90 protein-coding genes and 1 pseudogene are annotated in these 96932 nt (G+C 70.4%); 41 read left to right on the top strand and 50 right to left on the bottom strand.

Annotation, left to right across the window (positions count from 1 at the left end; translation table 11 throughout):
* Window positions 1-158: 158 nt before the first annotated feature.
* From ACZ4XD_RS26585 to ACZ4XD_RS26610, 6 genes are all read right to left on the bottom strand, one after another.
* Window positions 159-2831: a SpoIIE family protein phosphatase gene (locus tag ACZ4XD_RS26585; protein WP_468046237.1), complete on the bottom strand. Its 2673-nt coding sequence runs from the start codon at window positions 2829-2831 to the stop codon at window positions 159-161.
* A gap of 172 nt (window positions 2832-3003) precedes the next feature.
* The gene (locus ACZ4XD_RS26590; protein WP_423602795.1) at window positions 3004-3465 is read right to left on the bottom strand and encodes an ATP-binding protein; all 462 of its coding nucleotides are present in this window, start codon (window positions 3463-3465) and stop codon (window positions 3004-3006) included.
* A gap of 251 nt (window positions 3466-3716) precedes the next feature.
* The gene (locus ACZ4XD_RS26595; protein ID WP_235465514.1) at window positions 3717-4139 is read right to left on the bottom strand and encodes a (deoxy)nucleoside triphosphate pyrophosphohydrolase; all 423 of its coding nucleotides are present in this window, start codon (window positions 4137-4139) and stop codon (window positions 3717-3719) included.
* Between the two features lie 51 nt (window positions 4140-4190).
* Window positions 4191-4370, bottom strand: a complete 180-nt coding sequence (locus ACZ4XD_RS26600; RefSeq protein WP_018089368.1) for an SPOR domain-containing protein — start codon at window positions 4368-4370, stop codon at window positions 4191-4193.
* A 241-nt stretch (window positions 4371-4611) separates the two neighbouring features.
* Window positions 4612-6315 (bottom strand): APC family permease, encoded by a 1704-nt coding sequence (locus ACZ4XD_RS26605; RefSeq protein ID WP_468046096.1) that lies wholly within the window; start codon window positions 6313-6315, stop codon window positions 4612-4614.
* 244 nt (window positions 6316-6559) lie between these two features.
* On the bottom strand, window positions 6560-7312 hold the full coding sequence (locus tag ACZ4XD_RS26610) for a GntR family transcriptional regulator (RefSeq protein ID WP_468046098.1): 753 nt from the start codon (window positions 7310-7312) through the stop codon (window positions 6560-6562).
* Between the two features lie 333 nt (window positions 7313-7645).
* On the opposite strand from ACZ4XD_RS26610, the gene ACZ4XD_RS26615 reads away from it, so the two are divergent.
* Window positions 7646-8395, top strand: coding sequence for a PIG-L deacetylase family protein (locus ACZ4XD_RS26615; protein ID WP_468046100.1), 750 nt, complete (start codon window positions 7646-7648; stop codon window positions 8393-8395).
* A 3-nt stretch (window positions 8396-8398) separates the two neighbouring features.
* Here ACZ4XD_RS26615 and ACZ4XD_RS26620 read toward each other — a convergent pair whose 3' ends face one another.
* Complete coding sequence (locus ACZ4XD_RS26620; protein WP_468046102.1) at window positions 8399-9343, bottom strand: alpha/beta fold hydrolase; 945 nt, start codon at window positions 9341-9343, stop codon at window positions 8399-8401.
* A gap of 307 nt (window positions 9344-9650) precedes the next feature.
* Here ACZ4XD_RS26620 and ACZ4XD_RS26625 point away from each other — a divergent pair, with 307 nt between their 5' ends.
* On the top strand, window positions 9651-10409 hold the full coding sequence (locus ACZ4XD_RS26625) for a carbonic anhydrase (protein WP_468046104.1): 759 nt from the start codon (window positions 9651-9653) through the stop codon (window positions 10407-10409).
* Window positions 10410-10461: 52 nt separating this feature from the next.
* On the opposite strand, the gene ACZ4XD_RS26630 is transcribed toward ACZ4XD_RS26625, so the two are convergent.
* Window positions 10462-10887, bottom strand: a complete 426-nt coding sequence (locus ACZ4XD_RS26630; RefSeq protein WP_468046106.1) for an ATP-binding protein — start codon at window positions 10885-10887, stop codon at window positions 10462-10464.
* A 162-nt stretch (window positions 10888-11049) separates the two neighbouring features.
* On the opposite strand from ACZ4XD_RS26630, the gene ACZ4XD_RS26635 reads away from it, so the two are divergent.
* From ACZ4XD_RS26635 to ACZ4XD_RS26650, 4 genes are all read left to right on the top strand, one after another.
* A complete protein-coding gene (locus tag ACZ4XD_RS26635; RefSeq protein ID WP_468046108.1) occupies window positions 11050-11817 on the top strand; it encodes an IclR family transcriptional regulator in 768 nt (255 codons plus the stop codon).
* Window positions 11818-11854: 37 nt separating this feature from the next.
* Window positions 11855-13369, top strand: coding sequence for a glycerol kinase GlpK (gene glpK / locus ACZ4XD_RS26640; protein WP_468046110.1), 1515 nt, complete (start codon window positions 11855-11857; stop codon window positions 13367-13369).
* Window positions 13370-13533: 164 nt separating this feature from the next.
* Entirely contained in the window at window positions 13534-14646 is a 1113-nt protein-coding gene (locus ACZ4XD_RS26645; RefSeq protein WP_468046112.1) for a molybdopterin-dependent oxidoreductase, read from the top strand.
* Window positions 14643-15080, top strand: coding sequence for a hypothetical protein (locus tag ACZ4XD_RS26650; protein WP_468046114.1), 438 nt, complete (start codon window positions 14643-14645; stop codon window positions 15078-15080). The genes ACZ4XD_RS26645 and ACZ4XD_RS26650 overlap by 4 nt, the downstream gene beginning before the upstream one ends.
* A gap of 43 nt (window positions 15081-15123) precedes the next feature.
* Here the strand turns inward: ACZ4XD_RS26650 and ychF are convergent, their stop codons facing one another.
* Window positions 15124-16212, bottom strand: a complete 1089-nt coding sequence (gene ychF / locus ACZ4XD_RS26655) for a redox-regulated ATPase YchF (protein ID WP_468046116.1) — start codon at window positions 16210-16212, stop codon at window positions 15124-15126.
* Window positions 16213-16789: 577 nt separating this feature from the next.
* Here ychF and ACZ4XD_RS26660 point away from each other — a divergent pair.
* Window positions 16790-17131 (top strand): annotated as a pseudogene (locus ACZ4XD_RS26660) (DUF6542 domain-containing protein); the annotation flags it as partial.
* Window positions 17132-17141: 10 nt separating this feature from the next.
* Here ACZ4XD_RS26660 and ppgK read toward each other — a convergent pair.
* Both ppgK and ACZ4XD_RS26670 read right to left on the bottom strand, forming a co-directional pair.
* Window positions 17142-18035 (bottom strand): polyphosphate--glucose phosphotransferase, encoded by an 894-nt coding sequence (gene ppgK, locus ACZ4XD_RS26665; protein WP_468046118.1) that lies wholly within the window; start codon window positions 18033-18035, stop codon window positions 17142-17144.
* Between the two features lie 83 nt (window positions 18036-18118).
* Window positions 18119-19138 (bottom strand): 4-hydroxy-3-methylbut-2-enyl diphosphate reductase, encoded by a 1020-nt coding sequence (locus ACZ4XD_RS26670; protein WP_468046120.1) that lies wholly within the window; start codon window positions 19136-19138, stop codon window positions 18119-18121.
* 84 nt (window positions 19139-19222) lie between these two features.
* Here ACZ4XD_RS26670 and ACZ4XD_RS26675 point away from each other — a divergent pair, with 84 nt between their 5' ends.
* The 4 genes from ACZ4XD_RS26675 (at window position 19223) to ACZ4XD_RS26690 (ending at window position 23172) form a co-directional block, all read left to right on the top strand.
* A complete protein-coding gene (locus ACZ4XD_RS26675; protein ID WP_468046122.1) occupies window positions 19223-20686 on the top strand; it encodes an APC family permease in 1464 nt (487 codons plus the stop codon).
* Window positions 20687-20780: 94 nt separating this feature from the next.
* Window positions 20781-22016: an exodeoxyribonuclease VII large subunit gene (gene xseA, locus ACZ4XD_RS26680; protein WP_468046124.1), complete on the top strand. Its 1236-nt coding sequence runs from the start codon at window positions 20781-20783 to the stop codon at window positions 22014-22016.
* A gap of 29 nt (window positions 22017-22045) precedes the next feature.
* Window positions 22046-22342 carry an exodeoxyribonuclease VII small subunit gene (locus ACZ4XD_RS26685; protein ID WP_468046126.1) on the top strand — a complete coding sequence of 99 codons (297 nt, stop codon included), beginning with the start codon at window positions 22046-22048 and terminating at the stop codon, window positions 22340-22342.
* 236 nt (window positions 22343-22578) lie between these two features.
* The gene (locus tag ACZ4XD_RS26690; RefSeq protein ID WP_468046128.1) at window positions 22579-23172 is read left to right on the top strand and encodes a malonic semialdehyde reductase; all 594 of its coding nucleotides are present in this window, start codon (window positions 22579-22581) and stop codon (window positions 23170-23172) included.
* A gap of 101 nt (window positions 23173-23273) precedes the next feature.
* Here ACZ4XD_RS26690 and ACZ4XD_RS26695 read toward each other — a convergent pair whose 3' ends face one another.
* Complete coding sequence (locus tag ACZ4XD_RS26695) at window positions 23274-23810, bottom strand: DUF4245 domain-containing protein (protein ID WP_398829651.1); 537 nt, start codon at window positions 23808-23810, stop codon at window positions 23274-23276.
* A gap of 205 nt (window positions 23811-24015) precedes the next feature.
* Between ACZ4XD_RS26695 and glpX the strand changes: the two genes are divergently transcribed.
* Window positions 24016-25047 carry a class II fructose-bisphosphatase gene (gene glpX / locus ACZ4XD_RS26700; RefSeq protein ID WP_042148076.1) on the top strand — a complete coding sequence of 344 codons (1032 nt, stop codon included), beginning with the start codon at window positions 24016-24018 and terminating at the stop codon, window positions 25045-25047.
* A gap of 123 nt (window positions 25048-25170) precedes the next feature.
* Here the strand turns inward: glpX and ACZ4XD_RS26705 are convergent, their stop codons facing one another.
* Both ACZ4XD_RS26705 and ACZ4XD_RS26710 read right to left on the bottom strand, forming a co-directional pair.
* Window positions 25171-25530 carry a WhiB family transcriptional regulator gene (locus ACZ4XD_RS26705; RefSeq protein WP_042148074.1) on the bottom strand — a complete coding sequence of 120 codons (360 nt, stop codon included), beginning with the start codon at window positions 25528-25530 and terminating at the stop codon, window positions 25171-25173.
* Between the two features lie 269 nt (window positions 25531-25799).
* The gene (locus ACZ4XD_RS26710; RefSeq protein WP_468046240.1) at window positions 25800-26585 is read right to left on the bottom strand and encodes a DUF1707 SHOCT-like domain-containing protein; all 786 of its coding nucleotides are present in this window, start codon (window positions 26583-26585) and stop codon (window positions 25800-25802) included.
* Between the two features lie 281 nt (window positions 26586-26866).
* Here ACZ4XD_RS26710 and ACZ4XD_RS26715 point away from each other — a divergent pair, with 281 nt between their 5' ends.
* From ACZ4XD_RS26715 to ACZ4XD_RS26730, 4 genes are all read left to right on the top strand, one after another.
* Window positions 26867-28540, top strand: a complete 1674-nt coding sequence (locus tag ACZ4XD_RS26715) for a fumarate hydratase (protein WP_468046131.1) — start codon at window positions 26867-26869, stop codon at window positions 28538-28540.
* Window positions 28541-28800: 260 nt separating this feature from the next.
* Window positions 28801-29010, top strand: a complete 210-nt coding sequence (locus ACZ4XD_RS26720; RefSeq protein WP_468046133.1) for a hypothetical protein — start codon at window positions 28801-28803, stop codon at window positions 29008-29010.
* Window positions 28994-29509 (top strand): DUF6879 family protein, encoded by a 516-nt coding sequence (locus ACZ4XD_RS26725; protein ID WP_468046135.1) that lies wholly within the window; start codon window positions 28994-28996, stop codon window positions 29507-29509. Before ACZ4XD_RS26720 ends, ACZ4XD_RS26725 begins: the two co-directional genes overlap by 17 nt.
* Window positions 29506-30339, top strand: a complete 834-nt coding sequence (locus ACZ4XD_RS26730) for a helix-turn-helix domain-containing protein (protein ID WP_468046137.1) — start codon at window positions 29506-29508, stop codon at window positions 30337-30339. The genes ACZ4XD_RS26725 and ACZ4XD_RS26730 overlap by 4 nt, the downstream gene beginning before the upstream one ends.
* Window positions 30340-30981: 642 nt before the next feature.
* On the opposite strand, the gene ACZ4XD_RS26735 is transcribed toward ACZ4XD_RS26730, so the two are convergent.
* The 3 genes from ACZ4XD_RS26735 to ACZ4XD_RS26745 are packed head-to-tail and all read right to left on the bottom strand — an operon-like array spanning window position 30982 to window position 33037.
* Window positions 30982-31635, bottom strand: a complete 654-nt coding sequence (locus tag ACZ4XD_RS26735; protein ID WP_468046139.1) for a TetR/AcrR family transcriptional regulator — start codon at window positions 31633-31635, stop codon at window positions 30982-30984.
* A complete protein-coding gene (locus ACZ4XD_RS26740; RefSeq protein WP_468046141.1) occupies window positions 31632-32312 on the bottom strand; it encodes a DUF4166 domain-containing protein in 681 nt (226 codons plus the stop codon). Before ACZ4XD_RS26740 ends, ACZ4XD_RS26735 begins: the two co-directional genes overlap by 4 nt.
* The gene (locus ACZ4XD_RS26745; protein WP_468046143.1) at window positions 32309-33037 is read right to left on the bottom strand and encodes a hypothetical protein; all 729 of its coding nucleotides are present in this window, start codon (window positions 33035-33037) and stop codon (window positions 32309-32311) included. The genes ACZ4XD_RS26740 and ACZ4XD_RS26745 overlap by 4 nt, the downstream gene beginning before the upstream one ends.
* 242 nt (window positions 33038-33279) lie before the next feature.
* Here ACZ4XD_RS26745 and ACZ4XD_RS26750 point away from each other — a divergent pair, with 242 nt between their 5' ends.
* From ACZ4XD_RS26750 to ACZ4XD_RS26770, 5 genes are all read left to right on the top strand, one after another.
* Window positions 33280-34692: a class II fumarate hydratase gene (locus ACZ4XD_RS26750; RefSeq protein ID WP_468046145.1), complete on the top strand. Its 1413-nt coding sequence runs from the start codon at window positions 33280-33282 to the stop codon at window positions 34690-34692.
* A gap of 87 nt (window positions 34693-34779) precedes the next feature.
* A complete protein-coding gene (fomD, locus tag ACZ4XD_RS26755; protein ID WP_468046147.1) occupies window positions 34780-35511 on the top strand; it encodes a cytidylyl-2-hydroxypropylphosphonate hydrolase in 732 nt (243 codons plus the stop codon).
* 211 nt (window positions 35512-35722) lie between these two features.
* Window positions 35723-36406: a class I SAM-dependent DNA methyltransferase gene (locus ACZ4XD_RS26760; RefSeq protein WP_042148055.1), complete on the top strand. Its 684-nt coding sequence runs from the start codon at window positions 35723-35725 to the stop codon at window positions 36404-36406.
* A gap of 536 nt (window positions 36407-36942) precedes the next feature.
* Window positions 36943-39087 carry a SpoIIE family protein phosphatase gene (locus tag ACZ4XD_RS26765; protein WP_468046242.1) on the top strand — a complete coding sequence of 715 codons (2145 nt, stop codon included), beginning with the start codon at window positions 36943-36945 and terminating at the stop codon, window positions 39085-39087.
* Between the two features lie 181 nt (window positions 39088-39268).
* On the top strand, window positions 39269-40732 hold the full coding sequence (locus ACZ4XD_RS26770) for a catalase (RefSeq protein ID WP_468046150.1): 1464 nt from the start codon (window positions 39269-39271) through the stop codon (window positions 40730-40732).
* Between the two features lie 39 nt (window positions 40733-40771).
* Here the strand turns inward: ACZ4XD_RS26770 and ACZ4XD_RS26775 are convergent, their stop codons facing one another.
* From ACZ4XD_RS26775 to ACZ4XD_RS26795, 5 genes are all read right to left on the bottom strand, one after another.
* A complete protein-coding gene (locus tag ACZ4XD_RS26775) occupies window positions 40772-41482 on the bottom strand; it encodes a hypothetical protein (RefSeq protein WP_468046152.1) in 711 nt (236 codons plus the stop codon).
* The gene (locus tag ACZ4XD_RS26780) at window positions 41457-41828 is read right to left on the bottom strand and encodes a hypothetical protein (RefSeq protein ID WP_468046154.1); all 372 of its coding nucleotides are present in this window, start codon (window positions 41826-41828) and stop codon (window positions 41457-41459) included. Before ACZ4XD_RS26780 ends, ACZ4XD_RS26775 begins: the two co-directional genes overlap by 26 nt.
* Window positions 41825-44215: a glycoside hydrolase domain-containing protein gene (locus ACZ4XD_RS26785; RefSeq protein ID WP_468046156.1), complete on the bottom strand. Its 2391-nt coding sequence runs from the start codon at window positions 44213-44215 to the stop codon at window positions 41825-41827. Before ACZ4XD_RS26785 ends, ACZ4XD_RS26780 begins: the two co-directional genes overlap by 4 nt.
* A gap of 329 nt (window positions 44216-44544) precedes the next feature.
* Window positions 44545-45030 (bottom strand): hypothetical protein, encoded by a 486-nt coding sequence (locus tag ACZ4XD_RS26790; protein WP_468046158.1) that lies wholly within the window; start codon window positions 45028-45030, stop codon window positions 44545-44547.
* 456 nt (window positions 45031-45486) lie between these two features.
* A complete protein-coding gene (locus tag ACZ4XD_RS26795) occupies window positions 45487-47760 on the bottom strand; it encodes a transglycosylase domain-containing protein (protein ID WP_468046160.1) in 2274 nt (757 codons plus the stop codon).
* 307 nt (window positions 47761-48067) lie between these two features.
* Here ACZ4XD_RS26795 and ACZ4XD_RS26800 point away from each other — a divergent pair, with 307 nt between their 5' ends.
* The 7 genes from ACZ4XD_RS26800 to ACZ4XD_RS26830 all read left to right on the top strand — a co-directional run bounded on the left by ACZ4XD_RS26800 (window position 48068) and on the right by ACZ4XD_RS26830 (window position 54422).
* Entirely contained in the window at window positions 48068-49039 is a 972-nt protein-coding gene (locus ACZ4XD_RS26800) for an SPFH domain-containing protein (RefSeq protein ID WP_468046162.1), read from the top strand.
* Window positions 49036-49302 carry a type II toxin-antitoxin system antitoxin gene (locus ACZ4XD_RS26805; RefSeq protein ID WP_468046164.1) on the top strand — a complete coding sequence of 89 codons (267 nt, stop codon included), beginning with the start codon at window positions 49036-49038 and terminating at the stop codon, window positions 49300-49302. The genes ACZ4XD_RS26800 and ACZ4XD_RS26805 overlap by 4 nt, the downstream gene beginning before the upstream one ends.
* A gap of 103 nt (window positions 49303-49405) precedes the next feature.
* Window positions 49406-49930: a PadR family transcriptional regulator gene (locus tag ACZ4XD_RS26810; RefSeq protein ID WP_468046166.1), complete on the top strand. Its 525-nt coding sequence runs from the start codon at window positions 49406-49408 to the stop codon at window positions 49928-49930.
* Complete coding sequence (locus tag ACZ4XD_RS26815) at window positions 49927-50643, top strand: ABC transporter ATP-binding protein (RefSeq protein WP_468046168.1); 717 nt, start codon at window positions 49927-49929, stop codon at window positions 50641-50643. The genes ACZ4XD_RS26810 and ACZ4XD_RS26815 overlap by 4 nt, the downstream gene beginning before the upstream one ends.
* On the top strand, window positions 50640-53066 hold the full coding sequence (locus tag ACZ4XD_RS26820; protein WP_468046170.1) for an ABC transporter permease: 2427 nt from the start codon (window positions 50640-50642) through the stop codon (window positions 53064-53066). The genes ACZ4XD_RS26815 and ACZ4XD_RS26820 overlap by 4 nt, the downstream gene beginning before the upstream one ends.
* Window positions 53067-53123: 57 nt before the next feature.
* Window positions 53124-53723 (top strand): dihydrofolate reductase family protein, encoded by a 600-nt coding sequence (locus tag ACZ4XD_RS26825; protein ID WP_468046172.1) that lies wholly within the window; start codon window positions 53124-53126, stop codon window positions 53721-53723.
* Window positions 53724-53825: 102 nt separating this feature from the next.
* Window positions 53826-54422 carry a Uma2 family endonuclease gene (locus tag ACZ4XD_RS26830; RefSeq protein WP_468046174.1) on the top strand — a complete coding sequence of 199 codons (597 nt, stop codon included), beginning with the start codon at window positions 53826-53828 and terminating at the stop codon, window positions 54420-54422.
* A gap of 3 nt (window positions 54423-54425) precedes the next feature.
* On the opposite strand, the gene ACZ4XD_RS26835 is transcribed toward ACZ4XD_RS26830, so the two are convergent.
* A complete protein-coding gene (locus ACZ4XD_RS26835) occupies window positions 54426-55385 on the bottom strand; it encodes a LysR substrate-binding domain-containing protein (RefSeq protein WP_468046176.1) in 960 nt (319 codons plus the stop codon).
* 132 nt (window positions 55386-55517) lie between these two features.
* Here ACZ4XD_RS26835 and ACZ4XD_RS26840 point away from each other — a divergent pair, with 132 nt between their 5' ends.
* Together ACZ4XD_RS26840 and ACZ4XD_RS26845 are read left to right on the top strand one after the other, a co-directional pair.
* Window positions 55518-56072 (top strand): peroxiredoxin, encoded by a 555-nt coding sequence (locus ACZ4XD_RS26840; RefSeq protein ID WP_018089323.1) that lies wholly within the window; start codon window positions 55518-55520, stop codon window positions 56070-56072.
* A 32-nt stretch (window positions 56073-56104) separates the two neighbouring features.
* The gene (locus ACZ4XD_RS26845; RefSeq protein WP_042148022.1) at window positions 56105-56638 is read left to right on the top strand and encodes an alkyl hydroperoxide reductase; all 534 of its coding nucleotides are present in this window, start codon (window positions 56105-56107) and stop codon (window positions 56636-56638) included.
* Window positions 56639-56724: 86 nt separating this feature from the next.
* Here ACZ4XD_RS26845 and ACZ4XD_RS26850 read toward each other — a convergent pair whose 3' ends face one another.
* The 4 genes from ACZ4XD_RS26850 to ACZ4XD_RS26865 all read right to left on the bottom strand — a co-directional run bounded on the left by ACZ4XD_RS26850 (window position 56725) and on the right by ACZ4XD_RS26865 (window position 62163).
* Entirely contained in the window at window positions 56725-58278 is a 1554-nt protein-coding gene (locus tag ACZ4XD_RS26850; RefSeq protein ID WP_468046179.1) for an AI-2E family transporter, read from the bottom strand.
* Window positions 58279-58402: 124 nt separating this feature from the next.
* On the bottom strand, window positions 58403-59101 hold the full coding sequence (locus ACZ4XD_RS26855; RefSeq protein WP_468046181.1) for an aggregation-promoting factor C-terminal-like domain-containing protein: 699 nt from the start codon (window positions 59099-59101) through the stop codon (window positions 58403-58405).
* Window positions 59102-59509: 408 nt separating this feature from the next.
* On the bottom strand, window positions 59510-60832 hold the full coding sequence (locus ACZ4XD_RS26860) for a PhoH family protein (RefSeq protein WP_468046183.1): 1323 nt from the start codon (window positions 60830-60832) through the stop codon (window positions 59510-59512).
* A 551-nt stretch (window positions 60833-61383) separates the two neighbouring features.
* Complete coding sequence (locus ACZ4XD_RS26865; protein WP_388186617.1) at window positions 61384-62163, bottom strand: isoprenyl transferase; 780 nt, start codon at window positions 62161-62163, stop codon at window positions 61384-61386.
* A 140-nt stretch (window positions 62164-62303) separates the two neighbouring features.
* Here ACZ4XD_RS26865 and mgrA point away from each other — a divergent pair, with 140 nt between their 5' ends.
* Window positions 62304-63335: an L-glyceraldehyde 3-phosphate reductase gene (mgrA, locus tag ACZ4XD_RS26870; RefSeq protein ID WP_468046185.1), complete on the top strand. Its 1032-nt coding sequence runs from the start codon at window positions 62304-62306 to the stop codon at window positions 63333-63335.
* A gap of 224 nt (window positions 63336-63559) precedes the next feature.
* Here mgrA and ACZ4XD_RS26875 read toward each other — a convergent pair whose 3' ends face one another.
* The gene (locus ACZ4XD_RS26875; RefSeq protein WP_468046244.1) at window positions 63560-64285 is read right to left on the bottom strand and encodes a prepilin peptidase; all 726 of its coding nucleotides are present in this window, start codon (window positions 64283-64285) and stop codon (window positions 63560-63562) included.
* 82 nt (window positions 64286-64367) lie between these two features.
* On the opposite strand from ACZ4XD_RS26875, the gene ACZ4XD_RS26880 reads away from it, so the two are divergent.
* Window positions 64368-64721, top strand: a complete 354-nt coding sequence (locus tag ACZ4XD_RS26880) for a DUF192 domain-containing protein (RefSeq protein WP_468046187.1) — start codon at window positions 64368-64370, stop codon at window positions 64719-64721.
* A 103-nt stretch (window positions 64722-64824) separates the two neighbouring features.
* Window positions 64825-65403, top strand: coding sequence for an RDD family protein (locus ACZ4XD_RS26885; RefSeq protein ID WP_468046189.1), 579 nt, complete (start codon window positions 64825-64827; stop codon window positions 65401-65403).
* Here the strand turns inward: ACZ4XD_RS26885 and ACZ4XD_RS26890 are convergent.
* From ACZ4XD_RS26890 to ACZ4XD_RS26945, 12 genes are all read right to left on the bottom strand, one after another.
* Window positions 65381-66016 (bottom strand): OmpA family protein, encoded by a 636-nt coding sequence (locus ACZ4XD_RS26890; protein WP_468046191.1) that lies wholly within the window; start codon window positions 66014-66016, stop codon window positions 65381-65383. The two genes, ACZ4XD_RS26885 and ACZ4XD_RS26890, sit on opposite strands and share 23 nt — an antisense overlap.
* Before the next feature lie 10 nt (window positions 66017-66026).
* Window positions 66027-66611 (bottom strand): hypothetical protein, encoded by a 585-nt coding sequence (locus tag ACZ4XD_RS26895; RefSeq protein ID WP_386682242.1) that lies wholly within the window; start codon window positions 66609-66611, stop codon window positions 66027-66029.
* A gap of 61 nt (window positions 66612-66672) precedes the next feature.
* Window positions 66673-67404 (bottom strand): pilus assembly protein TadG-related protein, encoded by a 732-nt coding sequence (locus ACZ4XD_RS26900; RefSeq protein ID WP_468046193.1) that lies wholly within the window; start codon window positions 67402-67404, stop codon window positions 66673-66675.
* A 17-nt stretch (window positions 67405-67421) separates the two neighbouring features.
* Entirely contained in the window at window positions 67422-67586 is a 165-nt protein-coding gene (locus ACZ4XD_RS26905) for a membrane protein (RefSeq protein WP_033266190.1), read from the bottom strand.
* 581 nt (window positions 67587-68167) lie between these two features.
* On the bottom strand, window positions 68168-69061 hold the full coding sequence (locus ACZ4XD_RS26910; RefSeq protein WP_468046195.1) for a DUF5936 domain-containing protein: 894 nt from the start codon (window positions 69059-69061) through the stop codon (window positions 68168-68170).
* A 14-nt stretch (window positions 69062-69075) separates the two neighbouring features.
* Window positions 69076-70020, bottom strand: a complete 945-nt coding sequence (locus ACZ4XD_RS26915) for a type II secretion system F family protein (RefSeq protein ID WP_468046197.1) — start codon at window positions 70018-70020, stop codon at window positions 69076-69078.
* On the bottom strand, window positions 70017-71357 hold the full coding sequence (locus ACZ4XD_RS26920) for a CpaF family protein (RefSeq protein WP_468046199.1): 1341 nt from the start codon (window positions 71355-71357) through the stop codon (window positions 70017-70019). The genes ACZ4XD_RS26915 and ACZ4XD_RS26920 overlap by 4 nt, the downstream gene beginning before the upstream one ends.
* Window positions 71354-71806 carry a TadE/TadG family type IV pilus assembly protein gene (locus ACZ4XD_RS26925; protein ID WP_468046201.1) on the bottom strand — a complete coding sequence of 151 codons (453 nt, stop codon included), beginning with the start codon at window positions 71804-71806 and terminating at the stop codon, window positions 71354-71356. Before ACZ4XD_RS26925 ends, ACZ4XD_RS26920 begins: the two co-directional genes overlap by 4 nt.
* Window positions 71803-72186, bottom strand: coding sequence for a TadE/TadG family type IV pilus assembly protein (locus ACZ4XD_RS26930; protein ID WP_468046203.1), 384 nt, complete (start codon window positions 72184-72186; stop codon window positions 71803-71805). Before ACZ4XD_RS26930 ends, ACZ4XD_RS26925 begins: the two co-directional genes overlap by 4 nt.
* A 3-nt stretch (window positions 72187-72189) precedes the next feature.
* Window positions 72190-73647: an AAA family ATPase gene (locus ACZ4XD_RS26935; protein ID WP_468046205.1), complete on the bottom strand. Its 1458-nt coding sequence runs from the start codon at window positions 73645-73647 to the stop codon at window positions 72190-72192.
* Between the two features lie 13 nt (window positions 73648-73660).
* Entirely contained in the window at window positions 73661-74383 is a 723-nt protein-coding gene (gene cpaB / locus ACZ4XD_RS26940) for a Flp pilus assembly protein CpaB (protein ID WP_468046207.1), read from the bottom strand.
* 130 nt (window positions 74384-74513) lie between these two features.
* Entirely contained in the window at window positions 74514-76115 is a 1602-nt protein-coding gene (locus ACZ4XD_RS26945) for a hypothetical protein (RefSeq protein WP_468046209.1), read from the bottom strand.
* A 492-nt stretch (window positions 76116-76607) separates the two neighbouring features.
* Here ACZ4XD_RS26945 and ACZ4XD_RS26950 point away from each other — a divergent pair, with 492 nt between their 5' ends.
* Window positions 76608-77621 carry a chitinase gene (locus ACZ4XD_RS26950; RefSeq protein ID WP_468046246.1) on the top strand — a complete coding sequence of 338 codons (1014 nt, stop codon included), beginning with the start codon at window positions 76608-76610 and terminating at the stop codon, window positions 77619-77621.
* Between the two features lie 101 nt (window positions 77622-77722).
* On the opposite strand, the gene ACZ4XD_RS26955 is transcribed toward ACZ4XD_RS26950, so the two are convergent.
* Window positions 77723-78598 carry a S1 family peptidase gene (locus tag ACZ4XD_RS26955; RefSeq protein ID WP_468046211.1) on the bottom strand — a complete coding sequence of 292 codons (876 nt, stop codon included), beginning with the start codon at window positions 78596-78598 and terminating at the stop codon, window positions 77723-77725.
* Between the two features lie 275 nt (window positions 78599-78873).
* On the opposite strand from ACZ4XD_RS26955, the gene ACZ4XD_RS26960 reads away from it, so the two are divergent.
* Window positions 78874-80226: a M14 family metallopeptidase gene (locus ACZ4XD_RS26960; RefSeq protein WP_468046213.1), complete on the top strand. Its 1353-nt coding sequence runs from the start codon at window positions 78874-78876 to the stop codon at window positions 80224-80226.
* 74 nt (window positions 80227-80300) lie between these two features.
* On the opposite strand, the gene ACZ4XD_RS26965 is transcribed toward ACZ4XD_RS26960, so the two are convergent.
* Both ACZ4XD_RS26965 and ACZ4XD_RS26970 read right to left on the bottom strand, forming a co-directional pair.
* Window positions 80301-80492 (bottom strand): hypothetical protein, encoded by a 192-nt coding sequence (locus ACZ4XD_RS26965; protein ID WP_468046215.1) that lies wholly within the window; start codon window positions 80490-80492, stop codon window positions 80301-80303.
* 10 nt (window positions 80493-80502) lie between these two features.
* A complete protein-coding gene (locus ACZ4XD_RS26970) occupies window positions 80503-81354 on the bottom strand; it encodes a helix-turn-helix domain-containing protein (protein ID WP_468046217.1) in 852 nt (283 codons plus the stop codon).
* 266 nt (window positions 81355-81620) lie between these two features.
* Here ACZ4XD_RS26970 and ACZ4XD_RS26975 point away from each other — a divergent pair, with 266 nt between their 5' ends.
* Window positions 81621-82109, top strand: a complete 489-nt coding sequence (locus ACZ4XD_RS26975; protein ID WP_468046219.1) for an ATP-binding protein — start codon at window positions 81621-81623, stop codon at window positions 82107-82109.
* A 222-nt stretch (window positions 82110-82331) separates the two neighbouring features.
* On the opposite strand, the gene ACZ4XD_RS26980 is transcribed toward ACZ4XD_RS26975, so the two are convergent.
* From ACZ4XD_RS26980 to ACZ4XD_RS27000, 5 genes are all read right to left on the bottom strand, one after another.
* A complete protein-coding gene (locus ACZ4XD_RS26980; protein ID WP_468046220.1) occupies window positions 82332-83555 on the bottom strand; it encodes an RICIN domain-containing protein in 1224 nt (407 codons plus the stop codon).
* 336 nt (window positions 83556-83891) lie between these two features.
* On the bottom strand, window positions 83892-85436 hold the full coding sequence (locus ACZ4XD_RS26985) for a GntP family permease (protein ID WP_468046222.1): 1545 nt from the start codon (window positions 85434-85436) through the stop codon (window positions 83892-83894).
* Window positions 85437-85607: 171 nt separating this feature from the next.
* On the bottom strand, window positions 85608-86018 hold the full coding sequence (locus ACZ4XD_RS26990; protein ID WP_042147958.1) for a RidA family protein: 411 nt from the start codon (window positions 86016-86018) through the stop codon (window positions 85608-85610).
* Between the two features lie 5 nt (window positions 86019-86023).
* Window positions 86024-86803, bottom strand: coding sequence for an IclR family transcriptional regulator (locus tag ACZ4XD_RS26995; protein ID WP_042147955.1), 780 nt, complete (start codon window positions 86801-86803; stop codon window positions 86024-86026).
* A 203-nt stretch (window positions 86804-87006) separates the two neighbouring features.
* Window positions 87007-88032, bottom strand: a complete 1026-nt coding sequence (locus ACZ4XD_RS27000) for a sugar kinase (RefSeq protein ID WP_468046248.1) — start codon at window positions 88030-88032, stop codon at window positions 87007-87009.
* A gap of 325 nt (window positions 88033-88357) precedes the next feature.
* Here ACZ4XD_RS27000 and ACZ4XD_RS27005 point away from each other — a divergent pair, with 325 nt between their 5' ends.
* Together ACZ4XD_RS27005 and ACZ4XD_RS27010 are read left to right on the top strand one after the other, a co-directional pair.
* Entirely contained in the window at window positions 88358-89647 is a 1290-nt protein-coding gene (locus ACZ4XD_RS27005; RefSeq protein ID WP_468046225.1) for an amino acid deaminase, read from the top strand.
* Window positions 89648-89860: 213 nt separating this feature from the next.
* On the top strand, window positions 89861-91495 hold the full coding sequence (locus ACZ4XD_RS27010) for an N-acyl-D-amino-acid deacylase family protein (protein ID WP_468046227.1): 1635 nt from the start codon (window positions 89861-89863) through the stop codon (window positions 91493-91495).
* A 140-nt stretch (window positions 91496-91635) separates the two neighbouring features.
* Here ACZ4XD_RS27010 and ACZ4XD_RS27015 read toward each other — a convergent pair whose 3' ends face one another.
* On the bottom strand, window positions 91636-91959 hold the full coding sequence (locus ACZ4XD_RS27015) for a hypothetical protein (protein WP_468046229.1): 324 nt from the start codon (window positions 91957-91959) through the stop codon (window positions 91636-91638).
* Between the two features lie 154 nt (window positions 91960-92113).
* On the opposite strand from ACZ4XD_RS27015, the gene ACZ4XD_RS27020 reads away from it, so the two are divergent.
* Window positions 92114-93325, top strand: coding sequence for a pyridoxal phosphate-dependent aminotransferase (locus tag ACZ4XD_RS27020; protein WP_468046231.1), 1212 nt, complete (start codon window positions 92114-92116; stop codon window positions 93323-93325).
* An 85-nt stretch (window positions 93326-93410) separates the two neighbouring features.
* Window positions 93411-93860: an SCO4983 family protein gene (locus tag ACZ4XD_RS27025; protein ID WP_468046233.1), complete on the top strand. Its 450-nt coding sequence runs from the start codon at window positions 93411-93413 to the stop codon at window positions 93858-93860.
* A 130-nt stretch (window positions 93861-93990) separates the two neighbouring features.
* On the opposite strand, the gene ACZ4XD_RS27030 is transcribed toward ACZ4XD_RS27025, so the two are convergent.
* Window positions 93991-95811: a phosphoenolpyruvate carboxykinase (GTP) gene (locus tag ACZ4XD_RS27030; protein ID WP_042147944.1), complete on the bottom strand. Its 1821-nt coding sequence runs from the start codon at window positions 95809-95811 to the stop codon at window positions 93991-93993.
* A 239-nt stretch (window positions 95812-96050) separates the two neighbouring features.
* Between ACZ4XD_RS27030 and trhA the strand changes: the two genes are divergently transcribed.
* Window positions 96051-96767, top strand: coding sequence for a PAQR family membrane homeostasis protein TrhA (trhA, locus tag ACZ4XD_RS27035; RefSeq protein WP_468046235.1), 717 nt, complete (start codon window positions 96051-96053; stop codon window positions 96765-96767).
* Window positions 96768-96932: the final 165 nt, after the last annotated feature.

Genomic DNA, 96932 nt, shown 5'->3' on the forward strand with positions numbered 1-96932 from the left:
GGGGGGGGGGGGGGGGGGGGGGGGGGGGGGGGGGGGGGGGGGGGGGGGGGGGAGGCGGGGGGGGGGGGGGGGGGGGGGGGGGGGGGGGGCCTGCTCCCCCCCCCCCCCCCCCCCCCCCCGCGGCGCGTCCGCCCGGGTCTCAGAACAGGCGCACCCTCTCAGAACAGGCTCAGCAGGGCCTCCGCCGGATCCACCGCCGTCGACTCCCCGTCGGGCAGGGCGAGTTCGAACCATACGGTCTTGCCGCGCGGAGTACGGCGGCTGCCCCAGCCCTCGCTCAGCAGTCCGACCAGCTGGAGCCCGCGGCCGCCCTCGTCGGTGTCGCGGGCGCGGCGGCGGCGCGGCTGGGCGAGATCGGCGTCCCAGACCTCGCAGACCAGCGACCGGTCCAGCAGCAGCCGCAGCCGGATCTCGCCGTGGCCGTGCCGCAGTGCGTTGGTCACCAGCTCGCTGACCAGCAGCTCCGTGGTGTCGACCAGGTCCTGAAGGCCCCAGTCGGTGAGCTGGTCACGGGCCAGTTCGCGGGCGCGGGCCACCGAACGCGCCTCCGGCGCCAGATTCCAGTCGCCCACCGCGTCCTTGGGCAGCCCCTGCACCCGCGCCATCAGCAGCGCGATGTCGTCCTCGCCGTGCGAGGTGTCCAGGGCGTTCAGGACGTGGTCGCAGGCGTCCTCCAGCGGGCGGTCGGCGCCCGAGAGGGCCGTACGGAACGCCCGCAGCCCCTCGTCCAGCGGATGGTGGCGGGACTCCACCAGACCGTCGGTGTAGAGCGCCAGCAGCGCACCGTCCGGCAGCTCGACCTCGATCTCCTCGAACGGCTCCCCGCCGACGCCCAGCGGCATCCCCGGGGGGACGTCGAGCAGCAGCGCGTCCTCCCCGTCCTCGACCAGGACCGGCGGCAGATGCCCGGCGTTGGCGATCGTGCAGCGCCGGGTGACCGGGTCGTAGACGGCGTAGACGCAGGTGGCGAGGTAGACCTCGGAGAGGTCGGCGGTACGGGCCGAGCGCCCCGTCTCGGGCGTCCCGTCGGCGGTTCCGGACCGGCCGCGGGCGGACCGGGACTGGGACCGGCCGTCGCCGTCGCCGCCGAGCCCGCGGGCGATCTCGTCCAGCGCCGAGAGCACCTCGGCCGGTTCCAGGTCCAGCAGCGCCAGCGTGCGGACGGCGGTGCGCAGTTCGCCCATGGCCACGGCGGCGCGCAGTCCGCGCCCCATGACGTCGCCGACGACCAGGGCCGTGCGGTGGCCGGGGAGCTCGATGACATCGAACCAGTCGCCGCCGACCTCGGTGGCGGTGGTGCCGGGCAGATAGCGGCAGGCGATGTCCAGCCCGGCCGCCTCCGGGTCGCCGGGCGGCAGCAGACTGCGCTGCAATATCAGCGCGCGTTCGTGCTCCCGGCGGTAGAGGCGGGCGTTGTCGATACAGACCGCGGCGCGCGCGGCCAGCTCCACGGCGAGCGCGGTGTCGCGCTCCCCGAAGGGCTCACTGCCCTTCGTACGGGAGAACTGCACCAGCCCGACGACCGTGTCCCTGGCGACCATCGGCACGGCGAGGGTGGAGTGCACCACCGCGCCGAGCTCCGGCCCCTCGTCGCTCTCCCGGGCCGGGATGATCTGTGCCTGGGCGGTGCGCAGGGCGCCCGCGCAGGGGGAGTTGAAGGGGTAGCGGTGGACGGCGCCGACCGCGACCGGGCCGGGTGCGTCGCCGAGGACACCGGGGGCGGTGGCGAGCGGGGCGTCCGAGACGGCGCTGGCGAAGGCGACCCGGCGCAGCTCGGCGCTGCCGTCGCTGGTGCCGGGCGGGGCCTCGTCACCGGACAGCAGGCCCTGGTAGAGGTCCACCGAGGCCAGATCGCAGAACTGCGGGACGGCGACGTCCAGCAGCGTGCGGGCGGTGGTCTCCAGGTCGAGGGAGTTGCCTATCCGGGCGCCGGCCTCGTTGAGCAGGGCGAGGTTACGGCGGGCGTTGGCGGCCTCGCGCTCGGCCCGGCGCCGGCCGGTGACATCGGCGGCGAGCGCCGCGACACCGATGGGGCGGCCGCTGGCGCCGTGCAGCCGGTAGAGCGACACCGACCAGCGGCGGCGGTCCTCGTCGCCGGACGCCAGGCCGACCAGCTGCATCTCGGCGACCGGCTCACCGGTGTCCAGGACGCGGCGCAGCGCGACGGTCATCCGCTCGGCCTCGGACCGGGGCAGGAAGTCGTGCGGACCGCAGCCGCGGTACTTGCTCGCCGGGCCGCCGAAGACCGAGGCGAACCGCTCGTTGACCCGCAGCAGCTTCAGGTCCGTGCCGAACAGGGTGAAGCCCATGGGAGATTGACCGAAAACCGCCTGCGAGGCGGCGAGGTCGGTTTCGATGCCGCGCAGCGCCCGGACATCGACGACCAGACAGACCGCGGCGCGTTCACCGTCCTCGTTGCGGGACGGCATCACATAGATCTCGGCGAGGCCGTCGGCCGTGCCGTTCGTTTCCCTGCGGTAGGGCACCAGGCCGGTCCACTCCCGGCCGTCGAGTATCTCGGACACCTTGCGGTGCCCGGTCTCCCGCAACTCCCGGGGGACGAACGCCTCGACGGGGTCCTTGCCGAGCGCGTAACGGGCGGGGATGCCGAGCATCTGCTCCGCGCGCTCGCTCCACTGCTCGATCCGCCCGTCGGGGCCGAGCGAGAAGGAGGCCACCCGGATGTAGTCGTAGATCGATCCGGGCCGGCTGCTCTGCCATACGGGCGGACCTTGCAGTTCGCGCAGGGGCGGACGGCCACCTGGGTCGCCGGGGCTGTCCGCACCGCCCTGACCTTCGGCCTGCGCGGGTTCTGCCCCGCCAGATGACATCTTGCTCACGAGCCCCGTCCCCTCCAGCTCATCGTGCCCGGACCGGACCAGCTCGAGTATCCAATACCCCGGCTATCCGGAACACGGTCTTCACGATCACAGCACAGTCTCGATCGCAGCCCAGCGACAAAATGTCGATGGAATGGCAACGATCAGGACTTTCACCAGTCTCCTAACCAGCCACCGACAGCTCGAACCACACTGTCTTACCGCTCTTTCCGCGCCGGGTCCCCCAACGTCGCGAACTGCACGCGACCAGCTGCAATCCTCGGCCTCCCTCGTCATCGGGAGCGGCGTCGCGCTCCAGCGGCGGGTCGGGCAGCGGATCGGATACCTCGACGAGCAGCCCGTCGGAGCTGATCAGTACCATGCGGACCCCGATCGGCCCGCTGGCATGGCGCAGGGAGTTGGTGACGAGCTCGCTGACGAGTAGTACGGCCATATCGGCGGCGCCGTTCAGGCCCCAGTCGTCCATGACCCGCCGGACGGCCGTGCGGGCGGTGCGCACCGCTCCGGGGTCGGCCGGAAAGCTCCATTCAGCGGTGGCGGAACCGGCGGCCTTGCTGCGCCTGCGAGCGCTGCCGGAGCCAGGCTCAGGGACCCCTGCCGCTGCGCTGTCGCTCACGCCGATCACATCCCAGCACGATGGCGTCCCCGTCGTCTTGTCTGCGTCGAGGGGGTCAATCTGGACATACCCGGTATCCCGCCCCGCATATCGCCTACGGCCGTGCACTGTGGCACAAATGAAACATATTGCTGTGGGGGGCTGGTGATCCGGGCGCAGACGAGGGCGGATGCGGGCAGGGGCGGGCGGGGCGCAGGCAGGGAGCGGACATAGCCGGGGCGCAGGCAGGGAGCGGGCACGGTGGGACCGGCTACGACTCGTTACCGCCGTACGCCCGTCGCCCCGGCCGGGGTCGCCAGTCGGCGCATCGCCTCGGCGACCGCCGGGCGGTCCTGGTCCAGCCAGTCGACCTGGTTCTCCTCGCCGGGCAGCAGCCAGCGCAGCTCGTCATGATCCTGGAGCGGCCGCGGCTCCCCGGACAGCAGCCGGGCCGTCCACACCTGAAGGACATAGCCGGGGCGCAGTATCCACTCGCCCGGAATCCGCTCCAGGGCCGCGGCCTCGACACCCAGCTCCTCGCGCAGCTCACGCTCCAGCGCCTGCTCGGGTGTCTCGTCGTCCTCCACCTTGCCGCCGGGCAGCTCCCAGCGGCCGGCCAGCGCGGGCGGTGCGCTGCGCCGTGCGGCCAGCAGCCGCCCGCGCTCGCACACCGCTCCGCCCACCACTACGCGCACGGTCGTCATGCGCGGCAGCCTACGTGCCCCGCTCTGGTCCCGCTTCTCGCCCGTCGCCCCTCAGGTCGCCGCCCGGTCGGCCTTCTCGACCACGTAGAGCTGCTGACGGCCGCGCGTCTCCAGCCGGTCGGCCACCCGCTCCGCCTCCGCGCGGGTGGCATACCGGCCCACGCGATAGCGGTTGCCCCCTTCGTCCTGGCGGATGACGAGCCAGGGGAGCACGGCTCCACCCTCAGTCATTGCGCCCCTCCGTCCGCCGGATAGCGCGCCGTCACGCGCTCCTGGTCTGCTGATGCCGAAATCGCAATCCGCATATGCCCGAGCGTACGCCCGACCTTCACTCAGCGGATATGGATTTACACAAAGAGGTACCGAACCGGCCACCCGCGGGCCCCGGCGAACCGGAAGCGGCCTGCGAGTGGCCGGTGGGGCCCGAGGGGCTCGGGCAGACGTATCGGCGCCGACGGCGCGGGAGCGGGGCTCAGGACCCGACGGAGACCTTGTCCCCTTCGGTCTCCTTGGCAGCCTCGGCCGCCTCGGCCTCTTCCGCCGCCTGGATCTCGGCCTCGGCCTGGATCAGCGTCGGGTTGCGCCAGGAGCTGCGCACGCCCCAGTAGTAGAAGGCCAGTCCGAGCAGGGCGACCAGGACGATGTCCCAGCCCTCGGGCAGATAGCCCTTACCGCCGAACTCCTTGCCGCCCATGTACGAAACGGCGGCCATGACCAGCAGATACGCCACCATCCAGGCACCGGCCTTCAGGTGCGGGCGCAGCGCGGCCCACGGCTTGCGGCCCTGGGTCAGCGGCTTGCCGATCTCGTACCAGGCCCAGACCGGGAGTCCGACGGCCATGATCAGGATGACCTTGCCGGTGAGCGGCCAGCGGCCCCAGTAGAGAACCAGCGAGCCGAAGATCATCGCGATCGGCGCGATCACCGGCATCGCCTTCAGCTGCACCGGGCGCTTGAGGTTCGGCGAGACGCGGCGCAGCGACATCACCGCGACCGGGCCGGTGATGTACGAGATGACCGTGGCCACCGAGACGATCTCGGCGAGCGAGCCCCAGCCGCGGAAGACCGCGAGGAACAGGAAGGCGATCACGAGGTTGAGCAGCAGTGCCGGGCGCGGCACACCGGTCTTCTTGTCCACCTTGCCGAAGATGCCCGGCAGATGACCGTTCTCCTGCACACCGTGGATCATGCGGGAGGTGGTGGCCGCGTAGATCATGCCGGTGCCGGACGGCGAGACAAAGGCGTCCGCGTACAGCAGCAGCGCCAGCCAGTTCAGGCCCCAGGCGATGGCGAGGTCGGCGAGCGGCGAGTTGAAGCCGAGACCGGCCCAGCCGCCGCCGGCGGCCAGCTTGTCGCCGGGCACCGCCATCAGGAACGCGACCTGGAGGGCGACATAGATGACCAGCGCGATCACGATCGACCAGATGACGGCCTTCGGCAGCGACTTGCCGGGGTTACGGGCCTCGGCGGCGAGGTTCAGCGGGGACTGGAAGCCGTTGTAGGCCCAGACGATGCCGGACACCGCGACGGCGGTGAAGACCGAGCTCCAGCCGTTGGGCGTGAAGCCGCCGTGGTGAACGATGTTGCTGGTGTCGAAGTGCGCCAGCATCAGCGCGCCCGCGGTCATGGCCGGGACGACGACCTTGAAGACCGTGATCGCGGTGTTGGTCTTCGCGAACAGCGAGATCGCGAACCAGTTGAGGAAGAAGTAGAAGATCAGCAGCACGCTGGCGAGCCCGACACCGGTGCCGGTCAGCTCCTTGCCGTCGTACAGCGCCTTCGCCCAGCCGAAGTCCCAGGAACTCATGTACTGGACGGAGGCGGTGGCCTCACCCGGGATGACCGAGACGATCGCGATCCAGTTCGCCCAGGCCGCGAGGTAGCCGGCGAGCGAGCCGTGGGAGTACTGGCCGTAGCGGACCATGCCGCCGGCCTTGGGGAACATCGAGCCGAGCTCGGTGTAGGTGAGGGCGATCGTCAGAGCGACCAGCGCTCCGATGACCCAGGCGAGGATCGCGGCGGGGCCGGCGATGGCGGCGGCCCGCTCGGCTCCGAAGAGCCAGCCGGAACCGATGATGGACCCGAGACCAGTGGCGGTCAGGGCAATGGTCCCGAGGGACCGACGGTAGTTCGAGTGCGCGCCCTGCTCCGCACTCGGGGTCTTCGTCGTGCTCACGTGCTGGTCTCCTGGTCTTCCCCCGTGCCGTGCACAAACTTCGCCATCGTAAGAGCGAATCGGACGGTCGACTTCCCCCACCCGGCCAAAAATCCCGCGCAGTTGAGCGTCTGTGGGGTATCCCACACCGGGCTGCGGGCGGCATTTACCAATAAAGAGGTCAAAATGGGGCACCAACCTGAGAACCAAAGGCAAGCTGAGTGCGTCTAGGCGACACACACAGGGCACCGAACCACCACACCATCTACTTCACAGGCAGGTGGTAGGCGACCCGATAGCGGTCCGCGAGGGTGACGACATCGGCCGTCTCGACCGGCCGGCCGCCCGCGAAATACGTCCGCGAGACGACCAGCACCGCATGCCCCGGCACCCCGCCCAGCGTCATCGCCTCCTCCGCCAGCGACGGCCGCGCACCGACCTCCTCGACGACGTTGTCCACCACCACATCGATGGCCGCCATCCGCTCGACCACCCCGCGGCCCGCCAGCGGCCCCTCCTCCGGCAGCATCACCGGCGTCCGCCCGGTCACCTCCAGGGGCTCCCACGAGGTCGAGAGCATCGACGGCTCCCCCTCCGCCCGGAAGACATAGCGCGTGCGCATCACCTTGGCCCCGTGCGGGATGCGCAGCCGGGCCGCGACCACCGGACCGGCCGCCTCCTGTGCGCTGCTGGACTCCCAGGTGCCCCGCACCCGCTCGTCCGTCTGCTCCTGCCGGAAGGGCGTACAGCCACCGGCCGAATGGAAGCCGACGCGGGCGATCCGGCGCGGGACGGGCTGTTCGCGCACATAGGTCCCCGACCCCGAGCGGCCCTCGACCAGCCCTTCGGCCATCAGGACCTTGCGCGCCTCCAGGGCGACGGTGTCCGAGACCCCGTACTCCTCGCGGATGCGCGCCTGGGAGGGAAGGCGGGTGTGCGGCGGCAGCACCCCATCGACGATCTTCTGGCGCAGGTCGCCGGCGACGCGGAGGTACGCGGGCTGCTCACCGAAAGGCACATGCCCCTCCCAACAGCTTGACAGTCAGCAACAGCGTGACAACCGCGCGTTGCCGACCGCAACCTTGGGCCAGATGTTCACCTGATGTGATGAAACCCAGCTCAGCGCGTGTATGAGGCGAGATCAGGCTCCACCGGGCCCCGCACCCCCACCCCGCGCCACCCCACTGGTTCTTTCCACCCGGGTGGACGCGACCCATACATGTCACGATCGAAACGGGACCACGTTCGAAGGACACGTCCGAAACGGCATACCGAACACGGCACGGCCCGGCACGAAGACGCCGCACCAGGAACGCGGAACGCGGCATCAGGACGGGAAGGAAGGGACCCCATGCCCGCCGAACCCCAGCTCTCCCCCATGCCCAGGGACTGGCAGCGGGCGCTCGCCGTCGTCGCCCACCCGGACGACCTCGAATACGGCGCCGCGGCCGCCATCGCCGAATGGACCGGCGCCGGGCGGCAGGTCAGCTATCTCCTGGTCACCCGTGGCGAGGCCGGTATCGACGGGCTCGCACCCGCCGAGTGCGCCGCGATCCGCGAGACCGAGCAGCGGGCCGGTGCCGCGCTCGTCGGCGTCCACACCGTCGAATTCCTCGACCGCCACCACGACGGGGTGATCGAGGCCGGCCCGGCGCTGCGCCGCGATCTGGCCGCGGCCATCCGCCGCCATCGCCCGGAGCTCCTGGTCACCCTCAACCACCACGACACCTGGGGCGGCATCCAATGGAACAGCGCGGACCACCGGGTGGTGGGGCGCGCCGTCCTGGACGCGGCGGGCGACGCCGGCAACCGCTGGATCTTTCCCGAGCTCGCCGGCGCCCAGGGGCTGGCGCCCTGGAACGGCGTGCGCTGGGTGGCCGTGGCGGCCTCCCCGCACCCCACGCACGCCGCCGAAGTGGGCCCCGGCATCGACCGCGCGGTCGACTCACTGGCGGCCCACAGCACCTATATCAAGGGCCTGGGCGGCTCCCAGCAGGACCCACGCGCGTACGCCCGCAGCTTCATCGAGCAGACGCTGCGCAACGGCGGCGAACGCTACCGGGGCCGCCCCGCCACCCTCTTCCAGCTCTTCCCCCGCTGAGGATCACGGCCTCCCCGGAAGCCCGCGCACGAACCCGGACACCAGCTCCGCGACTTCCCCGGGCCGTTCCAGCAGCATCGCGTGCGTGCCGTCCACTCCGGCGACGGTCACCTGCGGCCGGGTCCGCGCCAGTTCGGCCAGGTCACGGGCCAGCCCCCGCACATAGGCCGCCATCATCTCGTCGAACCACAGGGGCATGCCAGGCACCGACGGGTTGGGGCGCAGCGCGCGGGCGATCAGCAGCGGCCGGGTCACCCGCCGGTAGAGCGCGAACAGATCGATGTCCGCCATCGCCTGCTGCGTCTCCCGCGCCTGCCGCCGCCCCGGCCGCAGGAAGAGCTGCCCGTCCGCCGTCTCGCCCAGGGACCGCCGTACGCCGGCCTCCATCAGCTCCGCCGGAATGCCCAACTCCGCCGCCACGCCCACCTGATAGTCGAGGACCGCGTCCAACGCCTCGGGCGGGAAGGGCCGTCCGCCGGCCTCCTCCGCGAACTTCCGTGCCTCCCCGAGCCGTTGCCGCACCGTGGCGGCGTCCAGTCCCACGTACTGCTCCGGCCGCCCCATCCCGTGCCCGTCGAGGTTCACCGCCGCCGGCACGCCCCCGTCCCGCTCCAGGAAGTGCGCGGCGATCATCCCGCCCAGCGAATGCCCCACCACCACGGCGTCCGGCGCCCCGCACGCCGCCAGCACCGCCGTCACATCGTCGGCCGCCACCTCGAAGGTCCACGGCACCGCGCCGTCCCCCGACCGCCCGTGCCCCCGCAGATCCATCGCCCACACCCGGTGCCGCTCGGCCAGCAGCGGGGCCACCCGCGCCCAGTCCGCCAGCGTCCGCCCCGCACCGTGCAGCAACAGCACCGCGGAGCCGTCCCCACCGTGATCCCGGACGGCCAGCTCCACACCGTCGGCCGCCCCACACACCAGATCCTCGCCCGCGCTCTTCGTCATGCGTTCACGCTAGGGCCGGAAACGAGCTCCAAGATCATCCGCAAAAGGGATGCCCCGGCCACCCCGTCCGGGTCAGAATGGATCAACCCCCTTTTGCCACCGGCCAGATGTCCGTCCTGTAGGTCCTGGGTGCCCACCCCGGGAGAGACGGTCCGGGCGGCCGCCGGCCGGGCCCGTTCTGTGGGCCGTCGGTGGCACAGCGGGCCGCACCCGCTTGCGCCTCCCGCCGAGTGCCCCCACGGCCCTGAACAATCGCCTCTGACCAGGACGTATGCATGCGTCTCAGCGGACTGAGGGGAAACGACCGATGGACGGAGCGAGACAGCCGGACCGCAGGGCCCTGCTGGCCGGCGGACTGTTCGCCGCCACGGCGGCACTCACGGGGTGCTCCTCGAAGAGCACCGCCCCGGCAACAGCCGGCGCCTCGCCGCAGGCGCGGCCCACCATGCAGCCCACCACGCGGCCGACCACCCCGGAAGCGGCCTTCACCCGCCTGATGGAAGGCAACCGGCGCTGGGTGAGCGGCGACCTCCAGCACCCCGACCGGGATCCGGACCGGCGCGAGTTCGTGGCCCAGGAGCAGAAGCCTTTCGGGTCGGTGCTCGCCTGCATCGACTCCCGGGTGCCGCCGGAGCTCCTCTTCGACACCGGCCTGGGCGACCTCTACGTGATGCGCACGGGCGGCGAGGCGGTCGGCCCGGTGGTCACGGGCTCCGTCGAGTACGGGCCCATGACCAGCGGAACCCCCCTCATCGTGGTCCTCGGCCACCAGCGCTGCGGCGCCGTCGAGGCCTCGTACACCTCGCTCAAGGAGGGCAAGCCGCTGCCCGGCAACCTGGAGGCCATCGCCCGCGCCCTGCGCCCGGCCTACGAACAGACGGTCCGGGAAGGCGGCAGCGACCCGGTCGACACCATGGCCCGCGCCCAGGTCACCCTGACCGCCGACAGCCTCCGCTCCAACCAGGACCTGGCCCCGCTCGTACGCAAAGGCACCCTCGCCGTGGTCGGCGCCTACTACTCGCTCGACACCGGCAAGGTGGAGGTCCTGTCGGGCGCGCCGTCCTGACCTGCCGTACGGGCCTGCAGGGGACTGCCGCGGCCTGCCGGGGTCTGCCGGTTCAGGCCGCGGGGAGCTCCGCCCACCAGGTGATGCCGCCCGGGTGGACCCGGGTGCCGCACTCGGTCGCCAGGGCGGTGATGATGTCGAGCCCGCGGCCGTGCTCGCCCGGGCAGGGGTCGACGGCCGGCCGCCGGTCCGCCGCCGCGGGCCCCGCGTCGGTCACCTCGACGCGCAGGGCACCGCGCCCGCCGGCCCCGCCCCGTGACAGCCGCAGCACCGCCGGCGGCAGGGCGTGCACCACCGCGTTGGTGATCAGCTCCGAGATCACCAGGAGCGCGTCCTCGGTGTGGTCCGGGGTCAGGTTCCAGTCGGCCAGGACCGTACGCACCCTGCGGCGTACGACCGAGACGGCCTCGGGGATGTGCGGCAGCGGGCAGACATGTTCGTCCGCCTCCGGAACCACCACGTCAAGCTGTGCCGTCATGCCTTCACCTCCGAGCCCCCTGCCGGCTGGACGCCGGGCTTGAAAGGGACGCTATGGCGGACGGTGAAGGCGGTCAATGAACGGCGGTCGGCATTACCGAACGCCGGATCCCGGGCGGCCGTCCCTCCCGGCAGATGCCGACCTCGGGACTACGATTGCCTCATGGCCGGCCCGGTCCAGTCGATCGAACGGGCGGCGGCGATCCTGCGTCTGCTCGCCAGTGGGCCCCGTCGGCTCGGACTGGGCGAGGTGGCCGCGTCGCTCGGACTGGCGAAGGGCACCACGCACGGCATTCTGCGCACCCTCCAGAACGTCGACTTCGTCGAGCAGGACGCGGCGACCGGGAAGTACCACCTCGGGGCCGCACTGCTGCACCTGGGCACCAGCTACCTCGACGTCAACGAGCTGCGGTCGCGCTCCATCAACTGGGCCGACGCACTGGCCGCCCGCAGCGGGGAGGCGGTCCGGCTGGGCGCCCCCCTGGAGGGCAGAGTGCTCATCGTCCACCACGTCTTCCGCCCCGACGACACCCTCCAGACCCTGGATGTGGGCGCACTGCTGCCCCTGCACGCCTCCTCGCTCGGCAAGGTGCTGCTGGCGTTCGGCAGCGTGCCGCTGGAGCCGGCCGCGGAGGCCGGGCTGGAGGCGTACACCCGGCACACCCTGGTCGACCCCGAGCGCCTCACCCGGGCGCTGGCCGAGGTCCGGGAGCTGGGGTGGGCTGCCGAGGTGCAGGAGATGACCATGGGCGAGGCCGGTATCGCCGCGCCGATCCGGGGCCATGGCGGCCTCGTGGTCGGCGCCATCGGCGCCTCCGGCACGGTCGAGCGGATCTGCGACGCCAAGGGCGTTCCGCAGCCGGCCCTGGTCAGCCAGGTCCGCCACGCCGCCCAGGCGATCTCCAGAGACCTGGGGGCCGCCCGCTGGTAGACCCGACGCCCTTATGCCCCGTAACGGGAGGCTGATCATGGTTGAGCGGTATGTGATGTCCATCGACCAGGGCACCACCTCCACCCGATGCATCCTGTTCGACCACCAGGGGCGGCTGGTGTCGGTCGCCCAGCGGGAGCACCACCAGCACTTCCCCCGGCCCGGGTGGGTCGAGCACGACGCCGTCGAGATCTGGCACACGCTTGAGCGCGTGGTGCCGCAGGCGCTCTCCGACGCCGAGATCAGCCCCGACGAGGTCGCCGCCATCGGGATCGCCAACCAGCGCGAGACGACCGTGCTGTGGGACCGGCGTACGGGGACCCCGCTGGTCAGGGCGATCGTCTGGCAGGACACCCGTACGGCACCGCTGGTCGAGGAGCTCAGAAGCCGGCCCGGTGACGACTTCTTCGTCCGGCGCTGCGGTCTGTCCCCCTCCACGTACTTCTCCGCCCCCCGGATCCGCTGGCTGTTCGACCATGTCGACGGGCTGCGGCAGCGCGCCGAGGACGGCGAGGTGCTGTTCGGCACGATGGAGAGCTGGCTGATCTGGAACCTCACCGGCGGGCCGGCCGGCGGCGTGCACCTCACCGACGTCACCAACGCCAGCCGCACCATGCTCATGAACATCAGCACGCTCGACTGGGACCAGGAGCTGCTGGAGTTCTTCGGGGTCCCCCGCCCGATGCTCCCGGAGATCCGCTCCTCGGCCGAGACCTACGGAGTCGCCCGTTCCGTCCTCCCGGGTGTCCGTATCACCGCGGCACTCGGTGACCAGCAGGCGGCGCTGTTCGGACAGACCTGCTTCGCGCCCGGCGAGGCGAAGTGCACCTACGGAACCGGCAGCTTCCTGCTGCTCAACACCGGCACCGACCTCGTACGGTCCCGGAACGGACTGCTCACCACCGTCGCCTACAAGATCGAGGACCAGCCCGCGGTCTACGCACTCGAAGGCCCGATCGCGGTCACCGGCGCGCTGGTCCAGTGGTTCCGCGACCGGCTGGGGCTGATCAGCACCGCCCCCGAGATCGAGACGCTCGCGCGCGCCGTCGAGGACAACGGCGGCTGCTACATCGTCCCGGCGTTCTCCGGGCTGTACGCGCCGCACTGGCGCAGCGATGCCCGCGGCGTCATCGTCGGCCTCACCTCGTACATCACCAAGGAGCACCTGGCCCGGGCGGTGCTGGAGGCCACCGGCTGGCAGACCCGGGAGGTGGTCGACGCCATGAACGCCGACTCCTCGCTCGCCCTGAAGGTGCTCAAGGTGGACGGCGGTATGACGTCCGACAACCTCCTCATGCAGTTCCTGGCCGACGTGCTCGATGTGCCCGTGGTGCGCCCCATGGCCGTCGAGACGGTCTCCCTGGGCGCCGCGTACGCCGCCGGCCTCGCCGCCGGCTACTGGCCCGACCTGGAGGTCCTGCGCCGCAACTGGCACCGGGCCGCGCAGTGGCTGCCGGACATGGACCCCGAGCGGCGGCAGTCGGAGTACGAGAACTGGAAGCGGGCGGTAGAGCGCGCACTCGGCTGGATCCGCCGGCCGGACCCGCCCTGACGACTCGTCACCAACGAGGTGAGCCACACTGCGTGGCTCCCCGGACACAGCGGGCCGATGTCCCTGTTCCGTAAGGAGGCAAGGCGTTCCACAGCGCCCTCGCGGCGGCTCTGATGGAACGCATGAAACCGCGCCTCTCGCGTCTCTCGCGTCTCTCTCGCCCGGTGTTCAAAGGCAGACTCCATGACGCCCGCACGGCGACCTCGATCGGCCGGTGGCTGGGGCCGGCGTTCGCCGTGTGCTTCCTCACCGGACTGATCAGCCACGTCATGCAGCATCCACCGGACTTGCTGGTCAACGGCCTCCCCAGCCGCCCGTCGTGGGGATACCGCCTCACCCAGGGCCTGCACGTCGCCTCCGGCATCGCGGCCATCCCCTTGCTGTTGGCCAAGCTGTGGACCGTATATCCACGGCTGTTCGAACGCCCGCCACTGCGGTCGGTCCAGCACGCCCTGGAGCGGCTGTCGATCGCCGTGCTGGTGGCAGGAGCCGTCTTCGAGCTGGCGACCGGACTGCTGAACACGGCCCAGTGGTACCCCTGGCCGTTCTCGTTCGTGCCGGTGCACTACGCCGTGGCCTGGCTGGTCATCGGGGCAATGGTGCTGCACCTTGCGCTCAAAGCCCCGGAGATCCGGGCACACTGGAGCCGGCGGTCCCCCGGCACGCTCACCCTGCCCGTGCAGGACGGACCCGACCGGCGCTCCCTGCTGGCCGCGGTGGGCGCAGCGGTCGGGGCCGTCACCCTGACCACCGTGGGCCAGTCCGTCACCCCGCTGAAGGACTTCATCCTGTTCGCACCGCGCCACCCGGACCAGGGCCCACAGTCCCTGCCCGTCAACCGCACGGCTGCCGCGGCCGGCGTCGGCCGGATCGCCGACGAGGAGTACCGCCTGGTGGTGGACGGTCCGCAGGGGTACACCCTGACGCTGGACGAGCTGCGCGCCCTGCCACAGCACGAGGTGGAGCTGCCGATCGCCTGTGTGGAGGGCTGGAGCAAGTCGGCGCACTGGAAGGGTGTCCGCGTCGCCGACCTGCTGGAGCGTGCGGGCTCGCCGCCGCACGCGCGGGTGCGGGTGACGTCCTTGCAGCTGCGCGGCGGCTACCGGGTGTCAGAGATGGGCCATGAACACGCCCGCGACCCCCTGACCTTGCTCGCCCTGCGCCTCAACGGAACGGAACTCGACCCCGACCACGGCTACCCGGCACGGCTCATCGCCCCGAACCGCCCCGGAGTACTCCAGACCAAGTGGGTCGGCCGACTGGAGGTCCTGACATGACGGTGCTGCGTGCCCTGGCGGGCCTGGCCGGCTTGACCCTCATGGGCGTCGGGGCGTCCTTGCTGGTGAACGTCCGCGAACTGACCGGCGTGCTGGCCTGGTTGGGCGCAGCAGTGGCGCTGCACGACGCGTTGCTCGCGCCGCTGGTGCTGCTGGTGGGGATGGCGCTGGTGCGGGGTGGTGTGCGCGGTGGTGTGCGCGGGCCGGTTCGTGGCGCTTTGATGGTCGCGGGCACGTTGACCCTGGTCGCCCTGCCCGTGCTGCTGCGCCCGGGGCCGAGGGCCAACTCCTCGGTGCTGCCACTGGACTACGCGCGCAACTGGCTGGTCGCGATGGTGGGCGTGGTTGTGGTGACGGCAATCGTGGTGGGCGCCCGGCGTTTCACCGGCGGAACGGCAACGGGGCCGGCCCCGAAGGGGGCCGACCCCGAATGACGTGCACAGTGGCCGGATCGCTACATCGATGCCGCGTCGGGCATCAGACGTTGAACCGGAACTCCACCACATCCCCGTCCTGCATCACATAGTCCTTGCCCTCCATGCGGGCCTTGCCGGCTGCGCGGGCGTCGGCTACTGAGCCGGTTTCTACGAGGTCGGCGAAGGAGATGACCTCGGCCTTGATGAAGCCCTTTTGGAAGTCGGTGTGGATGACGCCGGCGGCCTCGGGGGCGGTGGCGCCCTTCTTGATGGTCCAGGCGCGGGTTTCCTTGGGGCCGGCCGTGAGGTAGGTCTGCAGGCCGAGGGTGTTGAAGCCGACGTGGGCGAGGGTGGCGAGGCCGGGCTCTTCCTGGCCGACGGACTGGAGGAGTTCCAGGGCCTCGTCCTCGTCCAGCTCGGCGAGGTCGGCCTCCAGCTTGGCGTTCAGGAAGATCGCCTCGGCGGGGGCGACCAGGGCGCGCTGCTCGTTCTTGAAGTCCTCGTCGGTCAGCTCGTCCTCGTCGACGTTGAAGACGTAGAGGAAGGGCTTGGTGGTGAGGAGGTGGAGGTCGTGGAGGAGCTCCTCCTTGCCCGAGCCCTGGACGATGCCCTGGGAGAAGAGGGTGTCGCCCTTCTCCAGGATCTCCTTGGCGGCCTCGACCGCCGCGACCTTCGGGGCCACGTCCTTCTTGATCCGGGACTCCTTGACCAGGCGCGGCAGCACCTTCTCGATGGTCTGGAGGTCGGCGAGGATCAGCTCGGTGTTGATGGTCTCGATGTCGTCCTTGGGCGAGACCTTGCCGTCGACGTGGACGACGTTCTCGTCCTTGAAGGCGCGGATGACCTGGCAGATCGCATCGGACTCGCGGATGTTCGCGAGGAACTTGTTGCCCAGGCCCTCGCCCTCGGAGGCGCCGCGGACGATGCCGGCGATGTCGACGAAGTCGACGGTGGCGGGGAGGATCTTCTGGGAGGCGAAGATCTCCGCCAGCTTGGCCAGGCGGGGGTCGGGGACGCCGACCACGCCGACGTTCGGCTCGATGGTGGCGAACGGGTAGTTGGCCGCCAGCACGTCGTTCTTGGTCAGGGCATTGAACATGGTCGACTTGCCGACATTCGGCAGACCGACGATTCCGATCGTGAGCGACACGTGGCGACTCGACTTCCGAGCGAGAGGTGGTGGGGTGGGCACGGCCCCGGGAGGGCCGATCCACCAGTCTACGGGGCGGCGGGGACCGAGCGGCCGCCACCGGGACCGGTCCGTGCCCCGCCCGTCCCCGGCCCGTAGCGAACTCGGCCGCAAGCTCGGTGAAAGCGCGTGTCCCGCGACCGGTTAATACCACTTAGCGGCCTACCGTGGCCGGGTGGAGCAACACGAAGCGCGCACGCCCCAGCACAGCCCGCCGCGGTCCGGACGGCCGCCCGCGGGCCAGGACGCCCGGCTCCCGCGCCCAGCGGAGGCCGTGACCCCCGACCCCGACGACGCCTTTCTCTCCGCGATGCGGGCCTCCGGGTTCGCGTCCGTACCGGCCTCCGCGACGGCCGCCGTACACGCCCCGCCGCGCGGCCCGGCGCCCGCCGGGGCCCTCCGGGCACCCGCCCGTCCGGCGGCCTCCGCGGCCCCCGGGCAAACCCCGGCCCCACCGGCGGGCGCCGAGTCCTCCGCCGTCTACCGGGCCGGCGCCCGGCGCCCGGCCGCCGCCCCTCCCGACGGCCCGCGGCGCCGGATGCCGGCCGCCAAGCTGACCGGTCTCGGCTGCTGGCTGCTGGCGACGCTGGCGCTGCTGGCGTTCGCCTTCGTGGACCGGCTGCTGTTCGGCGGCGCACCGACCGCGTACGGCGTCTGCTATCTGCTGGTGGGTATCGGCGCCGCGGTCTGGGTCAGGCCGTACGACCTGGTCTGTGCGCCGGTCACGCTGCCGATCGCCTTCACGCTCGGTGCGCTGCCGATCCAGCACGGCGGGGACGGGTTCGAGGGGCTGCTGATGGGTCTCTTCACCGTCCTCGCGCTGAACGCGGGCTGGCTCTACGCGGGCACGCTGGTCTGCGCGCTGCTCGCGATCGTCCGGCGGGTGCTGCTCATCGCCCGGCGTCGGGCCAGCCGACCGGTGAGTCGACCGCAGAGCGCACCGCGCGGGCAGCGGAACCGGCCGCCGTCGCGGGCTGCCGACCGGCCCCGGCCGCGGCCCGGGAACCGTCCGCGGCAGGTGGCTCGCCAGCCCGAGCGGCGTGCGCAGCCATCGCGGCCCCCACAATCCCCGCATTGTTCTGAAGCTGAGCCGGCACGATCTCGGCCCTGATGCCCTCGATCAGCGGCAGGAACTTCTCCGCCTTGCGGCTCACCCCGCCGCCGATCACGAACAGCTCGGGCGAGAAGAGCATCTCGACATGGGCGAGGTACTTCTGGACCCGGTGGGCCCAGTGCTGCCAGCTCAGCCCTTCGTCCTCCTTGGCCTTGGTGGAGGCGCGCTTCTCGGCGTCATGGCCGTGCAGCTCCAGATGGCCGAGCTCGGTGTTGGGGACGAGGCGGCCGTCGATGAAGACCGCGCTGCCGATGCCGGTGCCGAGGGTGAGCACGACGACCGTGCCGGACCGGTCGCAGCCCGCGCCGTAGCGCATCTCGGCCAGGCCGGCCGCGTCCGCGTCGTTGAGCAGGGTGACCGGGCGGCCGGCGGACTCGCCGCCCAGCCGGCCGGTGAGCAGGGCGTCGGCGTCGAGGCCGATCCAGCCCTGGTCGACATTGGCGGCGGTACGGGTCGTCCCGTCGGTGACCACTCCGGGGAAGGTCGCACCGACCGGCCCCGTCCACCCGAAGTGGTCCACGACTTGCTTGACGCAGTCCGCGACCGCTTCCGGGGTGGCCGGGTGCGGGGTCAGTACCTTGTAGCGCTCCTCCGCGAGATCGCCGCGCGCCAGATCCACCGGGGCACCTTTGATGCCCGATCCGCCGATGTCCACACCGAAGACCCTCATGGGAAAAGGCTAGGCGTGGACGGGGCGGCTCGCCCCCGGGATGCGGCGACTCGTGGCCCCGGGCGGCGAACCGGCGGCGGGCTCTACTCCTCGGTGGCGGCCTGGGCCTCGGCGCGCAGGTCCCGGCGGAGCTCCTTGGGCAGCGAGAAGTGGATGGACTCCTCGGCGGCCGTGAGGGTCTCGACGTCCTCGTAGCCGCGCGCGGCGAGCCAGTCCAGGACACCGTGGACGAGGATGTCGGGGACCGAGGCGCCGGAGGTGACGCCGACCGTGCCGACACCCTCCAGCCAGGTCTCGTCGATCTCCTCGGCGTAGTCGACCAGGTGGGCGTCGCGGGCGCCGGCGCCCAGCGCCACCTCGACGAGGCGCACGGAGTTCGAGGAGTTCTTGGAGCCGACGACGATGACCAGATCGGCCTCGGCGCCCATCTGCTTCACCGCGATCTGACGGTTCTGGGTGGCGTAGCAGATGTCGTCGCTGGGCGGCGAGAGGAGGTTGGGGTAGCGGCCCTTGAGGGCGTCCACCGTCTCCATGGTCTCGTCGACCGAGAGGGTGGTCTGGGAGAGCCAGACGACCTTGTCCGGGTCGCGGACCTCGACGTTCTCGACGTCCTTGGGGCCGTCGACGAGGGTGATGTGCTCGGGCGCCTCACCGCTGGTGCCGATGACCTCTTCGTGGCCCTCGTGGCCGATCAGGAGGATGTCGTAGTCCTCCTTGGCGTAGCGGACCGCTTCCTTGTGGACCTTGGTGACCAGTGGGCAGGTCGCGTCGATGGTGGCGAGCTTGCCGCGCTTGGCCTCTTCGTGGACGACCGGGGCGACGCCGTGCGCCGAGAAGATGACGATGTTGCCCTCGGGCACCTCTTCCGTCTCCTCGACGAAGATGGCGCCCTTCTTCTCAAGGGTCTTCACGACGTACTTGTTGTGCACGATCTCGTGGCGTACGTAGACGGGCGCGCCGTACTGCTCAAGGGCCTTCTCGACGGCGATGACGGCGCGGTCCACGCCCGCGCAGTAACCACGGGGGGCGGCGAGCAGGACCCTGCGGCGCGAAGCGGCTTCGCCCGGGGTGGTGGCGGGAGTCGGGCTGGGCGAGGAAGTCATGCGTCCCATCGTAAGGGCGTGCCCCCGGCCCCGAAGATCGGCCGCTGGCCCAGACTGAGGGCGGCACGCAGCGAGGAGGCACGGATGCCGGGCACGAGCGGCAGCGGGGAGGAGGGGGCGGAGGACGGCGCGGCGGCCGGCGCCGCCGGTGGGGGCGCGGACTCCGGCGCTCCCGGTGGGCTGCGGCGGACGCTGACCTTCCGGGATCTGCTGGTCTACGGTCTGCTGTTCATCGCCCCGATGGCGCCGGTCGGCATTTTCGGCACGCTGCAGGCCAGGTCGCACGGTGCGGTCACGGTCGTCTACCTGGTCGCGACCGTCGCGATGGCGTGCACCGCCTCCTCGTACGCCCACATGGTGCGGGTGGCCCCGCGGGCCGGGTCGGTCTACGCGTATGCGCGGGTGGGGCTGGGCGAGGGTGCGGGGTTCGTCGCCGGATGGATGGCGATGCTGGACTATCTGCTGATTCCGGCGGTGGCGTATCTGTTCTCCGGGATCGCGCTGCACGCGCTGGTGCCGGCCGTGCACGCGTGGGTGTGGACGGCGCTGGCGGTGGTGGTGACCACGCTGCTGAATCTGGCGGGCGTACGGACCGCGGCCCGGGTCGGGTTCGCGGTGCTGGCGATGGAGATCGTGGTGCTCGCGGTGTTCGTGGTGTCGGCGGTCGTCGTGCTGGTGGCGCACGGGGCGCAGCGCGGGTGGGCCGCGCCGCTGACCGGGGAGGGCGGTTTCTCGGCGGGGGCGGTGCTGTCGGCGGTGTCGGTGGCGGTGCTGTCCTATCTGGGCTTCGACGCGATCGCCTCGTTCGCCGAGGAGGCCGGGGGCGGGCCGGACCGGGTGGCGCGGGCGCTGCTCACCTGCCTGGTGGTGGCCGGGGTGCTGTTCGCGGTGCAGACGTATCTGGCGGCGCTGCTGATGCCGGTGAGCGCGGCGGATCTGGCGGCCCGGCCCGCGGAGCAGGGCACGGCGTTCTACGCCACGGTCGACTCGGCGGTGGGGCGGTGGCTGCGCGATCTGGTGGCGGTGAGCAAGGCGGTGGGCGCGGCGTTCGCGGCGCTGGCCGGGCAGGCCGCGGCCGGCCGGCTGCTGTTCGCGATGGCCCGGGACCGGCGGCTGCCGGGGGCGATGTCGAAGGTGGACGCGGCCAGCGGGGCGCCGCGCCGGGCGCTGCTGGGGGCGGCCCTGGTGACGCTGGTGGCGGCGGTGGGCGCGGCCCGCAGGGACGACGGGCTCGACCAGCTGTCGTCGATCGTGAACGTGGGCGCGCTGACGGCGTTCGGGCTGCTGCACGCCTCGGTGCTCGGCTGGTTCTGGATCCGGGGACGGCGCGATCGCCGGCCGGGGCGAAGCGGGGCGCCCGGGGGCGGGGCGCCGAGCGTGCTGTGGCATGCGGTGGTGCCGTTGCTGGGGCTGGCGGTGGTGATCGCGGTGGTCGTCGAGGCGTCCGCCACCGCGCAGCTCGTGGGCGGGGTCTGGCTGCTGGCGGGGCTCGTGGTGCTGGCGGCGCAGTACGGCGGGCGGGCGCGGGCGGGTGGGGTGCGGGGGTGACGGGAGCCGGCCCACCCCGCCGCGGACCGCCTCCCCGCCGCCACGGACCGCGCGGCCGCCGCCACTGTCAGTGCCCGCCGCTACTCTCGCTCGTATGGCTGTTTCTACGTCCCCGGAAACGCCGATCCCGGTCGGCGAGGTGTCCCGGCTCATCGGCGGCTGGATCGAGCGGCTCGGCGCGGTATGGGTCGAGGGGCAGATCACCCAGCTCTCCCGGCGGCCCGGCGCGGGGGTGGTGTTTCTGACGCTGCGTGACCCGTCGTACGACATCTCGGTGAGCGTGACGTGCTACCGCCAGGTCTTCGACAAGGTCGCCGAGGTGGTCAGCGAGGGCGCCCGGGTGGTGGTGCACGCGAAACCGGAGTGGTACGCCCCGCGCGGCCAGCTGTCGCTGCGGGCCGCCGAGATCAAGCCGGTCGGGGTCGGGGAACTCCTCGCCCGGCTGGAGCAGTTGAAGAAGTCGCTGGCGGCGGAGGGTCTGTTCGCGGCGGACCGCAAGAAGCCGCTGCCGTTTCTGCCGCAGCTGATCGGCCTGGTCTGCGGCCGGGCGAGCGCCGCGGAGCGGGACGTATTGGAGAACGCCCGGCATCGCTGGCCGGCCGTCCGTTTCGCGGTGCGCAACGTGCCGGTGCAGGGGGTGCATGCGGTCCCGCAGGTGATCGCGGCGGTCCAGGAGCTGGACGCGCTGCCCGAGGTGGACGTGATCATCGTGGCCCGGGGCGGCGGCAGCGTGGAGGATCTGCTGCCGTTCTCCGACGAACAGCTCGTACGGGCCGTGGGCGCGGCCGTGACCCCCGTCGTCTCGGCGATCGGCCATGAGCCGGACAGCCCGCTGCTGGATCTGGTCGCCGACCTGCGCGCCTCGACCCCGACGGACGCCGCGAAGAAGGTGGTGCCCGATGTCGGCGAGGAGCTGGCCCGGGTCCAGCAGCTGCGGGAGCGGGCGCGGCGGGCGGTCGACGGCTTCGTGCAGCGGGAGGAGCGGGGGCTGGCGGCGGCGCTGCACCGGCCGTGCATACAGCGCCCGCAGCGGATGGTCGAGGACCGGGAGGAGCAGGTCACGGCGATGCTGGAGCGCGGCCGGCGGACCCTGGGGCATCTGCTGGACCGCGCCGACTCGGAGCTGACGCACACCCTGGCGCGGGTGGTGGCGCTCTCCCCCAAGGCGACGCTGGAGCGCGGCTATGCGGTCCTCCAGAGGCCGGACGGGACGGCGGTGCGCTCGCCGCAGGAGGTCGAGCCGGACGACACCTTGCGGGCCCGGGTGGCCGAGGGCGAATTCCGGGTGCGGGTGGACGGCGCCCCGGGCGCTGCCACGGCCGCCGAATAGTGCAGGGACGGACTCTTAGGGTGGGAGACATGGCGAAGGCGAAGACGGACGACGCGGCGGACGCGGAGCAGGGTGCGGCGGCCGGGGCGGCCCAGGTGCCCCCGGTGGACTCCACGCTCGGCTACGAGCAGGCGCGGGACGAGCTGATCGAGGTCGTCCGCAGCCTGGAGGCGGGCGGCACGACGCTGGAGGAGTCGCTCGCGCTGTGGGAGCGCGGCGAGGCGCTGGCGAAGGTCTGCCGCCGCTGGCTGGACGGTGCGCGGGCGCGGCTGGACGCGGCGCTCGCGGAGTCGGACGAGGCCGGGGCCGGGGCCGAGCGCGCGTAGGAGGGTTCCCCTTCGCTCTCCGCGAGCACGCGGGCCGCCCCGGCGGCCCACACTCACCGGAACCCCGGAACAAAGACGACGCCTGTGAGCCGACTCACAATGAGCCGAATTTAGTTGAACCTTCACACACTTCGCCTACAGTGGATCCCGTAGCGTTCTCCGACGGCTCCGCACCCACCGGTGCCCGCAGGACCGCAGAACCCGAGCCCCCCACCCGACTCACCGAGGTGCCTTTTATGTCTCTCGCCCTTGACGCCGCCGCTCAGGACCTCCTGTTCCGTGAGGCCCAGACCGCCAACACGTTCACGGACGAGCCGGTGACGGACGAGCAGATCCAGGCCGTCTACGACCTGGTGAAGTACGGCCCGACCGCCTTCAACCAGACGCCGCTGCGGATCACCCTGGTCCGTTCCCAGGAGGCCCGTCAGCGCCTGGTCCAGCACGCCATGGGTGCCAACGGCCCGAAGACCCTGAGCGCACCGCTGACCGCCGTCCTCTCCGTGGACCTGGACTTCCACGAGAAGCTGCCGACGCTCTTCCCGGCCGCCCCCGGCATCAAGGACGCGTTCTTCTCCGAGGCCGCGGCCCGCGAGGTGGCCGGCACCCAGAACGCCACCCTCCAGGCCGGCTACTTCATCGTCGGCATCCGCGCCGCCGGTCTGGCCGCCGGCCCGATGACCGGCTTCGACTTCTCCGGCATCGACAAGGAGTTCTTCGGCGACGGCAAGCAGAAGTCCTTCCTCGTCATCAACATCGGCAAGCCGGGCGCCGACGCCTTCTTCCCGCGCTCGCCGCGGCTGGCCTTCGACGAGGCCGTCACCGCCGTCTGAGCCCGCCCCCGGCAGGCACCCGCCGGCCCGGACCGGCCGCACCACGCATGAGGCCGCCGCACCCCTCCCGGGTGCGGCGGCCTCAGCCGTGTCGCGGTTCCTCAGCCCTTCTTCGCCACCAGCGCGGCGGCCAGATCGGCGAGCCGCCCGTACGGCGCGGTGCCGGTGACGACCGTGGTCACCCCGGACTCCTCACGGACCAGTGCCCGGTACTTGTCGCCCTGGTAGCGGTCCCACTTCTTGCTGCCGACGGCCTGCTTGCCCTCGGCCTTGGTCGCGCCGAGGGTGACGTCCTTGATGAATTTCCGCGGCAGGGCATCGCTCTGCTCGACGGCCGCGTACTCCTGCTCCGGGTCGAGCATGCCCAGATGCCAGGCGCCGCCCTTGCCGTCGTCGCTCGCCTTGTACGAGACGGAGGTGGCGCGCCAGGTCTTGGGCAGCCCCTCGGGCGCGGCGACCGCATACGGCGCCGTCCGCCGGGCCGTGATCAGTTCGACGCGGTAGTCGACCCGCTTGACCGCGCTCCGCGCCGCGTCCGCGCTCTCGTCGTGCGGGATGAAGATGTAGATCGCCCCGACGAGGATGCCGATCACCGCCAGCGACAGGACCATGTCCCGCACCGTTTGCCTGCCTCGCATACCTGCCACGTCCCTATGGTCCCCTATGGCCGCCGCGGGCCCGACAGGCCCCCCGGTCAGGGCCGTGACCTGCACAAACTCTCCGGCACCCGGTGCCCCCGCGGCTGCTCATGCGTGGGGCCCTCTGCTCATTTTGGCGAGGTACGGATAAGGTCGGTATCACCCTCATCCTTCACGGCCGTCGCCGTACAGAAAGGTGCGCTCGATGACCGAGCATCATCTCCCGTCCCAACTCGAGGTCAGCCCCGAGGCCCCGGACCGCAACCTCGCCCTGGAGCTCGTCCGGGTGACCGAGGCCGGTGCCATGGCGTCGGGCCGCTGGGTGGGCCGAGGTGACAAGAACGGCGCGGACGGCGCGGCGGTCAAGGCCATGCGCGCCCTGATCCACACCGTGTCGATGAACGGCGTCGTGGTCATCGGGGAGGGCGAGAAGGACAACGCCCCGATGCTCTACAACGGCGAGCGCGTCGGCGACGGGACCGGCCCGGAGTGCGACGTGGCCGTGGACCCGGTGGACGGGACGACGCTGACCGCCAAGGGCATGGCAAACGCCGTCTCCGTGCTGGCGGTGGCCGAGCGCGGCTCGATGTTCGACCCGTCCGCGGTCTTCTACATGGACAAGCTCGCCACGGGCCCGGAGGCCGCCGACTTCGTCGACATCACGGCCCCGGTGGCCGTGAACATCAAGCGGATCGCCAAGGCGAAGAAGTCCGCGGTCGAGGACGTCACGGTGGTCATCCTGGACCGCCCCCGCCACGAGGGCCTGGTCAAGGAGGTCCGGGAGGCCGGAGCCCGGATCAAGTTCATCGCCGACGGCGATGTCGCCGGCGCGATCATGGCCGCCCGTGAGGGCACCGGCGTGGACCTGCTGCTGGGCATCGGCGGGACGCCGGAGGGCATCATCGCGGCCTGTGCGCTGAAGTGTCTGGGCGGCGCCTTCCAGGGCAAGCTGTGGCCCAAGGACGACGAGGAGCGCCAGCGCGCGCTGGACGCCGGGCACGACCTGGACAAGGTGCTGGAGATCGACGACCTGGTCCGCGGCGACAATGTCTTCTTCGTCGCCACCGGCATCACCGACGGCGAGCTGCTGCGCGGGGTCCGCTACCGCGCCGAGAACGCCTACACCCAGTCCCTGGTGATGCGTTCCAAGTCCGGCACCATCCGCCAGATCGACTCCCAGCACCGGCTGTCGAAGCTGCGCGCCTACAGCTCGGTGGACTTCGAGCGCCCCAGCTAGCGGCGAGCCCTCGCGGCCCGCACCCGTACACACACTTCGCCCCCGCCGGAGAGTCTCCGGCGGGGGCGAAGTGACCCCTGCGTCCGGTGTGCGCCGTACGGGCCGAAGCCGGTGCCGCGGCGGTCAGCCCGCCGCGGGCATATGGGCCGTGCGCTGGAGCTCACTCTCCCGGCGCCGCCGGCGGGTCAGCACGACCCGGCGCTCGGCCGCGGTCAGACCTCCCCAGACGCCGTACGGCTCGGGCTGGAGCAGCGCATGCTCCCGGCACTCGACCATGACGGGGCAGCGGGCACAGACCCGCTTCGCGGCCTCTTCTCTGGCCAGCCGGGCGGCGGTGGGCTCCTTGGACGGGGCGAAGAACAGCCCGGCTTCGTCCCGGCGGCACACCGCCTCCGAATGCCAGGGGCCGGCCTCGTCGCGAGCAGGCACTTGCTGGGACGGAACGACAGCGGCATCCTGCAGGGGCTGTTGCGGTAGCAGCACGGTCTACTCCTGACGACGGCTTCGGCGCGAGAATCACCCTTGCCCGTCTCGCTGCGCACGGCCTTTTTCCGCACCCCGCAGCCGTACGAGAGACGATGCACCAGCCCTACCCGCTGTACGCACGCTTATGCACACCGTGGCGATCGTGCGACAACGAGAAAAGCGTCAGCGGACGAACCCTCCGGGAACACCGGACCGCCGCCCTCCCGGAACGCCGGCACGGCCGCAACTCCCCGGCCCCCGCGGCCCGTCCGCCGCCGTCGCCGCCGTCAGCCGTCCATGCCCTTACGGAACCGGTCCCGGCGCTCGCGCCGTTCGGCGCGGTGCCGCTCGTGCCACTCCCGCTGCTCCTGCCGCAGCTGCCGGTGGTCCTCCCACACCTGCCGGCGCAGCTCCCGGTGCCCCTCGCGCAGCCGGTCGCGCAGATCGCGGATCCAGGCCCCGCGCTTGGGCTTGGCCTCCACACTGCCCAGCACGGCATAGCCGTTGACCTGGACCTGCGGGGCGTCGGCGTCACCCGCCTCATGGGTCTCGACCTCGAAGCTGCCGAGGATGCCGGAGCCGCTGCTGCGCAGCGTGATGTTCTCCGGGACCCGGATCTCCACACTGCCGAAGACCGCCGTGACATTGATCTGGATCTGCTGCTGCGGGAAGACCGCCTCGGTCAGATCGATCTCGACGCTGCCGAAGAACGCCACGGCGTTGATCCGCGCCGGGGCCTGCCAGCGGCCCTTGCGGACGGCGGCGCTGAAGATCGCGACGAGGTTCTGGTCCGCCGCCGGGGCGGCGGGCCCGTAGGCAGACCCGCCCGAGTCCGGCCGCGCACGGCTGCCGCCCGCCGCGGGCAGATCCCGCACCACGGGCTCCAACTCGCCCATGGTCTTGGCGCGGTAGACCGCGTCGATCCGCTCGGCGTGCTCCTCCGGGTCCAGCCGGCCCTCCGCCAGCGCCTCGCGGAGGATCTCGGCGATCCGGTCGCGGTCCGCGTCGGACGCCCGGATATCGCGTTCGGCCACCGCGGGCGGGGCCGGCGCCCCGGCCGCCGGCTTGGTCATGTTCAGCGGTTTCCGCTCCTGGAGCCGGTCCTGCTCCTGAAGCGGTCCGGGCGGGGTCTCAGGGCCCGGACGTCCCCCGTTGTCTGCATCCACCGACTCAGCGTACCGAAACGCGATAGATCGCGACCAGGGTCCGCGGATCCGGCCCCGGGAATCGAACAGATCCGGCCGCGCGCCGACTGAGCCCTACCTCACAGCGGCGTCCGCGCGCCAGGGTTCTACGCTGTTCAGGCGCTGCCGTAGATGCCAGCCGGACCTCTCCGAGTAAGGAATGACCTTCAATGCCGGAATTCGCCTACACCGACCTGCTCCCCGTAGGTGAGGACAACACCCCGTACCGTCTCGTCACTTCGGAGGGCGTGAGCACCTTCGAGGCCGACGGCCGGACGTTCCTCAAGGTCGAGCCGGAGGCGCTGCGCAAGCTGGCCGCCGAGGCGATGCACGACATTTCGCACTATCTGCGCCCGGCCCACCTCGCCCAGCTCCGCAAGATCCTGGACGACCCCGAGGCCAGCGCCAACGACCGCTTCGTCGCGCTCGACCTGCTCAAGAACGCCAACATCGCCGCCGCGGGCGTCCTCCCCATGTGCCAGGACACCGGCACCGCGATCGTGATGGGCAAGCGCGGCCAGCACGTGCTGACCGAGGGCGGCGACGAGGAAGCGCTCTCCCGCGGCATCTACGACGCCTACACCCAGCTGAACCTGCGCTACTCGCAGATGGCTCCGCTGACCATGTGGGACGAGAAGAACACCGGCTCCAACCTCCCGGCCCAGATCGAGCTGTACGCGACCGACGGCGGCGCCTACAAGTTCCTCTTCATGGCCAAGGGCGGCGGCAGCGCCAACAAGTCCTTCCTCTTCCAGGAGACCAAGGCGGTCCTCAACGAGGGCTCCATGATGAAGTTCCTGGAGCAGAAGATCCGCTCGCTCGGTACGGCCGCCTGCCCGCCGTACCACCTCGCGATCGTCGTCGGCGGCACCAGCGCCGAGTACGCGATGAAGACCGCCAAGTACGCCTCCGCGCACTACCTGGACGAGCTGCCCGCCGAGGGCTCCCCCACCGGTCACGGCTTCCGCGACAAGGAGCTGGAGGAGAAGGTCTTCGAGCTGACGCAGAAGATCGGCATCGGCGCCCAGTTCGGCGGCAAGTACTTCTGCCACGACGTGCGCGTCGTCCGACTGCCCCGCCACGGCGCGTCCTGCCCGGTCGCCATCGCCGTCTCCTGCTCCGCCGACCGCCAGGCCGTCGCGAAGATCACCGCCGAGGGCGTCTTCCTGGAGCAGCTGGAGACCGACCCGGCCCGCTTCCTCCCGGAGACCACGGACGAGGAGCTGACCGAGGGCGCGGGCCCGGACCTCGACGCGGTGGCCATCGACCTCAACCGCCCCATGGACGAGGTCCTGGCCGAGCTGACCAAGCACCCCGTCAAGACCCGTCTCTCCCTGACCGGCACCCTGGTCGTCGCCCGCGACATCGCCCACGCGAAGATCAAGGAACGCCTGGACGCCGGCGAGGACATGCCGGAGTACCTCAAGAACCACCCCGTCTACTACGCCGGCCCGGCCAAGACCCCCGAGGGCTACGCCTCCGGCTCCTTCGGCCCGACGACCGCGGGCCGGATGGACGCCTACGTCGAGCAGTTCCAGGCGGCCGGCGGCTCCAAGATCATGCTCGCCAAGGGCAACCGCTCCCAGCAGGTCACCGACGCCTGCGGCACCCACGGCGGCTTCTACCTCGGCTCCATCGGCGGCCCCGCCGCCCGCCTCGCCCAGGACTGCATCAAGAAGGTCGAGGTCCTCGAATACGAGGAACTCGGCATGGAAGCCGTCTGGAAGATCGAGGTCGAGGACTTCCCCGCCTTCATCGTCGTCGACGACAAGGGCAACGACTTCTTCCAGGACCCGGCCCCGGCACCTACGTTCACCAGCATTCCGGTGCGCCAGGGCAACTGATCGCCTGACCTGCCGACAGGAAACCGCAGAGCCCTCGACGTTGTGTCGGGGGCTCTTGCTGTACCTGTGCCGTCCCTGCCCGCACGACGGCGTATTCCGATCTACCCAGGAGACAGCGAACCGGACCGCGCCGCGCCCCTCCCGGGACCCGGTTTATGCGAAGACGCGCATAGTCGCGAGAGTGCATGGACGCAGCGGCGTCACCCCTCGTACCGTCGTGACTACCGGCCCAACTGGGGCCGCGAAACAGGGGGTTTCGCATGTCTGAGCGTGCTGGGCTCACCCGACTCACGGGCAATGGCAATGGGGAATGCGGGGCGGACGATTGCCCCAACATCTACTTGACGGAGAACGGAGCGTTCGTGGTTCAGGGCGAGGTGTTCAGCGGCTTCGCTCCGCCCGAGGGCGAGGGCCTTGTAGAGATCCCGGAAAGCGTACTGCGGGAGGCGATCCGTGTTCTTGGATGGTGATGAGTGGCGGACAAAGTTCCGCGACTTCCAGCAGGAAGCCTGGCGACTGGAGACCCTGCCGCAGTATCTAGTCCCTCAAGAGGCGGAAGAGATCGAAGAGTTCCGAGCAGGGAAGCGAATCGATCCGGAGACGTTCTCCTGTGATTACACCGAGCGCCTGAGGCAGCAGCGACGGGACGGCCGGAGTCAGGGGCGTGTCCATGTGGTGACGCAGCCTCTCTCCGAGTATCTGGAATTCGAGTTCTCTCGGTACTACCGGCCGCACGCCCGAGCCGGCGAGGACATCCGAATCCTTGACGTGACCAACCGGGAGAACCCACTTCCCGAAGTCCAGGACTTTTGGATGTTCGATCGGTCCACCGTCGTCCTCATGCACTACGAGTCGGATGGCACCCAGATCAGCCGCGAAGTGTACGAGGGAGACCCGGCCCCGTTCATCGAGTATCAGCGGATCGCGGTAGCCGAGTCCGTTCCGTTCCTGGAGTACGTGAAGGAGTGACGTTCGCGCCAGAGCAGTTGGACCAGTCTGCACAGGACCTGGCTGCCCGACTGAAAGAACTACGCAAGAAGGCCGGTCTCTCAGGGGACCGGCTCGCTGCGCGTTGCAACATCTCCCAGTCCAAGGTGAGCCGCATCGAGAATGGGAAGGTACGCCCCTCACTCATCGACATAGAGCAGATCCTCAAGGCGCTGGACGCTTCCCCCGAGGTGGTCGCAGAAGTGACCCACCTGGCCAGGGTCGCCAATACGGAGTGGCGGAACCTTCGAGAGCTGCGCCGTAAAGGACTAGGGACGCGGCAAGCGGAACTGAAGGCACTCGAATCGTCCTGCACCCACATGCGGTACTTTCTGCTCTCCATGATTACCGGCCTGCTGGCCACCCCCGAATATGTACGGGCCAGCCTGTCCAACTCACCCGTGGACACCAGCAGGGCAGTGGCCGGAAAACTGGAAAGGCAAGCGATCCTCTATGACCAGTCGAAGCGATTCACCTTTCTGCTGACAGAGCAGGCAGTCAGGTGGCCCGTGGTTCCTCCGCTTGCTTTGGCCGAGCAGATGGACCGTCTGGCCTCGCTCACTCACTGGCCCAACATCGATATCGGCGTAATCCCTGTTGGCACACCCACAAGCACCACCCCCTTGAACACCTTCACCATCTATGACTCATCGCTGGCCACGGTCGAGACCATGACGGGGAGCCTTGTACTTCGTGATGGGCGGGACGTCAAAAGCTATCTGGAAGATTTCACGCACTATGCGGAGTGCGCGCTATTCGGAGATCAAGTGCGGGCGAAACTCGCAGATTGGGCGGCGACCTGCCGTACATGATCTTTAGTCGAATACGCGACTGAACGACACAACAGCCGAAACCCCGGTAGAACATTTCTTGTTGCCGAGCAAACGAACCGGGGAGGCAATCACCGATGAGCGACGCGAAGACGGCGACGGAGCGGCCCTTTTACCTGCCACTCCCTCCTAACGACCCCGAACCAGCTGAGGGATGTGACGTCTGTGCCGCGCTGGTAAAGCAACGCGCAGAGGCGCGAGCCAGCGGCGACTTCTCCGCGGCGTCCGATCGCAATGTGGAGCTGGCGGCACATCCGCATCGCAGGGCCGCCGATCGGAAAATCTCGTCCGTTCCGGACGGCCCGCCGGTCCGGAAATCCACAAAAGAGGAGGCTGGTGAATGAGCATCCCCGCCGTCGACAGCTACGACACGCGCACGCCCGACGCCGAAGGATGGCGCGGAGTCCCCTTCCGGTACCCCCACGACCTGGTGACCGCTGAGGACGACGGAGGGAAGCATGACGGAGGGCCAATGCCCCCGGAGGCCCCCCCGGGAGCCCGCACCGCAGGGAGGCGACGGCAAGTAGGCCCTGTGTCTAGCTGAACGGCCCCTGTCGTCCACCTCTCCCTGGCGGATGACAGGGGCTCCCCCGTCCTGGCAGGCATCCCCAGCAGGTGCCCTGTTCAACGGCTTCCCGAAGCGCGCCCCCGCCCCGTACTCCGCCGTATCCGCGCCCGTACCGCCCGCTGGGCCACCGGCCCCAGGTCCTCCAGTACGCCGACCAGGCCGGACAGTTGCTCCAGTGCGTCCAGGGCCGCCAGCGCGCCCTCCGGGTCCACGCCCTCGTACAGCTCCAGGCCGACGAAGCCCGCGGCGAGCGCCCGCGAGAGGCCGGCGACGTCCACGAAGGCGGCGAGCGGCGTCCCGGCCAGTACCCGGGCCAGCACCGCTTCGATCTCCTCGATCCACGAGGCGAGGCCGGCGGCGGTCGCGGGGGCGAGGCGGGGCTGGGTCTGGGCGCCGGCCAGGAGCTGGGCGAGGACGGCGACATGGCCGGCGGCGCGTTCCTCGGTGTGCAGTTCCCGGCCCAGTGCGAGGAGTTCGGTGAGGCTGCCGACCCGGGCGAAGCGTTCGCGGTAGTGCTCGACTCGCTGCTCCGCGCCGTAGCGGCAGGCGGCGGCGAGGAGTTCGTCGACGCTGCCGAAGTGGTAGAAGACCAGGGCCTGGTTGACGCCCGCGGTGGCGGCGATGGTGCGGGCCGAGGTCTTGGTGATGCCCTGCTCGGTGAGCGTTTGCAGCGCTCCGGCCAGCAGTTTCGTACGGGTGTCGGTGGTCACGTCCGCGCCTCCTCGCGCACCGGCCGCAGCCCGGCGCGCACTCCGCGCTCGGCGACGTTCACGAACTCGGCGTCGAAGGACCCCTCGTAGCCGAAGAGCGGGCCGAACCGCCGGTTGCCGACCCGTACCTGGATGCGGAAGCACCCGGCAGCGTCATCGTACGACTCGCGCACCACGGCGTCGCCGCCGATCAGGTCCGGCACCCGGACGTCGACCGGCCCCTCCCGGAAGCGGTGCTCGCCGGAGCGGATGACCAGGGCGCCGGTGTCGTCGACCGTGAAGTGCAGGTCGGTGGCGAGGTGCTGATGGGTGCCCAGGTAGTCGACGACGCAGCCGCGCTCGGGGCTGAAGACCATGGTGGCGTCGAAGCGGCGGGGGCGGCGCGGGAAGGCGAAGGTCCGGACGAAGGTGACGGTCTCGCGGCCGAAGGAGTCCGTGTACGGGACGTTCTCGATGACGAAGGGGATGTCCCGGCCGGCCTGCGGGACGAGGATGTGGCGGCTGCCGCCGAGGGCCAGGAATGGCCGGACGAAGCTGCGGCCGTGCCAGATCCGGTCCATCGTGCCCCGCCCGACGCATGCCTCACCGCTGTCGAGCCCGACGGAGAAGCGCCGCCGGACCTGCGGGTGCAGCCGGTCGAAGTCGGCGCCCAGGGCGCGCTGGAATATCGAGGTCATGACTGCTCCAGGGTGGCGAGGAGGGCGGTCGGGGCGACGGCGCTGCCCTCGCGTCCGGCGGCCCGCTCCGGCGGGCGGCGCAGACAGCGGCGGGCGGCGGGGGTGACGGGCAGCGGCGGCAGCAGCAACGCGGCGCCCGCCACCGCGAGGACGGGCCCCACGGCCACGGCGCCGGGCACCACGGCCGCGGTGACGAGGACGGCCGCGATACGGACGAACAGCTCGGCGAGGGCGTGCCGCAGCGACCGCTCGGGGGTGATCCCGCGCTCGCACCACAGCCGCAGCCGGTCGAAGGACCAGGCGGTGGCCCAGCCCATGAGCGGCCGGAAGACGAGCCGGTCGGCGAGCCGGCCGAAGCGCCCCCAGCGCGGCCGGTAGTCGTATCCGGTGAGGAACCGCAGCTCCGCGCCGTCCGGTATGTACCGCCAGTACCCGCGGCCCTCCTTGATGAGCGAGAGCGGATGCGCCGAGGCGAAGCGGAGGGCGGAAGTCCGGGTGCCGTCGGGCCGGTTGCGTTCACCCGCCGAGACGCCGGTGCCGTCGACCGTGAGCAGCGGCAGCACGCGGGTGGCGTAGCGGAAGCGCTGCGGCTCCCCCGGCGCGCACGGCAGGTAATCGATCTCGCTGAACCTCAGGTCCCAGCGTTGGTGCCGGTCCGGCAGCTGGCTCCGGTCCCACACCTCGTCGAGCCCGGCGCGGATGCGCGCCTCCACGTACAACCCCATGCGACTGCCTCCACCCCAGACGTTTGAGCGACTGCTCAAACGCAGCGTAGAGCGTTTTGAGCAGTCGCTCAAGGCGGTTGTCCGGACGGGGGGTTCGGGCCGGCCCACCGTGGCCGGACCCGGAACCCGCCGTGGCCTGACCAGGAACCCGCCGCGGGTCCGGCGGCCGCGAGCGCCCCGCAGGCAGGTGACTTACGGCCGTGCCCGGGAACAGATCGCCGTTTCCGGGCACTGACATAGGTATGAGTGACAACAGCGCATTCGGCGACTCCGACGACTTCCGGACCGAGCACGACTCCATGGGTGAGGTGCGGGTCCCGGCGCACGCCAAATGGCGGGCGCAGACGCAGCGGGCGGTGGAGAACTTCCCGGTTTCCGGGCAGCGGCTGGAGCGGGCGCACATCGCGGCGCTGGCCCGGATCAAGGGGGCGGCCGCCCTGGTCAACGGCGAGCTGGGGGTGCTGGACAAGGAGATCGCGGAGGCCGTTCAGGAGGCTGCCGCCGAGGTCGCCGAGGGGCGGTGGGACGAGCACTTCCCCATCGACGTGTTCCAGACGGGGTCCGGCACGTCCTCGAACATGAACACCAATGAGGTCCTCGCGACGCTGGCGGGTGAGCGGCTGGGCCAGGAGGTGCATCCGAACGACCATGTCAACGCGAGCCAGTCGTCCAATGATGTCTTTCCGTCGTCGATCCACATCGCGGCGACCTCGGCGGTCCTCAACGATCTGATTCCGGCGCTGGAGCATCTGGCGGAGAGCCTGGAGCGGAAGGCGGAGGAGTTCGCCGAGGTCGTGAAGTCGGGGCGGACGCATCTGATGGACGCGACGCCGGTGACGCTGGGTCAGGAGTTCGGCGGCTATGCCGCCCAGGTGCGCTACGGCGTCGAGCGGCTGCGGGCCTCGTTGCCGCGGCTGGCGGAACTCCCGCTGGGCGGCACGGCGGTGGGGACGGGGATCAACACCCCGCCCGGGTTCTCGGCCGCGGTGATCGCCGAGGTGGCGCGGGTGACCGGGCTGCCGCTGACCGAGGCGCGCAATCACTTCGAGGCGCAGGGGGCGCGGGACGCGATCGTCGAGACCAGCGGGCAGCTGCGGACGATCGGGGTCGGGCTGACGAAGATCGCCAACGATCTGCGGTGGATGGCCTCGGGGCCGCGGACCGGGCTCGCCGAGATCGCGCTGCCGGATCTCCAGCCGGGTTCGTCGATCATGCCGGGGAAGGTCAACCCGGTGATCCCGGAGGCGGTGCTGATGGTGGCGGCGCAGGTCACCGGCAATGACGCGACGGTGGCGGCAGCGGGGGCGGCCGGCAACTTCGAGCTGAATGTGATGCTGCCGGTGATCGCGAAGAATGTGCTGGAGTCGGTGCGGCTGCTGGCCAATGTGTCGCGGCTGCTGGCGGACCGTACGGTCGACGGGATCACCGCGAACGTGGAGCGGGCCCGGGAGTACGCCGAGTCGTCGCCGTCGGTCGTCACCCCGCTCAACAAGTACCTCGGGTACGAGGAGGCGGCGAAGGTCGCCAAGAAGTCCCTCGCCGAGCGGAAGACCATTCGCGAGGTGGTGCTGGCGGGCGGCTATGTCGAGCGCGGGCTGCTGACCGAGGAGCAGCTGGACGAGGCGCTGGACGTACTGCGGATGACGCACCCGTAAAGCGGCGCGGCGCAGGATAGCGCGTTCGTTACGCCCGGTGCGGCTCACGTCACGGCACGCTGCGGGCCGCACCTCTAAGATCTGCGCATGACAGCGGACATGGTGGACACGACGGAAGGCGAGGCGGCCGGCGGTCGCGGGGCGGCCGGGGCGAGGCGGGCGGCGGACGGGGCGCGCTGGGCGCCGGGGGACCACATCCTCTGGCGATATCGCGACAACGCCGATGCCGGGCGGTTCCACATCTGCCGGCCGATGACCGTTGTCCAGGACACCGATGAGCTGCTGGCGGTGTGGATGGCGCCCGGCACCGCCTGCATCAAGCCGGTGCTCGCCGACGGCACACCGGTGCACCGCGAGCCGCTGTCCACCCGCTACACCAAACCGCGCCGGACCGCCCGGGACCACTGGTTCGGCACCGGGGTGCTGAAACTGGCCCGGCCCGGCGACCCGTGGTCGGTGTGGCTGTTCTGGGAGCGCGGCTGGCAGTTCAAGAACTGGTACGTCAATCTGGAGGAGCCGCGCCGCCGTTGGGCGGGCGGCATTGACTCCGAGGACCACTTTCTCGACATCTGTGTCTTTCCGGACCGGCACTGGGAGTGGCGGGACGAGGACGAGTTCGCCCAGGCGCAGCGGGACGGTCTGATGACGGATTCTCAGGCCGCCGAGGTGCGGTCGGCGGGACGGGCCGCGATCGCACAGATCTCGGCCTGGCGCGCACCGTACGCCGACGGCTGGGAGGACTGGCGGCCCGATCCGGCCTGGAGTGTTCCCCGGCTCCCGGCGGACTGGGACCGCGCGCCGGAGCGTTTGCGGTCGTGAGGGAGTGAAGCGAAACGACGTGAGTGAAGGGGACGAACCGTGGAAAGGTGCGCCTGTGGGCAAAGCTGTTTCCCGCGGGGCGGGAGGCGGGGCCGAGCCCCCTTGCTGCGCCCCGGGCCTTCAAACGTAGGATCGTCCTCCGCAAGACTGCACAGGCGCAACTCCAGAACTGGAAAACGAACTTGACCGCGGTCGCAGGAGGGGCGAGGTCGTGAGCGCGACTAGCTACGACGGATATGAGGGGCTGAACCGGTTAGCACTGGACCGGGCCGGCCAGGCCGAGGCGTTCGACGCGATCGGCGACCGGTATGACGATGCCTTTCCGCACAAGGAGGGGCAGCTCGCCTCGGGCGCCTGGCTGGCCGACAACCTGCCGGCCGGCTCGCGCATCCTGGACCTCGGATGCGGTACGGGCCTGCCGAGCGCCCACCAGCTCGCGGACGCCGGGCACCGCGTCGTGGGTATCGATCTCTCCCCCTCGATGATCAAACTGGCCCGGCAGAACGTCCCCGTTGCCGACTTCCACCGGCTCGACATCGCCGATCTGCGCGGCGGCCGGCTCGGCGGCCCCGGCTCCTTCGACGGTATTGCCGCTTTTTTCTCCCTTCTCATGCTGCCCCGTGCCGAAATCCCTTACGCATTGGGCATGCTCCATGATCTGCTACGTCCTGAGGGGCTGCTCGCCCTGTCGATGGTCGAGGCGGATGTGGACGACTTCACGATTCCGTTCCTGGGCAACTCGATCCGGGTATCGGGTTACCTGCGGGACGACCTGCGCCGGGTCGTGCACGACGCGGGTTTCGACGTCGTCGGGGAAGATGCCTACGCATACGCCCCGTCAAGTACGGACGTACCACCCGAGATCCAGCTCTTTCTGCACCTGCGACGCGCTTGAGACGCAGCGCGTCGGGCGCGGCCGCACGGACGGCCCGCTCGGAACGCGGCGCGTCGGGCGCGCAGCCCCGGACGGATGGAATCCCACGCGTGACGGAGCACCCCACCTCCCACGAATCGCGGCAGTCGGCACCGACCGCCGCGTCCTCGCTGTCCCCTGCCCGGGGGCCGGCCGGGACGGCGCCGCTCGGCGCGGTCCCCGACCCGCGCAGCGCCCTCCAGCAGCCCGGCGCGGCCGGCTGCGTGCCGGTGCCCGGCACCGGCTTCGCGGTGCGCGGCGGTGACGACATAGGTCTCGCCGGTGTCACCGTCACGGCCTCGGCGGGCTCGCCGGCCGGCCGGGACGACGGCGAGCCGGCCGCGGATCACGGCGCGGCGCGGCGGGACCCGTCGGCGGACGCGGACAGCGCCGCCGCCGGGCACTCCGGCGGGCGTGCCACCGAGCACTCCGCCACGCACCGCGGCGGCCGTCCCGCCGCATGCGACGCCTCGGTCCCGTATGGGGAGGCGTACGGCGACTCGTACGGGGAGGTGTCCATGCCTGCGAGCGGACGGCCGGAGGGGGCGGACCGGGAGACGGCCCGTGCCGGACGGCGGGTGGCGCAGGGCGCGGTGGGCCGCGCCGAGGCGCCCGAGCCGGGTGAGGAGCCGCGCCACGGGCAGCGCCCGCACCACGGCGGTGAGGGAGTGGGGCGCCCGCGGGAGGGCGGCGGTCCGTCCGGCGCCGGGCGGTCGCGGCCGCGCGGCGGTGAGCCGGGCGGGTCGGTGCCGGAGCAGGCGCCGCACGGCGGACGGCCGGCGGCCTCGGGTGCCCCGCACGGTGAGGTGTCGCGGCCGGCGGCCGGGGAGGCCACCGGCGAGCAGGTGCCCGCACCGGCCGGTCCGCCACCGACCCCGCTGCCCCCTCCCCCGGCCCGCTCGGCACATCCCGGCGAGAGCGGCGAGGTGGCCGCGGCCCGGCAGGCGGGCGGCGACCGGCTGCGTTTCATCGGGGCGGCGACCCGGCGGATCGCCCGGGGCATCGACCTCGACGAGATCGTGCTCGGGCTGTGCCGGGCGACGGTCCCGACATTCGCCGACGCGATCCTCGTCTATCTGCGGGACCCGCTGCCGGTCGGCGACGAACGCCCGACCGGTCCGGTGGTGCTGCGGCTGCGCCGTACCGACCGGATTCCGGAGGAGCCGGACACCAACGGCGGCCGGCTGCCGATGCTGCCCGCGCAGCCCGATCTGGGCCCGGCGATGGGCGGCAGCGCGGCGGAACTGGCCGAGGTGGAGCCCGGCGGTCCGCTGGCCGAGGTGCTGCGGGGCGTACGGCCGCTGTTCGGCGAGGCACAGGCGGCGCGGACGGCGCTGCCCGAGCTGCTGGGGCCCGACCCGCGGCTGCCCAGTGGCCACCGGGTGATTCTGGCGCCGCTGCGCGGCCGCCGCCGGGTGATCGGCGCGGCGGTGTTCCTGCGCCGCCCGGACCGTCCCGCGTTCGAGCCGGACGATCTGCTGGTGGCGGCGCAGCTCGCGACGCACACCGCGCTGGGTGTGGACAAGGCGGTGCTCTACGGCCGCGAGGCGTATATCGCCGACGCGCTCCAGCGCACGATGCTGCCGGACTCGCTGCCGCAGCCGACCGGCGTCCGGCTGGCCAGCCGCTATCTGCCGGCCGCCGAGACGGCCCGGGTGGGCGGCGACTGGTACGACGCGATCCCGCTGCCCGGCAGCCGGGTGGCGCTGGTCGTCGGCGATGTCATGGGGCACTCGATGACCTCGGCCGCGATCATGGGCCAGCTGCGGACCACGGCCCAGACGCTGGCCGGGCTGGATCTGCCGCCGCAGGAGGTGCTGCACCATCTCGACGAGCAGGCCCAGCGGCTGGGCACGGACCGGATGGCGACCTGCATGTACGCGGTCTACGACCCGGTCGCGCACCGGATCACCATCGCCAACGCGGGCCATCCGCCGCCGGTGATGCTGCACCGCGGCGGGCGCGCCGAGGTGCTGCGGGTGCCGTCGGGCGCGCCGATCGGCGTCGGCGGGGTGGACTTCGAGGCGGTGGAGCTGGACGCCCCGGCGGGCGCCACCCTGGTCCTGTATACGGACGGCCTGGTCGAGTCGCGGATCCGGGACGTGTGGACCGGGATCGAGCAGCTGCGGGAGCGGCTGGCCGAGACGGCCCGGCTGACGGGTCCCAACCCGCCGCCGCTGGAGCCGATGTGCGACGAGGTGCTGGACATGCTGGGCCCCGGCGACCGCGATGACGACATCGCGCTGCTGGCGGCCCGGTTCGACGGGATCGCGCCCAGCGATGTCGCGTACTGGTATCTGGACCCGAAGGCGCAGACGGCCGGTCAGGCCCGGCGGCTGGCCCGGCGGGCGCTGGCGCGCTGGGGCCTGGAGGAGCTGACCGACCAGCTGGAGCTGCTGGTCAGCGAGGTGGTGACGAATGCGGTGCGGTATGCGGAGCGGCCGATCACGCTGCGGCTGCTGCGCACGGACGTGCTGCGCTGCGAGGTCGGTGACGATGTCCCGCAGCTGCCGCGACTGCGCCAGGCCCGGCCGTCGGACGAGGGCGGGCGGGGTCTCTACCTCGTGAACCGGATGGCGCGGCGCTGGGGCGCGACCCGGCTGAGCATGGGGAAGGTCGTCTGGTTCGAGCTGTCGATGCCGCCGGGGACGCCGCGCCGCTGAGGTCTGCCGGGCGCCCGGCCGCGTCCCACATATTGGACCCCGTCTGAGACCGGACGGGGTCCAACTCTTGCCGACAGGCCGTCGGGGGAGTTCACTGCTTGGGTGGACGTAAGGGACTGCCTGCCCCAATTCGGGCGTTGCGGCCCCGGCTCCCCGCCGTCGAGACAGGAGGCACTCCTCCATGACCAGCACCGCGCACCACGACCCGCGCACCACGAACAACGCCGGCATCCCGGTGGAGAGCGACGAGCACTCACTCACCGTGAGTCCCGACGGCCCCATCCTGCTCCAGGATCACTACCTCATCGAGAAGATGGCCCAGTTCAACCGCGAACGGGTCCCCGAGCGGGTGGTGCACGCCAAGGGCGCCGGCGCGTACGGCTTCTTCCAGGTCACCAACGACGTCAGCCAGTTCACCAAGGCGGATCTCTTCCAGCCGGGCAAGACCACCGAGATGCTGGCCCGCTTCTCGACCGTCGCGGGTGAGCAGGGGTCCCCCGACACCTGGCGCGACCCCCGTGGTTTCGCGCTGAAGTTCTACACCCAGGACGGCAACTACGACCTGGTCGGGAACAACACCCCGGTCTTCTTCGTCCGGGACACGATCAAGTTCCAGGACTTCATCCGCTCGCAGAAGCGCCGCCCGGACAACGGGATGCGCGACAACGACATGCAGTGGGACTTCTGGACGCTCTCGCCGGAGTCGGCGCACCAGGTGACCTGGCTGATGGGCGACCGCGGTATCCCCAAGACCTACCGCCACATGAACGGCTACGGCTCGCACACCTATATGTGGGTCAACGCCGGTGGCGAGAAGTTCTGGATCAAGTACCACTTCAAGACCGACCAGGGCATCGACTTCCTCACCCAGGAGGACGCGGACCGGATCGCCGGCGAGGACGGCGACTACCACCGCCGCGATCTCTTCGAGGCCATCGACGGCGGGAACGTCCCGTCGTGGACGCTGTATGTGCAGGTCATGCCGTTCGCGGACGCCCCGGACTACCGGTTCAACCCATTCGATCTGACCAAGGTCTGGCCGCACGGCGACTACCCGCTGATCGAGGTCGGGCGGATGACGCTCAACAAGAACCCCGAGGACTACTTCATCCACATCGAGCAGGCGGCGTTCGAGCCGTCCAACATGGTGCCGGGTGTCGGCCCCTCGCCCGACAAGATGCTGCTGGGCCGGCTGTTCTCCTACGCGGACACCCACCGGTACCGCATCGGCCCGAACTACGCCCAGCTGCCGCCCAACCGGCCGCGGGTGCCCGTCCACTCGTACGCGAAGGACGGCCCGATGCGGTACGAGCCGTCCCGCGCGGCCCGGCCCTACGCCCCGAACAGCTACGGCGGCCCGACGGCGGACACCCGGCGCTACGGGGAGCCCGCGGGCTGGGAGACCGGCGGCGAGATGGTCCGCGAGGCCTACACGCTGCGCCGGGACGACGACGACTTCGGCCAGCCGGGCACGATGGTCCGCCAGGTCCTCGACGACGCCGCCCGCGACCGGCTGGTCAGCAATGTCTCCGGTCATCTCCGCAACGGCGTCAGCCGTCCCGTGCTGGACCGCGCGGTCCAGTACTGGCGCAACATCGACAAGAACGTGGGCGACCGGATCGCCCACCACGTCAACGGGGGCTGAGGCGGCGGCCGACGGGAGGACGCTCGGCGCTCGTGCCGGTCAGGCAGCCCGCTGCCGGCGCTCCAGAGCCCTGGCCGCGCGACGCCGCGGCAATGCGGTGGGGTCGGTGGCGCCGGCTCCCTCGCCGGGCGCGTCACCCCACGCGGCGATCTTTTTCGCGACCCGGGCCAGGCCGGGGTCGCGCGGCTGCACCGCGATCTCGAAATGGCTCTCCTTCGCATGCCGCTTGTCGCCACCCCACGAAACGGTGCCTTCGCAGTCCGCGAGAACATCTCGAATGATCAGCAATTCGTTCGGGAAGAATCCGCCGGTGACCCCCACCGGATATCTTCCCGGCCGGATCGCGATCGCCGTTCCCGAGAGGTAGTTGCTCTCGTAGTCCTCGGTGAACGCCCAGTGGCGGGTATGCCCGGACACCTCGCCCTCTCCCAGGCCCGCTATCTCGTAGTGGAATCGCCGGACCACATGGAGCAGGACCGTGGCGACGTCGCCGGCCAGGAGGGGAACGCTGAGGGAACCGGCACCTTGGATGCGATGCGACGTCGCCTCGCCAAGCACCGGCCAGCCGTTCTCCGTCACGCTTCCGGACCAGCCGGGGTTTTCGTTTTCGGCGGCGGCAGCGGATCCCGTCATGCCACCGGTCCAGAGAGCCGCACCGCCGGCGAGGCCCAGACCGGCGAGCAGAATGCGCCGGCGATCCGGGCGGAACGTCAAGGATAAGGGGTCATTCATGGGCTTCATGGACTTCATGGGCAAGCTCCTTCTTGTGCTTGATCGCTCTTCTCACGGCCGTGGCTGCGCACAGTGCGACTCCCGCCGCACAGACGAAGAGCACCGGGTTGACCCAGGAGGGCACGAGGTCGACGGTCGTGCCGTCCGTCCACTTGCAGACGCGGGACAGCGGAAACAGCGTCTCGGTAAGGGAATCGGGCCGGTTCGACGGGCCCTTTCCGGACTCCACTCCACAGATTTTCGGCGCCTGAGTGAAACCGGACATCAGGCCGATGAAGTACACCGGCAGACCGATACTCACATTGAGGCACAACACCTTCACCCACAGCGCCGGCCCCTTCTTGCTGTGCAGCGCATTACTCATCGAGACCGGCCCATGTTCTCTTTCTGATTCTTGAGGTACCGGGCCCGCAGTCGCGATTCCTGCCCGGCACGGGCTTGCAGCGTATCGGCGAATCCCTTACAGAATTCGGTGAGCTTTCCCCCGGGCAGCATCCATGGCATGAGAACAGAGCCGCTACCACCGGCATTCTTGCTGATCAGGTACTCGCGGCCCAGGGAGATGGTCGGGTCAATTTCCATCGTGAGCATATAGCGTGCCAGATCTGTCGCAGTGGCGACCGAACCGCCGAAGCGCTGAGTGAAGTAGTCCTTGAAGCGCGTGACGCCGCCGGTTTCTGCGTACTGATGGCGGACGGCCTGCACAATTGTCTTCTTCCGGCGCACCTGCTCCGCAATGAGGTAACCATCGGCGTCCTCCACGAGGTCACCGAACCCGAACGTGGAGTCGACTCCGATCTTCCCCAGCCTGGCCTGGCAGTAGTCGTATCCGGACGGGTAGCTCTCATGGTCACGACGCCACTCCCCGTACAGGGTGAAGATGTCGCCGGCCCAGCCCCCCACGTCCCCGGCCCCGCCGCGGGTGGCGCTCGACGGCTGCTCCTTCACATAGTGGGCGTTGGCGGTGGCAAGCATGTGCTCGGCACCGAGCGGGTGCCCGGTGAAGGGGTCCTTGAACTCCTCGTAGATGTACGCTCCGTGCTCATCGGCGTAGTCGATGAAGCCTTGGTCCGGATCACCGATGAGCGCCCACCACGTGAGGTCGCCGTACGAGCGGTTCCGCACGTACTCCATGACGAGGCGATCCGGGTCACCTTTCCCGTAGCTCTTTGCCAGCCCGTAGAGCATTTCGACGTACGAGATGAATCCGTCTGCCGGGGAGGCCGTCTTGTGCACACTGTTCTGACCCTCGTCAGTACCCGCACGATGGGCATCCTTATCCAGATCATAAGGGCCGTCGGAGGAGGGGATCTTGCTGACCTCTTTGATCTGGGTGAATGACCAGTTGGTCGGCATCGGGAATCCGAGATTCCCAGAAAAACCCCATGACATCCCCGAGACAAAGGAATACCGGGCGTAGGTTTCCTTGGTCACCTTCGAGCACACATTCCGCGATCCGTAGACGCCGTGAATATAGCGTTTCCCCTTACTGCCCAGCGCGGACGAAATGCCGTTGAAGTAGGGGACGATGTTCGACGCTATCTCTTCCCTGGTGGCATCGTAGTCCACGGCGAAATAGATAACGGTGCCGCGATTGAACCCGTACGAGGTGGCGCGTTCATGCGCCTTGAGGCCATGCTGGTAACCGGCCGTGTACGTGAAGTCGACCAGCCGGCGCCCGTTGTCCTGAAAGATGGGGAATACATTCAGGCCGGCCTTGAAAATATTCTCCAACTCGCCGGGCTTGAGGTACTTGTCGATGCTGTTCGGTGGCTGATAGATGTAGCGCCCGACATACCGGTGACCGGAATTGTAGAGATCCCGGCCGATGGCAGGGGTGATGGTGAATCGGGTATCACACCCGTTTACCTTGCGGTCCGGGTCTCCGGTGGACACCAGCAGCTGAGCCCAGGTGGCGAAGTCACCTATCTCCGACGCAGGCAGGTTGGAGAACTTCTGGAACTCCCTGACGAAGGTGGTGAGAGCGGAGTCGAATGAGCTCTTGAAAGAAGTGATGTACGTCGCGGTGCCCGTGTACACCGGCTCGTTGAAGACGCAGGCCGCAGAGAAGAGTTGCACGAATACACCGGAGTCGCCGGGAGACAGGACATGCCTCTTCAGTCCCGTCTTCGTGCCCTCTCCGAAGTTTCCGGTGACCTGATCCTCAGGAATTCCCAGTTCATACTGGATGGCTTTCATGAGCGCCGTCTGAACATCGCGTGAGTAAATGCCGTCACACGGCCCCACATAGAAGGTTGACTTCTTGAAATAGCGGCCGTTCAGCCATTGCTGGATTTCCCGGACCTTTTCCGAACCGCCGGTGAGCAGCACATACGCGTCCATGGTCAGCAGGGCCTTGAACAGCTTGGGCTGCACCATTCCATTCGAATCATCAAGGCCCGCATTGGCCTTGAGCTGAGCAACCGATTCCTCCGTGTCGCCGTCGTACGTCCCCTCACCGTCACCGCCCGGGTAACCCTTGCAGAACAGCGCGTGCTGGACGATCTTCCGGATGTTGGTATTCGGTTCACCCGAACCGATATCTCCGCGCGCGGACAGCTTGGACAAGGTGGTGGGGCCGAAGCTGTCCGAGAGAGTGGGGATCCCCAGTTCGTGCTGGAGTGCACGAGTGAGGGAGTACATGGTTGCCCAGCCGGTGCTGCCGTTCTCCGGGCACTTCGTGTAGCCCGCCACACGTGCGTAGGTCGCATTGACCCACTTCTGGGCAGCGAGCACTCTCTCGTCAGCCATGTCTCTTCTCTCCTTAGGTGAACGCCGAAGGCTCCGCCGGCCCGGCTCTCCGGCATTCCGGGAAGGGCAGTGCGGAGGTAGGGCGTGTGCATCTGATGACGACGGCCGGGGATTCCGGCGCGGCACGAGCCGGGGACGGCGTGACGAAGAGGGAACAAGCGCGCCCACAAGTGAGCAGAATGCTGTTCCCGAATGGATTGCCGGTTCTGCTCGGCTCGTTGATTACTTCCGGTGGCCCGCAACAGCGGGGCTGTTGCGGGCCGGCCCTGGATGGTGGGGCCACCTGGCTGACAGGAGTGCACCGCACGCCCCGTCAGCCATTTTGGAGATCAGTCACACGGCGGGACGGCCAGCTGCCTGTCGATGATCGCGGCGTGTGAGTTCTTGGAGTCCTTCATGATCGCGGTGACTTCGGCGCAGAAGCCCTTTTTGACGCGGACCGGACCGGCGTACCGGCTGAAGTTGCCCTCATTCGTGACGCAGGGCTGACCGGGAGAGTTCTGGCACAGCTTGAGCTTCATGTACTTGGTGAAGCCCGAGTTGTTGTCGAAGACGGCGCAGGACGCGCCGGCTCCGTTCTGGTAGGTGAAGAGGGTGCCGAGTCGGGTGTTCGCGTCCGGCAGGCGCTCGGCGTACGTGAGCTTGTATCCGGAGCCGCACAGCGAGGCCGTCGCCTGCACCGCCTGCGGGTCGGCCGCGGCGATGACTCGGGTTTCGCTATTCGTCCACGGCAGGAGTGTGACGTCGGAGGTCTTCGGCGCCGCGGAAGCAGAGGCTTGCGGAACGACGAGACCAAAGGCCGCAATCGATGTCACGGCCACCAAGACACGGGCCGTGGACTGAAACTTGCCAGGCATATGTTTCCCCCATAGATGCCGATCCGTGGTGCAAGACCAGAGGCCAGAAAAGCAGCTGCTCCCCAACAGCCTCCGGCTCACGGCGAGTTCATTCGCCTTGGGATCAGCGCGGAGCTTAGCGGTGGAACGGTTCTCCGGGAAAGGGGGAATCTTTCACCTGTCCGGCGAGTATCGGCCCGCCGTGACTGCATGTCGCGGCCATGGGGCACTTCCGAGTCAACACGCAGACGGTATAGGCCACTTATCGCTACCGGCGCTACATAAAGTCAGCGTGTGCTGTCCATCACGATGGAGAAGCGGCCTCCTTTGGGAAGTCCCCATGCCCTTCGAGGTTCCGCGACCCGGTGCAGGGACGAGAGAGGGGCACCCGAAGCTTCGGGTGCCCCTCTCTCGGTGCCGGCCGGACCGACGGCGTCAGCCGAAGTCGGACAGGCTGTTGGTGCCCTTGCCGCCGTCGGCGTTCCCGCCGGTCGGCCGGCCGCCGGTGTCCCCGCCGTCCGTGCCGTCCGGCGGCGGGGAGGAGGTGGGGTCGGTCGGGGTGGCCGGGTCCGACGGCTTGCCGCTCGTGGTGTCCGACGGCCGCCCGCTCGGCTTGGACGGGGTCGGCGACGGGCTCTTGCTCGGCGTCTCGGACGGCGACGGGGAGGTCGACGGGGTCTTGCTCGGCGTCGGGGTGGGGGTCGGCGGGACGCCGGCACCGAGGTCGGTGTCGAGGTCGAACTCCGCGCCCGTGTTGCCGCCCAGCGCCGACTCCGTGTAATCGGCCCACACCCGGGCCGGGTAGCCGCCGCCGTTGACCCGGCCGCCGCCACCGGTGCCCTTCAGGGTGACCTGGGTGCCGCCCTTGGGGGACTCGCCGAACATGCCGACCGCGGTGACCAGCTTGGGCGTGTAACCGACGAACCACGCCGACTTGTTGTCGTCGGAGGTACCGGTCTTGCCGGCCGCCTGGTACGCGGTGTTCTTCACGGCCTCCGAGGCGGTGCCGTCGTTGACCACACCGGTCAGGACCGAGGTAAGGGTGTCGGCGGTCCGGCGGCTGAGGACCTGGTCGCCGATCGGGTCCTTCAGCGGGACCGAGGTCTCGACGCCATCGACCGGGTGCACGGCCTTGGTGACCAGGGTCGGGGTGACCTTCTTGCCGTGGTTGTCGAGCGTGGCGTAGGCCCCGGCCATCTGGAGCGGGCTGGCGCCCATGGTGCCCAGGGTCATCGCCGGCTTGGCGTCGATCTTGGAGCCGTCCATGCCCAGGCTGACCGCGGTCTTCTTGATCTCTTCCAGGCCGACGTCCGCGCCCATCTGCGCGAAGACCGCGTTGACGGAGTTGTTGGTCGCCGTCTGGACGCTGATCTTCCCGTACGGGTGCTCGTCCTCGTTGGGCGGCGCGAAGGGGATGTCCCCGCCGACGACCGGGCGGCGGTTACGGCCGTCGTAGATCGTGTTGGGGGTGATCGGGACGCGGTCCTGGGTGACCGCGTTGTTCTCCATCGCCGACGCCAGGATCAGCGGCTTGAAGGTGGAGGCGGGCTGGTAGTCGGAGCGGGTGGCGTTGTTCGTGTAGTGCTTCGGATAGCCGGCGCCGCCGTACATCGCCACGATGCGCCCGGTCTTGGGGTCCACCGAGGTGGCGCCGAGCTGGGCGTCCCCGTCGACCTTGCGCTTCTTGGGGTCGAGGTCGTCGGTGAGCTTGCGCTTGACGGACTGCTCCAGCGCCTTCTGCTTGTTCTTGTCGATGCCGAGGGTGACGGTCCAGCCGCCGGCCTCGAATTCGGACTCGTCGACGCCCTGGGCGAAGAGTTCCTGCTTGGCCTGCTTGACCAGGTAGCTGGTCTGGCCGCTCATGCCGGGCAGCGGCTTGGGGCCCTGGGGCACCTCGAACTTCTGCTTGGCCCGGTCCGCCGCGGAGAGCCACTTCATGTCGACCATGTTGTCGAGGGTGTACGCCCAGCGCTCCTTGACCCGCTTCTTGCCGGCCTCGGTCGCACTGGACCAGTCGTACTGGCTCGGCGCCTGGAGGAGCGACGCGAGGTAGGCGCCCTCCGAGACGGTGAGCTTCTCGACGTCCTTGCGGAAGTAGGCCTGGGCCGCGGCCTGGATGCCGTAGGCGCCGCGGCCGTAGTAGCTGGTGTTGATGTACCCGGCGAGGATGTCTTCCTTTTCGTACTTGTTGTCCACCTTGAGCGAGATGACGATCTCCTGGAGCTTGCGGGAAACCGTCTGCTCCTGGCTCAGGTAGTAGTTCTTGACGTACTGCTGGGTGATCGTCGAGCCACCCTGCTTGCCCTGACCCCGCAGGGTGTTGAGGACTCCGCGCAGGGTGCCCTTCAGGTCGACGCCGGAGTCGTCGTAGAAGGACTTGTTCTCCGCGGCGACGAAGGTGCGCTGGACGTCCTTGGGTATGCGGTCGAGCGGCACCGTCTCGCGGTTGACGTCGCCCACCCGCGCCAGGACCTTGCCGTCGGCGTACTTGTAGACATTGCTCTGCAGCTTGGCAGCGCTGTTGCCCTTGGGGATGTCCACGTACAGATACAGACCGATGAATCCGAGGATGCCCAACAGGCACACCCCGAGAAAGGCCCCGAGGAGCTTCTTCCAGGTGAAGAAGCGGCGTATGCCGGACTTCTTGTCTGTCTGCTTGGCACGGCGAGCGCTCCCCTGTCGCGCTCGTCTCGCTTCCGCTCGGCCCATCGCTTCAGCAACTCCAGTCGTTCCGCCCCCAGCTAACTCAGCTGTTGAAGCTAACACCGCATCTGTAAACAAATACTCATCGATCAAGGCTTTTCCTGACGTGACAAACAGCACCCGTCACGACGGAACCATGGGGTGGGTTTTGCGCGTCACCCCGCCCTCACCTGGAGTCTTGCCATCGGAGAGCCCCCGCACAGTACTGGACGCCGCGACTCGCCAACGGTTAAAGTGCTATCACTTTGCTAGACCAGCGACATCACCAATTGCGGTGGACATCACGCACCGCACCTGGAGAAACGGGGACCCCATGACCGACCAGACCTCGGCCGACCGCACCGGCGGCGCCGGCGACGACCTCACCGTCGACACCCCCGAGATGCCCAGACCACAGGTCCGCGAGGTCACGGCCCACAGCATTCCGGGCGGGCTCGCCCTGCTGCTGACCGTGCTCGGCGTCGCGCTGGGCATCGCCGTGATCGTCGTCGGCGGCATACTCGGCGACGGCGGCAACAACGCGGTAGCCGTCCCGATGTTCATCGGCGGCATCCTGCTGCTGCTCACCTCGTTCTTCTGCATGACCGGCGTGAAGATGGTCGCGCCCGGCGAGGCCCGCGTCATCCAGCTCTTCGGTCGCTACGTCGGCACCATCCGCACCGACGGCCTGCGCTGGGTCAACCCGCTCACCAGCGCACGGAAGATCTCCACCCGGGTGCGCAACCACGAGACCGCCGTCCTGAAGGTCAACGACGCCTACGGCAACCCCATCGAGCTGGCCTCGATCGTGGTCTGGCAGGTCGAGGACACCGCCCAGGCGCTCTTCGAGGTCGATGACTTCCTGGAGTTCGTCGCCACCCAGACCGAGGCGGCCGTCCGGCACATCGCGATCGAGTACCCCTATGACGCCCACGACGAGGACGCCCTGTCGCTGCGCGGCAACGCCGAGGAGATCACCGAGAAGCTGGCCCAGGAGCTGACCGCCCGGGTCCAGGCCGCCGGCGTACGGATCATCGAGTCCCGCTTCAGCCACCTCGCCTACGCCCCCGAGATCGCCTCCGCGATGCTCCAGCGCCAGCAGGCCGGCGCGGTGGTGGCGGCCCGCCAGCAGATCGTCGAGGGCGCCGTCGGCATGGTCGAGCAGGCACTGGCACGGATCAGCGAACAGGGCATCGTCGAGCTGGACGAGGAGCGAAAGGCAGCCATGGTGAGCAATCTGATGGTGGTGCTGTGCGGCGACCGGGCCGCCCAGCCGGTCCTGAACACGGGCTCGCTGTACCAGTGAGTTCCGATACCCCCGAGGGGCCCGGCGCCGAAAGCGGGCGGGCCCCCGCGCGACGGCCGCAGCAGCGCAAGCAGGTGCTGCTGCGGCTGGACCCGTTGATCCACGACGCCCTGGCCCGCTGGGCCGGCGACGAACTCCGCAGCGCCAACGCCCAGATCGAGTTCCTGCTGCGCAAGGCGCTGGCGGAGGCCGGCCGGCTGCCGAAGGGAGCGGGGGCGATACCGCGGCGGGGGCGGCCGCCCAAGGAGCCGGACGCGGACTGACGCGAGCTGCGGACTGACGCGGACTGCCGACTGACGTGGGCCGACCGGGTGCTATACACCGCACGTATACACCCCCGACACACCCCCGAGTAAGGTGTGCGCCATGTCGATCGGTCATACGCTGCTGGGCCTTCTGGAGTCCGGTCCGCGCCATGGGTACGACCTCAAGCGGGCCTTTGACGAACACTTCGGGCAGGACCGTCCGTTGCACTACGGGCAGGTCTACTCCACGATGTCCCGGCTGCTGAAGAACGGGCTGGTCGAGGTGGACGCCGTGGAGGCCGGGGCCGGGCCGGAGCGGAAGCGGTATGCGATCACGGACGCCGGGGTCACCGATGTCGCGCAGTGGCTGGCCCGCCCGGAGAAGCCCGAGCCGTATCTCCAGTCGACGCTCTACACGAAGATCGTCCTGGCGCTGCTGACCGGCCGGAACGCCGCCGAGCTGCTGGACAGCCAGCGCGCCGAGCATCTGCGGCTGATGCGCGGGCTGACCGAGCGCAAGCGCACCGGTGACCTCGCCGACCAGCTGATCTGTGACCATGCGCTCTTCCACCTCGAAGCCGATCTGCGCTGGCTGGAGCTGACCGCCGCGCGGCTGGACAAACTGGCGGAAGCGGTCCGCCCGTGACGCCGGAGGGTTCTTCCCCCAGCTCCGCTGGGAGATGCCCCCAGCTCGCGGCGGAGGGGCTGTGCAAGTCCTACGGGGCGACACCGGCGCTGGACGACGTGGAGTTCTCCATCCACCCCGGTGAGGTCGTCGCCGTCATGGGGCCCTCCGGCTCGGGCAAATCGACCCTGCTGCACTGTCTGGCCGGGATCATCCGCCCGGACGCCGGTACGGTCCGCTACGGCCCGCACACCCTGACCGGCCTCAGCGACGCCCAGCGCAGCGCCCTGCGCCGTACCGACTTCGGCTTCGTCTTCCAATTCGGGCAGCTGGTGCCGGAGTTGACCGCGCTGGAGAACGTGGCGCTGCCGCTGCGGCTGAACGGCACCAAGCGCAAGGAGGCCGAACGGCAGGCCCGCGAGTGGCTGGAGCGGCTGGAGGTCGAGTCGGTGCACGACCGGCGGCCCGGGGAGATATCCGGCGGACAGGGCCAGCGGATCGCGGTCGCCCGCGCCCTCGCCACCCGGCCGCGGGTCGTCTTCGCGGACGAGCCCACCGGCGCGCTGGACTCGCTCAACGGCGAACGCGTGCTGAACCTGCTGACCGACGCCGCCCGGGAGAGCAACGCCGCGGTGGTCCTGGTCACCCATGAGGCCCGGGTCGCCGCGTACTCCGACCGGGAGATCGTCGTCCGCGACGGCACAGTGAAGGACATGCCGGCGGGCTTGATATGAGCCTGCCGCGCTCGCGGGCCGGGCGCGACGGCGGGCCCGGCGAGGACGGCGGACACCGCGACGACCGCGCGCCCGCCACCCCCTCCTCCCCGCCCACCGGCCCCGGCGCCTGGGCCCGGGACCTCGCGATGGGCATGCGGTTCGCGGCCGGCGGCGGCCGCGAGGGCTGGATCCGTACGGCGCTGACGGCCGCCGGCGTCGCCCTGGGCGTGGCCGTCCTGCTGCTCGGCTCGTCCGTGCCGACCCTGATGGACGCCTGGCACGGCCGGGAGAAGGCCCGCGAGAACCTGGGCCAGGTGCACGAGCCGCCGGCCGCCGACGACACCGTGCGCTACACCTCGACCGACACCGTCTTCCACGGAGCACCGATCCGTGGCCGCCTGGTGCGCCCGGACGGCGCGCATCCGCCGGTGCCGCCCGGCATCCGCCATCTCCCCGGCCCCGGCCGGATGCTGGTCTCCCCCGCGCTCAAGGAACTGCTGGACTCCCCCGAAGGCGCGCTGCTGCGCGACCGGCTGGACCACAAGGTGGCCGGCATCATCGGTGACGAGGGTCTGCGCGGCCCACGGGAGCTCACCTACATCGCCCAGAGCACCACCCTCGCCGCGCCCGACGGCTACCGCATCGACCACTTCGGCAAGAACTGGCACCCGGCGCCGATGCGGGCGCCCGCCGTGGTCCTGGTGATCATGACGTGTGTGGCGCTGCTGACGCCGGTGCTGGTCTTCATCGGCACCTCCGTACGGTTCGGCAACGAACGCCGGGAGCGCCGGCTGGCCGCGCTCCGGCTGGTGGGCGCCGATGTCCCCACGACCCGCCGGATCGCCTCGGGGGAGGCGCTGTTCGGCTCGCTGCTGGGGCTGGTGGCGGGCGGGGCGCTGTTCCTGGGCGGCCGGCAGTGCGCTTCGGTGATCACGCTGTGGGACATCAATGTCTTCCCCTCGGACGTGACCCCCGGCCCGCTCGCCGTGGCACTGATCGCCGTGCTGGTGCCGACGGCGGCGGTGGCGGTGACGCTGTTCGCGCAGCGCGGGGTCACCGTCGAGCCGCTGGGCATCGTCCGCCGCCGCCCGCCGGTCCGGCGCCGGCTGTGGTGGCGGCTGGCGCTGCCCGCCGTGGGCGCCCTGCTGCTGGTGCCGCTGGCCCGGGAATCCCCGTGGCGGGACACCCCGTTCAACACCCTCCGGCTCGCGGCCGGTGCGCTGCTGCTGCTGCTCGGCGTCACCGCGCTGCTGCCCTGGCTGGTCGACGCGGTGGTCGGCCGGCTGCACGGCGGGCCGGTCTCCTGGCAACTGGCCGTCCGCCGGCTCCAGTTGAACAGCGGATCGGCCACCCGCGCGGTCAGCGGTATCACCGTCGCGGTGGCCGGTGCCATCGCGATCCATATGCTGCTGACCGGTATGCAGTCCGGTTTCACCCAGGCGTACGCCGAGTCCGGCAAGCTGCCGCGGATCGGCCTGTGGGGCAACGCCCGTGACTGGCCACAGATCCAGCGGGCGCTGACCGCGCTGCGCGCCACCCCCGGGGTGACGGCGGCCCGCGGCACCATCGACGCCAACGCCGACCTGCTGCCCGCCCCCGGGCAGCCCCGGCCCACCGACCGCTGGACGACGATCGCCATCGGCAGCTGCGCCGAGCTGCGCACCCTGGCCCGGCTGGACTCCTGCCGGGACGGCGAGGTCTTCCTCACCGGCGCCCGCGGCCACCCCCTCACGCCCGGCGCACCCCTCGATCTCAACGCCCCGTACGAGAAGGGCGATCCGGTGCGGCCGCACCCCTGGAAGGTCCCCACGGCGGCGCGCGACGCCCGGCTGCGTGACCCCGGGCGCGCCCCCGACCGCGTCCGCTACGACCTGCTGGCCACCCCCGCCGCGGTCGACATCGGCCGCTTCCGGTCCCCCAGCGCGGAGTACCAGGTCGACTTCGACCGTGGCACCGCGGACGCGGTGGAGCACATCCGCAACACCGCGGCTCATATCGACCCGACGATGGCCGAGCTCTCCTCGGTCGACAATCCCCATGACGCGCAGTACTCCAGCGTCCGCAACGGCCTGTTCGCCGGCGCCGTCATCACCCTGCTGCTGATCGGCTCGGGCCTGATCATCTCCACCGTCGAACAGCTCCACGAGCGCCGCCGCGTGCTGTCCACCCTCGACGCCTACGGCACCCGCCGCAGCACCCTGGGCTGGTCGGTGCTCTGGCAGACCGCCCTCCCGGTCGTCCTCGGCCTGGGGCCGGCACTGGGCTGCGGCCTGGCGCTGGGCACGCTGCTGCTGACGATGACCGACAGCGCGGTGACGGTGGATATCCCGGTGGTGGTGGGGATGACCGGCATCGGCGGCGGCGTGATCCTCTTCGTGACGGCGCTGAGCCTGCCGCCGCTGTGGCGCCTGATGCGCCCGGACGGCCTGCGGACGGAGTGAATCTGCGAGATCATTCCGGCGCAGCAGTGCACATCAACTGCCCAAGGGGGGCCCTTTATGCGTCGGCTTGTCTATTGCATCGCTTCCACTCTCGACGGTTTCATCGCGGGCCCTGACGGCGCGGACCCCACCGGTCCGGACGGCTTCTGGCCGATCGCCGACGACTACGTCAAGCATCTGGCCGCCGAACTGCCCGAGGTACTGCCCGTCCAGGCCCGCTCGGCGTTCGGCATCACCGGCGAGGGCACCCGCTTCGACACCGTCCTGGAGGGCCGCCACACCTACGAAATCGGCCTCCGGGCCGGCATCACCGACGCCTACCCCCACCTGCGGCATCTGGTCTTCTCCCGGACCCTGACACAGAGCCCGGACCCGGCGGTGGAGCTGGTGGCCACCGACCCGGTGGCGAAGGTACGCGAGCTGAAGGGCGCGGACGGCAAGGACATCTGGCTGCTGGGCGGCAGCACACTCGCCGGCGTGCTCTACCCGGAGATCGACCAGCTGATCGTCAAACTCAGCCCCCTCACCCTCGGCAGCGGCATCCCCCTCTTCTCCCAGGACACCCCCTTCGCCCCCCACACCTGGGAACTGACCGAACACACCGTCCTCCAGAGCGGCTCGGCCTTCCTGACGTATACGCGGGCGGGGGCGGAGTAGAAGCTGCGGCGACGCTCTCGAACGGGCGAACATCGTGGTACGGGACGTACCGGCCTGCCCGGCCTACGATGATGCTCTCGATACCAGCCACTAGGAGGCGCCATGTCTGCCGCAGCGGTCGAGCACCCCTGTGATGGCAAGTCCGCGCTGCTCAAAGAAGCGGAGCGGCTCGCCGAGAAGCTTCCCGGCTACCGCATCGAGATCATCGGGGGAGAGCTCACCGTGACGCCACCGCCGGACGGCCCGCACGGGGATGCGCTGACCGACCTCACCTTCGCGTTCGCGGCCGCGCACGGCGCGGAGACACGGGTGGCGCAGGCCATGGGCCTATGGCTCCCGGACGGCCCCGAGGACTACGCCATCCCCGACCTCGCCGTGGTCGACGCCGACTACCGTGATCACCTCATCGTGGAGAACTGCTACGACCCGGCCGTCTTCCGCCTGGTGCTCGAAGTCACGTCGTCCAACTACGCCACCGACCTCAAGAAGAAGGTCGCCGCCTACGCGATCGCCCAGATCCCGGTATACGTGGTCATCGACCGTAAGAAGGACCGGATTCACGTCCTGACGGACCCCTTCGCCAACGAGTACCGCTGCCACCGCGTCCATGCCCCCGGGCAACATGTCGTCCTCCCCGATTCCCTGGGCACCGAGATCACCCTCGACGTGGCAGCGATCCTCGACGTCGCCCGCCCCTGACCCTCACTCCTTCACGATCCGCACCGGCAGTCCCCGCAGCGCCCCGCGCAGCGCCTCCGCGAACTCCTCGAATTCCTGTTGGCGGGCGGCGCCCGTGCGCATGGCCAGGGCGATTCTGCGGGAGGGGGCCGGGTCCGCGAAGTAGCCGGTGGTGAGCTGGTCGTTGCGGCCGGTCTCGACGCGGAGGGCGGTGCGGGGCAGGAGGGTGACGCCGAGGCCGCCGGCGACCAGCTGTACGAGGGTGGACAGGCCCGCGGCGCTGGTCGTCACGGGGGTGTTCTCGTCGCGGCCGGCCTCGCGGCAGATGTCCAGGGCCTGATCGCGCAGGCAGTGGCCCTCGTCGAGCAGCAGCAGGTCCAGTTCCTGGAGGGCCTGGCGCGGGATGTCGCCGCGGCCGCCGAGCCAGTGCTCCTTGGGGGCGACCAGGACGAAGTCCTCGTCGAAGAGCGGGAGTTCGGCGATCTGGGGGACACCGAGGGGGACGGCGAGCAGCAGCAGGTCGAGACGGCCATGGGCCAGGCCGTCCAGGAGGGAGGCGGTCTGTTCCTCGTGTACCTGGAGGTCCAGGTCGGGGTAGGTCTCATGGACCAGCCGCAGCACGGCCGGCAGCAGATACGGGGCGACGGTCGGGATGACACCGAGCCGCAGTACGCCCGTGAAGGGCGCGCGGGCCGCCTCCGCCTCCTCCATCAGATCGCCGACGGCCTCCAGGACCACACGGGCCCGCGCGGCCACCCGCTCCCCCGCGGGCGACAGCAGCACCTTGCGCGTCGTACGCTCCAGCAGCTGCACTCCGAGGGTCTCCTCCAGCGCGGAGACCGCCCCGGAGAGCGCGGGCTGGCTCATTCCGATCTCGGCCGCCGCCTCGCGGAAATGCAGATGCTCGGCCACCGCCGCGAACGCGCGCAGCTGGGCCAGGCTGGGCTGGCGGGGCCGGCCGCCCAGGTTTGCCGGTGACGCCACTGATAACCACCTCCGATCAACATCAACCAGTCTAGCTATTTCCCTGATCAATGGCAGCTGTGGCACTGTGTAACCCGTCCAAGCCTCAAGGAAAGTCCTCAAAAGGGACTTTCTGCGCAACAAGGAGAGTACGTGCTCACTGTCGGTGACAAGTTCCCCGAGTTCGACCTGACCGCCTGCGTTTCGCTGGAAAAGGGCCAGGAGTTCGAGCAGATCAACCACAAGACCTACGAGGGCAAGTGGAAGATCGTCTTTGCGTGGCCCAAGGACTTCACCTTCGTGTGCCCGACCGAGATCGCCGCCTTCGGCAAGCTGAACGACGAGTTCGCCGACCGTGACGCCCAGGTTCTCGGCTTCTCCGGCGACTCCGAGTTCGTGCACCACGCCTGGCGCAAGGACCACCCGGACCTGACCGACCTGCCCTTCCCGATGCTCGCCGACTCGAAGCACGAGCTCATGCGCGACCTGGGCATCGAGGGCGAGGACGGCTTCGCGCAGCGCGCCGTCTTCATCGTCGACCAGAACAACGAGATCCAGTTCACGATGGTGACCGCCGGTTCCGTCGGCCGTAACCCCAAGGAGGTCCTGCGGGTCCTCGACGCGCTGCAGACCGACGAGCTGTGCCCCTGCAACTGGTCCAAGGGCGACGAGACCCTCGACCCGGTCGCGCTGCTCTCGGGCGAGTGACACTCCGCTAGCGAACTGGAGGCAGATCTGACATGGCTCTCGACGAACTGAAGTCCGCGGTACCGGACTACGCCAAGGACCTCAAGCTGAACCTCGGTTCGGTCATCGGCAACAGCGACCTGCCGCAGCAGCAGCTGTGGGGCACCGTGCTGGCCTGCGCGATCGCCTCGCGCTCGCCGAAGGTGCTGCGCGAGCTGGAGCCGGAGGCCAAGGCCAACCTCTCCGCCGAGGCGTACAACGCCGCCAAGTCGGCCGCGGCCATCATGGCGATGAACAACGTCTTCTACCGGACCCGGCACCTGCTGTCGGACCCGGAGTACGGCAACCTGCGTGCCGGTCTGCGGATGAACGTCATCGGCAACCCGGGCGTGGACAAGGTCGACTTCGAGCTGTGGTCGCTGGCCGTCTCGGCCATCAACGGCTGCGGTATGTGCCTGGACTCGCACGAGCAGGTGCTCCGCAAGGCCGGTGTGGACCGCGAGACGATCCAGGAGGCCGTCAAGATCGCGTCCGTCCTGCAGGCCGTCGGCGCCACGCTGGACGCCGAGGCCGCGCTCGCCGAGTAATTCCCGGTACGCGCGGACACCCGCAGAGCAGAACCCCCGCAGACCTGGCGTCTGCGGGGGTTCTGTGCGTCCGGTGCGTGGTGGGGCTACTCCCGGGGCTCGTCGGAGAGGCGCGGCGTGGGGGGCGGGGTCGGGGCCACGGAGAGCGCGGTGGCGCCGCGCGGGGCCACCGACATCCGTAGCGCCTGTTCCGTGGAGTAGGAACGGAGGTAGCCCACCACCGTGTTGGTGACCGCCACCAGGGGGACCGCCACGACCGCGCCGCCGATGCCCGCGATCAGCCCGCCCGCGGCCACCGAGAGGATCACCGCGAGCGGATGCACCCGGACCGCCCGGCCCAGGATGAACGGCTGGAGGACATGGCCCTCGATCTGCTGGACGGCCAGCACGACCGCCAGCACCATCAGCGCGGTGAACACCCCGTTGGCGACCAGCGCGATGACACAGGCCAGCGCGCCCGAGACCACCGCGCCGACCAGCGGGATGAACGCGAACAGGAAGATGAAGACGGCGAGCGGGACGGCCAGCGGCACATTGAGGAAGTAGAGCCCGATACCGATGAAGATGGCGTCGATCAGGGCGACGACGACCGTGCCGCGCACATAGGCGGTCAGGGTGCGCCAGGCCCGCGGGCCGGCGCCTGCCACGCCCTCGCGGGCCGCACCGGGGACCAGCTTGAGCAGCCAGTTCCAGATCCGCCGGCCGTCGTAGAGCAGGAAGAGCGTGGTGAACATCGCGAGCAGGATGCCGGTGAACACCTCCAGGATGACGGTGACGCCCTCCAGACCGGCCGAGGTGATCGCCTCGGTGTTGGCGCCGACCGCATCCTGGAGATTCTTCGCGATGTGGTTGATCTGACTCTCGGTCACATGGAACGGGCTCTTCAGCAGCCAGCCCTTGAGCTCGGTGATGCCCTCCTGAATACGGCTGGAGACCGAGTCGATGTTGTCCTGGACCTGCCACACGACGAACCAGCCGACCAGGCCCATGACCACGAACCCGCCGATGAAGGTCAGCGCGGTGGCCGGCCCGCGCGGCAGCCCACGCGCACGCAGCCAGCCCACGGTGGGCTGCAGCAGCGCGGTGATCAGCGTGGCCGCGATGAAGGCCAGGACGACCAGTTCGATGGTGGTGATGACGCGCGCCAGCACCCACAGGGTGGCGGCCAGCACCAGCAGCCGCCAGCCCGCCTCGGCGGCGACGCGTACGCCCCACGGCACCGCGTCGACCGGATCGGGGCGGGCCGCGACGGCCGGGGCGTAGGAGGGCGGGGCGGGCACGGACTCCGGCGGGCGGCCGGCGGCCGCCGGGGGCTCCTGCTCCGCCCCGGGTCCGGGCACCCCGTCCACCGCCGCGGGCAGCTGCGTACGGGGGACGGTGAGCGTGCCCACCGAACGGTCGCCCGCTGAACGGTCACCCGCGGGGCCGTCGTCCGCCGAGCTCTCGGCTGCGGAAGCGTCCGCGTGCTCGGCACGCCTCAGCTCATCCGGGTCGCCGGCCTCCCCGAAGGAGTCTGACGGGCTTCCTTCAGAGGAGGCCCCCATCGAGGCCTCCGCGCGGCGGCGCTGTTCCTCCAGCCGCTGCGAGAGCCGCGTCAGACCGGCGCCGAGGCCACCGACCCACTGAGGCAATCTGGACATGTCCTTCCTCTTCCCCTCCCACGCGCCACAAGCTGACGGCACGACGTTACCTGTGCGGCACGCGCGAAACCCCCGACGCGGGCGCGTTCGGGGGTTTCGGAAGTGCGGTGGTGCGGCTTACGGCCTAGTACCAGCTGTTCGCCTGCCAGAACGACCAGGCACCACAGGGGCTGCCGTAGCGGTCGTTCATGTAGTTCAGGCCCCACTTGATCTGGGTGGCCGGGTTCGTCTGCCAGTCGGCACCGGCCGAGGCCATCTTGGAGCCGGGCAGCGCCTGGACGAGCCCGTAGGCGCCCGAGCTGGCGTTGGTGGCCTTGTAGTTCCAGCCGGACTCGTGGTCCACGATGTTGCTGAAGCACTGGAACTGGTCGCTCGCCATCATCTGGCGGGCCATGGACTGCGTCTCGGCGATGGAGTACGAGCCCTTGGAGACGAAGTCGCTCGCGTCGCGCGTGGCGGACCGGGAAGCGGCCAGCGTCTTCTCGCGCTTCTCGGCGTCCTTCTTCGCCTTCGCCTCGTCCGCGGCGTCCTTCTTGCTCTTCGCGGTCTCAGCTGCGGCCTTGCGTGCCGACTCCTGGGCGGACTTCAGCGCTGCCGTGTCTGCCTGGGTGGACTGGTCGTCCGCCTGCTGCGTCAGGGAAGCCGTCTGCACCTGGGCCTGTGCGCCCGCGGGAATGTCGGCGATCGTCGCATCGGCAGCGGTGGCCTCGGTGTTGCTGACCGAGGCAGGCTCGTTGCCCGCAGCGACGCCGACTACGGCGCCGACGGTGGTGACCGCGGTGGCGGATGCCACGGCGAATCCCCGGACCGAGATCCGGCTCACACGTTTTCCTTCCAGCATCGCCCGCATAGGTGACCTCGCGGACGCAATCGTGCCCCTGACGCTGGTCTCCCCTTGTTCCGGGCCCGGTTGAACGGATGGGTCCGGCTGGTCACGGGAGGCACTGGCCCGGTACGTCCCCCTCGGGGTCCGCGTGGTGCTCGGGCGGCATACGGCTGTTCGCTATGAAGTTCGAGTTCGTTCCACACCGCTGGGGGTGCTGATGCTGCCGTATGCGGGGCCTGACAGGAACCAGACTCTGCCCGACCGGCACGCCGCGAGGCAATTCCCCGCTGGGTGTGAAAGCTCACACCTCGTTTACGGCAAACGATTTTCGGATATCCACTCGCAGCACAACGCCGCCCGGCTAAGCTCCTTCGCTTCGCCGGGCGGCGTCGTCTTCACAACCGGTCAGATCCGGCCGTCCTCCAGCATTTCGGTCACCAGCGCCGCGATCGGCGAGCGCTCCGAGCGGTTCAGCGTGACATGGGCGAACAGCGGGTGCCCCTTCAGCTTCTCGACGACCGCGACCACGCCGTCGTACCGCCCGACCCGGAGGTTGTCGCGCTGCGCCACGTCATGGGTCAGCACGACGCGCGAGTTGGCGCCGATACGGGACAGAACCGTCAAAAGGACGTTCCGTTCCAGTGACTGGGCCTCGTCCACGATGACGAACGCGTCATGCAGCGACCGCCCACGGATATGGGTCAGCGGCAGGACCTCCAACATGCCGCGCCCCACCACCTCTTCGATGACGTCCTTGGTGGTCACCGCGGACAGCGTGTCGAAGACGGCCTGCGCCCAGGGGCTCATCTTCTCCGCCTCGCTGCCCGGCAGGTAGCCCAGCTCCTGCCCGCCGACGGCGTACAGCGGACGGAACACCATCACCTTGCGGTGCTGCCGGCGCTCCAACACGGCCTCCAGGCCCGCGCACAGCGCCAGCGCCGACTTGCCCGTACCGGCCCGCCCGCCCATCGAGACGATGCCGACGTCCGGGTCCAGCAGCAGATCCAGCGCGATCCGCTGCTCGGCGCTGCGGCCGTGGATCCCGAAGGCCTCCCGGTCGCCCCGCACCAGCCGGACCGCACCGTCCGAGGTGACCCGGCCGAGCGCCTTGCCGCGCTCGGACTGGAGCACAAGTCCGGTATGCACCGGAAGTTCGGAGACTTCCGGGACATGGGCGGTCTCGGCGGCGAAGAGGTCGTCGACCTGTTCGGCGGAGATGGTCAGCTCGGCCATCCCCGTCCAGCCGGAGTCGGTGATCGCCAGCTCGGCGCGGTACTCCTCGGCCAGCAGCCCGACCGAGGACGCCTTGATGCGCAGTGGCAGATCCTTGGAGACGACCGTGACGTCATACCCCTCGGCCTGGAGATTGCGCGCCACCGCGAGGATCCGCGAGTCGTTGTCGCCGAGCCGGAAGCCGGCGGGCAGGATCCCGGGGTCGGAGTGGTTCAGCTCGACCCTGAGTGACCCGCCGAGATCCCCGATGGGGATGGGCGAGTCCAGCCGCCCGAACTGCACCCGGTACTCGTCCAGCAGGCGCAGCGCCTGCCGCGCGAAGTAGCCGAGCTCGGGGTGGTGCCTCTTGGCCTCCAGCTCGGTGACCACGACGACCGGCAGCACGACCTCGTGCTCGTCGAAGCGGGCCATGGCGCCTGGGTCTGCCAGCAGGACACTGGTGTCGAGGACATAAGTGCGCCGGTCGTTCTCACGGCGCTGCTTGATGTTCACCACGGATGGACGAACCCCCTCGGATGAGGTTGGGGTGCGACGGCGTCGCGGGGCGGTGTTCTCCCGGGGCCACCGCTTCGGGGCGGCGTCCCCGGGACCCCCGGCCATCTAATGACCGGACCGGGCTCGGGCCACGATGCGCGGGCCGAGCGCCGGCCCTCCGCGTCGACCGTGCGGTACGCACGGACCTCCGTGATGTGCAAAGGGCCTCCCGGGCGGACGGCCCCATGCCGCCCGCTGAGATGCGGCGCCTGATGGCTTGTTCCTGACGCCGACCTGGAAGGGATATTCCCTCGAACCCTCGTTGCCATGCCACGGCATATGACGCACAGACGATGAACCTTGGGTGACACGTGATCACCGAGCGGCGGAGCCATTCGGGTGAGCCCCAGGGGGATGGTGCGTCAGAAGAGGCCCCGCCGGCGGTTCATGGGGCCGGCGGGGCCTGGTGACGTACCGTGACAATCAGGGATGTCCGGGACGTAAGGGGTGTATGCGGCGTAACGCGCCTGGCGGAACGAGAGCGGCTCGGGAGCGGCTCTCCAGGGCTCGTCCTAGAAGCCGTAACGCCGGTGCCGGGCGGCGTAATCGCGCAGCGCGCGCAGGAAGTCGACCTTCCGGAACGCCGGCCAGAAGACCTCGCAGAAGTAGTACTCCGAATGGGCGCTCTGCCACAGCATGAAGCCCGACAGCCGCTGCTCCCCGCTCGTACGGATCACCAGGTCCGGGTCGGGCTGGCCGCGGGTGTAGAGGTGCTCGGAGATCAGGTCGATGTCGACGATCTCGGCGAGCTCCTCGAAGGAGGTGCCGCGCTCGGCGTGTTCCAGCAGCAGCGAGCGCACCGCGTCGGCGATCTCCTGCCGGCCGCCGTAGCCGATCGCCACGTTCACCAGCACGCCGGTGTTGTCGTGGGTGGCCTGCTCGGACTCCTTGAGCACCTTCTGGGTGGCGGTGGGCAGCAGATCACGGTTGCCCACGTGGTGCACCCGCCAGCGGCCGTCGGCGGCCAGGTCCCGGACGGTGTTCTCGATGATGCCGAGCAGCGGCTTCAGCTCGTCCTCGGGCCGGTCGAGGTTGTCGGTCGACAGCAGCCACAGCGTGACCACCTCGACATCGGTCTCCTCGCACCAGCCGAGCAGCTCACTGATCTTGAGCGCACCGGCCTGGTGGCCCTGCTCGGTGGTCCGTCCGTCGGCCCGCGCCCAGCGCCGGTTGCCGTCCAGGATGACGCCGATGTGCTTGGGCACCTGGGTGTGATCCAGGCGACCCTCCACCCTGCGCGCGTACAGCCGATAGACCAGATTGCGCAGTGCAGGCGGATAAGGGATGCGCATCCCGGAAGATCGCAGCATGTGTGGTCCAGCCCCTCCGTGCCAATGGCGGTCGCCCCGTCGCCTCAAGTGGGCAACTTTACTTCTCGGCTGTCTCGACAGCCCAATCAGGTAGGTCACAAGTACGTGATAGGGAGATGAGCATGACTGGCACCGACTACCGTGCGGCGGAATCCCGCTACGACTCGATGAAGTACCGGCGAACGGGTCGCAGTGGACTCAAACTCCCCGCTATCTCCCTTGGACTCTGGCACAACTTCGGGGACGACCGCACCCTGAGCTCCCAGCGCGCCATCCTGCGCCGCGCCTTCGACCTGGGCGTCACCCACTTCGATCTGGCCAACAACTACGGTCCGCCACCCGGGTCCGCCGAGCTCAACTTCGGAAAGATCTTTGCACAGGACTTCCGCGGCTACCGCGACGAGATGATTCTGTCGACGAAGGCCGGATATCTGATGCACCCCGGTCCCTACGGCGAATGGGGTTCACGGAAATATCTCCTCTCATCGCTGGATGCGTCCCTGAAGCGGATGGGCGTCGATTACGTCGATATCTTCTACTCGCACCGCTTCGATCCGGACACCCCGCTGGAGGAGACGATGGGCGCACTGGCGTCCGCCGTCCAGCAGGGCAAGGCCCTGTATGTCGGGATTTCCTCGTACAACGCCGAGCAGACCCGGGACGCGGCCGGCATCCTGCGCGCGATGGGCGTACCGGCGCTGATCCACCAGCCCTCGTACTCGATGATCAACCGCTGGACCGAGGACGATCTGCTGCTGGACACCCTCGAAGCGGAGGGCATGGGCTGCATCTCTTTTGCGCCACTCGCGCAGGGCATGCTGACGGACAAATATCTGCACGGTGTCCCCGAGGGCTCGCGCGCCGCGCAGGGCAAGTCGCTGGACCCGAATCTGCTGTCCGACGACGTCGTACGCCGGCTCCGGGGCCTCAATGAGATCGCCGCCCGCCGTGGCCAGTCGCTGGCGCAGCTCGCCCTGGGCTGGGTGCTGCGCGACGAGCGGATGACCTCCGCCCTGATCGGCGCCAGCAGCGTCGCCCAGCTGGAGGCCAATATCGCGGCCCTCGACGGCCCCGCGATCACGGAGTCCGAGCTGGCCGAGATCGACGAGTTCGCCAGGACCACGGACGGCGTGAACATCTGGGCCCGCCGCTGAGCGCTCCGCGGGCTTGCGGCGCGGGGTGCCGTCGTGCGGCCGCGGCCGCATCGTGGCTGGTCACGGGGTTCCCCGCGCCCCGGACAAAAAGCGGGCCGGTCCGTGGGGGGGATACGGACCGGCCCGAGGGGGGGTTTCCACCATAACCCCGCGGGAGGGGTGCTGCGTGCACCGGCGTGGCCGCGGCGGGTCGGGGGCTCCCGGAGGCTCCGGCCCGGGGTGGGTCAGACCGCCGCGGCGGCGCCGGGGAGCAGCCCGCAGAACGCCCCGATGATCATGAAGGGCCCCAGCGGCATGGCCGCCTTCCGCGCCTCGCGCCGTACGAGCAGCAGCCCCGCGCCGTAGAGCGCACCGAGCAGCACCCCCACGGCGCCGCCCGTGACGAGGGTGCGCCAGCCGTACCACCCAAGGGCGATCCCCAGCCCGACCGCGAGCTTGACGTCGCCCAGCCCGATGCCGCGTGGGTTCACGACATAGAGCAGGAGGTAGAAAGCGCCGAGGAACAGCCCGCCCAGCAGGGCCCGCCGCCATGCCCCGCTCTCCCCCGTCAGCCAGCCGACGGGCCCCAGCAGCGCCACGCCCGCCACCGCGAGCGGCAGCGTCAGCACGTCCGGGAGGCGGCGGGCCCGCCAGTCGACGGCGGCCAGCAGCACCGCGGCCGGCGTCATCACCAGCCAGGCGACGAGTTCCGGCCGGGGCCCGGTGGCCGCCGCCAGGGCCGCGCAGACCAGCGCGGTGACCGTCGCCGTGGGCAGCGTGCCCGGCCCGTACGCCCCGCAGTCCGGGCAGCGCCCGCGCCCCAGCCAGCCCCGGGCCGGCCCGGTGATCGGATGCCCCCCGGGACAGACCGCGCGCCACTCCTCCCCGGACTCGACGGCCATCCGGTGGACGGGCCGCGGTATCAGCAGCCCGGCCGCGGCCCCGTAAGCGGCGGCGAGAAACATCAGCATCACGGACACGCGCCGAGCCTAGAGGCGCCCCGCGGCGGTCCGCCGGGAAAGACGGAGCGCGGGAGCTGATAGAACGCTGCGCATGGCGCGTGGGGAGAACGGTGCGGGGGTCCTGTACGGGGCGGCGAGCGGTATTCCGGTGGAGATCGCGGCGTCCTACCGGGCCCGGGCCCGCGGGCTGTTGGGGCGGGACGGTATCGAGGGGGCGCTGCTGCTCACCCCGGCGAGCGGGGTGCACACCTTCCGGATGCGGTTCGCGATCGATGTCGCCTATCTGAGCCGGGACTTCACCGTGTTGGCCGTACGCACCATGCGCCCGGGGCGGCTGGGGCTACCCCGCCTCCGCGCCCGGCACGTCCTGGAGGCGGAGGCCGGTGCGATGGCGCGCTGGGGGCTGCGTCCCGGACTGCGTCTGGGTGTCGAACCCCGCCGGTGAGGGCGGCGGGGCGCGGTCCGGGGCTGGGGCGCCGGAGCGGGGTAACGGGCCCGTGCCGGTATCGAGTTGCCGCCGGGCGGGCCGGAATGGTCACATGCGCGGCATGAACGCGACACCTCCGGAGCACATACCTCCCGCGGGCCCCGGGCTCCCCGTGGGCCCCGTCTACCCCGTGCCTTTGGCGCGCCGGGGGCCGGCCCCGGGCGTCCTCGGCAACCAGTGGCTGCGGCTGCTCGCCCTGCTCCTCGACACGGTGTTCGCCTTCGGCGTCCTGTTCCTGGTCATCGCGGGCGCCGACCTGGTCGTCGCCTTCGGCGGCAGCCGGGACAGCGCGCCCTTCCACGTCACGGTCCTGGTGGTCGTGGCGCTGCTCTTTCTCTACTCGCCGCTGCTGACGGCCCGTTGCGGCGGCACCCCGGGCAAGCTCCTGTGCGGACTGAGCGTCGTACGGCTCGCCGACGGGAGACCGCTCTCCTACGGGGCCGCCCTGGGTCGGCATCTGACTCATCTGGGGATGATGCTGCTGCCGGTAATCTCCCTGCTGGACCCGCTGAACTGCCTCTGGGACGGGCTCCGTCAGTGTCTGCACGACAAGGTGGTCGGCAGCTTGGTCATCCGTCGCCGCATGCGGCCGGCGCCGGCGGCCGCCGCGGCCCCGGTCACGAGGCCCGCGGGAAGCTGACCTCGACCCGGCGGTTCTTCTTGCGGCCTTCCTCGGTGCCGTTGTCGGCGATCGGGTACTGCTCGCCGTAGCCGCGGATCTGGAAACTGACGGATGAGCCGAGGTCCTTGGCCAGCTCCTGCTGGACGGCGTTGGCGCGCTTCTTGGACAGCACCAGACCGTGGCCCGCCGAGCCCAGATTGTCGGTGAAGCCGAAGACCCGCAGCTTGGTGGCGTTCTGCTTCTTGATCTCGGACGCGATGGTGCCGATACGGGACAGCGCGTCCGACGACAGATCGGCGCTGTCCTTGCCGAAGAGGACCTCGGCCTGGAGCGCGAAGGTCACATTGTCGTTGGTGTCCTGGCGGCGCTCGGAGCCGTCGTCCGCCTCGACGATCGACTTGATGTTGAGGACCTTGGACGGGGCGAGCTTGGCGCCCTGGACCATCCGCAGATCGGGGTCGTCGCTGTCGATGTGCACCGGCGGGCTGGAGTCCTCGGTCACGCCCGGCGGATCGGCATGGGCGACGGGGGCCGTCAGCGCCGCGGTGAGCAGCAGCGCGACGGCGGTGGTGGCGGCGCTCCGGGGCGCTCGGCGCACCCGGCGTCCTCGGGGCATCTGGGTCACGGTCATCGGGGCCCGCTCAGTCCGTGATCCGCACGCTGGCCGGCGGCAGGGTCGGCAGCTGGAAATCGACCTCGGTCACCTTGGCCGGCGGGGCCGGGAACTGCGCGAAGACCGGGCGGCTGGCACCCGGCATCAGCCCGCTGAGGCCGGTCGTGCACAGACATTCGCCGTTGGTGTCGCGCAGCACCAGATAGCGCTTCTTGCCCGCCTTGTCGACGAGGGTCGCCCCGGAGATCGAGGAACGGGACCGCAGCTCGGTCTCGTTGGAGCGCCAGTCGATGGCGTTGAAGGCGCGGGTGCCGCGGTTGGTGACCGTGCCGTTGACGGTGACGAAGCCGCCGGAGTCCCGGACCACGGAGTGCAGGGTGACCACCACGCCGTCCGGCCCCTTCATCTCGCCGATCACCTTGTCGGAGTCGGCCGCCGGGGCGCCGGGGCCGCTGTCCTTGGGGGCGGTGCTGCGGGCCGGCGGCTTGTCGCCGTCCGACGCCTTCGCACCGCCGCTGTCACCACCGCAGCCGGCCACGACGAGCGCAAGGCCGGCAGCGCTCGCCATGGCGACCGCTCCCCTGGCGGCCTTCGTGGTGCGCCGAATGCTCATGGGATGCGATTCCTTTGATCGTCGTCTGGTCGTCTCAAGGGGGGTGGTCGGGTGCGGGCGGTCAATGGGCGAGGCGTACGGAGAACAGGTCGGCGGCGTCGGGCAGTTCCTCCAGGTGGCGGGGGTCGAGCGTCCAGCGGGTGCCGTCGCAGGTGATCTCGACGGGGGCGGGGGCATCCTCGTCCTTGCCGTCCTTGCCGTCCTTGCCGCCCTTGCCTCCCTCGTCATCCGTGCCACCCGTGCCGCCCGTCCCGCCGGTGCCTGCCGTCCCGCCGGTGTCGTCCGTGGCGGGGTCGAGGGTGCAGCGGGGGCCGACCACGGACTTCGCCTCGGCCGACGCATGCTTGCTGCTGGTCGCCGGGATGACGGAATCCCCTACGGGGTTGCGGGTGGTGACCTGCACGGCGAACGAGGTGGGCCAGGAGTCCGGGGTGCAGCGGGGGCCGGAGAGCTCGGCGCCATTGCGTCCGGCGAACCAGCCCGCGCTCTCGCAGGCCGCTCCGGACGGGGCGCCGCGCCCCTTCAGCAGCTCTTCCCAGGCCGTCGGATCGGTCAGGTAACTGCCGTCACGGAGGCCGTCGAGCACGCTCTTGCGCAGCAGTTCGCGGTACTTCTGGCCGGCGGCGAGGGCTGCCGCGTCGGCGGCGGTCTGCGCCCCGTTGCGGGTGGCCGCCGCCTGCCCGACGGCGAAGAAGGCGAGCGCGAGGAAGAGCAGGCCCCCGACCGCGACGATGTAGAGCGGGAAGGCCTGCCCTTCGTCGCGCCGGCGGTGATGTTTGGTCGTGGCCGGCACGGCGGTGGCGGTGCGGGCTAAATGCCGACGACGTCGGAGATCTTGTTGGCGATGGCGTTCGCGATCTGGCTGCCGAAGTCCGTGGTCGACAGGACCAGGACGATCGCCACGACCACCGCGATGATGCCGAGGTACTCGATCGAGGTCTGTCCCCGGTCGTTCCCCAAAACCCGCTTCGCCATCGTCTTCCCCTCCATGGGCGGCCGTACCGCTCTGGTCCGGCTGGTCTGTCCCCGTGGTGCCGGCGCGGTCGGCCGCGCTCACGACACCAGAAAAGTACGCCGGAACCGTGTGCCCGGAACAGGGAATCCGTATCCCATCCTCTTTCGGGAACCCGGATGACAGGCACAACGACGTCTTTCGGCCACTCAGTCGCACCCTACCCACCCCCGCTCCCCCTCCGGGACCGTGCCCCGTTCCGTTACCCATGCAGACCGGACGGTCCTTCCGCACCATAGTGCGAGCGCAACCATCCGCCCACCCACTGTGACACAACTCGTTGCTGTTGCGAAGGAGTTGACGGGAAGCCGGGCCGGTAACGCACTCATCCGGCCGAGTACGGGCCGCCGTCGGCCGGATGGGCCCGGATGTGCAACCGCAAGGACGGCCCGAGGCGGCGGCCGTCGTGACGGGTGCCGGCGCAGCAGTCCACCGGGGGCCGGGCGGGCGGCGTGCCGGGGGCGGCCGGGGCGGGTCCGCCGGGCTCGGTCCCGTGGCGCCGGACGGCCGCCGGCCGGGCCGGTGCCGGGCTGCGGGCGACGGGTCACCTGCCCATCAGCGAGCCGAAGTTGGTGCCCGAGCCGAGGAAGAACCCGGCGATGAGCAGGATCATCGTGGCCGGAACCATAAAGGTGGTGACGACCATGGTGGCCTTGGGCACCGCGCGGGCGGCCCGGCGCCGGGCGTTCTGGGCGTCGGTCCGGCGCATGTCGTCGGCGATCTGGATCAGCGTCTCGACGATCGGCGAGCCCAACTCCTCGCCCTGCTGGAGGGCGGTGACGAACTGGGCGACCTGTTCGGAGTCATTGCGTTTGCGCAGTTCCTCGAAGGCCGCCCGGCGGCTGACGCCCATGTCCATCTGCCGCAGGGTGATCCGGAGTTCATCGGCCCACGGCCCCTCGTACTTCTCCGCGACCCGGTCCAGGGCCTGACGGAAGCCCAGACCGGCGCTGACCACGACGGCGAGCACATCCAGAAAGTCCGGAAGGGTGCGCTCGATGGTGTCCTTGCGCTGGCGGATGGCGGCCCAGATGCCGACCTCGGTCCAGAAGAGGCCGAAGAGCACCATCAGCACGCCGAGCAGCGGCTGCCCGCGCAGGAACATCACCAGGGCGCCGAAGAGGCCGAGGGCCCCGTAGACGGCGCGGCGGGCGGCGTACCGGTCGACGGTCAGCCCGCCCGGATTGCCCGCCAGGTCGATCCGCCGGCGGACCCGGGCGGTGCGCTTGCCGCCCATCAGCCGCAGCACCAGCGGCGCGTACCGCATCCCGGCGCGGTCCACCGCCGAGCCGACGGCCGTGGTGCGGGTCGCGCCCACCTCCAGGGACAGCGCCAGGTCGGGCGGCAGCCGGGCCTCGCGCCGGTAGAGCGCGATACCGCAGCAGATACCGGCGACCGAGAGGGCGGCGGCGAGGGCCAGCAGGATTCCGAGTGCCATGGCGATACCGATACCTAGACGTCGATCTTGGAGAGGCGGCGGATGAAGAAGAACCCGAGGCCGTAGAGGGCGAAGGCCACCACGACCGCGAGCTGGCCGAGGAAGGAGGAGGTCATCCGGTCGATGGCGCCCGGGGCGATCCGGTTCATCAGCAGCAGGGTGCCGATCCCGAGCAGCGGGACGACATAGGCGGTGACCACCACCTGGGAGAGCTGGGTGCGGACCTCCCGTCGGGTCTCCTTGCGCTCCTCCAGGGTCTTGGTGAGGTTGCGCAGCGAGCCGACGACGGTGCCGCCGGCGCGGTTGGCCAGCACCAGGGTGGTGACGAGCACGACGAGTTCCCGGGACGGCAGCCGTTCGGCCAGCTCGCCGAGCGCCTCGTCGATGGAGTGGCCGACCGAGAGCTTGTCGGAGACCTTCGCCAGCTCCTCACCGGCCGGTGCCTCCAGTTCCTCGGCCGCCATGCCCAGCGCCGTCCGCAGCGCGAGTCCGGCCTGGGTGGCGTTGGCGAGGATCCGGGAGAGTTCGGGCAGCTGGTTGATGAACTTCTCGATGCGCTTCTGCCGCTGCCAGTTGAGGAAGGCGAACGCCGCCCAGACGGCGACCAGCGCGGCGATCGGGCCGAAGAACGGGGCGAGGGTGGCCTGGGCGACCAGCCACAGCGCGACGATCGTGCCGAGCATGTAGACGACGAACTCGCCGGGGGTGACGTCCAGCCCGGTGGCGGTCAGCCGCAGTTCGAGGCGCCGGCCGAAGCGGGTGCCGCGCAGCGCCCGGTCGACGGACGGGAAGCGGCGCCGCCCGGTCACCGGCAGTCCGCGCTCGTCGGCCAGCCGGTCGACGACGGCCTGCCGCTGGGCGCGCCCGGCCGCGTAGGTCCGGACGCCGGCGATCGCGAGCAGCCCGCACAGCAGCGTGGCGCCGATGGCGAGCAGGGCGAGGTCGTTCCCGCCGGTCATGAGTGGGCCTTCCGGGTGGCGAGTTGGGCGTCGTGGGTGGCGACGCCGAAGGCGGGCGGGGTGGGCTCGCTCGCCATGAAGAGGCGTTCGGCGACCCGGCGCGGCAGCGGGAAGTAGCGGAAGTGGCCGTGCACGATGCGGTCGGCGCCCATCGGTTCGGCGTCGAAGCGGCAGACCGTGGCGATCCGGTAGTCCTCGTGGCCGCGCGAGTCGAGGATGGCGATCTCGCTGATCCGGCGGGAGCCGTCGGCGTGCCGGGTGAGCTGGACGAGGCAGTCGACGGCGCTGTTGATCTGGTCCCGCAGCGCCTCGAAGGGGATCTTGACGTCGGACATGGACGCCAGGGTCTGCAGCCGCATCAGGGCGTCCTCGGCGCTGTTGGCGTGCACGGTGGCCAGCGAGCCGTCGTGGCCGGTCGACATCGCCTGGAGCATGTCGAGGGTCTCGCCGCCGCGCACCTCGCCGACGATGATGCGGTCGGGGCGCATCCGCAGGGAGTTGCGGACCAGGTCGCGGATGGTGATCCGGCCCTTGCCCTCGACGTTGGGCGGCCGGGACTCCAGCCGGATGACATGGCTCTGCTGGAGCTGGAGTTCGGCGGCGTCCTCGACGGTGATGATCCGCTCCCCGTCCGGGATCAGCCCGGACAGCGCATTGAGGAGCGTGGTCTTGCCCGCGCCCGTGGCACCGGAGACCACCACATTGAACTTGGCCCGCACCAGCCCCGCCAGCAGCATCAGCATCTGCTCGTCGAGCGTGCCCATGCCGATGAGTTCGGCGAGGGTGTAGGCGCGGGGGAAGCGGCGGATGGTGAGGGTGGCGCCGTTCAGCGCGAGCGGCGGGATGATGACATTGACGCGTTCGCCGGACGGCAGCCGGGCGTCGACCATCGGATTGGACTCGTCGACCCGCCGGTTGACGGTGGACACGATCCGTTCGATGGTCTGCATCAGCTGCTCGTGCGAGGCGAAGCGGACGGGCAGCAGCTCGACCCGGCCGGCCCGCTCGACGTACACCTGGTCCGGGCCGTTCACCATGATCTCGGTGATCGAGGCGTCCTCCAGCAGCGGCTCCAGCACCCCGAGGCCCAGCGCCTCGTCCACCACCCGGCGGATGAGCTGGGCGCGTTCGGCGGTGGACAGGACCGGGCCCTCACGGCTGATGATGTGGCCCAGCACCCGCTCCAGCCGCGAGCGGCGCTCGGCCGCGGCCAGCGAGGACATCTCGGCGAGGTCGATCTCTTCGAGCAGCTTGGCGCGGTAGACGGCGACCATATGGCTGTCCTCGCGCGCCTCACCGGCCGGTTCGGGTGCGACGATCCGGGCTTTCAGGCTCATCGCGGGGGTGCTCCTTCGTACGTGTCCGCGGCGCGCAGGCCCAGTGCGCCGGGTTCCTGCGGGCGGGGCATGGTGGCGCTGCGGCTGGCGGTACCGAGACTGTCGACGCCGGGGATGACCGACGGGATCGGTACCCGCACCGTCGCGCTGACCTCGGCGCCGCCACCGCCCACCGAGATCGTCGCGCGGTCCGCGACCCAGCCGCTCATCGCCGACCGACCGGCGGCCTGCGGGCCGGTCTCCCGGTCGGCCTCGTCCATCGAGGCGGTACGGGCCGCGGCGCGCGCTCCGGTCCCGGCCTGCTGGACGGTGTAGGCGGCCAGCCCGAGCTGGACCACGGCCAGCCCGACGACCAGCAGGATCGGCAGGAAGCCGAGGAATTCGATGGATGCCTGGCCCCGGTCGCGGCCGTGACCGCGGAGCCGGGCGGGCAGGCGTACGGCGCTCACCCGGTGTCCTCCTTCGCGGCGCCGGCCGAGCCGGTGACGGTCCAGGGGTAGGTGCCGGCGCCGGGGAAGAGCACCGGGACCTTGATCCGTACGGTGGCCTTCCACAGGCCCGACTCCGTTCCGCAGGAGGCCGAGGCGCCCGCGCGCCAGGAACTCGGCAGCTGGTCCTCGGCGGCGGTGCGGCAGGCGCCCGCGCCGCCGCCCTCGGTGGCGGTGGCGGCCCGTGCGCCGCGGTCGGCGGAGTGCGCGGCGAGCGAGTAGGTGTACCCGACCAGCACCAACTGCCAGAGCAGGGCGAGGACCAGCAGGATCAGCGGGAGCAGCCCCATGAACTCCACGGCCACCTGCCCCCGGTCGTCGCCGCCCAGCGGGCGCCGCACCGCTCAGCCCTCCTCGTACGGGCCGGACGGATCGAACGGCCCCGGGCCGGCCGCCGCCGCTGATCCCCGCCGCACACCGAACCGGGAGCCGGGCCCCGGCCCCGCCCCGGAGGCCGACCCCGATGCCTGACCCGGAACTCCCCCGGAACCGGGAGCCGCCCCCGGCGTTATGGCCTTGCGCTTGCGCCCGGTCAGCGTCGGGCGGGCGCGGTGGCTGCCGCGGCCCTGCCGTGCGGACGGCGAGTCGACCAGACCGAGTTCGCCGGCCAGCGCGCACAGTGCCTGCTTGACCGTGGACCGGTTGTCCAGATCCTGCATCCGGCCCGCGTCGACGCAGGGCTGGAGCTCCTTGAAGGCGGCCGGTACATGGGTCCGGGCGACCTGGGTGCCGGTGGCCTTGGCGACCAGCGGCGGCTGGATCTCGGTGTTCCGGGTGAGGCGGTTGACCACCGTCGTGGTGTCCTCCGCCTTGCGGATCTGGAGCCGGTCCCACAGCCGGACCTGCCGTTTGGCGGCCCGTACGGCCACCACGTCCGGGGTGGTCACCAGCAGCGCCAGATCGGCGAGTTCGACGGCCGCGGCATTGGCGGACTGCATCTGGGAGCCGCAGTCGACCAGCACGACCTCGTAGCGGGAGCGCAGCGCGCCGATGATCTGCCGGGCCGCCCGGTCGTCGACCTCCTCACCGCGTTCGCCCTCCTCGGGCGCCAGCAGCAGGCCGAGTCCGGTGTGGTGGTCGTGCACGGCGTCCTGGAGGACCCGTACGGAGATGTCCTGAATGCCCGCCAGATCGACGATCGAGCGGCGGAACTGGACGTCCAGATAGGAGGCCACGTCACCGGACTGGAGATCCAGGTCCACCAGCGCGACACTGCGGCCCGCGGCCCGCGCCGCCAGCGCCAGCTGCACCGCGGTGACGGTGGTGCCGACCCCGCCCTTGGCACCCGTCACGGTCACCAGCGTGCCGGCCGGCCCGGGGGCCGCCTCCGGGCTGCCCCCTAGGTGGACCCGGACGCCCGCCGACCACTGGGCCGCAGCCTGCACCCGGGCGGCCAGCTCGTCGTAGCCGAGCGGCATACCGACGATGCCCCGGGCCCCGGCGTCCATCGCCGCCGAGAACAGCGCGGGCCCGGCGTCCGTGGTGATCAGTACGACGCCGACGGCGGGGAAGCGCAGCGCCACCTCACGGATCAGCTCCAGCGCCGGCGTCGGCCCGATCCGCTCATGGACGAGCACGACCTCGGGGAGCGCCTCCACGGCGGACGGCTGGCCCGCGGCGGGCGGGGCACCCGCGGCCGCTGCGCCGGCCCCTTGGGCGGCGGCGCCGGCCAGCGCGTGCAGCAGCGCGGCGGAGTCCCCGACCGGGGGCGCGGGTTCGGCGTCCGGCAGCTGGTGGAGCAGCGAGGACACGGCGCGGGCGGCGTCGGGGTCACCGATGGCCGGGAGGATGCGGATGGTCACCTGAGGCTCCGGGTCACTTGTCGCCGTCGAGGGTGTAGCTGCGCTGGCCGGGCGGTATGGCGTTCTCGTTGCCGGGGGCGAGCAGGGCGAGCCGTACGTGGGAGGCGAAGGACTCGGCGTAGGCGACCCGTTGGGCATCCTGGGTGTTCAGCGCGAAGGTGATCGGGACGGCCTCACCGGCCTGCCGGCTGGTGGCGGTGGTGTTGGCGCCCGGGTCCTTGGCCTCCAGGGGCGTCAGCTTGCCGACGTCGATGACCTGGGCGCCCGCGACGATGACCTTGGAGACCGGCTTGTCCTCGGGGCGCTTGCCCTCGAACGTGGCGTAGATGTTCACCCGGGCACCGGGGTTGATCTTGCCGGCCACACCGGTGGCGGCGTCGATCATGATGGCGATCTCCTGCTGCCCGGCCTTCAGCGCGGGCCGCTCGACGATCATGTCGTCCTGGAGCAGCGACCCCTTCTTCAGCGGGGTCACCGCGATCTTGCCGCTGACCTGGTCCAGGTCGGTCACGGCGGTGGGCGGCAGCCACCGCTGCGGCATCTGCACCCTTTCGAACTGCCCCGGATTCAGCTCTTTATAGGCCGCGACATCGGTCTTCAGCCGGTACGCCGTCTTCTCGGGACCGACCTTGGACTCGACGTTCTTGATCACCGACAGCACGCCGACGAACGCGCCGACCGCACAGAGAACCGACAGGAGCAGCAGGATCACTCCGCGGCGCTGGCGTGAGTTCATGGGGGAGGGACCTCGATCGGGACGGGGAGAAGGGGCGGGCGGGGGACGGGGTGGACGGTCACCGGGCGGGACCCGGCGGGCGGCCGACGGGGCCGGCCGGAGGGGCGGGGCCACGGCGGCCCGGTCGGACTCAGCGCACGCGGGCCACCGTCCGCGGGGTGCCGGGGACGTCCGGGCGGCCGGTGAGATCCGGCTGACCGACGGCATCGGGGTGGGCTGCGAAGTCGGGGTGGCCGGGCAGGTCCCACTGGCCGGGGGCGTGCGGGGCGTCGGACGCGTAGGGGTTTCCCGGCACAGGGCGCCCGGACCCGTACGGGTTCCCCGGTACGGCCGGTCCGCCCGCCGTGAGATCCGGTCCGCGTACGTCCAGTTGCCCGGGTTCACCACGACCGCCGGGGCGGCCGCCCCAGACGCCCACGACACCGGGTGCGGCGGGAGCACCAGGCCCGCCCGACGGCGCCGGCGGCGGGGTCGGGGTCGGGGCCGGGGCGGGCATCGGGGCGGGCATCGGGGCCGCAGCCTGATCCCGGGGCTGGGGCCGGTCCGGGCCGGGAGCCGGTGCGGGCCCGGGGGCGGGTGCGGGTGCGGGCACGGCAGCCGTCCCGCCGCCCGGTGACGACGCGGCGGCCGAAGCCGGAGGAACGGGATGGGCCGGAGGAACAGGAGAGACCGGAGGTACGGCCGCAGCCGGAGGAGCGGCCGAAGCCGGAGCAACGGACGAAGCCGGAGCGGCAGCAGAAGAAGGCCCAGGAGCCGCAGCCGAAGCGGCAGCGGACGAGGACGAGGACCCAGGATCCGCAGCCGTAGCCGTAGCCGTAGCCGTAGCGGCGTTCCCCACCTGCCGGGATGCCCGCCCGCCTATGGCCGCCGGCCCCTTGCCCGAGCCGCCACCCCCCGTCGCCCGTTCCCTCGCCAGCGGGGCGGCGCAGAACGCACAGCGGTCGCCGAGGAGTTCCCGACCGCACCAGCCGCACTCCTCGCGGCGTACGGAAGTCACCAGCTGATAGAGGACCGACACATCCGGTATGGCCGCCGCGAATTCGATCAGCTTCTGCGTGCCCCACCACCGGGCGGACTCGGCGGGCAGCCGGGTCTCGTACACCCCCTGCACCTGCCAGGCCGGGGCGAGCGCGCCGGTGACCCACTCCGAGGTGAGCTGGCCGCGGGCGACCGCGAGTTGGGTGGCGAAGCCGGGCGCGGGCAGTCCGGCCTCGGTGCTGTGCCGGTCCAGATGCAGCAACTGCGGCTGGGGATGGGCCAGCACCGCGAAGTGCGCGCCGGGCAGCCAGGACTTCATATGGGCCCGCAGATCGACCTCGACCCGGTCCAGGCCGCTGACGCTGCCCAGCAGGGCACCGGCGTGAATGTAGTGGGTCAGCAGCCGGGCCGCGCTGGCCAGCACCCCGGGGCTGAGGTCGCACAACGACAACTGCCGCAGCTGACGGGCCAGTAAGGCGACCCCCAGCGGCGGCAGGGACAGCGGCACGATGGCGATCCGGTCGCTCTCCAGGACGGCGCGCAGGGTGTGCAGCCGGCGAATGTGTTCCGGCGGGCAGACGGAGGAGTACAGCACCACGAGATGGCCATGGTGTTCCAGTACCGCGCTGGTCTCCGTCAGGGCGTCGTCCAGCGGCTGGAGATGCGGGGCCTGGAGGACGACCGCCGCGGGGGTCTGCCGATCGGTCGCGGGCAGCGCGAGGTCAGGGCTGGTGACTGCAATCGCGGTCGGCACGTCGCTCCCCCACTCCCTCCGGCCGCCGGGGGTCCCGGGACCGCGGATCGGCACAGCTCTGCGCCATCGGCGCCATTCGCTCAGCACTTTATCCACAGAGATACGTCCCAGAGAACACGTTCTGGGCTACTCGTCATGACCATCACCCCGCAGGGAAATGGCGGATACCGGCCAAGCGTCCCCCACGGGAACATCCGCTTCCGGCAGGACTCTTGACAGAGCGATTGGTCTGGACCACGTTGTACGGCATACGCAGGGGCCCCTGAACACGCATCCGCACTCTCCCCAACTTCCCCCCACACGGAGGCAGTCGTGGTTCGCGCACGCTCAGGAAGACCGAAGACCGGACCGGGTAACGGGCTGAACGCGAGGCCGATTTCCGGGCCGAACTCCGAGCCGGGGAACGGGCCAGGGAACAGGCCGGGGAACGGGACGGGGAACCGGCCGGGGAACGGGCCAGGGAACAGGCCGGGGAACGGGCCGTCGGCCGGACTGCCCGCGAGGCTGCTGGCCGGACTCACCGCCGCGGTGCTGACCGTGGCCGGCCTCGTCGGGACGAGCACCGCCCAGGCGGCCGGGACGCACACCCCGGCACCCGCCGCCGCAGCCGTCACCACCACCGCCGCCGTCCCCCGGCACGCCGTCACCGGCTACTGGCAGAACTTCGACAACGGCGCCGCGGTGCAGAAACTCAAGGATGTCGACGGCGCCTACGACATCATCGCGGTCTCGTTCGCCGAGGCGACCGGGCAGCCCGGCGCGGTCACCTTCCGTCTCGACCCGGCCGTCGGCTATGGCTCCACCGACGAATTCAAGGCAGATATCAAGGCGAAGCAGGCGGCCGGCAAGGCGGTGATCCTGTCCGTCGGAGGCGAGCGGGGCGCGGTGTCCGTCAACGACGCCGCCTCCGCACGGAACTTCGCCGACTCCGTCAGCGGCCTGATGGACGAGTACGGCTTCAACGGCGTCGACATCGACCTGGAGAACGGCCTCAACGCGGCCTATATGACACAGGCGCTCAAGTCCGTGCACGACCGGCACGGCGATGTCGTGGTCACCATGGCCCCGCAGACCATCGATATGCAGTCACCGCAGAACGAGTACTTCAAGACGGCGCTCGGGATCAAGGACTTCCTGACCGCCGTCAACATGCAGTACTACAACAGCGGTTCGATGAACGGCTGCGACGGCAAGGTCTACGCCCAGGGCACGGTCGACTTCCTGACCGCGCTCGCCTGTATCCAGCTGGCAGGCGGGCTCGACCCGTCCCAGGTCGGCATCGGCGTACCGGCCTCCGCCCGCGCGGCCGGCGGTGGCTACGTCGCCCCGTCCGTCGTCAACGCCGCGCTGGACTGCCTCACCCGGGGCAGCAACTGCGGCTCCTTCAAGCCCTCCCGGACCTACCCGGGCCTCCGTGGCGCGATGACCTGGTCCACCAACTGGGACGCGGCCAACGGCAATGCCTTCGCGAGCCAGGTGGGCGCGCACGTACACGGCCTTCCGTAACACGCTCCCCGGGCCATCCCCGTCAGCGGCCGGACGCCGACCCGGCCCCCAGGTCCCGCGCACGTCGTGCACGGGACCCGGGGTACGGCTCCTGCCTCAGCTCACCGGCGCGTGGCCTTCGGCTTCGGCAGCACACAGCCGTCGGCGTTCAGGTCCAGCTTGTTGCCGTCGCCGAAGCACTTCGGTATCTGGTACGTCTCCTGGGCGTAGCCGATGCCCTTGCGCACCGTGGTCTTGCCGTTCTCGTCCACCTCACAGGGGTTGTTGAGGGTGCACTCCTCGCCACTCTCGTTGGTGGTGTTGTTGACGGCCGTGACCTTGCCGGTCGCGGTGTCGACCACCGGTGATCCGGACGTGCCGCCGATGATCTGGCACTCCGGGGTGTAGCGGACCGAGTCCTTCCAGGTCCACTCGCCCTCCTTGAGGGTGGAGGCGAACCCGTCGATGCCGCAGGAGTAGATCTTCTTCCAGTAGCCGGAGACGATGCTGATCTTCGCGCCCTTGGCCGGGTGCTCGGTGGCCAGCTCCAGCGGCTTGATCTTGTACTTCTTCTCGATCTCGGCGTAGGTCGAGCCGGTCTCGTAGATCGAGACATCGGTGTCGGTCATCGTGGCGTAGGCGACCTTGGTGGCCTTGATCGTGCCCAGCTTGCCGGCCGACTTGTCCAGCAGGGTGAAGCTGCGGCTGGACGGCTTGTCGACGACGACCTCGCCGGCGCCCGGCATATCGCCTTCCAGGCAGTGGCCGTTGGACATCACCAGCGCCGGGTCGTCCGCCTTGGATCCGGGCATCCGGACGACCGAGCCGGAGCAGTTGCTCAGCGCGACACTGCCGGCGAAGTCCACCGCCTTGGTCTTCTTCTGCGTGGGGCGCCGGTCAGCGTCCTGCGGCGCGGCGTGCGCCGTTCCGACGGTGCCCAGCAGGGTTGCGGCGCCCAGTGCGGCCGTGGCCAGGGTGCCGACGAGAGGTCGGTTCATGTGGGGGTCCTCTCAGCGTCTGTCACCGAAGACCTTGCGGGGCCTTCGGCTTTGTCGTGCGCATTGTTAGCGACTCCGCACGTCCTGGCAATCAATTTCCGCCGCTCAGGGCGAAGTTGAGGGATTCGCCACTTCCCTGTGGCCGATTCCGGTGGCTGATTCCGGCGGCCGATTCCCGCGCGCGCCCCACATATGGCCGCCCGACCTCTTGTCACGGCCATGACATAGGCCAAAACTGACGCCGTCGCTTCGCCTCACACCCCACAGGAGACCGCATGCGACCACGTATCCGCGGCGGACGCACCACCGTCCTCGCCGCACTCCTCTCCCTCGCGCTCGCCGCCCCCATCGCCGCCGCACAGGCGCAGACCGCACCGTCCGCCGGGCCCGTCACCGGCCCCGCACAGCAGGCCGAACTCCCGCACCAGTACGAGGTGACCGGCCCCGCGACCCTCGCGGAGCGCACCGCCCTGGCCGCGACCGGCGTCAGCGTCGACGAGGTCCACGCCCGCGCGGTCGTCATCACCGCGACCCGCGCCCAGGCCGCCGCGATCCGTCAACTCGGCCACGCACTACGCAAGTTGCCCGACCCACCGGGCTTCGCCACGCCGTCCCCGCACAAGCCCCGCGTCAAGGACTTCCCCACCGGCTACGCGAACTACCACAACTACGCCGAGGCCACGAAGGAGATCGACGCCCTCGTCGCCAAACACCCGGACATCCTGAGCAAGCAGGTCATCGGCACCTCCCACGAGGGCCGCAACCTCCTCGCCCTCAAACTCAGCAAGAACGTCACCAAGGACGAGAACGAGCCCGAGGTCCTCTTCACCGCCCACCAGCATGCCAGGGAACACCTCACCGTCGAGATGGCCCTCTACCTCCTCAACGAGTTCACCTCGAAGTACGGCAGCGACGCCCGCATCACCAAGATGCTCGACTCCCGCGAGATCTGGATCATCCCGGACCTGAACCCGGACGGCGGCGAGTACGACATCGCCTCCGGCTCCTTCCGCAGCTGGCGCAAGAACCGCCAGCCCAACGCCGGGTCCAGCAGCGTCGGCACCGACCTCAACCGCAACTGGGACTTCAAGTGGGGCTGCTGCGGCGGCTCCTCCTCCAGCCCCTCCTCCGAGACCTACCGCGGCAAGTCCGCCGCCTCCGCCCCCGAGGTCCAGGTCGTCTCGAAGTTCGTCCACGGCCGCAACATCGGCGGCAAACAGCAGATCACGGCCGCCATCGACTTCCACACCTACAGCGAACTCGTCCTGTGGCCCTTCGGCTTCACCAACGACGACACCGGCGAGGGCATGACCCAGGACGAACACGACGTCTACGCCACCCTCGGCAAGAACATGGCCGACACCAACGGCTACACCCCCGAGCAGTCCAGCGACCTGTACATCACCGACGGCTCGATCGACGACTGGCTGTGGGGCGACCAGAAGATCTTCGCGTACACCTTCGAGATGTACCCGTCCTCCTTCGGCTCCGGCGGCTTCTACCCGAAGGACTCGGTGATCCCGAAGGAGACGTCACGGAACCGGGAGGCCGTGCTGCGACTGCTGGAAACCGCTGACTGCCCATACCGGGCGATCGGCAAGGAGGGGCAGTACTGCAAGGGCCGGTGACCGGTCCGCCGCCGAAATGAGGATGCCCGGCACCAGGGTTGAGCCGGTGCCGGGAACTCGTTCCTCAGAGAACGTCAGAGCAGGTGATCGGCCTTGCCGGCCTTGATGTCGAGGACGAGGGCGCGGAGCGCTGCACGGGAGTCCGACACGTAGGCGTCTTCGGCTCCCGCCACGGCGATATAGGCGTTGCCCTGATCGTCGGTGCCTATGCGGAAGCAGTTGTTGCCTTCGCCGCAGTAGGGGTCTTCCCAGTTGATGTCCCGCATGGTGACCTTTCTAGAGTGAGCGTGCGATCTTGCGGATGAAGTCCCGCGAACCTGAGGTCGAGAGCGACGCATCGTCCATCCAGCCCAGGTGGGCGCGGTACTTCGCAAGCTGTGCATCTGCGTGCGTGAACTCGGGGCCATGGGCGGAATCCAGCTGCACGGTATCCAGCTGAGGAACGACGCCGTGGGCATACAGCAGCGCATGCCCCGCCCCTGGGAACGCGCCCGCTTCGACCGGGAGTACGCGCACGTCAATGCCGTCGCACTCTGATGCATGACATAGGTGTTCAAGCTGATGGTGCATCACGTCTGGTCCGCCGAACCTCATCCGCAGAGCCGCTTCGTGGACGTACGCAACATATACGGGCGGCTCGGGCCGCTTGAAGACTCGCTGGCGCTCCAAGCGATGAGAGACGCGCAACTCAACTTCCAGCCGAGTCGGTGTGGGAAGTACTGCTGCAAAGACAGCGCGGGCGTACTCCTCGGTCTGCAACAGGCCCGGAACGTGCGCGGTCTGCGTCGTACTGATGCGAGCGGCATGCCATTCGAGCTCCGCGATATCCAACAGCCCTGCGGCGAGCGTGCCCCGGTCCCGTTCCCACCAGCCGCGTTCCCCGGTCACAGCCATGGCAACCAAAGACTCGACGTACCGCTCATCGGCACACGCGTAATTGCAGGCAAGCGTGCGCACACGCTCGGGGGAGATCGGCCTGACGCCGCTCTCCATGTTGGAAACCCGCGTCCGGTCGACGCCCAACAACCCGGCGGCGTACTCGGTCGTGGCGCCTGCGGCGAGACGCATCTTGCGTAGCTCTGCGCCAAGCCGTCTTTGCCGCACCGTTGGTGTGGTCCTGGTCGACATGCAGCCCCTTCTGCCGTGGTCGGGGACAGTCTGCCGCTGACGCGCCCCACGAGTCCACAGAGCGGGGGGTAATTACCCCTCTCTCAATAGACACGATACCCCCGACGCCTCTACAGTCAGTAACGCAACGCTTACGCTCGACGCAGTCGGAAGTGCATCGCGCGAGCCTGCCCGCATCCTCCTGCCCTGGGAGGGGTGGCTCGCGCCAGGGAGACAGGCCACCGGCTGCCGTGCCATCAACCAACCCTCTGCAACAGGGAGTTGCCATGTCCACAGCCGTGACCGTCTGCCCGCACCCCGTCGACACCCGCACACCCCGTGTACCGGAAAACCTGGCCTACAGCCTCACCCTCCCTGCCGCACTCGCGAGCCCGGCCGTCGCACGCTCGGCCGCCCGTACGATCCTGGAGGCGCACGGCCTGTGCGACGTGACCGCCGCCGCGGTCCAGGTGATCGGCGAACTCGCCGCTTGCGCCTGCCTGTTCACACCCGCCGACAGCGTCTATCTCTCGCTGCGCTATCGCGACGACGCATTGCGCATCAGCCTTTACGACGGGCACCCGCGCCATACCCACCGCCGTCTCGCGGCAGCCTGTGACGGCAGGCGGCGGTCTCTGCTTCTGCTGCTGGCCTGTGTGATGCACGCCTGCGACGGTGAGTGGGGATTCGGGGAGTCGACGAAGCCCGGCGACGGAACGCGGCTGTGGGCGGTGCTGCCGCGCGCGGGGGCGCGGGCCTACGGTCAGGCGGCTTGAGCTGACGGCACGCCCGGCGCCATGCGGGCACCCCGTCCACAGACAAGTCGGCCGAGGACCTGGAGCGGAGGGCCCGGCCCAGATCACAACTGCTCGCGGCCCTACCGGACTCCGGATGACCAGCGCTTTCCGGCCCTTGAGCCCAAGGGCCCGCCAGGAAGCAGATGTTGCTTCCCGGCGGACCTCAGAGCCACGTGGTCGTCCGTGCGGCGAGGGCCGGCACTACTGCCCGTTGCGCGTGGCGGTGCATGCCTCGGCGGTGGTTTGGTCCGTGCACTTCACAAGTTCGGGATAGTAGCCCTCGACCCCGTTGATCGCCTGATTGGCCGTGCCGGCACCCTTCCAGCTCCTTCCGATGTCCGTGGTGATCGTCCAGTCGCCGGTCGTCGCCTTGTAGGGCACCTTCCGCGCCAGCCATCCCTTGTACCCAGGAGGCACCACAACGAGGACGCCATTGCCGGACATCTCGGCCTCGGTGACGCTGCCACCCCAGGTGTGGGAGTAGCCAAGAGAGAGCTGGGCCGTCACAGGAGTCTTCTCGGTTCCCGAGAATCCAGCGGTAAAGCCGACGCTGAAGGTGTTGGACCAGTTGGTTTCCTTTGAGTGGGTCTGCGTCCAGTTCATGGTGCAGGTCAGGTCGCCGCTTCCCTTGGGACCCGGGTTGTCGCAGTACGGGCCCTGCCCCTGCTCACTGCTGGATTGTGAGACGAGCTCGTACTTCCAGGTCACCTTCTGGGAGGAATCGGTGATGTCGTAGGTCGCCGACTTGATGACGTCGGATGCGTTGTCGAACTGCTTCAGGGCGTACCGGGTCGCCATGACGTCGAGAACGGAAGATGGCTTGGGCTGCCCGGGAGTCATTCCCGCGACGTTCCATATCTGGCCGCTACTTTCGGGAACACAGCCGTAGATCTCCAGCACAGGTTCCGGGCGATGTTCCGGAGAATAGGCGCGCGTGGCATCCAGACATTTGTCGGTGCTCACGCTCCGGATACGGTAGTTACCTTGATCGTCTTCCTTTTGCGCGTAGAATTTCTGCGTGTCTGCGCCCGAACAGTCCCTCAGCTCGGGGAAGTGAAGACCGATACTCGAATCGGGTTGCACGGTCTCGACACACTTTTCGGTGCCGTTGTGCACCATCTGAAAGCTTCCATCGTCGTAACCACGAAAGCTCCACGTGCCGGCGGCGCTGCCCTTTCGTGCGTAGAGCCCACTGCCGTTGGCCGGTGCGTCATCTTGAAACCCCACATGCAAGTCCGGGTTCATCGATGTCGGCGAAAGGTCCAGACACCCGAAGACAACTTTCTGGTCGCACTGCGGGTCGGCCGCCTGGGCTGTTCCGGCGAGCGGGAATGCGGCCATCCCCAAGCCGGCCAGAGTGGTGCTGAGAAGCAGAGCGGTACCCCGTTGACGTGATCGGCGGGGACTCGGTTCAGCGGTCATCATGACGCAAGCTCCTTCGACGGGCCTTCTTTCGACAGGCCTTCTTCGTCGGGCCGACCCCTGCGGCCGACCCGCGGTCCGGAACAGACCTCTCGGCCGGCCGAGGCGGGCACGGCAGCCTCCGCGTGTTCCTCACACGGCCGGTCCTCGCCGACGGCCGGTTTCTCCGGTCTGCCGCGGATGGCCCAAACGTAGACTTGGGTAACTAAATAAACATCGGTCACCTGACGTACACTTCGGCCGATTCCTGCTCAATCTGCCTTGTGGGTGCCTGCGCACCGAGCTCGTCACCGACGCACTCCTGCACCACGGTCTGCCGGACCCGAATTCCGGTGGCCGCTACACCACCAGGCTCACCAGGGCCGCCACCCCGAACCCCACCACAGACAGCACCGACTCCAGCACCGTCCACGACTTCAGGGTGTCCCGTTCCGAGATGCCGAAGTACTTGCTGACCATCCAGAAGCCGCCGTCGTTCACATGCGAGGCGAAGATCGAGCCTGCCGAGATGGCCATGATGATCAGGGCCAGATGGGCCTGTGACATGCCCTGGCCCTCGATCAGGGGGACGACGATGCCGGCCGTGGTGACGATGGCGACCGTGGCGGAGCCCTGGGCGACGCGGAGGACGAGGGAGAGGAGGTAGGCGAGGACGATGACCGGGAGGCCGACGTGGTGGAAGGTGTCGGAGAGGGCGGTGGCGACGCCGCTGCCCTTGAGGACGGCGCCGAAGACGCCGCCGGCGCCGACCACGAGGATGATGTTGCCGACCGGCTTGAGCGAGGCGGTGGAGACGGTCCCCAGGGACGTGCGGGACCAGCCGCGGCGGATGCCCAGCAGGTGGTACGACAGCAGCAGGGCGATCGTCAGGGCCACGAAGGGGTGGCCGAAGAACTCGACGACCGAGCGGCCGGGCGAGGGAGCCAGGGCGATGGAGGAGAAGGTCGCCAGGAGGATGAGGAGCAGGGGGGTGCCGATGATGGTGAGGACGGTGGCCAGGGAGACCGGCTTCTCGTGTGACGGGACACCGGCCGCTGACCGGACGCCGGCGGCGGCCTTTTCGGCGGTGACCGCCGCCTTGGCCTCGTCGGCCGCCTCGACCATGTCCTGGGGGACGGGGACGAAGAGGCGCCTGCCGATCCAGGCCGCGTAGGCCCAGGCGGCGAGCACCGCCGGGAGGCCGCAGACGAGGCCCATGAGGATGATCCAGCCCAGGTCGACCTTGAAGAGGCCGGCGGCGGCGACCGGGCCGGGGTGCGGCGGCAGGAAGGCGTGCGTCATGGAGAGGCCCGCGAGAAGGGGCATGCAGTAGAGGAGGATCGACTTGCCGGTGGGGGTCCCCTCTGCACCAAGCTTGTCGGGTGCTTGGGGGCGTTTCGCCGCCGCGTAGACGATCGGGGCGAGGACGAAGATGCCGACGTCGAAGAAGACCGGGATGCCGAAGATCAGGCCGGTCAGGCCCATGGCGAGGGGTTCGCGCCGCTCGCCGAAGAGGCGGAGCAGACGGGCGCTCAGCACCTCGGCGCCGCCGGAGACTTCGAGGATCGCGCCGAGCATGGTGCCCAGGCCGATGATGATCGCGACATGCCCGAGGATGCCGCCCATGCCGGTCTCGATCAGCGAGACGGCGTCGGACTTCTGGACCGTGCCGAAGAGTTCGGTGACCGAGAGCCCGGCGGCCAGCCCGACCGCGATGGAGACGGTCAGCAGCGCGACGAACGGCTGGAGCCGGACCTTGATGATCAGTACGAGGAGCAGGGCGATGCCCAGGGCGGCGACCGTCAGGAGGCCCGCGGTGCCCGGTATCAGGGCGAGCAGTCCACCGGTGTGGGGTGGTGGCGGTGGCGGAGTGGCCGGGGCTGCGGTTGTGGCGGCGAGGTGCATGGGTGAACTCCCGTGGCAGGCAACGGCTTTCCGGGTAGGGGGGACCGCGGCAGGGCGCCCCGGCGGTGTGGGGTGCCCTGCCGTGCGGCGGATGGTGCGGAGGTACTAACGGCACAGCGGTCGGCTCACGGGTCGGCTCACGGGTCGGCTCGCTGAAGGCACAGGCGTGGCTCAGCTCAGGACGGCGAGGGCGTCGATCTCGATGAGCAGCCCCTTGGGCAGACCGACGTAGACGGTGGTGCGGGCGGCGGGTGCCTCCTTGAGGCCCTGCTCCTCGAAGTAGGCGTTGTAGATCGCGTTCATCTCGGCGAAGTGCGCCACGTCGGTGAGGTAGACGCGGATCATCATCGCGTCGTCCCAACTGGCGCCGCCCTCTTCGAGGATGGCCTTGACGTTGGCGAGGGTCTGGAGGGTCTGCTCGCGCAGGGTGGGGCCGGCCGGGGTGGGGGCCTGGCCCTCGACGGCGGGGAGGAAGCCGACCTGGCCCGCGACCTGGAGGATATTGCCCTTCTTGACGCCGTGGGAGAACTTCGCGGGCGGGGTGGTGTGGGTGGCCGGGGTGAGCGCGGTCTTCTCGGTCATGGGGTTCAGGCTTCCTCTGCGGGGTCGGTGGCTGACGGGGGGACGGCGGTTCCGGAGTACTCCCGGCTGATGGCGTCGGCGGTGCGGCGGACCAGCGGGAGCAGTCCGAGGAGTTCCTCGGCGCTGACGACGACATTCGGCGCGGAGACCGACATGGCGGCGACCAGACGGCCGTCGGCGCCGCGTACGGGGGCCGCGACGCAGTTGATGGACTCCTCGTGGCCACCGAGGTCGGTGGCCCAGCCCTGTTCGCGGACCGTGGCCAGTTCGGCGAGGAACGCCGTGGCGTCATGGGTCGAACGGGACGTGTAGCGGGGGTAGTCGAGCTTCTCGGCGAGGGCGCGGCGCTCGGGTTCGGGGAGGTCGGCGAGGAGCAGCTTGGCGACCGCGGCGACCGTGATCGCGACGGGTTTGCCGATCCGGGAGTACATCCGGACCGGGTAGCGGCTCTCCACCTTGTCGATGTAGAGGACCTCGTTCTCCTCGTGGACCGCGAGGTGGACGGTGTGTCCGCACTTCTCGTTGAGGGCGACGAGGTGGGGGTGGGCGATCTCGCGTACGTCGAGGTTCTCGACGGCCTGCTGGGCGAGGGCGAAGAGCCGGGCACCGAGGCGGTAGCGCTGGTCGGACTGGCGGTAGACGAAGCCGTGTTCGTGGAGGGTGCGCAGCAGCCGGAGGGCCGTGGACTTGTGGACGCCGAGCCGGTCGGCGACCTGGCCCAGGTCGGCGGGTCCCTCGGCGAGCAGCGGCAGGATGCTCAGCGCCCGGTCGACGGTCTGGCTCATGCCGGCACCTCGTCGCCCTCGGCTCGGTCGGCGATCCGTCTCATGCCGGCACCTCGCTTCGCCCGGCCCGGTCGGCGGTCCGGCTCATACCGCCACCTCGCTTCGCCCGGCCCGGTCAGCGGTCCGGCTTGCCGCCACCTCGCTTCGCCCGGCCCGCCGGTCGCCCGGGGCGCACCTCTCGGTGGCTCTCGCACGTGGCTCGTTCATTGCGTGGGTACCTCCTCGTCGGCCCTGTGGCCGGATGTGTCGGCGGCGGTCCAGCCGGGAGCGAGGTGCAGTGTCTCCCAGGCCGGGTCGTCGAGGGCGGCCAGTCGGTCGGCGTACGGCCGGCTCGGCGGGGTGGCGAGATCGCCGGGGACGGTGAGGGCGGCGGCGGCCCACAGATGGCCGTGCCGGAGGCGGGCGCGGTCCGGGAGGCCGCGGAGGGTGGCGGAGAGGAAGCCGGCGGCGAAGGCGTCTCCGGCGCCGGTGGCCGCCACGAGGTCGACGTTCAGGGCCGGGACGAAGGTGGTGGTGCCGGTGGCGTCGTCGCGGCGGCCGCCCGGCTCCCGCGTCCGCCGGAACACGGTGGCTCCCGCCCTGCCCTGCTTGACGACCAGGGTGTGCGGTTCCGGCAGCGCCTGGCGGATGGCCCGGGGACCGTGCAGGCCCCAGGCGTCCCGGGCCTCGTCGTCGCCCACGAACACCAGGTCCGCACCGCGTGCGAGGTCGAGCAGCACCTGTGCCCGCGCGGTGTCCCGCCACAGCCCCGGCCGGTAGTTGACGTCGAAGGAGAGGAGCGGACGCCCTGGGCGGCGGGTGGTCAGTTCCCGCAGCAGGCCGAGGCAGTCCGCGGACAGCGCCGCCGTGATGCCGGACAGATGCAGGATCCGGCCGGCGTACACGGCGGCCGGGTCCAGGCCGTCCGCCGTCATGGCGGAGGCGGCGGAACCGGTGCGGTAGTAGGCGACTTCGTGGGTGCCGGTGGCGCGGTCGCCGGCGGTGCGGAAGTAGATGCCGGTGGGGCGCAGCGGGTCGCGGCGGACGTGTTGGACGTCGACGCCGCAGTCGCCGATGGCGGCCAGCAGGTGGTCACCGAAGCCGTCGGTGCCGACCCGGGAGATCCAGCGGGTGGTGTGGCCGGTGCGGGCGAGGGTGCAGGCGACGTTGGATTCGGCACCGCCGATGGCGCGGTCGAAGGAGGGGACATCGGCGAGCCGCCCGGGCAGCCGCGGCAGGAAGGTGACCATGGACTCGCCGAGGCAGACGACATCGACGTCCGGAACGGGTGCGCCGTCCGGAGCTTGGCTGTCGCCGGCGTTCGAGGACCTGGTCACGATCGGATGCGCTCCTTCGCTGTACGGCTCACCCGGGCGCGGCCGGGGCGGCGGTTCAGGTGTCGCCCGGCACGGCGGTTTCGGGTGTCGTCCGGGGCGGTGTCCAGGCCCCCGTTCCGGCCCGTTTTGCACGATGCTTCTCACCATTGACCGGGCGATGGCCCGGATGTTAGACAGCTGTACGCGATATGCGCAATGAGCGTTGCAGAGAGTGCAACAGGAACTTGGAGGAGGCCCCATGGCCGGCGAGCGGCTCGCGCAGGGACTCAAGGGACTCGCGGACGAACGGGTCGATCACCGCTTCAAGGCGCTCCCGCCCGACGCCGAAGGGCTCACCGTCGGGGAGCTGGCCGCCGAGCGCCGCAACCTCTTCGACGGCGGTTTCACCACCCCCGTCCTCGCCCTCTCCGCCGAGTCGGTCGAGCACAACCTCGCCCTGATGGAGACCTACGCCGACCGGCACGGTCTCGCCTTCGCTCCGCACGGCAAGACCTGTATGGCGCCGCAGCTCTTCGCCCGGCAGCTGGAGCACGGCGCCTGGGGCATCACCGCCGCCGTCCCCCACCAGGTCCGCGTCTACCGCGCCTACGGCATCCAGAAGATCTTCCTGGCCAACGAGGTCGTGGACCCGGCCGCCCTGCGCTGGCTCGCCGCCGAACTCGCCGACGACCCCGGCTTCCAGCTCATCTGCTACGTCGACTCGCTGCGCGGTATCGAGCTGATGGACCGCACCCTGCGGGAGGCCGGCGCCACCCGCCCGGTGGATGTGGTCGTCGAGCTGTGCGCCGGCGAGGGCGCGCGCACCGGCGTCCGCACCGAGACCGAGTGCCTCGAACTCGCCGATGCCATCGCGGGGGTGGACACCCTGCGCCTGGTGGGCGTGGCGGGCTACGAGGGCGAGGTGCCCGAGGCCACCCCGGAGCGGGTGACCGCTTATCTGCGCCGACTGGTCGCGCTGGCCGAGGCGTTCGACAAGGCGGGCCGGTTCACCGACCTGGACCAGATCGTGGTCAGCGCCGGTGGCAGCGCCTGGTTCGACGCGGTCGCCGAGGTCTTCGCGGACCTCCCCGCGCTGTCGGCACCCGTCCTCAAGCTGCTGCGCTCGGGCGCGTATGTCTCGCACGACGACGCCCACTACCGCCGGCTCACCCCCTTCAACCGGGTCCCCGAGGAGGGCGCCCTGCACCCCGCCTTCCGGCTGTGGGCCCAGGTCGTCTCCCGCCCCACGACCGAGCAGGCGTTCCTCAACGCGGGCAAGCGCGATGCGGCGTACGACCTGGATCTGCCGCAGGCCCAGGTGGTCCGGTCCGGCCGGGACGGCACCGAACGCCCGGCGGACGGCCTCACCGTCACCAAGCTGTCCGACCAACACGCTTGGGTCGACACCGAGCGCGCCGGCGATGTGGAGGTCGGCGACTGGGTCGCCCTCGGGCTCTCGCACCCCTGCACCATCTTCGACAAGTGGCAGCTGATCCCGCTCGTCGAACAGGACGGCACGGTCACGGACTTCATCCGGACCTTCTTCTAGGACTTCTTCTAGAACCTTCTGCCAGGCCCTTCTTCCAGGACCTGCCCGGCGGGGCCTTGGCCCCGCGGGCTTCCCGGGCCGGAGCTCTGCTCCCGCCCCCCGGACGCCGGCGGTGCGCGCCGATCCCCCGCGGTGCGCGCCGCCGGCCCCGGCCCCTGCGACCGCACGTCCCCCGGTCGACGCTCCGGGGCACCGAGAGAGGCAGGCCCAGCCATGGAGACCGTGTTCCGCGGCGTACGCGTCGTCGACGGGTCCGGCGGTCCGTCCTACCGCGCCGATGTCGCCCTGTCCGGCGGCCGGATCGCGGCCGTCCACCGCGAGTCGGACGGCGGTCCGCGGCCGGGCGCAGCCCGCGTGGTGGAGGGCCAGGGCCTCGCCCTCTCCCCCGGCTTCATCGATATGCACGCGCACAGCGACCTGGCGCTGCTGCGGGACCCCGGGCACGAGGCGAAGGCCGCCCAGGGGGTCACCCTCGAAGTCCTCGGCCAGGACGGCCTGTCGTACGCGCCGGTCGACGACCGCACCCTCGCCGAGGTCCGCGCCCAGATCACCGGCTGGAACGGCGGAGCGCCCGGGGACCACTCCGTCGACTTCAGCTGGCGCACCGTCGGCGGCTACCTCGACCGCCTCGATCACGGCTTCGACGGCCACGGCATCGCCGTCAACGCCGCCTATCTCGTCCCGCAGGGCACGGTACGGATGCTCACCCTCGGCTGGGACGACCGCGCGGCCACCGCCGACGAGCTGGACCACATGCGGCAGCTGGTCGCCGAGGGCCTGGAACAGGGCGCGGTCGGCATGTCCTCCGGTCTGACCTACACCCCCGGGATGTACGCCTCCGACGCCGAACTGACCGAACTGTGCCGGGTGGTGGCCCAATACGGCGGCTACTACTGCCCGCACCACCGCTCCTACGGCGCCGGTGCCCTCCAGGCGTACGAGGAGATGGTGGCGCTCACCCGCGAGGCCGGCTGTGCGCTGCATCTGGCGCACGCCACCATGAACTTCGGCGTCAACGAGGGCCGCGCGCCCGAGCTGCTCGCGCTCCTGGACGACGCGCTGGACGCCGGCGCGGACCTCACCCTGGACACCTATCCGTACACGCCCGGCTGTACGACCCTGGTCGCCATGCTGCCGAGCTGGGCGAGCGAGGGCGGACCCGGGGTGATCCTGGCCCGCCTCCGGGACGACGCGACGGCCGCCCGCATCCGGCAGGTCATGGAGGTGGAGGGCGCCGACGGCTGTCACGGGGTGCCCATCGACTGGGACACCATCGAGATCTCCGGGGTGTCGCACCCCGAGCTGGCGGACCACGTCGGCAAGACCGTGGCCCGCACCGCCGCCGAGCGCGGCGAGGAGCCCTGGCGGACCGCCCGCCGGCTGCTGATCGAGGACCGTCTGGGCTCGACGATCCTCCAGCACGTCGGCCACGAGGACAACGTGCGCCGGATCATGCGCCACCGGGTGCACACCGGCGGCAGCGACGGCATCCTCCAGGGCGCCAAGCCGCATCCGCGGGCGTACGGCACCTTCCCCCGCTACCTCGGCGCCTACGTCCGCGAGCTGGGCGTGCTGTCGCTGGAGGAGTGCGTCGCGCATCTGACGGGCCGTCCGGCCGCCCGGCTGCGGCTCCCCGACCGCGGCCTGGTGCGCGAGGGCTACCGCGCCGACCTGGTCCTCTTCGACCCGGAAACGGTCGCCGCCGGGGCCACTTTCGACGCCCCGCGCACGCTGCCCACCGGCATTCCGCATGTCCTGATCGACGGCCGGTTCGTGATGGCGGACGGGCGGCGCACGGACGTACTGGCGGGCCGGTCGGTACGGCGGACGGCGCCGGGCCGGGGCTGAGGTCAGCCGGGCGGCGGCAGTTCTCCCGCGGCCGCGCGCAGGACCAGCCGTTCGATCTCCGGTCCGCTGCTCGTCAGAGGTGAAGCCCTGATCGGTCACTATCTCCGGGAAGCCGCTGGAGAGTTGGCGCTCCAGTCGGCTCAGCGTCTCGGCCCCCGTGGGGATGAACGCCGAGGCCGCCGGCGACGGATCACGCAGCAGCCCGTTGGGCGCGAGCGCCGAGCGGTCGCAGCCATGCCCCAGCCGGCGTCGACGGCGAGGGTGAACGGGGTGGCGGCACGGGAGGCGACCAGGAGCCCGGCGAGCCGGCGGGCGGCGCGGCCGGCGCCGAGCAGATCCGCGCCGGGCTCGGCCACCGGTTCGTCGTTGAGCAGCGCGAACGGGCCGCGGGGCGCGGCGACGGCGGGAGCGGGCGAGGCCGGTGCGGTGGGTGCGGCCGGGGGTAACGGTGCCGAGGCGGGCATGGAGCGTAGCGGCGCGCGCCCCCGACCGTGGGGGCCTCCGCGGAATCCGCGGCCCCCGCATCGTCACCGGGCGTGAGGAAGTCCACACCGTCCGGTGATCAACGTGGGGAAAAACACCGGGCGGCCGCCGTAACGCGCCCGTAAGGTGGCGGACATGCAGGTGATCCAGTCAACGAAGCTCGCCAACGTCTGCTACGAGATCCGTGGCCCGGTTCTTGAGGAGGCGATGCGGCTGGAGGCTGCCGGTCACCGCATCCTCAAGCTCAACACCGGCAACCCGGCGGCGTTCGGCTTCGAGTGCCCGCCCGAGATCCTGGAGGACATCCTCCGCACGGTCGGCACGGCGCACGGCTACGGGGACGCCAAGGGCCTGCTCTCCGCCCGCCGCGCGGTGATGCAGCACTACCAGACGCAGGGCATCGACCTCTCCGTCGACGACATCTACCTGGGCAACGGCGTCTCCGAGCTGATCCAGATGTCGATGCAGGCGCTGCTGGACGACGGCGACGAGGTGCTGGTCCCGGCCCCGGACTATCCGCTGTGGACGGCCTCCGTCTCGCTCTCCGGCGGCACCGCCGTGCACTACCGCTGCGACGAGCAGGCGGACTGGATGCCGGACCTGGCCGACATCGAGCGCAAGGTCACCGACCGCACCAAGGCCATCGTCGTCATCAACCCCAACAATCCCACGGGTGCGGTGTACGACGACGAGCTGCTGCGCGGTATCGCGGAGATCGCCCGCCGGCACAACCTGATCGTCTGCGCCGACGAGATCTACGACAAGATCCTCTACGACGGCGTCACCCACACCCCCTTCGCCTCGCTCGCCCCCGACCTGCTGACCCTGACCTTCAACGGGCTGTCCAAGTCGTACCGGGTGGCGGGCTACCGCAGCGGCTGGATGGCGGTCTGCGGCCCGAAGGCGCACGCCTCCTCGTACATCGAGGGGCTGACGATCCTCGCCAATATGCGGCTGTGCGCCAATATGCCGGCCCAGCACGCGGTCGCCACCGCGCTCGGCGGCCGGCAGTCGATCAACGATCTGGTGCTGCCCGGCGGCCGGCTGCTGGAGCAGCGCGACACGGCGTATGAGCTGCTGACCCAGATCCCCGGCGTCAGCTGCGTCAAGCCGAAGGGCGCGCTGTACGCCTTCCCGCGGCTGGATCCCAAGGTCTACAAGGTCAAGGACGACCGGCAGATGGTGCTGGACCTGCTGCGCGCCGAGAAGATCATGATCGTGCACGGCACCGGCTTCAACTGGCCGGAGCCCGATCACTTCCGCCTGGTCACGCTGCCCAGCAAGGACGATCTGGCGGATGCGGTCACCCGGATCGGCTCCTTCCTCGACGGCTACGGACAGTACTGACCCGGAGAAATTCTCTGTACGGCCCACAACTTTAGACAGCGTCTAAGCTAGGATGGTCTCCTGAACGTATTCAGGAGGCCGTCCCATGTACGAACCGATCCGCACCAAGTCGGTCCACACCATGGCCGCCGCCCCGGAGATCCCGCACCGCTCGCGCGAGCAGGAGCTGGACATCCGGCTCGCCGGACAGCTGACCGCGCTGCTCACCGTCACCGATGAGCTGCATGCGCTGGCGACGCGGACGGGCGGCGGTGCGCCGCAGGACGCCGGGCCGGCCGCCGCCGAGCTGGCCGCTGCCGCCGAGCGCATCGCCGAGCAGGTCGCCCGGCTGACCGGCGGCCACTATCCGCTGCGCGCCGAGCCCACCGACGGCGGCACCCCGGCCCGGATCGAGGCCCTCCAGCAGCGCGCCCACACCCTCGCCGGGAACGCCCTGGCGGTCGCCACCACCCGTGACGACGCGGCGGCGCGGGAGCTGGCCGCCGAGCGGCTGGCGGCGCACGCCGCACCGCGCCGGGACCTCGCCACGGCCTGAGGCCGGGCACTGGCCGGCCCACCTCACCCAACCGGCCCAGCCGGTCCCTGCCACGTCAGCTCACCCACAGCAACGAGCCGGGGCCCGCACGTCCTGTGCGGGCCCCGGCCGGTGTGTGCGCTACGGGTGACTAGCCGAGCCGCTGGACCAGCGCGCGGTACTCGTCCCACAGCTCCTTCGGCGTGTGGTCACCGAAGGTGTTGAGGTGCTCGGGGATCAGCGCCGCCTCCTCGCGCCACACGTCCTTGTCGACGGTGAGCAGGAAGTCGAGGTCGGCGTCGTCGAGGTCGAGGCCCGTGGTGTCCAGCGACTCCTTGGTGGGCAGCACGCCGATGGGGGTCTCGACGCCCTCGGCCTTGCCCTCCAGCCGCTCGACGATCCACTTGAGCACCCGGCCGTTCTCGCCGAAGCCCGGCCACACGAAGCGGCCCTTGTCGTCCTTGCGGAACCAGTTGACGTAGTAGATCTTCGGCAGCTTGGCCTGGTCCTTGTCGGCACCGACCTTGACCCAGTGCCCCATGTAGTCGCCCATGTTGTAGCCGCAGAACGGCAGCATGGCGAACGGGTCCCGGCGCAGCTCGCCGACCTTGCCCTCGGCCGCGGCGGTCTTCTCGCTGGCGACGTTGGCGCCGAGGAAGACGCCGTGCTGCCAGGTCAGCGACTCGGTCACCAGCGGCACGGCGCTGGCGCGACGGCCGCCGAAGAGGATCGCCGAGATCGGCACGCCCTTGGGGTCCTCCCACTCGGGCGCGATGATCGGGCACTGGCCGGCCGGGACGGTGAAGCGGGCGTTGGGGTGGGCGGCCGGGGTCTCGGACTCCGGCGTCCAGTCGTTGCCCTTCCAGTCGGTCAGATGGGCGGGCTTCTCCTCGGTCATGCCCTCCCACCAGACATCGCCATCGTCGGTGAGCGCGACATTGGTGAAGACGGAGTTGCCCCACATCGTCTTCATGGCATTGGCGTTGGTGTGCTCGCCGGTGCCGGGCGCGACACCGAAGAAGCCGGCCTCGGGGTTGATGGCGTAGAGGCGGCCGTCCTCGCCGAAGCGCATCCAGGCGATGTCGTCACCGATGGTCTCGACGGTCCAGCCGGAGATCGTCGGCTCCAGCATCGCGAGGTTGGTCTTGCCGCAGGCGCTCGGGAAGGCGGCGGCGACGTACTTGGACTCGCCCTGCGGAGGGGTGAGTTTGAGGATCAGCATGTGCTCGGCGAGCCAGCCCTCGTCGCGCGCCATGACGGAGGCGATGCGCAGCGCGTAGCACTTCTTGCCGAGCAGGGCGTTGCCGCCGTAGCCGGAGCCGTAGGACCAGATCTCCCGGTCCTCGGGGAAGTGCGAGATGTACTTGGTGGAGTTGCACGGCCACGGCACATCGGCCTCGCCCTCAGCCAGGGGCGCACCGAGCGAGTGCACCGCCTTGACGAAGAAGCCGTCCTCGCCGAGCTCGTCGAGCACCGGCTGACCCATGCGCGTCATGGTGCGCATCGAGACCGCGACATAGGCGGAGTCGGTGATCTCCACACCGATCGCGGAGAGCGGGGAGCCGAGCGGGCCCATGCAGAACGGGACCACGTACATCGTCCGGCCGCGCATCGAACCGCGGAAGATGCCCTGCTCACCGGCGAAGATCTCGCGCATTTCGGCGGGGTTCTTCCAGTGGTTCGTCGGGCCGGCGTCCTCCTCCTTCTCGGAGCAGATGAAGGTGCGGTCCTCGACCCGCGCCACGTCCGAGGGGTCGGAGGCCGCGTAGTACGAGTTGGGGCGCTTGATCGGGTCGAGCTTCTTGAACGTGCCCTTGTCGACGAGCTCCTCGCACAGACGCTCGTACTCCGCCTCCGAGCCGTCACACCAGACGACCCGGTCGGGCTGGGTGATCGCTGCGATCTCGTCGACCCAGGAGATGAGTCCTTGATGACGGGTGAGGACGGGGGGAGCCGCGTTGTCGCGCGCCACGATCGCTCCTAGATGAGGGTGTGGACGGATTTATGCCCGATTTGGCCGGGAAAATCCGCTTCTTTTGATGTTTGCCCCTTGGGGGCTGCGACCCGGATGCTTCGTGACCGCTCATCCGGTGCCGACGGCACTCATTTGATCATCCGACCGTTATGGGGTTCTGTCCAGAGGGCGCTTTCGTGACCGTCACCACTCCGGCACCAATCCGTAACTTACGGTTGCGTAGGTAGCATTGCGCCATGACTTCCGCGCCCGACGCCGCCGAGAGCCAGTCCCCCTCCGCGCCGCCCGCGATCGCGGCGGTCGCCGCCGTGGCCGCACCCCTCAAACCCAAACTCCGCGGCTGGCTGCACGCCGGGATGTTCCCCGCCGCCCTCCTCTCCGGCGTCCTGCTCACCGCCCTCGCCGACAGCCCCCGCGGCCGTCTGGCCTGCGCCATTTACACCCTGACCGCATGTCTGCTGTTCGGGGTCAGTGCCCTTTACCACCGCGGCAATTGGGGCCCGCGGACCGACGGCGTGCTGCGCCGGCTCGACCACGCCAATATCTTTCTGATCATCGCGGGCACCTATACGCCGCTGACGATGCTGCTGATGCCCGGCTCCCGCGGCGAGGCGCTGCTCTGGGCGGTCTGGGCGGCCGCCCTGGCCGGAATCCTCTTCCGGGTTTTCTGGGTCGGCGCCCCACGCTGGCTCTACACCCCCTGCTACATCGCCATGGGCTGGGCCGCCGTCTTCTTCCTCCCCGACTTCCTGCGCACCGGCGGCGTCGCCGTCCTCGTCCTCGTCATCGTCGGCGGGCTGCTCTACAGCGCCGGCGGCGTGATCTACGGCCTCAAGCGCCCCAACCCCTCACCCCGGTGGTTCGGCTTCCACGAGGTCTTCCACTCCTTCACCCTGGCGGCCTTCGTCGTGCACTACGTCGGCATCTCCCTGGTGGCTTATACGCACACCTGAGGCCCCGGCCCGAGCGGCCGACCGGCCCGATATCCCCACGCCCCCGGGGGGGGGGGGGGGGCGGGGGGGGGGGCAAACCATCCCCAAAAACCCCCACAAAACAACCACACCCCCCCAACCCCCCCACCCCCACAAGCGTTCTCCCCCCCCCCCGTGGCAAAACCC

This window comes from Streptomyces sp. NPDC029466, from assembly GCF_055574515.1.

Bases quoted from the DNA above. Each gene is read 5' to 3' on its own strand.
- ACZ4XD_RS26585 (WP_468046237.1), bottom strand. From the start codon at position 2,831: ATGTCATCTGGCGGGGCAGAACCCGCGCAGGCCGAAGGTCAGGGCGGT.
- ACZ4XD_RS26595 (WP_235465514.1), bottom strand. From the start codon at position 4,139: ATGACGACCGTGCGCGTAGTGGTGGGCGGAGCGGTGTGCGAGCGCGGG.
- ACZ4XD_RS26600 (WP_018089368.1), bottom strand. From the start codon at position 4,370: ATGACTGAGGGTGGAGCCGTGCTCCCCTGGCTCGTCATCCGCCAGGAC.
- ACZ4XD_RS26615 (WP_468046100.1), top strand. From the start codon at position 7,646: ATGCCCGCCGAACCCCAGCTCTCCCCCATGCCCAGGGACTGGCAGCGG.
- ACZ4XD_RS26620 (WP_468046102.1), bottom strand. From the start codon at position 9,343: ATGACGAAGAGCGCGGGCGAGGATCTGGTGTGTGGGGCGGCCGACGGT.
- ACZ4XD_RS26625 (WP_468046104.1), top strand. From the start codon at position 9,651: ATGGACGGAGCGAGACAGCCGGACCGCAGGGCCCTGCTGGCCGGCGGA.
- ACZ4XD_RS26630 (WP_468046106.1), bottom strand. From the start codon at position 10,887: ATGACGGCACAGCTTGACGTGGTGGTTCCGGAGGCGGACGAACATGTC.
- ACZ4XD_RS26635 (WP_468046108.1), top strand. From the start codon at position 11,050: ATGGCCGGCCCGGTCCAGTCGATCGAACGGGCGGCGGCGATCCTGCGT.
- glpK (WP_468046110.1), top strand. From the start codon at position 11,855: ATGGTTGAGCGGTATGTGATGTCCATCGACCAGGGCACCACCTCCACC.
- ACZ4XD_RS26650 (WP_468046114.1), top strand. From the start codon at position 14,643: ATGACGGTGCTGCGTGCCCTGGCGGGCCTGGCCGGCTTGACCCTCATG.
- ppgK (WP_468046118.1), bottom strand. From the start codon at position 18,035: ATGAGGGTCTTCGGTGTGGACATCGGCGGATCGGGCATCAAAGGTGCC.
- ACZ4XD_RS26670 (WP_468046120.1), bottom strand. From the start codon at position 19,138: ATGACTTCCTCGCCCAGCCCGACTCCCGCCACCACCCCGGGCGAAGCC.
- ACZ4XD_RS26675 (WP_468046122.1), top strand. From the start codon at position 19,223: ATGCCGGGCACGAGCGGCAGCGGGGAGGAGGGGGCGGAGGACGGCGCG.
- xseA (WP_468046124.1), top strand. From the start codon at position 20,781: ATGGCTGTTTCTACGTCCCCGGAAACGCCGATCCCGGTCGGCGAGGTG.
- ACZ4XD_RS26685 (WP_468046126.1), top strand. From the start codon at position 22,046: ATGGCGAAGGCGAAGACGGACGACGCGGCGGACGCGGAGCAGGGTGCG.
- ACZ4XD_RS26690 (WP_468046128.1), top strand. From the start codon at position 22,579: ATGTCTCTCGCCCTTGACGCCGCCGCTCAGGACCTCCTGTTCCGTGAG.
- ACZ4XD_RS26695 (WP_398829651.1), bottom strand. From the start codon at position 23,810: ATGCGAGGCAGGCAAACGGTGCGGGACATGGTCCTGTCGCTGGCGGTG.
- glpX (WP_042148076.1), top strand. From the start codon at position 24,016: ATGACCGAGCATCATCTCCCGTCCCAACTCGAGGTCAGCCCCGAGGCC.
- ACZ4XD_RS26710 (WP_468046240.1), bottom strand. From the start codon at position 26,585: ATGACCAAGCCGGCGGCCGGGGCGCCGGCCCCGCCCGCGGTGGCCGAA.
- ACZ4XD_RS26715 (WP_468046131.1), top strand. From the start codon at position 26,867: ATGCCGGAATTCGCCTACACCGACCTGCTCCCCGTAGGTGAGGACAAC.
- ACZ4XD_RS26720 (WP_468046133.1), top strand. From the start codon at position 28,801: ATGTCTGAGCGTGCTGGGCTCACCCGACTCACGGGCAATGGCAATGGG.
- ACZ4XD_RS26740 (WP_468046141.1), bottom strand. From the start codon at position 32,312: ATGACCTCGATATTCCAGCGCGCCCTGGGCGCCGACTTCGACCGGCTG.
- ACZ4XD_RS26745 (WP_468046143.1), bottom strand. From the start codon at position 33,037: ATGGGGTTGTACGTGGAGGCGCGCATCCGCGCCGGGCTCGACGAGGTG.
- ACZ4XD_RS26750 (WP_468046145.1), top strand. From the start codon at position 33,280: ATGAGTGACAACAGCGCATTCGGCGACTCCGACGACTTCCGGACCGAG.
- fomD (WP_468046147.1), top strand. From the start codon at position 34,780: ATGACAGCGGACATGGTGGACACGACGGAAGGCGAGGCGGCCGGCGGT.
- ACZ4XD_RS26765 (WP_468046242.1), top strand. From the start codon at position 36,943: ATGCCTGCGAGCGGACGGCCGGAGGGGGCGGACCGGGAGACGGCCCGT.
- ACZ4XD_RS26770 (WP_468046150.1), top strand. From the start codon at position 39,269: ATGACCAGCACCGCGCACCACGACCCGCGCACCACGAACAACGCCGGC.
- ACZ4XD_RS26775 (WP_468046152.1), bottom strand. From the start codon at position 41,482: ATGAAGTCCATGAAGCCCATGAATGACCCCTTATCCTTGACGTTCCGC.
- ACZ4XD_RS26780 (WP_468046154.1), bottom strand. From the start codon at position 41,828: ATGAGTAATGCGCTGCACAGCAAGAAGGGGCCGGCGCTGTGGGTGAAG.
- ACZ4XD_RS26785 (WP_468046156.1), bottom strand. From the start codon at position 44,215: ATGGCTGACGAGAGAGTGCTCGCTGCCCAGAAGTGGGTCAATGCGACC.
- ACZ4XD_RS26795 (WP_468046160.1), bottom strand. From the start codon at position 47,760: ATGGGCCGAGCGGAAGCGAGACGAGCGCGACAGGGGAGCGCTCGCCGT.
- ACZ4XD_RS26800 (WP_468046162.1), top strand. From the start codon at position 48,068: ATGACCGACCAGACCTCGGCCGACCGCACCGGCGGCGCCGGCGACGAC.
- ACZ4XD_RS26810 (WP_468046166.1), top strand. From the start codon at position 49,406: ATGTCGATCGGTCATACGCTGCTGGGCCTTCTGGAGTCCGGTCCGCGC.
- ACZ4XD_RS26820 (WP_468046170.1), top strand. From the start codon at position 50,640: ATGAGCCTGCCGCGCTCGCGGGCCGGGCGCGACGGCGGGCCCGGCGAG.
- ACZ4XD_RS26825 (WP_468046172.1), top strand. From the start codon at position 53,124: ATGCGTCGGCTTGTCTATTGCATCGCTTCCACTCTCGACGGTTTCATC.
- ACZ4XD_RS26830 (WP_468046174.1), top strand. From the start codon at position 53,826: ATGTCTGCCGCAGCGGTCGAGCACCCCTGTGATGGCAAGTCCGCGCTG.
- ACZ4XD_RS26845 (WP_042148022.1), top strand. From the start codon at position 56,105: ATGGCTCTCGACGAACTGAAGTCCGCGGTACCGGACTACGCCAAGGAC.
- ACZ4XD_RS26850 (WP_468046179.1), bottom strand. From the start codon at position 58,278: ATGTCCAGATTGCCTCAGTGGGTCGGTGGCCTCGGCGCCGGTCTGACG.
- ACZ4XD_RS26865 (WP_388186617.1), bottom strand. From the start codon at position 62,163: ATGCGCATCCCTTATCCGCCTGCACTGCGCAATCTGGTCTATCGGCTG.
- mgrA (WP_468046185.1), top strand. From the start codon at position 62,304: ATGACTGGCACCGACTACCGTGCGGCGGAATCCCGCTACGACTCGATG.
- ACZ4XD_RS26875 (WP_468046244.1), bottom strand. From the start codon at position 64,285: ATGCTGATGTTTCTCGCCGCCGCTTACGGGGCCGCGGCCGGGCTGCTG.
- ACZ4XD_RS26880 (WP_468046187.1), top strand. From the start codon at position 64,368: ATGGCGCGTGGGGAGAACGGTGCGGGGGTCCTGTACGGGGCGGCGAGC.
- ACZ4XD_RS26885 (WP_468046189.1), top strand. From the start codon at position 64,825: ATGAACGCGACACCTCCGGAGCACATACCTCCCGCGGGCCCCGGGCTC.
- ACZ4XD_RS26890 (WP_468046191.1), bottom strand. From the start codon at position 66,016: ATGACCGTGACCCAGATGCCCCGAGGACGCCGGGTGCGCCGAGCGCCC.
- ACZ4XD_RS26895 (WP_386682242.1), bottom strand. From the start codon at position 66,611: ATGAGCATTCGGCGCACCACGAAGGCCGCCAGGGGAGCGGTCGCCATG.
- ACZ4XD_RS26905 (WP_033266190.1), bottom strand. From the start codon at position 67,586: ATGGCGAAGCGGGTTTTGGGGAACGACCGGGGACAGACCTCGATCGAG.
- ACZ4XD_RS26910 (WP_468046195.1), bottom strand. From the start codon at position 69,061: ATGGCACTCGGAATCCTGCTGGCCCTCGCCGCCGCCCTCTCGGTCGCC.
- ACZ4XD_RS26915 (WP_468046197.1), bottom strand. From the start codon at position 70,020: ATGACCGGCGGGAACGACCTCGCCCTGCTCGCCATCGGCGCCACGCTG.
- ACZ4XD_RS26920 (WP_468046199.1), bottom strand. From the start codon at position 71,357: ATGAGCCTGAAAGCCCGGATCGTCGCACCCGAACCGGCCGGTGAGGCG.
- cpaB (WP_468046207.1), bottom strand. From the start codon at position 74,383: ATGAACTCACGCCAGCGCCGCGGAGTGATCCTGCTGCTCCTGTCGGTT.
- ACZ4XD_RS26955 (WP_468046211.1), bottom strand. From the start codon at position 78,598: ATGAACCGACCTCTCGTCGGCACCCTGGCCACGGCCGCACTGGGCGCC.
- ACZ4XD_RS26960 (WP_468046213.1), top strand. From the start codon at position 78,874: ATGCGACCACGTATCCGCGGCGGACGCACCACCGTCCTCGCCGCACTC.
- ACZ4XD_RS26965 (WP_468046215.1), bottom strand. From the start codon at position 80,492: ATGCGGGACATCAACTGGGAAGACCCCTACTGCGGCGAAGGCAACAAC.
- ACZ4XD_RS26970 (WP_468046217.1), bottom strand. From the start codon at position 81,354: ATGTCGACCAGGACCACACCAACGGTGCGGCAAAGACGGCTTGGCGCA.
- ACZ4XD_RS26975 (WP_468046219.1), top strand. From the start codon at position 81,621: ATGTCCACAGCCGTGACCGTCTGCCCGCACCCCGTCGACACCCGCACA.
- ACZ4XD_RS26980 (WP_468046220.1), bottom strand. From the start codon at position 83,555: ATGATGACCGCTGAACCGAGTCCCCGCCGATCACGTCAACGGGGTACC.
- ACZ4XD_RS26985 (WP_468046222.1), bottom strand. From the start codon at position 85,436: ATGCACCTCGCCGCCACAACCGCAGCCCCGGCCACTCCGCCACCGCCA.
- ACZ4XD_RS26990 (WP_042147958.1), bottom strand. From the start codon at position 86,018: ATGACCGAGAAGACCGCGCTCACCCCGGCCACCCACACCACCCCGCCC.
- ACZ4XD_RS26995 (WP_042147955.1), bottom strand. From the start codon at position 86,803: ATGAGCCAGACCGTCGACCGGGCGCTGAGCATCCTGCCGCTGCTCGCC.
- ACZ4XD_RS27000 (WP_468046248.1), bottom strand. From the start codon at position 88,032: ATGGTCACCTTCCTGCCGCGGCTGCCCGGGCGGCTCGCCGATGTCCCC.
- ACZ4XD_RS27005 (WP_468046225.1), top strand. From the start codon at position 88,358: ATGGCCGGCGAGCGGCTCGCGCAGGGACTCAAGGGACTCGCGGACGAA.
- ACZ4XD_RS27010 (WP_468046227.1), top strand. From the start codon at position 89,861: ATGGAGACCGTGTTCCGCGGCGTACGCGTCGTCGACGGGTCCGGCGGT.
- ACZ4XD_RS27015 (WP_468046229.1), bottom strand. From the start codon at position 91,959: ATGCCCGCCTCGGCACCGTTACCCCCGGCCGCACCCACCGCACCGGCC.
- ACZ4XD_RS27020 (WP_468046231.1), top strand. From the start codon at position 92,114: ATGCAGGTGATCCAGTCAACGAAGCTCGCCAACGTCTGCTACGAGATC.
- ACZ4XD_RS27025 (WP_468046233.1), top strand. From the start codon at position 93,411: ATGTACGAACCGATCCGCACCAAGTCGGTCCACACCATGGCCGCCGCC.
- trhA (WP_468046235.1), top strand. From the start codon at position 96,051: ATGACTTCCGCGCCCGACGCCGCCGAGAGCCAGTCCCCCTCCGCGCCG.